General features: G+C 34.1%; 83 protein-coding genes (1 of these 83 only partly in view). 43 read left to right on the top strand and 40 right to left on the bottom strand.

All coding sequences use genetic code 11. The features are described 5' to 3' along the window. Both JST55_11030 and JST55_11025 read left to right on the top strand, forming a co-directional pair. A partial coding sequence (locus JST55_11030) for a T9SS type A sorting domain-containing protein (GenBank protein ID MBS1494039.1) occupies positions 1-1600 on the top strand: 1600 nt, incomplete at its 5' end. Positions 1601-2211: 611 nt separating this feature from the next. Further along, complete coding sequence (locus tag JST55_11025) at positions 2212-6882, top strand: T9SS type A sorting domain-containing protein (protein MBS1494038.1); 4671 nt, start codon at positions 2212-2214, stop codon at positions 6880-6882. Positions 6883-7167: 285 nt separating this feature from the next. Here the strand turns inward: JST55_11025 and JST55_11020 are convergent, their stop codons facing one another. The 5 genes from JST55_11020 to JST55_11000 form a co-directional block, all read right to left on the bottom strand. Then, positions 7168-7728, bottom strand: coding sequence for a site-specific integrase (locus JST55_11020; GenBank protein ID MBS1494037.1), 561 nt, complete (start codon positions 7726-7728; stop codon positions 7168-7170). A gap of 267 nt (positions 7729-7995) precedes the next feature. Continuing rightward, positions 7996-8202: a hypothetical protein gene (locus tag JST55_11015; protein MBS1494036.1), complete on the bottom strand. Its 207-nt coding sequence runs from the start codon at positions 8200-8202 to the stop codon at positions 7996-7998. Positions 8203-8581: 379 nt separating this feature from the next. Beyond that, positions 8582-9148 carry a T9SS type A sorting domain-containing protein gene (locus JST55_11010; GenBank protein MBS1494035.1) on the bottom strand — a complete coding sequence of 189 codons (567 nt, stop codon included), beginning with the start codon at positions 9146-9148 and terminating at the stop codon, positions 8582-8584. A 270-nt stretch (positions 9149-9418) separates the two neighbouring features. Further along, positions 9419-9835 carry a T9SS type A sorting domain-containing protein gene (locus JST55_11005; GenBank protein ID MBS1494034.1) on the bottom strand — a complete coding sequence of 139 codons (417 nt, stop codon included), beginning with the start codon at positions 9833-9835 and terminating at the stop codon, positions 9419-9421. Positions 9836-10380: 545 nt separating this feature from the next. Beyond that, the gene (locus tag JST55_11000; protein ID MBS1494033.1) at positions 10381-11865 is read right to left on the bottom strand and encodes a hypothetical protein; all 1485 of its coding nucleotides are present in this window, start codon (positions 11863-11865) and stop codon (positions 10381-10383) included. Positions 11866-12016: 151 nt separating this feature from the next. Here JST55_11000 and JST55_10995 point away from each other — a divergent pair, with 151 nt between their 5' ends. After that, entirely contained in the window at positions 12017-13780 is a 1764-nt protein-coding gene (locus JST55_10995) for a VCBS repeat-containing protein (protein ID MBS1494032.1), read from the top strand. 1 nt (position 13781) lies between these two features. Here the strand turns inward: JST55_10995 and JST55_10990 are convergent, their stop codons facing one another. The 9 genes from JST55_10990 to JST55_10950 form a co-directional block, all read right to left on the bottom strand. Beyond that, positions 13782-16220, bottom strand: a complete 2439-nt coding sequence (locus tag JST55_10990) for a tetratricopeptide repeat protein (protein MBS1494031.1) — start codon at positions 16218-16220, stop codon at positions 13782-13784. Positions 16221-16429: 209 nt separating this feature from the next. Next, positions 16430-17830, bottom strand: coding sequence for an HD domain-containing protein (locus tag JST55_10985; GenBank protein MBS1494030.1), 1401 nt, complete (start codon positions 17828-17830; stop codon positions 16430-16432). A gap of 11 nt (positions 17831-17841) precedes the next feature. Then, positions 17842-18726 carry a metallophosphoesterase gene (locus JST55_10980; protein ID MBS1494029.1) on the bottom strand — a complete coding sequence of 295 codons (885 nt, stop codon included), beginning with the start codon at positions 18724-18726 and terminating at the stop codon, positions 17842-17844. A 12-nt stretch (positions 18727-18738) separates the two neighbouring features. Further along, positions 18739-19746 carry a Gfo/Idh/MocA family oxidoreductase gene (locus tag JST55_10975; GenBank protein MBS1494028.1) on the bottom strand — a complete coding sequence of 336 codons (1008 nt, stop codon included), beginning with the start codon at positions 19744-19746 and terminating at the stop codon, positions 18739-18741. A 21-nt stretch (positions 19747-19767) separates the two neighbouring features. Then, a complete protein-coding gene (locus JST55_10970) occupies positions 19768-21165 on the bottom strand; it encodes a cation-efflux pump (GenBank protein ID MBS1494027.1) in 1398 nt (465 codons plus the stop codon). Between the two features lie 4 nt (positions 21166-21169). Beyond that, on the bottom strand, positions 21170-22111 hold the full coding sequence (locus JST55_10965) for an EamA family transporter (protein MBS1494026.1): 942 nt from the start codon (positions 22109-22111) through the stop codon (positions 21170-21172). A gap of 321 nt (positions 22112-22432) precedes the next feature. Beyond that, positions 22433-23491, bottom strand: a complete 1059-nt coding sequence (locus tag JST55_10960; protein MBS1494025.1) for a class I fructose-bisphosphate aldolase — start codon at positions 23489-23491, stop codon at positions 22433-22435. Between the two features lie 24 nt (positions 23492-23515). Next, the gene (locus JST55_10955; protein MBS1494024.1) at positions 23516-24409 is read right to left on the bottom strand and encodes a hypothetical protein; all 894 of its coding nucleotides are present in this window, start codon (positions 24407-24409) and stop codon (positions 23516-23518) included. Positions 24410-24424: 15 nt separating this feature from the next. After that, positions 24425-24628, bottom strand: a complete 204-nt coding sequence (locus JST55_10950; GenBank protein ID MBS1494023.1) for a hypothetical protein — start codon at positions 24626-24628, stop codon at positions 24425-24427. Positions 24629-25077: 449 nt separating this feature from the next. Here JST55_10950 and JST55_10945 point away from each other — a divergent pair, with 449 nt between their 5' ends. The 6 genes from JST55_10945 to JST55_10920 all read left to right on the top strand — a co-directional run bounded on the left by JST55_10945 (position 25078) and on the right by JST55_10920 (position 36203). After that, on the top strand, positions 25078-26706 hold the full coding sequence (locus JST55_10945; GenBank protein MBS1494022.1) for a T9SS type A sorting domain-containing protein: 1629 nt from the start codon (positions 25078-25080) through the stop codon (positions 26704-26706). A 14-nt stretch (positions 26707-26720) separates the two neighbouring features. Further along, the gene (locus tag JST55_10940; protein MBS1494021.1) at positions 26721-29213 is read left to right on the top strand and encodes a T9SS type A sorting domain-containing protein; all 2493 of its coding nucleotides are present in this window, start codon (positions 26721-26723) and stop codon (positions 29211-29213) included. An 85-nt stretch (positions 29214-29298) separates the two neighbouring features. Continuing rightward, positions 29299-30960, top strand: coding sequence for a T9SS type A sorting domain-containing protein (locus JST55_10935; GenBank protein ID MBS1494020.1), 1662 nt, complete (start codon positions 29299-29301; stop codon positions 30958-30960). 18 nt (positions 30961-30978) lie between these two features. Further along, positions 30979-32637: a T9SS type A sorting domain-containing protein gene (locus JST55_10930; protein MBS1494019.1), complete on the top strand. Its 1659-nt coding sequence runs from the start codon at positions 30979-30981 to the stop codon at positions 32635-32637. A 113-nt stretch (positions 32638-32750) separates the two neighbouring features. Further along, positions 32751-34418 carry a T9SS type A sorting domain-containing protein gene (locus JST55_10925; protein ID MBS1494018.1) on the top strand — a complete coding sequence of 556 codons (1668 nt, stop codon included), beginning with the start codon at positions 32751-32753 and terminating at the stop codon, positions 34416-34418. A 126-nt stretch (positions 34419-34544) separates the two neighbouring features. Next, positions 34545-36203 (top strand): T9SS type A sorting domain-containing protein, encoded by a 1659-nt coding sequence (locus JST55_10920; protein MBS1494017.1) that lies wholly within the window; start codon positions 34545-34547, stop codon positions 36201-36203. A 62-nt stretch (positions 36204-36265) separates the two neighbouring features. Here JST55_10920 and JST55_10915 read toward each other — a convergent pair whose 3' ends face one another. Continuing rightward, entirely contained in the window at positions 36266-37060 is a 795-nt protein-coding gene (locus JST55_10915; GenBank protein MBS1494016.1) for a hypothetical protein, read from the bottom strand. Positions 37061-37201: 141 nt separating this feature from the next. Here JST55_10915 and JST55_10910 point away from each other — a divergent pair, with 141 nt between their 5' ends. The 6 genes from JST55_10910 (at position 37202) to JST55_10885 (ending at position 43135) form a co-directional block, all read left to right on the top strand. After that, positions 37202-37837, top strand: a complete 636-nt coding sequence (locus JST55_10910; protein ID MBS1494015.1) for a tetratricopeptide repeat protein — start codon at positions 37202-37204, stop codon at positions 37835-37837. 10 nt (positions 37838-37847) lie between these two features. Further along, positions 37848-38294, top strand: a complete 447-nt coding sequence (locus tag JST55_10905) for a GatB/YqeY domain-containing protein (GenBank protein MBS1494014.1) — start codon at positions 37848-37850, stop codon at positions 38292-38294. A 58-nt stretch (positions 38295-38352) separates the two neighbouring features. Then, complete coding sequence (locus JST55_10900; GenBank protein MBS1494013.1) at positions 38353-38865, top strand: CvpA family protein; 513 nt, start codon at positions 38353-38355, stop codon at positions 38863-38865. Between the two features lie 2 nt (positions 38866-38867). Beyond that, positions 38868-41243: an endonuclease MutS2 gene (locus JST55_10895; protein MBS1494012.1), complete on the top strand. Its 2376-nt coding sequence runs from the start codon at positions 38868-38870 to the stop codon at positions 41241-41243. Positions 41244-41307: 64 nt separating this feature from the next. Then, on the top strand, positions 41308-41625 hold the full coding sequence (locus tag JST55_10890; GenBank protein MBS1494011.1) for a hypothetical protein: 318 nt from the start codon (positions 41308-41310) through the stop codon (positions 41623-41625). Between the two features lie 148 nt (positions 41626-41773). Beyond that, positions 41774-43135, top strand: coding sequence for a sigma-54-dependent Fis family transcriptional regulator (locus JST55_10885; protein ID MBS1494010.1), 1362 nt, complete (start codon positions 41774-41776; stop codon positions 43133-43135). Between the two features lie 4 nt (positions 43136-43139). On the opposite strand, the gene rlmB is transcribed toward JST55_10885, so the two are convergent. Next, complete coding sequence (gene rlmB / locus JST55_10880; GenBank protein ID MBS1494009.1) at positions 43140-43883, bottom strand: 23S rRNA (guanosine(2251)-2'-O)-methyltransferase RlmB; 744 nt, start codon at positions 43881-43883, stop codon at positions 43140-43142. A 128-nt stretch (positions 43884-44011) separates the two neighbouring features. On the opposite strand from rlmB, the gene aspA reads away from it, so the two are divergent. The 4 genes from aspA to JST55_10860 are packed head-to-tail and all read left to right on the top strand — an operon-like array spanning position 44012 to position 48434. Beyond that, the gene (gene aspA / locus JST55_10875) at positions 44012-45412 is read left to right on the top strand and encodes an aspartate ammonia-lyase (protein ID MBS1494008.1); all 1401 of its coding nucleotides are present in this window, start codon (positions 44012-44014) and stop codon (positions 45410-45412) included. A 7-nt stretch (positions 45413-45419) separates the two neighbouring features. Next, positions 45420-46130, top strand: coding sequence for a 16S rRNA (cytidine(1402)-2'-O)-methyltransferase (gene rsmI / locus JST55_10870; GenBank protein MBS1494007.1), 711 nt, complete (start codon positions 45420-45422; stop codon positions 46128-46130). Between the two features lie 16 nt (positions 46131-46146). Next, positions 46147-47592 carry a glutamate--tRNA ligase gene (locus JST55_10865; protein ID MBS1494006.1) on the top strand — a complete coding sequence of 482 codons (1446 nt, stop codon included), beginning with the start codon at positions 46147-46149 and terminating at the stop codon, positions 47590-47592. Beyond that, complete coding sequence (locus JST55_10860; protein ID MBS1494005.1) at positions 47589-48434, top strand: metallophosphoesterase; 846 nt, start codon at positions 47589-47591, stop codon at positions 48432-48434. Before JST55_10865 ends, JST55_10860 begins: the two co-directional genes overlap by 4 nt. A 266-nt stretch (positions 48435-48700) precedes the next feature. Here JST55_10860 and JST55_10855 read toward each other — a convergent pair whose 3' ends face one another. The 3 genes from JST55_10855 to JST55_10845 are packed head-to-tail and all read right to left on the bottom strand — an operon-like array spanning position 48701 to position 50985. Continuing rightward, the gene (locus JST55_10855) at positions 48701-48988 is read right to left on the bottom strand and encodes an integration host factor subunit beta (GenBank protein MBS1494004.1); all 288 of its coding nucleotides are present in this window, start codon (positions 48986-48988) and stop codon (positions 48701-48703) included. 17 nt (positions 48989-49005) lie between these two features. Beyond that, a complete protein-coding gene (gene sppA, locus JST55_10850; GenBank protein ID MBS1494003.1) occupies positions 49006-50001 on the bottom strand; it encodes a signal peptide peptidase SppA in 996 nt (331 codons plus the stop codon). Positions 50002-50043: 42 nt separating this feature from the next. Next, positions 50044-50985, bottom strand: coding sequence for a tetratricopeptide repeat protein (locus tag JST55_10845; protein MBS1494002.1), 942 nt, complete (start codon positions 50983-50985; stop codon positions 50044-50046). A 104-nt stretch (positions 50986-51089) separates the two neighbouring features. Here JST55_10845 and thpR point away from each other — a divergent pair, with 104 nt between their 5' ends. Genes thpR through JST55_10830 form a run of 3 tightly spaced genes read left to right on the top strand, consistent with a single transcriptional unit; the run spans position 51090 to position 53089 of the window. Further along, entirely contained in the window at positions 51090-51635 is a 546-nt protein-coding gene (gene thpR, locus JST55_10840) for an RNA 2',3'-cyclic phosphodiesterase (protein ID MBS1494001.1), read from the top strand. 24 nt (positions 51636-51659) lie between these two features. After that, positions 51660-52013 (top strand): VOC family protein, encoded by a 354-nt coding sequence (locus tag JST55_10835; protein MBS1494000.1) that lies wholly within the window; start codon positions 51660-51662, stop codon positions 52011-52013. Next, positions 52013-53089 (top strand): glutaminyl-peptide cyclotransferase, encoded by a 1077-nt coding sequence (locus JST55_10830; GenBank protein ID MBS1493999.1) that lies wholly within the window; start codon positions 52013-52015, stop codon positions 53087-53089. Before JST55_10835 ends, JST55_10830 begins: the two co-directional genes overlap by 1 nt. Positions 53090-53158: 69 nt before the next feature. Here JST55_10830 and porQ read toward each other — a convergent pair whose 3' ends face one another. From porQ to JST55_10780, 10 genes are all read right to left on the bottom strand, one after another. After that, a complete protein-coding gene (gene porQ, locus JST55_10825; GenBank protein ID MBS1493998.1) occupies positions 53159-54100 on the bottom strand; it encodes a type IX secretion system protein PorQ in 942 nt (313 codons plus the stop codon). Positions 54101-54224: 124 nt separating this feature from the next. Next, the gene (locus JST55_10820; GenBank protein MBS1493997.1) at positions 54225-54503 is read right to left on the bottom strand and encodes an acylphosphatase; all 279 of its coding nucleotides are present in this window, start codon (positions 54501-54503) and stop codon (positions 54225-54227) included. Between the two features lie 8 nt (positions 54504-54511). Beyond that, a complete protein-coding gene (locus tag JST55_10815) occupies positions 54512-55417 on the bottom strand; it encodes a DMT family transporter (protein MBS1493996.1) in 906 nt (301 codons plus the stop codon). Between the two features lie 7 nt (positions 55418-55424). Beyond that, entirely contained in the window at positions 55425-56318 is an 894-nt protein-coding gene (locus JST55_10810; protein ID MBS1493995.1) for a decaprenyl-phosphate phosphoribosyltransferase, read from the bottom strand. Then, positions 56305-57891: a hypothetical protein gene (locus tag JST55_10805; GenBank protein ID MBS1493994.1), complete on the bottom strand. Its 1587-nt coding sequence runs from the start codon at positions 57889-57891 to the stop codon at positions 56305-56307. Before JST55_10805 ends, JST55_10810 begins: the two co-directional genes overlap by 14 nt. Positions 57892-57946: 55 nt before the next feature. Continuing rightward, positions 57947-58231 carry a 2TM domain-containing protein gene (locus JST55_10800; protein MBS1493993.1) on the bottom strand — a complete coding sequence of 95 codons (285 nt, stop codon included), beginning with the start codon at positions 58229-58231 and terminating at the stop codon, positions 57947-57949. Between the two features lie 29 nt (positions 58232-58260). After that, positions 58261-58458, bottom strand: a complete 198-nt coding sequence (locus JST55_10795) for a hypothetical protein (protein ID MBS1493992.1) — start codon at positions 58456-58458, stop codon at positions 58261-58263. A 4-nt stretch (positions 58459-58462) separates the two neighbouring features. Then, on the bottom strand, positions 58463-58753 hold the full coding sequence (locus JST55_10790) for a type II toxin-antitoxin system RelE/ParE family toxin (GenBank protein MBS1493991.1): 291 nt from the start codon (positions 58751-58753) through the stop codon (positions 58463-58465). Continuing rightward, positions 58738-58974, bottom strand: coding sequence for a hypothetical protein (locus JST55_10785; GenBank protein ID MBS1493990.1), 237 nt, complete (start codon positions 58972-58974; stop codon positions 58738-58740). Before JST55_10785 ends, JST55_10790 begins: the two co-directional genes overlap by 16 nt. Positions 58975-58991: 17 nt before the next feature. Continuing rightward, positions 58992-60653 carry a methylmalonyl-CoA mutase family protein gene (locus JST55_10780; GenBank protein MBS1493989.1) on the bottom strand — a complete coding sequence of 554 codons (1662 nt, stop codon included), beginning with the start codon at positions 60651-60653 and terminating at the stop codon, positions 58992-58994. A 159-nt stretch (positions 60654-60812) separates the two neighbouring features. On the opposite strand from JST55_10780, the gene JST55_10775 reads away from it, so the two are divergent. The 5 genes from JST55_10775 to JST55_10755 all read left to right on the top strand — a co-directional run bounded on the left by JST55_10775 (position 60813) and on the right by JST55_10755 (position 67404). Continuing rightward, positions 60813-61511 carry a hypothetical protein gene (locus JST55_10775; protein ID MBS1493988.1) on the top strand — a complete coding sequence of 233 codons (699 nt, stop codon included), beginning with the start codon at positions 60813-60815 and terminating at the stop codon, positions 61509-61511. Positions 61512-61593: 82 nt separating this feature from the next. Further along, a complete protein-coding gene (locus JST55_10770) occupies positions 61594-62283 on the top strand; it encodes a hypothetical protein (GenBank protein ID MBS1493987.1) in 690 nt (229 codons plus the stop codon). 110 nt (positions 62284-62393) lie between these two features. Continuing rightward, positions 62394-64382: a choice-of-anchor B family protein gene (locus JST55_10765; protein ID MBS1493986.1), complete on the top strand. Its 1989-nt coding sequence runs from the start codon at positions 62394-62396 to the stop codon at positions 64380-64382. An 881-nt stretch (positions 64383-65263) separates the two neighbouring features. Continuing rightward, positions 65264-65683 carry a T9SS type A sorting domain-containing protein gene (locus tag JST55_10760; protein MBS1493985.1) on the top strand — a complete coding sequence of 140 codons (420 nt, stop codon included), beginning with the start codon at positions 65264-65266 and terminating at the stop codon, positions 65681-65683. A 392-nt stretch (positions 65684-66075) separates the two neighbouring features. Further along, positions 66076-67404 (top strand): T9SS type A sorting domain-containing protein, encoded by a 1329-nt coding sequence (locus tag JST55_10755; protein ID MBS1493984.1) that lies wholly within the window; start codon positions 66076-66078, stop codon positions 67402-67404. Positions 67405-67603: 199 nt separating this feature from the next. On the opposite strand, the gene JST55_10750 is transcribed toward JST55_10755, so the two are convergent. Genes JST55_10750 through JST55_10740 form a run of 3 tightly spaced genes read right to left on the bottom strand, consistent with a single transcriptional unit; the run spans position 67604 to position 71174 of the window. Further along, the gene (locus JST55_10750; protein MBS1493983.1) at positions 67604-68836 is read right to left on the bottom strand and encodes a HAMP domain-containing histidine kinase; all 1233 of its coding nucleotides are present in this window, start codon (positions 68834-68836) and stop codon (positions 67604-67606) included. Positions 68837-68895: 59 nt separating this feature from the next. Continuing rightward, positions 68896-69642: a hypothetical protein gene (locus JST55_10745; protein MBS1493982.1), complete on the bottom strand. Its 747-nt coding sequence runs from the start codon at positions 69640-69642 to the stop codon at positions 68896-68898. A gap of 5 nt (positions 69643-69647) precedes the next feature. After that, a complete protein-coding gene (locus tag JST55_10740) occupies positions 69648-71174 on the bottom strand; it encodes a DUF3808 domain-containing protein (protein ID MBS1493981.1) in 1527 nt (508 codons plus the stop codon). Positions 71175-71314: 140 nt separating this feature from the next. Here JST55_10740 and JST55_10735 point away from each other — a divergent pair, with 140 nt between their 5' ends. The 7 genes from JST55_10735 to JST55_10705 are packed head-to-tail and all read left to right on the top strand — an operon-like array spanning position 71315 to position 78734. Further along, positions 71315-73093, top strand: a complete 1779-nt coding sequence (locus tag JST55_10735) for an ATP-binding cassette domain-containing protein (GenBank protein MBS1493980.1) — start codon at positions 71315-71317, stop codon at positions 73091-73093. Then, the gene (locus JST55_10730) at positions 73090-73935 is read left to right on the top strand and encodes a glycosyltransferase family 2 protein (protein ID MBS1493979.1); all 846 of its coding nucleotides are present in this window, start codon (positions 73090-73092) and stop codon (positions 73933-73935) included. The genes JST55_10735 and JST55_10730 overlap by 4 nt, the downstream gene beginning before the upstream one ends. 10 nt (positions 73936-73945) lie before the next feature. After that, positions 73946-75190 (top strand): O-antigen ligase family protein, encoded by a 1245-nt coding sequence (locus JST55_10725; GenBank protein ID MBS1493978.1) that lies wholly within the window; start codon positions 73946-73948, stop codon positions 75188-75190. After that, positions 75187-76323, top strand: coding sequence for a glycosyltransferase family 4 protein (locus JST55_10720; protein ID MBS1493977.1), 1137 nt, complete (start codon positions 75187-75189; stop codon positions 76321-76323). Before JST55_10725 ends, JST55_10720 begins: the two co-directional genes overlap by 4 nt. A gap of 21 nt (positions 76324-76344) precedes the next feature. Next, positions 76345-77472 carry a dTDP-4-amino-4,6-dideoxygalactose transaminase gene (rffA, locus tag JST55_10715; protein MBS1493976.1) on the top strand — a complete coding sequence of 376 codons (1128 nt, stop codon included), beginning with the start codon at positions 76345-76347 and terminating at the stop codon, positions 77470-77472. A gap of 8 nt (positions 77473-77480) precedes the next feature. Then, positions 77481-78002 (top strand): hypothetical protein, encoded by a 522-nt coding sequence (locus JST55_10710; GenBank protein ID MBS1493975.1) that lies wholly within the window; start codon positions 77481-77483, stop codon positions 78000-78002. Between the two features lie 15 nt (positions 78003-78017). Next, positions 78018-78734 (top strand): pyridoxine 5'-phosphate synthase, encoded by a 717-nt coding sequence (locus JST55_10705; protein MBS1493974.1) that lies wholly within the window; start codon positions 78018-78020, stop codon positions 78732-78734. A 2-nt stretch (positions 78735-78736) separates the two neighbouring features. Here JST55_10705 and JST55_10700 read toward each other — a convergent pair whose 3' ends face one another. The 3 genes from JST55_10700 to JST55_10690 are packed head-to-tail and all read right to left on the bottom strand — an operon-like array spanning position 78737 to position 81385. Then, on the bottom strand, positions 78737-79594 hold the full coding sequence (locus JST55_10700) for an NAD(+)/NADH kinase (GenBank protein ID MBS1493973.1): 858 nt from the start codon (positions 79592-79594) through the stop codon (positions 78737-78739). Then, on the bottom strand, positions 79591-79890 hold the full coding sequence (locus JST55_10695; GenBank protein ID MBS1493972.1) for a DUF1844 domain-containing protein: 300 nt from the start codon (positions 79888-79890) through the stop codon (positions 79591-79593). Before JST55_10695 ends, JST55_10700 begins: the two co-directional genes overlap by 4 nt. Before the next feature lie 19 nt (positions 79891-79909). Continuing rightward, entirely contained in the window at positions 79910-81385 is a 1476-nt protein-coding gene (locus JST55_10690) for a hypothetical protein (GenBank protein MBS1493971.1), read from the bottom strand. Between the two features lie 193 nt (positions 81386-81578). Here JST55_10690 and JST55_10685 point away from each other — a divergent pair, with 193 nt between their 5' ends. Beyond that, complete coding sequence (locus JST55_10685; GenBank protein MBS1493970.1) at positions 81579-81818, top strand: hypothetical protein; 240 nt, start codon at positions 81579-81581, stop codon at positions 81816-81818. A gap of 505 nt (positions 81819-82323) precedes the next feature. Next, entirely contained in the window at positions 82324-82539 is a 216-nt protein-coding gene (locus JST55_10680; protein MBS1493969.1) for a hypothetical protein, read from the top strand. A gap of 22 nt (positions 82540-82561) precedes the next feature. Here the strand turns inward: JST55_10680 and JST55_10675 are convergent, their stop codons facing one another. Continuing rightward, positions 82562-84034 carry a hypothetical protein gene (locus tag JST55_10675; GenBank protein ID MBS1493968.1) on the bottom strand — a complete coding sequence of 491 codons (1473 nt, stop codon included), beginning with the start codon at positions 84032-84034 and terminating at the stop codon, positions 82562-82564. 423 nt (positions 84035-84457) lie between these two features. Between JST55_10675 and JST55_10670 the strand changes: the two genes are divergently transcribed. The 5 genes from JST55_10670 to JST55_10650 all read left to right on the top strand — a co-directional run bounded on the left by JST55_10670 (position 84458) and on the right by JST55_10650 (position 88783). Continuing rightward, complete coding sequence (locus tag JST55_10670; GenBank protein ID MBS1493967.1) at positions 84458-85093, top strand: hypothetical protein; 636 nt, start codon at positions 84458-84460, stop codon at positions 85091-85093. Between the two features lies 1 nt (position 85094). Next, entirely contained in the window at positions 85095-86012 is a 918-nt protein-coding gene (locus JST55_10665; protein MBS1493966.1) for a hypothetical protein, read from the top strand. Between the two features lie 79 nt (positions 86013-86091). Then, positions 86092-86970, top strand: a complete 879-nt coding sequence (locus JST55_10660; GenBank protein MBS1493965.1) for a hypothetical protein — start codon at positions 86092-86094, stop codon at positions 86968-86970. Positions 86971-86980: 10 nt separating this feature from the next. Continuing rightward, positions 86981-88006 carry a transporter gene (locus tag JST55_10655; protein ID MBS1493964.1) on the top strand — a complete coding sequence of 342 codons (1026 nt, stop codon included), beginning with the start codon at positions 86981-86983 and terminating at the stop codon, positions 88004-88006. A gap of 48 nt (positions 88007-88054) precedes the next feature. Further along, positions 88055-88783, top strand: coding sequence for a hypothetical protein (locus JST55_10650; GenBank protein ID MBS1493963.1), 729 nt, complete (start codon positions 88055-88057; stop codon positions 88781-88783). A gap of 441 nt (positions 88784-89224) precedes the next feature. Here the strand turns inward: JST55_10650 and JST55_10645 are convergent, their stop codons facing one another. From JST55_10645 to JST55_10635, 3 genes are all read right to left on the bottom strand, one after another. After that, the gene (locus JST55_10645; protein MBS1493962.1) at positions 89225-89422 is read right to left on the bottom strand and encodes a T9SS type A sorting domain-containing protein; all 198 of its coding nucleotides are present in this window, start codon (positions 89420-89422) and stop codon (positions 89225-89227) included. Positions 89423-89428: 6 nt separating this feature from the next. Continuing rightward, on the bottom strand, positions 89429-90136 hold the full coding sequence (locus JST55_10640) for a hypothetical protein (protein MBS1493961.1): 708 nt from the start codon (positions 90134-90136) through the stop codon (positions 89429-89431). Positions 90137-90864: 728 nt separating this feature from the next. Continuing rightward, positions 90865-93321 (bottom strand): TonB-dependent receptor, encoded by a 2457-nt coding sequence (locus JST55_10635; protein ID MBS1493960.1) that lies wholly within the window; start codon positions 93319-93321, stop codon positions 90865-90867. A 387-nt stretch (positions 93322-93708) separates the two neighbouring features. Between JST55_10635 and JST55_10630 the strand changes: the two genes are divergently transcribed. After that, entirely contained in the window at positions 93709-96804 is a 3096-nt protein-coding gene (locus JST55_10630; protein ID MBS1493959.1) for a glycosyl hydrolase, read from the top strand. A 71-nt stretch (positions 96805-96875) separates the two neighbouring features. On the opposite strand, the gene JST55_10625 is transcribed toward JST55_10630, so the two are convergent. Further along, the gene (locus JST55_10625) at positions 96876-99041 is read right to left on the bottom strand and encodes a T9SS type A sorting domain-containing protein (GenBank protein ID MBS1493958.1); all 2166 of its coding nucleotides are present in this window, start codon (positions 99039-99041) and stop codon (positions 96876-96878) included. Between the two features lie 243 nt (positions 99042-99284). Between JST55_10625 and JST55_10620 the strand changes: the two genes are divergently transcribed. Next, positions 99285-100507 carry the 5' portion of a hypothetical protein gene (locus JST55_10620; protein ID MBS1493957.1) on the top strand. The gene runs 214 nt beyond the window's last position, so 1223 of the gene's 1437 nt are visible here — the first part of the coding sequence; the start codon lies at positions 99285-99287; its stop codon lies beyond the right edge, outside the window.

Raw genomic sequence — 100507 nt, 5'->3', positions numbered from 1 at the left:
AAGCACTAATTATTTTTTTGCAGGCAATTATCCAAGCACCCGAACAGATACTTCGGAAGACGGACATGGTAATTGTTTTACAACTAATAATTTTGGATCAAGTATGGACAGCGCTCATGTAAAGTATAATGTAACACTCAGTAATTATACAACACACGTTTATTATAGACTGCTTAATTTTAACTGCCCCAGCTCAATGATGCTTACTAAAAATAATCAGCAGGATAATACAGATGCAAAAGATAAAAAACACACTGCTCACCAGAAAACAGAAAAAGCAACAGGGACAGAATCATCATATAATAATGACATAAAATCTTCAGAGCTTTATACAGAAATGAAGACAGCATTAAAGAAGAATGATTACTCATCGGCAGCAAATAAATGTAAAAGCATTCTTGAACTTGGAGTAGAGAACATGTATTCAACCGATGCAGTAAGAAAATTATTTCACTGTGTGACATTATCCGGCGGTACGCTAAATAATATAAAGCAGACAATAATGAATACGAGCAATGTTCAATCCGATTCAAAAATCAAAGTCGACAAGCGGACCAAACTGGAAAACCCAAATGTAAATCAGGAGAGCAAGACTTTGTCGGGTAATGTTGTAAGCAGCATGTCTGACTTAAAATCATATTATGAATCATACATACAAACTCATCCTGAGAATAAGGTAATAATTAGTGAGATGTTTTTTTATATACAGAAATGTAAAGTAAATCTTGGAGAATATGAGTCTGCGCTAAGCGGATATAAAGCAATAATGGAAAAAAATCCAAGTTCTATGGCAGGTCTTGGAGCAAAGTGGGAATATGCAAATCTTCAGCTGCAAATATCTGCCAAAGGAACCGGCAAAGGCGGCGGAGAAAGTGAAAATACATTCAGTAATATTGAGCAGTTAAGCGAAGAGCAGCAGCATGAAAGACTTGTAAGCCTTATTGAAAATACTATAGAGGAAAATATCCAAGGAAACATTGGAAATAATGACGGACCTAAAGACGGCAAGGACAAGAACGGTCAAAAGAAATTTACAAAAGAAGACAAGAAGATAATAACGAACAACATTGTAAACTCTCTTGAGATAAACGGACAGAAAGAAAAGACGAGATTAAAATCACTCGAGGAAAGAGTATTAAACAATCAGGCAAACCAAAGTGAGGCAGCTGAATATAAAAAGATGATGTTATTAAAAGAGCTGATAAAAGCAGAGAAGATAAATAACACAGACGAACTGGTAAACATGATGCAGAGTGATTTAAAGAAAATACTGGATTTGGATAGTCATTCCTCAGATATACCACAATCAAAGACAACACCTGAAGTAGCGTATGATTACAAGCTGAATCAGAATTATCCGAACCCGTTCAATCCTACAACAAAGATAAATTACGAACTTAAGAATGCAGGATATGTATCTCTTAAAATTTATGATTTACTCGGCAGAGAAATAGCTGAACTTGTGAATGAAACGAAAGATGCTGGAAGATATACTATTGACTTTAATGCAAGTAAGTATATGATGGCAAGCGGAATATATTTTTATCGCATTAAGGCAGGTGAGTTTGTGAATACAAAGAGAATGGTGTTAGTTAAGTAAGAAAGAATTGTCTTTACAGAGCTAAAGGGAATTCCTTTAGCTCTGTTTTTTATAAATTATTTACGAAAAGTTAACAATAATATCTTGACAATATTATAAATAACTTATAATTTGTCAACAAAATAAATAATTCTTCATCTCCTACTTGTTGAGGAATCAAAGTACAAACCACACCGAGACGGCGAACCGGTAAAAATTGAAAATTCCATGTTGAATTTATTTTTACATTCGCGACAATCATTACAAAGCAAATTTATATTAAATTTAAGAAAGTACATTAGTGCATATTTTCATTTAAAAATTTTTCGGTGTAATATTTTTTAAATTTTATAGGGGAAGGAGGGTAAAAAAAGTTATGCAGTTACTTACATCAGTAATCTATTCTTCTTATTTATAAGCCTTACGATTTAGAGATAAGTTTTTTAATGGAGTGGCAGCAACATTTTAAAACTTAAATTTAAAATTTTATGAAGAAGAAATTTTTTCTCCCGGTAATAATGTTATTATGTGTTTTCGGGTTATTTTTTACTGCGTATAAGTTTCAACCGGGCTTAACTGTTCCTACTTCTTATCATACTATACGAGAGGATAATAAATTTTTACTAGGGGCAATGGATGATGCATATGACTCGTCTTATACATATTTATATGATAGTCTTAAGTTCAATTTTTGGCATAAATATACAAACCCTCCCTCTTATTCAAATAGTGGTGAAGTTACATGGAAATATTTCGGAGTACCTTTAGATGAATATGCATCAGATCCTTCTAACTATGCAACTCAATTGGGCAATAAAATTGCAAGAAACACATGTGAAAGTCTCTACACATTTATGGATAGAGCCAAAATACAATATGCTTGTTTCGGACAGAGAAGCGATTATCAGTGCGAACGTATTTCTTCCGACGCTGACTATTGGTTCTATGCTTATGATAATTCGCTTCCGGACAGCGGGGCTTTTAAAGATACTGTAGATAATTTTTTTAATGGAAATGGAGCAATAGTTAAACGTTGTACGCATACTTTTGCCGGCAAAGATTCTACTTACATAGTATCTGGATTAAGAGCAAACCGAGAGCAAACAAATAACTTTTGGCCTTACCCGCATATAGGAGATCAATTATATGACTGGTATATAATGCCCAGAATAAGAATTGATACTGCTTTTGCTAACGATACATCTAATTTTAACATTCCTGTATGTAAAATTGCAATAATAAGGATGAACGGTACTGATACTATATATCAAGTTTTAAAAGTTAAAAATTTTAAAAATGACAAAGATTCTTTATATAATGGAAATTATTTAGAAACATATTTCGATTATCCCACTGACTCAGTAAAAAACTTGGTAATTTCCCGCAATTCGCATGATACATTGTGGTTTAACAAAAATAATTATACAGGCAACTCGCATGTCGATTTTAAAGTATTTTGGTATGACAGATGTAACATGTGGATTGATTATGTAAGAGTTGAAAATACTCCGGCTCATCGTTTGCTAACGATTAAGGATACTACTTTGATTACACAACTTGGAAAAGAAATTAACATTGCAAGAGATGCACTTTATGCAGGGAAAAAAATTTCGGATTTCTATATTGAAGAATTTGAATTTAATCACATGCCATGCATGAAATTTATAAATAAAATGATTTTGGATGCTACGGGGGGTCATCTTTCTTTAATGTGTAATTATCAGCATGATATGTTCAAGGACTTTAGGGATAGTTCAAATACTTTTGAGTTTACTGATGAGCAAATAAAGAAGTACTTAATAGATTATGTTGGGACAAAGTCTATTTTTATGTGTTGTTATAACTTACTAGGTTTCCATACAAATTCGGATTACTCTTCCAAGAATCCAAATACTTTACCTATATATACAACGCATGTACCTGTGCATAGTCCTGACTATGATTCAAGTAAATTTCTTCTAGCAACTGCAGTGCCGCCAGGAGAATATGATGATTGGCTACAGCATAATATTGATAGTATCGGTAACGGACAAACTTATATGCATGCTATGAATTTTATTTATGTTATGAAACGTTCTTCGTCAATATCCCAAAAGGCAGGTGTACCTTTTTACTTTATGCCTCAGGCAGATTATTGGTATGAACCCGATGGTGACCATGGATTCAGAGTGAAAGAACCTACAAACGAAGAAGCGGAAATGATGAACAATATTGCAATTAGCTATGGCGCTAAAGGAATTTTATATTTTATTTATAGTGCATATGGGAATGACTTAAATAGTGAAATCGTGAGAGGACTTTGTGATACAACAGCAGGTTTTCCCGTTCCAAGAGTACAAAATGCTTATGGGCAATTAAAATTTGAAAAATATAAAGCTTTAGGTAGACTAATAAGGAAATGGGAACCGTATCTAATGAGTTTTCATGACGATGATACGAAGTCTTATATTTATCGTTTAGAAAAAATCCTGATGACTTCAGAAACTTTCCTAAACGATTTCATTACGAGGGATTCTGCATCGCATCAGGACAGTTCTTCAAGTCGGTATATTCAGGCATCTGTATTTAATAATGACAGTGCAGATACAAGATATTTTATGGTAGTTAATAGAAGATGTTCCCCTTTATCGGCAGGAAATCCCAGCGGTGGAAGAACAGTTCAGATAAAATTTAATGCAAACTCAAGTTCATTCAACCATTTCAATAACTGGAAAATTATAGATGTTGAAGCTGATACAACAGTTGCTACATTTGATAAAACGGTTTCAACATTTATTAATTTAGGATGGTATAACCCGGGACAGGGAAAATTGTACAAAGTAGTTCCTGTAATGAAAGCTGGTGGAACATTTGTAACAAATGAATATTTAAGTAATAAATCTTTTAACTGTAACGGCACTGTTCTGACTAATGGATATAATCTTACATTTGAGCAAGGTGTAAATATTGACTTTGCCGATAGTACTCAGATTATAATGCACAGAGGAACATTTACCAGCGGTGTTTTGCCTTCACTGGCCAATAATCCTGATCCTACTATTGCATTTTCAAATTTAAAAGCAAAGACCGGAGCAATGTGGTTGGGAATGAAGTTTGACAGCACAACTGTTAATATGAACTACACGAGGATATCAGACGTGCGAAAAGAAAACAGTGAAAACCACGAATACACTCTGTATATAATAAACTCTCCAAGTATAAATATTACACATGCCAGAATAAGTCCGGTTAATTCTGAGAGTACGAGTGCCAGTGGTGTACTGGCAATTTATACAGGGGGAGTATCGAGTCCGGTATTAAATATGGACCATGATTCGATTAATTGCCATAACTATTATTACTCAGTAAACATAGCATCCAACTCCTCACTATCAGGAAGCTATAATCTCAGCTACAATTATTTTAATAATGAAATAGGTGCAGGAGTTGGAGTAATAACTCAGTATATCAATCATGTTTCTATTTATAACAATCAGATTAAGAATAATAGTTATGGTGTGTATGCTTATCATTCCTCAGTTGATTTGTGGGGTAACTATATAACCGCTTATAAACCGGTTCTCACTGAAAGTACTTCAATACTTGATGCAAGCTCAAATATCGGAGGGTTCAATACTTTTTATACAAGTACGGGAAGATGCGTTGATATGATTGATTCTTATATGGATGTTCATAATGGTGGAAATATATTTAATAAACAGGATACAAGTACTAATTATTTTTTTGCAGGCAATTATCCAAGCACCCGAACAGATACTTCGGAAGACGGACATGGTAATTGTTTTACAACTAATAATTTTGGATCAAGTATGGACAGCGCTCATGTAAAGTATAATGTAAAGCTCAGTGATAACACAACACCGGTATACTTCAGACTGCTGGATTTTAACTGCCCCGGCTCAATTATGCTGGCTAAAAATAACCGTCAGGATAATGCAGAAACAAAAGAGAAGAAACGAACAGCTCCGTTAAAAACAGATAATGCATCCATTATTGGAACATCATCAAATGAAGATAAAGATAAAAAATCTTCCGAGCTTTATGCAGAAATGAAGACAGCATTAAAGAAGAATGATTATTCCGTAGCGGCAGATAAATGTAAAAGTATACTAGAGCTGGGTGTAGAGAATATGTATTCGGTGGATGCTGTAAGAAAACTTCTTCACTGTGTTGCATTATCTAATGGTAGGCTTGTAAATACCAAGCAGACAATAGTGAAGACAATTAATACACAGTCCGACTCGAAAGTAAGAAACGGTAAGACGACAAAGCAGGAGAATATAAGAAGCAATGCTGACAGCAAACCACAAAGCATCATCAATACAGTAAGCAGCATGTCTGATTTAAAAACTTATTATGAATCCTACATACAGACTCATCCTGAGAATAAGCTGATAATAAACGAGATGTTCTATTACATACAGAAATGTAAAGTAAATCTTGGAGAATATGAGTCTGCTTTAAGCGGATATAAAGCAATAATGGAAAAAAATCTAAGTTCAACAGCAGGTCTTGGAGCAAAGTGGGAGTATATAAATCTTCAGCTGCAAATATCTGCCAAAGGAACCGGTAAAGGAGGCGGAGAAAGTGAAAATACATTCAGTAATAATGAGCAGTTAAGCAAAGAGCAGCAGCATGAAAGACTAATTAGTATGATTGAAGATAATATTGAAAATAATGACGGTCCGAAGGATGGTCCAAAAGACGGTAAAGATAAAAACAGCGGAAAGAAATTTACAAAGGAAGACAGGAAAGTGATTACAAATAATATTGTAAACTCACTTGAGATAAACGGACAGAAAGAAAAGACGAGATTAAAATCACTCGAAGAGAAAGTATTGAACAATCAGGCAAACCAAAGCGAGGCAGCTGAATATAAAAAGATGATGTTATTAAAAGAGCTGATAAAAGTAGAGAAGATAAATAATACAGACGAGCAGGTAAACATGATGCAGAATGATTTAAAGAAGATACTCGCTCTGGACAGTCATCCGGCAGATATACCACAATCAAAGACAACACCTGAAGTGGCGTATGATTACAAGCTGAACCAGAATTATCCAAATCCGTTCAATCCTACAACAAAGATAAATTACGAACTTAAGAATGCAGGATTTGTATCAATGAAAATTTATGATTTGCTCGGAAGAGAAATAGCGGAGCTTGTAAATGAAACTAAAGATGCCGGCACATATACAGTAGACTTTAATGCAAGCAAGTATATGATGGCAAGCGGAATATATTTTTACCGCATACAAGCGGGGGAATTTGTTGATACTAAACGTATGGTACTTGTGAAGTAATTAGAAATAAAATGTGATGATATTGAAAGAGCTGAGGGTTAAGTTCTTCAGCTCTTTTTTTATTAATTGCAAGTCTAATAATTGATAATTCTAAGTTATCATTTATCCAGAATTTCAGATTTATGAAGGGTAACAATAAACCATTAAAACTTCATTGTTGTCATTCTTTCGTATAAAATTATCCGTAGCGTTCGTTTTTCAATAATAAAATTGTTATTACCTGTCAGATTTTCTTAATATCGAAATAAGAGTAATGAAATTTCAACAGTATTTTATTCAATAATTTTAAAAATTTAACTTATCTATTTCTCCTCTAAATTCTTTAGTTATATATTTCGCATAGTGTTTTTCAGTGATAGATAGACTTGAGTGTCCCATTTGTTGTGATATCCATTTTAAAGGAGCATCCGCATTAATTAGCCAAGTAGCATAGATACTTCTTAAATCTTTAAATGTAAAATGTTTGAGTCCTGCTTTTTTACAAGCCTTTGTAACTCCATCTAATAATGCTCTCGCAGTAAATTGCATATTCGTATTAGGATTCAAAAAAATAAATTCTTGAGATTTATATTTTTCAAATATTGGAATTAATCTTTTATGCATTTCGATTTCCCTGGAGTCTTTATCTTTATTAGGGTTTGAAACAGTGGAATAAACTTTCATAATTCTTTTGTAAACATTAACATCACTTGGCTTAGCTTTTATTAGTTCAGCTTCACGTACACCGGTGAAAACTGCCCATGTAAAAGCATCTTTTAAAACTTCATTATCGCAATATGCAATCATTTTCTCAAATTCTTCTTTAGTGAAATATTTAGGGTCGGGTTCGGGAATATTTATTTTCAAACTATCTGTCCAAGGATTAGTTTTTAAGTATCCCCATCGAATAGCTTTTTTAAAAGCCGGACGTAGAGTTCTTCTTATTCTATGAGCAGTATGAACACTTGTGTGATTAACTTTGTAAGATAAAAAAATTATCTATATCCCGATTAGTAAATTCATGTAAGTATTTATCTCCGCAAACTCTAATGAATTCGTTAAAGCAAGCTTCGATACCTTTATATGTTTTAGGAGTTTTTATTGGAGGAAGACAAGATTCCAGATATTCTTTTTTTAATCTTGAGCAAGTACTTTAGATTTTAGTTTAACGAGTTTTTCTTTATTGCGAATATACTCATCTTTTTTCTCTATAACTTCTTTTGGAATTCGTTTAGAATTATTTACATAGGGAATTCCTGTGGAAATTTGGTTAATAAATTTCCCATGATTCTTTTCTAAAAGGTAATAATGACCTGACTTTTTTATGATATATATGCTCATACGATATATGCTCATACGGGAAAAATTTTTTTAGTAGCTATCAAATTGCTACCAAATTATATGAAAATAGTTAGAATTAATAAAGCAACTATTTAGTGGAGACAAATGCTCACCAAATATAGGTATTAAAAAAACAGTAATTTAAATGTTTTGAAATTTGACTAAAAAAAGGCTTTTTAATGTGAAAAAGGGGGCGGTGAGATCCTAAGTCTAGTGCGTCTGCCAGTTCCGCCAATCGCGCCTTAGGAAAAAATTTAATTAAAATAAAAAAACTGTAATGTAATTACAATCTATTTGAAATTCTTATTGTGGTTTTTTAATAAAAAAAGCGAAACTATATTAAGCTTCGCTTTTTAAAAAGGAAAATGAATGGTAGAAATTATTTAACTAAATACATTTTTTTTACTTCAGTAAACTCTGCGCTTTGCAGTCTGTAAAAATAAACTCCGCTTGAAAGTGCATTACCTGTTGAAGCTGCATTGAAATCAACTGAGTAAGTTCCCGATGAAAGATTTTCATTTACAAGATTGCTTACTTCATTTCCAAGTATATCAAATACTTTTAACGATACGTAACCTGCTTTTGGAATGCTGAAATTTATCTTTGTTGTCGGGTTAAATGGATTAGGGAAGTTCTGTGCAAGACTGAAAACATCTGCAATTGAAGTAATTTCATTAACACCTGAAACTGTTGCTGTTATATCGCCTGCCATGCTTGGCCCGTGCACTGTGCAAATATAATGATAACTTCCTGCAGTAGTTATTTTATACATGAATATTGGATCTACACTTGAGACTGGAGCATCCCAATCAGCAGCTCCGGGAGGATGTGATGTACCTCCGGTGTTATTGCACGTTGTTGTATGTACGCGTGTTCCGCCGATAACAAATTTAATTGTATCTCCTACGGATGCACTTAAATTTGCGGGAGTAAAAAAGTTATCCATAACGCTGACTGTCCTGACAGTTGCAAAAGAGCTGGAGACAGTTAACGCAATAAAAATACACAGCAAAAGTATTTTTTTCATGTCAGTTGATTATTTATGTTTCTTTGATAAAAAAAATATATCCCGAGGTTTTGTCAGAAGGATATATTCGTTTCTTAGAAAATTATTTTACAATAAACTTCTTAGTAAACTTGTTATAGAATTTTTCAAATACAAAAAAAGCGAAGTTTTATATAAAACTCCGCTTTTAAAAGGAAAAGAACAATAATATTATTTTACTAAGTACATTCTTCTTACTTCAGTGAAATCTGCGCTTTGTAATCTGTAGAAGTAAACTCCGCTTGAAAGTGCATTACCTGTTGAAGCTGCATTGAAATCAACTGAGTATGTTCCTGATGAAAGATTTTCATTTACAAGATTGCTCACTTCGTTTCCTAGTATATCATATACTTTTAAAGAAACAAATCCTGCTTTTGGAATGCTGAAATTAATCTTTGTTGTTGGATTAAAAGGGTTCGGGTAGTTCTGAGCAAGGCTGAATACATCTGCTATTGAAGTAATTTCGTTTATACCGGATACTGTTGCAATAATATCACCTGCCATATCAGGAGCATGAGGTAAACATACATAGTGATAATTTCCTGCAGTAGTTATTTTATAAAGAAATGTCGGTGTGCTGCTTGACATAGTTGAATTCCATGCAGCTGCTCCCGCAGGTCTTGTTGTACCGTTTGTTCCGTCACAAGTAGTGGTATGTGAACCGTTTGACCATTGAAATTTAATGGTATCGCCAACAAAAGCATTAACTGTTGAAGGAGTGAAACTGAAATTAGCAACTGTAATAGTTCTTGTTGTAGCAAATGAGCTTGCAGAAACTATTACGGTAAAAACAAGAAGGAATAAGATTTTTTTCATGATAAATATATTGTATTGGTTAAATAAACTCTTTTAAAAAATGGATATACCAACCACAATAACTTCTGCAATCGGTATATCCTCGTCCCCGAAAATTATTTCGCGATGAAACCTACGACTAAAACCACTAAAAGTGTGATTACTACTAAGATAGAACCGTATTCGAAACTATCTTTTTTTAAACTTTTTTGAGTTTTCATGGGTCAAAATTTTTTGAATTAATAAATGGTAAATCTAAACGCTGTGCCCCTAAGTTTGAGTTAGTTTCAATGTCGTAGCTCAAACTACAACAAACATATAAGATTTAATTTTATTTGTCAAGAGATTTTTTTTGCTATCCATTTATCTATTGGAAGTTCATTGTAAAAGACTCTCTCGTATTTATTTTTTTTAAGCAATTGAAATTTTTTATAATACTTTTTTAGAACGTATTCCTCATCAATTTTATTTTCTGATATCAGTTCAGAAAAAAAATTAAGAATTATTTTTTCGCTTAAATCTTTTTCTTTATGAATGGAAAGTTTTCTTGTTAGGGAGCGAATATAGCTGGAGACTAACTGATAATTTTTTAATTCGTAATGAATGAATAACTCAAGAAAATGCGCATAGGAAAGTATATCATACCTGACGTCTTTGTATTCATGAGTAATAATTATTCCCAATACTTCCAAAGCCTTTAAATAATTTTTACATTCAAAGTTTATTTTTGCATAGGTAAAATAATATGAGAGCAGTTCGTCTTTATTTTGTATTGCTTCGTCACTTCTGAGATAATCAAAAACTTTATCTGCAAATGATAAACACTCCTTCATTTTATTTTGCTTATAATATAATTCACTGAGAAGCTGCAAATAAAAATAATTAGATTCAGATTGAACTGCTAAATTTTTCTCATTAATAAACTTATATTCAAATTCTTTAATGGCTGAATTAAAAAAAATAATTTTACCGGCTATCAGGGAGTAATGCAGCAGATTATAACTGAGGCTTAAATCTTTATCTTCCGGGTCACTCTTAAAAACATCTTTATTCCTTCTATATGATTCATATCTTTTACCTGAGATCTCAAATAAAGCTGCATTGTTCTCTAATAGTTCATTCTTATATAATAATAAAAGGTAATACAAATCTTTTGCAGTTTCAGATAATGCATATTTTTCGGATGATAAAAGTTTATTATCGAATATTTTTAAAGCTTCCTTATATAATATCTTGCTTCTGGCATAGTCCGGAATTTTTGTAATACTGTAAAATGTATTAAGCAGCTTGCTATATGCCGAAATATTTTCAATCTTTTTAATTGCTTCCTGCTCTTCGTTATACAGGTTTCTTCTTTTGTATTTTTTTCTGCTTTTTAATCTTACAAGTTTCATCTGTTGTTTAATAACTTCAATCAGAGTTCCGAATTTTTCAGTCCGTTCCGCTAAGATTTTTGCTTTCTCTAATGCTATGAAGTAATCATCAAACAATGATTTTTTAAAAAATATTTTAGATGCTAAAATTAGATTATATAATTCGCTTTCTAAATTATTTTTTGAATAAAAACTTATAAGGGATTTTACTATAAGATTGTGAAGATAATTTTTTGTAAAAGTTAACTGTTTAATAAATAGTTCATTTTTAAACTTTCGTTTTATCTCTTCTTCATCGTATTTTACCTTCACGGATTGCAGCTCTATTTCTTTGAATAATTTCCCATAATTCTTATCATCGGATTTTTGCAAATAATTAAGATTGAAGTATCTTTTTTCTGATTTTGTAAGGGATTTTATTAAGTTATAAAGGTTAAGTGAAGCTTTCATTGAAAACTATGATAAAATTACTAAAAATTATAAATATCTAACTAAAATTGATAAAATATATATAATATTCATATTAGAAGTATATGAATAAAGGCAGAATGTTATTAATTCTCTGAATGAAAATTTTTAGATTTCGTCAAATTAAAATTAAATGAAAATATTACTATTCTTATTGCTGTTTACCCTCTCAAACGCATATTCACAATCATTTACAAAATTAACAACGGCTGCCCCAAGTCTGGATGGCACAGCCTCTCGAAGCGTTAACTGGGTTGATTACGATAACGATGGCCTTCTCGATTTATTCATCTCTCGTGGTCCCTCTGCAGGAGCAACTCCATACCTCTATCACAATGACGGTAACGGAGTCTTCACAAAGATTACAACCGGTCCTATTGTTACTGCTTCCATGAAAGCAGATGGCAGCAGCTGGGGTGACTTTAACAATGATGGCAACATCGACTTGTGTGTTGCGACATGGTGGAATCAGATAGATTTTCTATTCCAGAATAATGGCAGCGGAAATTTTACATTTCTCAGCACAAATCCGATTTCTTCTGTTGCAGCTTTTTCAGAAACATGTACATGGGGAGATTATAACAATGATGGTTTGATTGACTTGTATGTTACAAATAGCGCCGGAGCTTCCAAAAATTTTCTTTATAAAAATCTTGGCTCTTCAAATTTTCAAAAAATAGATACAGGAATAGTTGTGACAGAAGTGGATTCATCCCGCGGCGCAAACTGGGTTGATGCAGATAACGACGGTGATGCTGATTTATTTGTATGTCACGAAAATAATAATATAAATTCTTTTTACAGAAATGATGGGGCAGGCGTTTTTGTAAAAGTAACTACAACTGCCCTTACTCAAACACAAGGTAACTGGTGGAGCGCAAGCTGGGGGGACTATGATAACGATGGTGACTTTGATGCTTTCCTTGCAAACTTTGGACATAAAAATGCCCTATATAATAATAACGGAAACTGGTCTTACACTTCTGTTACAAACGATACTATTGTAAATGAAGTCGGTTACAATGCTATTACAGGATGGGGAGATTATGACAATGACGGTGACTTAGACATGTTTGTTACTCAGGCTTATGGAGGTTCACAATTGAATAATAAGCTATACAGAAATATGAAAATGGAAACGGGGACTGCTTCCTTTCAAAAAGTAAATGCTGGTCCATTAACCTCAGATGGCGGATATACTTACGGATTTGCATGGGGTGATTACGATAGAGACGGCGATCTTGATATAATGTGTGCAAAAACTTATCAGGAAAATGAACTGAATGCCTTATTCAGAAATGATAATTCAAATGGAAACAAATGGGCAGAGTTTAAGCTGCAGGGAGTTACAACCAATCGCTCTGCAATTGGAACAAAGATAAGAGTAAAAGCCACAATAAACGGAGAAAGTGTATGGCAGTCACGAGTAGTAAGCGGTCAGGAAGGTTATTGTACACAAAATCTTGAGCAGCATTTCGGTCTTGGTAATGCGACAGTAATTGATTCTGTAAAAATTGAATGGCAGTCAGGCAATACAAGTGTATTTACCAATGTAGCTGTGAATAAATTCTATAAAGCAATTGAAGGACAAAGCGCTTTAGTGGGAGTTTCAAATAATACTAACATTCAACCTGAAAAGTATAAACTTAATCAAAATTTTCCAAATCCATTTAACCCGGCAACTAAAATTTCTTTTACCCTGCCTAAAAAAGATTTTGCTTCTTTGAAGATTTACGATTCACTGGGAAAAGAAGTAAGCTCGCTTATTAACGATATAAGACCGGCAGGGTATTACGAAATTAATTTTGACGGGACAAATTTATCTTCAGGAGTTTATTTCTATAAGTTCATTACTACAAATTATTCAGAAACGCGGAATATGGTTTTAGTAAAATAAATCAATTGTGATTTGTCTCTTCTGAATATTCTGATAAAATTCTTAAAAGCTCGTCTTTATTGACGGGCTTTGTTAAATAATTATTCATTCCTGCCTCTTTGGTCTTTGCCTCAACACCTTTCATTACATCTGCTGTCAGTGCTATTATAGGAATCGTTTTATTAAATCTTCTTATCTCTTTTGTTGCTTCGTATCCGTCCATTTCAGGCATGAGCAAATCCATAAATACAAGGTCGTATTGATTTTGCAAAACTTTTTCCATGCCTATTCTTCCGTTATCGGCAATATCAACTTGCAGTCCGGAGTTCTTAAGCATCTTTTTCATTACAAGTTGGTTTACATTATTATCTTCAACAATAAGAATTTTTTGTAACCTAACTTTTTTGTCGGGCTGTTTTATTGCCTTAACGGGAGATTCAAATTTCTTTTCTGAGTTTTTTAACTCAATTTCGAAATAGAATTTTGAACCCTCGCCGCTTTTGCTTTCTACATATATTTTACCGTTCATAAGCTCTAATAATTTTTTTACGATTGAGAGACCTAAACCCGTCCCCCCGTATTTCCGTGTTGTATCAGTTTTTTCCTGTGTGAATGAATCAAAAATATTGGCAACATTCTGAGGAGATATTCCAATACCTGTATCCTTCACTGAAAATCTTATTAACGATGAGTTGGATTTAATGCCAATCTTTTTTATATCAACTGTAATACTTCCGCTATCAGTGAATTTAACAGCGTTTGCCAATAGATTACTAATAATCTCTGCTATTCTTGTATCATCACCAATGAATGCATCTCCTAATGTTTCATCGTAATTATATATTAACCCCAATCCTTTCTGTTTAATACTGTAAGAAAAAATCTTAAAGAGTTTATCCATTAACTGCTTCAATGAAAAATCTTTTTCTACAAGAATCATCTTACCTGATTCAAGCCTGTTGTAATCAAGTATATCATCAATGATTGAAAGAAGATTCTCCGCAGAAATTTTCATTGTTTCAAGATTTTCAAGCTGGTCTTCTCTTGGATTTTCTTCCATTATTACCTGAGTCATTCCCAGTACTGCATTCATCGGAGTCCTTAACTCATGACTCATAATGGATAAAAATTCAGATTTTATTCTTGCGTTCTTTTCAGCTTCTTCTTTTGCCTCTTCCAGCATTATCATACTCAGTTCAATCTTTCTGTTGTTTTCATCAATTAATTTATTCCTGTCCTGCAGGACTTTTAAATTTTTTCTCTGTAGTCTGAATGCAAAGAATATAACAACAAGCAGAATTAAAATTGTAATAATTATAATTAGCAGTAAAGTATTTCTTCTGTTCTGATTTTCAATAGTCAATTGCTTTAACTGATTTTCACTCTTCATTGAACTCATTTCGCGGTCGCGTCTTTGAAGTTCATTGGAGAATTCAAGATTTACGATCTTTCTTTGCGCTTCCTGCTGCGCTAGCGAATCTTTCAGGTCATCATAAATCTTCAGATAGCGGTAAGCTTCTTTTGTATCGCTGTTTGTAAAATAAATTTCTGAAAGGAGTTTCAGAGAGTTCTTTCGGATTGATGTATATTTATTTTCAGTTGAAATTTTATACGCTTCAAAGGAGTGGCGAAGAGCTTCCTGAATATTTTTATCCTGAAGATGGAACTCTGCTAAGTCAGTCATTGCATCAGCTGCAGCGTATAGCTTGTTGTTATCAAGAAATAAATTTATAGCATCGTTTCTGTAAGAAACTGATTTTTCCTTTTCGCTTTTCTCATAGTAAAGTTTTCCTATATTCATCATTACTTTACCCATATCAGCATAGTCTTTTATTTCTTTATACAACTGAATGGACTGATTATAATAAGACTCAGCTTTATCAAAATCTTTTAAGCTTGTATATATGCTTCCTATATAATTATAAGAATGGGCAATGAGGTTTTTATCGTTCGTCTTTTTTCTTATTTCTAGAGCTTCTTCAAATTTTTTAAGTGCATTATTGTAATCTTTTACCTCTCTGTAAATCAATCCTATATTATTCAGCGCTACAGCCTTAGCTATCACAACATCCTTCTCATCAGGCATTGCTACAACTTTTTCGTAATATTGTTTTGCCACATCATGTTTGCCTAAATCAAAATAAATATTCCCTACATCGATATTTGTATAAGCGACTGCTCCGGTTAAATTCAGTTCTTCATACAAATACATTGAGCTGAAGTAATAATCGATTGCTATTACAGGCAAACCTTCATCACGGTAATAATCTCCGAGATAATGATATGCATGTGCAATACTTCCTTTATCATTATAACTTCGTGCGGTTATTAAATATTTATTGGAGTATTCCAGAGTTTTGATGGGGTCATCCTGATGATAATACTCGGCAAGTTTTTCAAGAGTCCCTAAGGCAGAGCTGTCAATTTTATCTCCCTTAGTCTTACTTTCTAAATCGCGCATAAGGCTATCAACTGATACCTGCGAAAAGGATACATTAAAAAGTAATACTAATATTAGGGGTGAGAAGAATTTGAACATAATGAACGTTAATTCAATAAATATGCCCTTTTTTGAGTAAATTTATTTTTTTAATTTTTTGATGTAAAACACAAACAATTATAAGTATTTACAATACTTATGTGAGATAAAATATGGATGAGAATTAAGAATTATAAAGAAAGATTTTCCATAAATTTTCTTGCGTCTGCGTATTCATTTGGGATTTCGCCTTCTAATATGGCTTCTTCAATTTTCTTCTTTATAATACCTACTTCTCGGGAAGGGGGAATATTAAAATATTCCATAATTTCTTCACCTCTTACCGGTGACTGGAAATTACGGAGATTATCTTTTTCTTGTACTTCTACAATTTTTTTTTCTACAATTTCGTAGTTCTTAAAGAACTTACTAACTTTTGTAATATTTTTCGAGGTAATATCTGCTCTGCATAATGTCAGTAAATCAACTAAGTCTTCTCCCGCTTCTGCTGCAAGTCTTCTTATAGCTGAATCCGTTACTTCATCCTTAGCAAGTGGTATTGGACGCAGATGCATCCTTACTAATTTTTCAACATAAGGTAACTGAGTTAAAGGCAGTTTCATACGCAAAAAAATCTTCTTCATCATTCTGGCACCGACTTCTTCATGTGCGTGAAATGTCCAGCCGATTCCTTCTATAAATTTTTTAGTCTTTGGTTTTGCAATATCATGAACTAATGCGGCAAAACGGAGCCAGAGATTATCCGTCTTTTTAGAAATATTATCAACTACTTCCAGTGTATGATAAAAAACATCTTTGTGATGATATTCTTTTCTTTGTTCAACTCCCGCCATTACGGACATTTCGGGAAACACAATTGCCATAACTCCCGTTCTGAACATCAGATCTAATCCTATTGATGGCTTATCAGTCATCAGTATCTGTAAAAACTCATCGGTAACCCTTTCAGTCGATACAACTTCAGCTTCTTTCAATCTGTTTTTCATTGAAATAATTGCGTTGTAAGTCTTTTCTTCAATTTTAAAATTCAGCCTTGAAGCAAATCTTATTGCTCGCATTATCCTTAACGGGTCGTCATCAAAAGTTTTAAGCGGGTCTAACGGAGTTTTGATAATTCCGTTTCTGATATCTTCGACTCCATTGTATAAATCTACAAGCTCCCCGTAATTTTTTTTGTTAAGTGAAACGGCGAGAGTATTGATAGTAAAATCTCTTCTTGAAATATCTTCTTCTAAATTTGCATCAACAACTTCAGGTTTACGTGAATTCCTGTTGTAGCTTTCTTTTCTTGCCGAAGCAAACTCTATTTTGTATTCAACATTGTTATCTGTTACCATTAATAGAGCAGTTCCGAAATTTTTATAAACTGCATTAAGTTCTGTTTTAAATTTTTTCGCAGCAAGATGTGCAAAATAGGTTGCATCTCCTAATACCATTATATCAATATCAGTGCTCTGCTTTCCTAAAATAAAATCGCGAACATATCCGCCGATAACATAAATTTCATAGTCAGATTTATCTGCCTCCGCTCCTATAATTTCTAATATTTTATCTTTTATTTCTAATTTCAATTAAACTTTAATTATAAATTTATTAATTGCACATCGAAAGCGAGCTTCTTTTTATCCTTCGGAATTTTTATGATATGATATTTCCTAACCTTGTTTTGTGTGAAGGGAATCACACTTGCAGAACTGTTTACAAACAGACTTCCTTTTCGTGTGTATGAATCCGTTATGTGAGTATGTCCGTGAAGGACCATATCAATTTTAGCTTCTTTAAACAATTTGAACAATCTTTTTTTGTTGTGAAGCTTCATAGTTCTTCTTTCAACATATAGCCATAACGAATGAACTATATTGCTGGCAACTTCACTCGTTTTATTAAAGTGATGATGAATTAAAACAATTTTTAATTTATCTTTTATCTCATCTGATTTTAAAATCTTGGAAAGCTTCTTAAATTGCTCGTCATACACTGCTCCGTTTGAGCCGATTGGATTTCTTATCTTCGACCAGTGCGCATTTGAGTTTACTCCTATGACTGCAATCTTATCAAATAAAATTTTACAATAAGGAAACGGATTATGTTCATTATTTATTTCCGCTCCTTCAAATGCCGGCTTGAAAAACTCATAAAACTTTTTTACCTGCGCGTTATAATCGGTGTTCTGACATCGGGTAGGAAACATAAACACATCTTCAGCAGTCTGAGTGCCTCCGTAAATTTCGTGGTTACCGATTGTAACTGAAATTTTATTCGTATCCATCAATCCGAACTGATTAAGAATTTTTATCAGTGTTGTATAATCTTTATCTTCGCCGTTATCGATTAAATCTCCCGTAATAAATATATGGTCGCACTCTCTTCTCTTGATATCTTCAAGCAAAAGAGTTAACTGCCTCTTATATCCTTTAAGGTCAAGACTTTTAATGTGAAGGTCAGTTATGTGCGCGATTTTATACATGTGGATGGTACATCAGATTTTAAATTTTTGTGTTTCTTCAATTTGATTTACAATCATCTCTGCAACTCTTAACGCTTCCATTCCGTCTTCAAGTGTTACTTTCGGTTCTGATTTATTTTTTATCGAATCAATGAACGAGTTCAATTCAAACTTCAGCGGATTTATTTCTTCATGCTTCGGTTTCTCATAGTATATATCTAAGCTTTCACCGTTCTTTTCAATCTGTCCGACACTCATTGCAAATCCGCCCGAACCCTGCGGAGCGTCTTTAGTAAGTCTGAAAACTTCAGAAGTATTCTCTGCGAAATCAACTGAGATATATGCATTCTGCTGGAAGATTCTCATCTTGCGCATTTTCTTCTGCGAAATTCTGGAAGCAGTTACATTTGCAACACATCCGTTCTCAAATTCAATTCTGGCATTCGCAATATCAATTTTATCTGTGATGATTGCAACTCCGTTTGCAGAAATATTTTTTACTTTTGATTTTACTAAGTTCAGAATTATATCAATGTCATGTATCATTAAATCTTTTATTACCGATACATCTGTTCCTCTGGGATTGAACTGAGATAATCTGTGTGATTCAATAAACAAAGGAGTCAGATTATATTTTTCAATTGCAAGCAGAGCCGGATTGAATCTTTCAATATGTCCAATCTGAACAGTCAGTTTTTGCTTATTGAAAATTTCAAGCAGCTCATTCGCTTCTTCAATTGTATCCGTTATAGGTTTTTCTATGAAGCAGTGTATTCCTTTTGATAGCAGCTCTTTAGCAAGCTCATAATGAGCGCTTGTAGATGTAACAATTACACCGGCATTTATTTTTTCAATCAGCTCGCTTCTGTTCTCAAAAGCTGTAACTCCAAACTCTTCTGATATTTTTGATAAGTTCTCGGCATTTATATCATTTATTCCAATAATCTCTAAATCATCTCTTTCGCCTGCAAGCTCTTTCAGTAATTTTAAATGGACTTTGCCCAAGTGCCCGACGCCAAACAACCCTAATTTTATTTTCATAATAGTGTGAATGTTTTTCTTTTAATTGTTAATTGTATTTGGTTCCGCATGTATAATTACATTAGAAAGCTTCGGATATCTACTCTTTAATTCCGCTAATATTTTACTTTCTAGCAGAGTAACAATATCATGCACTTCATCCAGTGAATAATGATAATCGAATGTGCAGTTTAGTGACACTCTTATTTTTCCGTTTGTAATAATTACATTATAATCACCGCTTGATGTAACATCGTTGTTCAGACTTATGATTTTTTTAATTTCAATTATCATATCTTCTGACTTTCCTGTTATATCAGTCGTGTCATATAATATATTGCTCGGCTCATCTATATGAATTTTGACATTCGAAATAATCCCAATCTCTGATTTTATTTTTTCTTCCAGTTCAGTTATTCTGTCGTGAGCTTTTATTAAGTCATTTGTATCAGTAACTTCAACGTGAAGCTCGGAAAAAATCTCATTGCCGATTTTATGCGAAAAAATATCGTGACACTTCAAGCCGTAACCGTTCACTATCATTTTTATTTTATCGTTAATAGTTTCTTTATCTGTTTCAACTGGCTCTGAGTGGATTACAATATCGGCATTATCAATCAACTGATTCAGTCTTCTTTCAACTGCGTCCATTATATCATGCGCTTTTGAGAATGGAATAATTCTGCTGATAGTTATAACCATATCAATAAAAATCTTCGGTCCCGTGCTTCTTATCCGGAAATTTTTTATTCCTTCAACACCTTCAATTAATAAAGTCTCATATCTTATTTTCTCCGATAACCCGGGAGGCACTCTATCAAGTAATGAATCTATTGCCTTCTTAGACATCTTTAATCCGAGAATGATAATTATTATAGCAACAACAAATGCGCTGATTGCATCAGCTTTATCATATCCGAAAAAGCTGAATATCAATCCCACTATAACAATCATTGAACTTAAAATATCAGAGGAGAAATGCAGAGCATCGGCTTTTAATGCATTTGATTTTGTTTCATCGGCAATTCTGTTCAATGCTCGTGCTCGGAAAAAATCAATTCCGATTGATAAAAGTAATGCAGCAAATGTCCATGCTGTTATATTCAGCTCAGGGTGTTTGCCTAAAAATATTCTTTGAACAGCTTCATAAATAATAAACGAACTTGTACCGAATAAAAATAACACCTGAATGAGAGCAGAGATGTTCTCTGCTTTTTCGTGTCCGTAGTTATGGTCATCGTCTGCAGGTTTCGCTGCATATTTTACTGAGAAAATTGTAACAAGACATACGAATATATCGATGCCGGAATTCACTACTTCAGTAAGGATTGCCAAGCTTCCGCTGAAGTAAGCAGCAAGTATCTTTATCCCTGTAATAAATACCGCGGCAAAGAGAGAATTTAATGCAACTTTAACTTTTATTTTAGATGTTTCTTCCAATGTTTTATAAATTTGTCACCTCTACCTGATCTTTTGGTGGTTCATTGTTTTGTTTCTTCGTATTTTTTTGCTGCATAGTCATTAACTGCGTTAGGAAAACTCCTATGAAGGTTACTACTGCGCCAATCATAAAAAAATAAGATAAACTTTCCTTTAATAAAATCCAGGAAAATATGAGTGTAAAAATAGGAGCCATATTTGTAAGCGTAGTAAGCGTGCTTGTATGAATAAACTTTGTTGTATAAGAATATAAAAAGTAACTTGCAAAGGCAACGATTATTGCAAGATGAAAATATCCCAGCCAGCCGAAGAAATTAACTTCAGAAAAATTTATGTTATGCATATCCCAGAGAAAAATGGGAATGTACATAACGCTTCCCACTGAAAACGAAACCGTCTGTGCTTTTAAAGAACCGTATTTTACTATTAACGTTTTGCTGAACGCAAGATACATCGCAAATGATAGCACTGCAAAAAATAAAAGTATGTCTCCGATTAAAATATCGTGTCCGTCTTTGTGTACATTCATTATGTTCTCATAAAATATCAGAAATATACCGACTATAGTTAAAGAAATAGTAAATATCTTCTTCGCCTGAAATTTTTCATGCTTCAGAAATATTGAACAAATGTAAACTATCATTGGAGTGCAGGAGTACAAAACTCCCGAGTGCGAAGCTGCCGATAATTTTATGCCGACTAAAAAAACAATCTGATTAAAGGGGATTACTAAAAATCCAGTAAAGAGAAATTTTAAGTAGTCCTCTTTTTCTATTTTTAAATTAACTTTTCTGTGAGCGCACACAAGAAGCAGCAATGCAGTTGCTAAACCGAATCTTAAGAATGCTAATGAAAGGGGAGATATCTGCGCAACTGTGTATTTGGCGGCTATCGGAGTAAATGCCGCTGCAAATGTGAGGAATGCTACGAGAAGAATTTTTTTCATTAAGGATTATCGTGCTACGATGCAGAACAACTCCGTCCCAAACCCCTGTTTGGGACGGGAAATAACTTATTACATTAACTTATATTCTTATGCAATCCCAAACAGTCCGCCGCGGCGGATTGAGATTGAGAATAGAAATTGTTACAATTTAAAAAGGGGCTTTCGCCCCTTGATAATCTGAAAGACTTAAGCTTTCTTTTTTGCTAAAGAAGCCTTCACAGCTGCTTTAACTTTTGCTTTTGTTTTTCTGTGCTTTTTTAAAGCAACTTTTTTTGGTTTGTTCATTTTTTTGTTTTGTTATTTATAATATAAAAAATATTTTTAAGCTATTGTTACTTCTTTTTCAAGATATACATCCTGAATTGCATTTAGCAATGCAGCACCATCTTTCATTGGGCGCTGGAATGCTTTTCTTCCGGATATAAGTCCCATACCGCCTGCGCGTTTATTGATAACGGCAGTTTTTACTGCTTCTGCTAAATCAGATTCTCCTGATGAAGCGCCGCCTGAATTAATTAATCCCGCCCTGCCCATGTAGCAGTTTGCGATTTGGTATCTTGTTAAGTCAATCGGATTATCTGTTGTCAGCTTTGAATAAACATCTTTATGTGTCTTTCCGAATTTCAATGCATTGTATCCGCCGTTGTTCTCAGGTAATTTTTGTTTAATGATATCTGCCTGAATTGTAACACCTAAATGATTTGCCTGTCCTGTTAAATCAGCCGATACATGATAATCTTTATCGCCTTTAACATTGAATGCAGAATTTCTTAAGTAACACCAAAGGATGGTTACCATTCCGAGCTCGTGTGCATAAGCAAACGCTTCGCTGACTTCCTGTATCTGTCTTGTAGATTCATCTGAACCGAAATAAATTGTTGCGCCAACTGCTGCTGCGCCCATATCAAATGCCTGGTCAATATCGCCGTACATTATCTGGTCATATTTATTAGGATAACTTAAAATTTCGTTGTGATTAATTTTTACTATGAAAGGAATTTTATGTGCATATTTTCTTGCGCATGAGCCAAGCACTCCGAATGTAGATGCAACTGCGTTACATCCGCCTTCGATGGCAAGTTTAATTATATTTTCAGGATCAAAGTAAATCGGATTCGGAGCAAAAGAAGCGCCTGCTGAGTGTTCAATTCCCTGATCAACAGGAAGAATTGAAACGTAGCCTGTGCCTGCAAGTCTGCCTGTGTTATAAATCGATGCCATGTTTCTTAATACATTCGGGCTTCTGTCGCTGTCTTTCCATACTCTGTCAATAAAATCGTTTCCGGGCAAATGAATATCGTTCTTTGAAATTGTTTTGCATTCATGGGTTAAAAGAGCTTCGTTTTCTTTGCCCAAAAGTTCTTTAATTTTATTAATCATATTATTAAAAAGTTAATTAAAGGGTTAATTTAAATTTTTTACTAAATTAAATATTAATTCAAGCTCAATTTTTTCTCCGTTCACCTGAAACTCTTTAGAAGGTTCAAGCGCAGCGCTGCGAATAAATGCCAGCCCTAAGTTATCTGAAACGCTTGAGATGAATCCAACATCTTTACCATCGGAAAAAATTTTGTCGCCTTTGTTTATTGATTGTACTGTTTTAACTCTTACCATCTGCTTGGGAATTTTTCCCTGCGCATCTAAGCGGGCAATAACTTCCTGCCCAATGTAACATCCCTTTGTATAGGAAATATATTTTTCAAGTCCGCATTCCTTCGGATTGATTAAATCGTTAAATTCGTTTTCACCTTCTGCTATTCCCAGTGAAATCCTTAAATTTTCGTACTCACTGTCTGTAATTGCTACGGCATCAGAATATTTTTGACTGATGTTTGTCACTTCAATTCCGTCTGTAAGATAAATCACTTTTTCAAATCCGAAATCATCTGCGAATAAAAATTCTTTGTCAGAAAGTTTAAAAAAATTATCACTAGAAAGATTTACATTTTCAGCTGCGTTCACTTTGTTGACTACGTCATCACCCCAGAGCATTACAAGTTTCTGGTCCTCGCCGCTTTTTTCTATTTCAACATCATCCATGATAATATATTTATCAAGATGAGTTTTTATTCTGTCTTCGTAATTTTCGGTCGTGATTAAAATAGAGTAGTCGTCAAAATTAAGAATTGTTATCAGGTCAATTATTCTTCCTTTATCGGAAGTCAGTACGGTTTTTTTATAGTGGTAGGGTTCAACTACGGTCAGGTCGTTCGTGGACATTCTGTTCAGAAAATCAATTCTATCTTTACCTTTCAGGAGAAGTACGCCGCAGTTTTTTTGATATAGATTTAAACTCAAATTGTGTTTACAGTATTAAAAGATTTTAATGCCAATAAGATAAAAACTTATTCCGAGAAGAATGATGCTTAAAAATCCCAGTCCCGATAAAATTAATAATCGCACAAGATTTTTTTTATAGCTTAGAGCCGAAGTATCAGGCAGCAAATTTTCCTGCAGCTGAACTTCTATATGCTCTTTGTTTTCTTCGGGATTAGTATTTATTTTATTTTCTTCCAAAATTCAAAATAGCCATAATTAAACACAATTTAAATCCATAAATTATTTGCCTATTAGTAGGTATAGGTAAGTAATGTTTGAGTCGAAAATATTATATTAGTATATTGTATCTGTGTTCTATTATAATTCTGCTAAAGCAAAATGTTACTTTTTTGCGACGAAAGAAATTGTCAAGAAAAAATCTTTTTGGAATTTAAAATTCATCATTAAAGAAAATTTGAAAATTATCGGTATTGAAAAAACAATACAGGTACAGGAAAATCCGTCAAAAATCCGTCATTTCAAAAAAAATGAAAAAAGTAAATTTTATTTCTGATGAAAAAATTTAAAAACAATACTTTCTTAAAATTGATTTATTCGGAGTTTACCTTCAATTTTTAAATATATTCATATATTATTAATTGCTTTAACAGTATTTTTTGTATATTTTATAGTAATAGGTTAGCGTTATGAAAAAAATTCTCTTTACCCTTTTATTTTTACCCTCGATTTTACTTTCCGGTAGTTTTCCTCAGACTTCAATTATAAAAGTTCAGGCATATTTAAAATCTAACAGTTTTTCAACTTCAATCTGGAACACAGGAATCTTCAATCAGAATGTTAATTTTGAAAATTCCCCTTCACTTCAGTGGCATGATAATTCTGGAAAATTTTTAGGTCTTTCTGCAGGTTTATGCATCGGAGCTTACTTTAATGGTGAGCTAAGATTGGCAAATGCTACATACAAAGGAGAATTTTCACCTGGTTATATTATTAACAGCTCTGTTCCTTATGCAAAAACATCCGAATCATTTCATTTATATAAAGTTTCCAAAGGAGATAACGCCTCTAATAACCCTGATTATATGTACTGGTATCTAATGACTGAACTTGGAGCTCCTTATAATGATGTGAACAATAACGGAATCTATGATATAGGAATAGATTCACCCGGAGTAAAAAATGCTGCACAAACAATTTTCGTTTGTCTTACCGATGGTTTTTTAGCGAACCACTCAATTTCGGAAGGATTTTCAGGAGGAACTGCGCCTCTGTTTGCCGATATTCATTTAACAGCCTGGGTTTATGATATTCCCGGTTATGAAGATATTCAATTTATAAAATACGTTGTTTTAAATAAGAGTTTAGTTGAATGGAAGAAGACGTATTTTTCAATGTTTATGAATCCGCAGATAGGAGATTCACTTGATGATTACGTCGGATGCGATACAATAAGGAGACTGGGTTACGCATACAATAAAGATAACAATGACGGAACAGGACAGGGAAATAGTTATGGAGCTGCTCCTCCTGCAGTTGGTATAAAGTTATTGGATCAAAATGATGGACTGTCTATGACATCTTTCCATTATGTAATTCCTGAACAAATTGAACCAAGTCCGCCATGTGAAGAATTTCCGTATACACCATTAGAAGCTTATAATTTAATGCGCGGATATAAAAAAGATAATACTCCCTGGCTTGACCCCACAGCATCTCCGCCGAAAGCAACAAAGTTTACTTTTCCCGGCGACCCTGAAACCGGCAGCGGATGGACGGAATATACCGGTGTTATAGACAATTGCTTTGGCTCAACTTCAGGTCAAGTTACGCCTAATTATTCAAACAGACGAACATTTTTAATGAGCTCAGGCTCTGATAGTTATAGTGTACCATGCCCGTCATATATTCAGTTTCAATACGCACAATTAGTAGCACGCGGTACAGATAATAAAAACTCAGTTACAAAGTTAAAACTGCTCGCTGATAAAGCTCAGAATTTTTATGAGCATGGATTTATAATAGGCATTACTCCTGTCTCCACAGAAATCCCTGATAAATTTTCTTTATTCCAAAACTATCCCAATCCCTTTAATCCCTCAACTAAAATCAAATTCGAAATTGCCAAAAGCGATTTTGTGAATTTGACCGTATTCGATTTAAGCGGTAAAATTGTAGAGGAGCTTGTAAATGAAAAATTAAATGAAGGCGTTTACGAAGTGAACTTCACTGCAAAAAATATTTCTTCGGGAATATACTTTTACCGGTTGAGTACAGATAACTTTACACAAACAAACCGGATGATTTTAGTAAAATAGTAAATTTATAAATAATGAAAACAAATAAGTACTTATTAGTTGTTTTATTTTTACTGGTATTGAATGAACTTTATGCACAGCCTTATTATGACTGGTATCAGCTTAATATTCCGACCAATAATAATTTGCTTTTTGCAAAACAAATTGCCGATGGCAGCGAATTTATTTTAGGAAAAAACGGAACCATTCTATACAAATCTTTTAATACAGCGCTGTGGGTTTCTCAGAATTCAACTACAACTTCCGATCTGAACTCTTTCGCTGTGAATGCTACAACAACATTATGGATATGCGGCAATAATGGAGTAATACTTAAATCTACGAATATAGGAACTAACTGGATAGCGGTGAATTCAACTACTACTTCCAACCTTAAAACAATTCTCCGAATTAATAATGTTACTATTGCTGCGTTAGGAGTAAATGGAGCTTATGTTCAATCTAGTGATGCAGGTGTAACGTGGAGCGTGAAACCAAACTTTACTAACCAGACACTTAATTGTTCAGCTACAGGGGGTGCAGTATATTATGTCTGTGGAAATGCAGGTGTGATTTTTAAAACCACAGATTTTGGTTCTACTTGGAATAATGTTTCAATTGGTTCCACTAATTTAAATTCAATTAATTTTTATGATTCAAACACAGGGTGGATAACAGGAGATAATGGATTAATTGCTTTAACAACAAATGGCGGAAGTTCATGGGTTCAGCAAAATTCAAATGTTACTACCAAATTAAATTCGGTCAGTATAAGTTCATTTCCATCAGCATTTATATCAGGCAATGGAGGTCTTGTGTTAAAAACATCTAACATGGGAACAAACTGGATAACTCAGAATTCTTTTACATCTCAAAATCTGAATGCTGTTGCGTTCTCTGCGGAAATCGGTTATGCATGCGGTGATAACGGAACTGCATTCGTCAGACGAATAGATACTACTTATACATTTAATACGTCACTGACCTATAATAATTTTGCAGAATATTTTAATGACAGACTTGTAATAAATAAAAATTCAAGCATTAATGGCAGAGGTTTGGAATGGCCAAGAGGTGCCGGAAGGTTTCTTTCTGATGCATTCGGTTTAAACATTACGGCCAAAGTAAACGGAGTGTTGAGGACTGCTACTACTTTTCAGAAAAGCGAATTTGCTCCCGGTTACGTACAGAACGGAAATTATACATTCGATAGCAGATTCAGAATTTACAAGGTTAAAGAAAATGATTTACCTTCCAGTTACAATTGGCAGAAATGGGGGGAAGCAGTGCCTTTTGGAGCTCCCTATGTCGATATAAATCAGAATGGAATCTATGAACCTTTAATTGATAAACCCGGTGTAAAAGATGCGGGCGAAACTAATTTCATTTGCGTTACAGATGCTTCAGATACTGCTCATCATTTATCAAATGGATATGGGGCGGGTACATTACCATTAGGTGCTGAAATTCACTTTACTATTTGGGCTGCTCATTTTATCCAGGATACAGCAACTCTACATTTTGTAGATGATGCTGTTTTTATGAAGTATGAGATTTTTAATAAAAGTAATACTCCCTGGACGGGTGCATATTTTTCATTTTTAAATGACGGGTATCTTGGGAATGAAACGGATGATTACATCGGAAGTGATTCCGTCAGAAAAATAGCTTATTATTATAATTCGACTAATACAGACGGGACGGGAGCTCCGGGTGAGTATGGAGCCGCGCCTCCTGCTTATGGAATCGCAATGTATAAAGGAGCTTTTTTAAATTCCAATCCTACTGTTGATTTGGGTATGACTTCGATGGGATATTTTTACGGAACTACCGGCTGCACATCAGATAATATGACTTCAGATGAATTGTATAATATGGCTAAAGGTTTTAAAAAAGACGGAACACCATGGATAAATATTCTAAATAATCAGCCTACAAAATTTAATTATACCGGTGACCCTCAAACAGGTATAGGATGGACCGAATTTAATGGAAGAGTTCTTAATTGCGGTGGAAGTACTACCGGGCCTACCGAAGTTCCTTCAACTCCTTCTCAAAGAAATATTATCTTTTCTACCGGTTCGGATAATCTTACAATGAATCCGGGTGATAAACAGGTTATTGTGTTAATGCAGGCGGTTCAAAGAGGAAGTTATAATAAAAACTCCGTTACTAAACTGAAGGACTTCGTACAGACTGTAAAAGATATGTACTACATTCCAAGATTTTCTGTGAATCTTCAGACTATAAATACATTTACTCCGGAAAAATTTTCATTGTATCAGAATTTTCCAAATCCTTTTAACCCCGATACACAAATAAAATTTGATATCAGTAAGACGGGATTTGTTTCACTTATTGTATTTGATATTAACGGTAAAGAACTTAATAATTTGGTTAACCAAAATCTGGCTGAAGGAACTTATTCCTATAAATACGATGCTTCAGGTCTTCCGAGCGGAGTTTATTTTTATCAAATAAAAACTTCTTCATTCACACAAACAAAGAAAATGATTTTACTGAAATAATATTTTCAATTAAAATAAAAAGTTCGGCTCATAATTACTTTTAGAAGTAACCTGAGTATATTTAGAAACATAAATATTCATAAAAATGAAGACTCTATTAATTTTTTTCTTCTGCATCATTTTTACAATTTCATCATTTTCAAAACCCAATGATGAAATTCAACAACTACCATATACCGTAATTAAAGCACAGTCAAATTCAAACAGTAATAATGTTTCGACCTGGATATGGAATACGGGTGTATTTAATCAGGACCTGCGCACAAATAATACACCGGGATTTGAATGGCCCAAGAACTCCGGAAAATTTGCTATTTTTTCAACCGGATTATCTATGGGGGCATATGTTAACGGAGGCTTGAGATTGGCAAGTGTTTCTTATAATGGAGAGTATGGTCCGGGATATGTTCTCAACGGAGTCTTTACTACCAATTCAACATTCAAACTATATCGGGTAAATCGCGGTGATAATAACAATACAAATCCTGATTATGCTAACTGGGGATTAATGGTTCCATTTGGCGCGCCTTATGAAGATGTTAATAACAACGGAGTGTTTGATCCTGCAACAGATAAACCGGGAGTAAAAAATTCTGCTCAAACAATTTTTGTATGTCTTACCGACGCAGATGCAACTAATCATACTACTGCAGAAGGATTCAGTGGAGGTACGGCCCCTTTATTTTCTGAAATGCACTTTACAACATGGTCGTATGACAATGTTGCAGGACTTGAAGATGTTCAGTTTCTTAAAATGGAAGTTGTAAATAAAAACAGTTCACCATGGACAAGAACGCAGTTCGGAATAGTAGCTGATCCTGATTTAGGTTCTGCAAGTGATGATTATGTTGGATGTGATTTAGCGAGAAATTTAGGCTTTTGCTATAACGCTGATAATCTTGATGGTGATGGAACAGGACACTCTTATGGTGCAAATCCTCCCGCTGTAGGAATTGATATGCTTAAAGGTGCAGTGAACAGAAGCGTTACACCAAATACGGATTTATATATGACTTCGTTTATTAGTTTCTTTGGAACAGGGTCAGGAGGAATAATATGTGAAACAGATCCATCCACTGCACCAATTGCTTCATATAACTATTTAAAAGGAACTAAAAGAGATTCAACTCCATATATAAATCCTCTGACAATGCTTAGAACAAAATATTGTTATCCCGGTGACCTTGAATCAGGGAATGAATGGACAGAATTCGTAGGGAAAATTAATAATTGTGGCGGTGATACAACCGGACCAATCGTTACTTCTGTTCCTTTTGATAGAAGATTTGTTATGAGTTCGGGGGCAGAAAATCTCACAATTGTCCCCGGTGAAAAGCAGACATTTGTATTTGCTCAGCTGATTGCAAGAGGCGCAAATAATAGAAATTCTGTTACAAAACTCAAACAACTAAGTGATATGGTACAACTGTATTATAATGCTAACTTCAGTGTGAGTGTAAATACTGTTTCAAACCAGGTTCCGGATAAATTTTCTTTATTCCAAAACTATCCCAATCCCTTTAATCCCTCAACTAAAATCAAATTCGAAATTGCTAAAAGCGATTTTGTGAATTTGACCGTATTCGATTTAAGCGGTAAAGTTGTAGAGCAGCTTGTAAATGAAAAATTAAATGAAGGCGTTTACGAGGTGAATTACACTGCAAAAAATATTTCTTCGGGAATATACTTTTACCGGTTGAGTTCAGATAACTTTACACAAACAAACCGAATGATTTTACTAAAATAAATTCTGATTATATCTCATATGAAAAAAGTTCTTCTAATTATTTTTCTAATATTTTTATTTAAGAATTTAAAATCTGAAATTCATTCACCGTATTTACTTTTTCCTTTTTCAATTCCTATTACACAGGCATCTTTAAATGGTAGTAATATGTCAACATGGATATGGAATACAGGAGTATTTAATCAGGATGCCCGGACTTTAAATACTCCGGGATTTGAATGGCCAAAAGGAAGCGGGAAATTTGCAATCTACAGTTCCGGCTTAAGTATTGGAACATATATTAATGATTCTCTTAGGTTGGCATCTATATCCTATAATGGAGAATATGCCCCGGGGTATATAAATAATCACGCAGGCATTACAAATTCACTTTTTAAACTATATAAAATATCCAGAGGCGATAACAGTTCAAATAATCCTGATTATGCCAATTGGGGATTAATGGTTCCATATGGAGCCCCGTTCGTGGACGTTAACAACAATAATGTCTTTGATCCAGATGTGGATAAACCAGGTATGAGAAACGCTTCCCAAACTATATTTATTTGTCTGACTGATGCCTTTCCTGAAAACCATAATATAGCAGAAGGTTTTAGCGGAGGAACTCTACCGATATTTTCTGAAATGCACCTGACAGCCTGGTGTTATGATACTGATACGTCTTTACATAAAGCTCAATTTTTAAAATTTGCTGTAATCAATAAAAATGTTTCCTCATGGACTAAAACCTATTTTGGAATAGTATGCGACCCTGACTTAGGAGATAAAACTGATGATTATATTGGATGCGATTCGGTTCGAAGTTTTGGATACTGTTACAATTCAGATAATCAGGATGGAACCGGAGCAGGAATAACTTATGGTCTTTCTCCCCCTGCAGTAGGTGTAGATTTATTAAAAGGTGCAGTGGATAAATCAGGACCAACCCCTGTGGATTTAAAAATGACTTCCTTTACTTATTTTACAAAACCAAGTGAAGGTGGGATATCATGCGAACAAGATCCCCAGCTGCCAATTGAAGCATACAATTATCTTAGAGGACTGAAAAAGGATAGTACGAGATGGGTAAATGCCCGGACAGGAAATCTTACAAAGTATTGCTATAACGGTGACCCTGAAATTGGGGGCGGTTGGACTGAGTTTATGGGAGTAATAAAAAATTGCGGAGGCACTACTACAGGGAATATAAATGGTAGTAATCCTGGCGATAGAAGATTTGTAATTGGTTCAGGTTCTTCTAATTTAACTGTTTCTCCGGGTGATACTCAGACTTTTATCATATCACAGTTTGCAATAAGAAAATCAAATAATAAGAACTCTGTTACCTGGCTGAAAAATTTAGATGATGAAATACAAAATATTTACAACTCAAATTTTTCTGTAAACGTAAGAAGTATTTCATCTTCAATCCCCGAAAATTTTTCTTTATTCCAAAACTATCCCAATCCCTTTAATCCCTCAACTAAAATCAAATTCGAAATTGCTAAAAGCGATTTTGTAAATTTAACTGTATTCGATTTAAGCGGTAAAGTTGTAGAGCAGCTTGTAAATGAAAAATTAAATGAAGGCGTTTACGAAGTGAACTTTACTTCAAAAAATATTTCTTCGGGAATATACTTTTATCGTTTAAGTTCATCGAACTTTTCACAAACAAATCGCATGATTTTAGTTAAATAGAAATGCCACATAAATACATGTATTCTCAGTAAAATATTTTTCAGAATTTTGCGAAAAATAGTCTTTGCTCCGTTTCCCTTTTTGTTCTAAATTGTAGTAAATAAAATTTAGCAATGAAAAAATTAATTATAGTATTTTGTGTTTTATTTTTACTTCAGTTCAATGAAGCGCATCTAGAGCCTTTATTACTGGATTCTATAACACCTTACTTTATTATAAGGACTCAGTCAGGTCTGAATGCAAATAATATTTCAACATGGGTTTGGAATTCAGGGGTTTTCAATCAGGATTTGAGAACCACTAATACTTCGGGATTTCAATGGCCAAAAGGTTCCGGCAAATTTGCAATTTATACTGCAGGGTTAACTATCGGCGCATATATAAATAATAATTTGAGATTGGCTGCTATATCTTATAACGGTGAATATGGACCCGGCTATATAGTAAGTGGAGTTGCACTAGAAGACTCAACATTTAAAGTATATAAAGTAAACAAAGGAGATAACTCCTCAAACAATTCCGATTATGCAAATTGGGGACGTATGGTTCCTTACGGCGCCCCATATCTTGATGTCAATAATAACGGAGTTTATGATGCAGGAATTGATAAACCTGGAGTACAAAATGCCGCACAAACAATATTCGAATGTATTACAGACGGGTTCCCTGACCTGCATTCAACTTCAGAAGGATTTTACGGGGGAACTTTGCCGTTGTATTCTGAAATGCACTTAACCGCGTGGTGTTATGATAATATAAACGGATTGAGTGATGTACAATTTCTCAAAATGGAAATATTAAATAAAAGCGATTATAATTGGGAGAAAACTTATTTCGGTATAGTTTGCGACCCTGATTTAGGTGATAGTCATGATGACTTTACCGGCTGCGATTCAAATAGAAACCTTGGATACTGTTATAATGCTGATAATATGGACGGTAATGGAATTGGTGCAACATATGGAGCAAATCCTCCTGCTGTAGGATATGATTTTCTTAGAAGCGCAGTAAATAAACATGTCTTTCCAAATGTTGAATTAAGGATGTCGTCTTTTCATTTTTATCAAAAAGAAAGTCAACCAAGTCCGCCATGTGAAAATGAAATTTTAAATAGTCCTGTTGAATCTTATAATTATTTAACGGGGGCAAAAAAAGATTTAACACCTTTTATCAATCCTTTAACAATGCATTCTACAAAATTTGTATATTCAGGTGACCCGGAAACAGATGAAGGATGGACACAGCATAAAGGAAAAATAAATAATTGTGGCGGAGCCTTGTCAGGACCATTTGATACAGCATACGCTGGCGAAATAAGATTTGTTATGAGCTCCGGTGCGGATAACTTAACAATATTTCCCAATGAAAAACAAACTTTTGTAATTGCTCAAATGATTGCAAGAGGGACAAGTAATTTAAACTCAGTAACAAAACTAAAACAGCTTGATGATTACGTTCAGACGGTTTACGATAATAATTTTGCTATAGGTATAAGACCGATATCAAATGATGTCCCTGATAAATTCTCTTTATTCCAAAACTATCCCAATCCCTTTAATCCCTCAACTAAAATCAAATTCGAAATTGCTAAAAGCGATTTTGTGAATTTGACTGTATTTGATTTAAGCGGTAAAGTTGTAGAGCAGCTTGTAAATGAAAAATTAAATGAAGGCATTTACGAAGTGAACTTCACTGCAAAAAATATTTCTTCGGGAATATACTTTTACCGGTTGAGTACAGATAACTTTACACAAACAAACCGGATGATTTTAGTAAAGTAATTTTTCTTCATAAGATATTGTTTTGTATGCATTTACACGAGGGTAAAAAATGAAAAAAATGTCTTTGCCCTGAACTAATAAATAAAGTAACTTGTAATAGATTTAACAAATTAAACTTTAAATGCTATGAAGACACTGTTTATTTTCTTCTTTTGCGTTTTCCTTGCAGGTTCATCCTCAGCAAGACCTAAGGAAAATTTTACACCAAACCCTTTTACAGTAATAAAGACTCAAGTAATTACAAACAGTAATAATATCTCCACCTGGATTTGGAACACAGGAGTCTTTGACCAGGACTTACGTACCAGTAATACTCCCGGTTTTGAGTGGCCCAAAGGTTCCGGTAAATTTGCACTCTTTACAGCAGGTTTATCCTTAGGCGCTTATGTTGATGGAGGCCTTCGTTTGGCTTCTGTATCATATAATGGAGAGTACGCCCCGGGTTACGTATTGAACGGAGTATTTACAACCAATGCAACTTTCAAGCTTTATAAAGTCAGCAGAGGCGATAATGCTTTAAATAATCCTGATTACGCAAACTGGGGACTGATGGTCCCGTATGGCGCTCCTTACGATGATGTTAATAATAATGGAGTATATGATGCCGGTGTAGATAAACCCGGTGTAAAAAGCGCTGCACAAACAATTTTTGTTTGTTTAACAGATGCAGACCCTTCAAATCACTCAGCATCAGAAGGCTTCAGCGGTGGTACAACTCCAATGCTTTCAGAGATGCACCTGACTTCATGGAGCTATGACAACGTAGCTACATTGATGGACGTGCAGTTTATGAAAATGCAGGTCATTAATAAGAACAGTTCGCTTTGGGATAGCACCTATTTCGGAATTGTAGCAGACCCGGATCTTGGTTACGCTCCGGACGATTACATTGGCTGCGATATTACACGTAACTTAGGTTATTGTTATAATTCAACAAATCAGGACGGAACAGGAGCCCCGGGCCAGTATGGAGCAAATCCTCCTGCAGTAGGTATTAAATTATTGAAAGGTGCAAGAAATGGTTCTACAGCTGATATTGGTATGACATCTTTTGACTATTTCTCAAACACCAGTTCCGGCGGTCCTGTTTGCGAACAGGATCCCAGCAGCGGACCAATTCAGGCATATAATTACCTGAGAGGATTAAAAAAAGATGGAACTCCATGGTTGAATCCGACATTAGTTCCTCCATCACCAACAAAGTTTTGTTATCCCGGAGATCCGGAATCAAACGTCGGCTGGACTGAATATACAGGTATGATTAAAAATTGCGGCGGAGTTACTTCCGGACAAGTAGAGGCAAGTGCACCGGGTGACAGAAGATTAATAATTTCATCAGGCGCATCTAACTTAAAAGTAAATCCGTTAGATACACAGACATTTGTAGTAGCTCAAATGATTGCAAGAGGTACTAACAATAAAAATTCAGTAACACTTTTAAAAGCAATGGCAACAAATGTACAGGCAGCTTACAATACAAGTTTTGTAATCGGGATAAATTCAATTTCAACTGAAGTACCTGAGAAATTCAGCTTATATCAAAATTATCCTAATCCGTTTAATCCATCTACTAAGATAAACTTTGATATTACTAAATCAGGTTTTACTTCACTAAGTATTTTTGATGTTACAGGAAAAGAAGTTGCTAAGCTTGTAAATCAGAATCTTAATGCAGGAAGCTATGAATTTGAGTTTAATGCTGCAAATTTACCTAGCGGAGTTTATTTTTATAAACTTGAAAACCTGGGTTCAACTGAAGTTAAGAAAATGTCACTTATAAAGTAATTTTTTGAATCCACTTTCAAGAAAATACTCCTTTCGTATAGGGGCGTCAACGAGGCGCCCCTTTATTTTTTGTCCCTTATGTTTTGAATGCCTCTATCAATAAAATCAAAAGCATCAAGAGCTTTGTACTGTGAAAGCTTACTTCTTTTTATTCCGGATTTAAGTTTATAGAATGTGCCTTCCTTAAAATATTTATCCATAATGTCGTCGTTTTCTGTCATACTGTTCTCAAGTTCAACTAATAATACCCAGTAAGTTTCCTGTTCACCGGAAGTGTTCGATTTTGTATCGGCGCATCCGCAGCCGATTGAAACTGCTCCGCGGCTGAGCAAAGTTGTATTATGTCCGGGGCTGCCTTCCCACGCATTGAGAACATCTCTCCACGTGTAACCAAGGCTTCCGGAAAAAAGATTTTCGGCAAGCATAGTAAAGACAGGTTCTTCATTGGCATAAAATAACCTATTCATTGAAGGAATCCATCCGTCTTTAATAGCACGCATTGTTGGTCCTTCTCCGTTAATGATATGGTCCCATATTGGATATGTACCCTTAGCAAATTTTTCCGCTGTTAAATTTGCAGAAGTAATAAGGTCTTTGTTTATTGGTAACTTTAAGATTCCTCTTTGTTCTTCATTTACGCCGCCTAATGTAAACTCAAATTGGGTAACATTAGAGTTCCAGTTTTTGCTGTCTGACCTGTATTCATTTATTGCTTTGAGGAGGTCTTCAATTGCCTGCTTAGAGCATCCTGTTGTTCTGTTTGTACCGCTTGAAATGAGTTCCTGTGCATTTATGTGATTTGTGAACAGTAAAATTACTGTGAGAAGAGAAGCTGAAAAGAAGTTTTTAATATTCATAGTTTTATTAACATTTGGAAATCCATAAACGTTTATTTTAACCTTTAATTAAAGATAAAGATACCTAAAAATTCTCATTTAAAAACATAATATTATTCACTATATTTATTGTTTACCAAATTTTAAATTTAAAAGATTACAATGTCAGATAATCCATTTGCAGTCGTAAGCGATTATTATAACAGGAATAAAAACCAGGTAATGATTATTGCAGGAGCAATAGTTATTATAGTTGTTGGTATAATTTTATTCACGTCTAAACGAGCATCACAGAACGAAGACGCAGCTGTAGCTATCGGAAAAATTAAAGCTGTATATGAAGGCGGAAATTTCCAGGCAGCTATTAACGGAGATTCACTTGGCAATAAAGGTTTATTATTTATTGTTAATGAATACGGCTCATCTGAAAACGGTCAACTTGCAAAGCTTATGCTGGCTAATTCATATTATGCATTAAGAGATTTTCAGAATGCTTTAAAATATTATGATGACTTTGGAGGGAGCAATAAGCTTTCAAAAGTCGCAGCTATATCAGGTATTGCAAGTGTAAAGGAAGCACAGAATGATTACATTGGCGCAGGAAAAGAATTTGAACGCGCAGCAAATTATGATAAAGAAAATCCTTTCAGAGATGAATATTTATTCTACGCAGGAAGAGATTTTGCAATGGGTAAAGATAATGCATCAGCAAAAAGAGTTTTTGACCAGCTGAAAAATGATTTCCCAAAATCAAAATACATTGCACAGTCACAAAGATATAATTATAACGTAGATTAAATTATCGGACATGAGTTTAAAAGAAAAAATTAACGAAGATTTAAAGAATGCAATGCTTGCAGGTCCAAGTATAAGACTGGACACTATCCGTTCTATCCGCGCTGAAATTCTGAAAATGGATAAGTCAGGCATGAACAGGGAAATGACTCCGGAAGAGGAAATTGCTCTTCTCACCAAACAAGCAAAGCAAAGAAAAGAATCGATAGAGATGTTTGCCGCAGCAGGACGACAAGACTTAGTTGATAAGGAACAAGGACAACTTGATATTTTAATGGAGTATCTTCCAAAGCCGCTTTCAAAAGAAGAAGCTGAAGAAATTATAAATAAAATTATTGCAGATACAGGTGCATCGACACAAAAAGATTTTGGAAAAGTAATGGGCGCAGCCTCTAAAGAATTAAAAGGAAAGATTGACGGAAAAATAATTCAGGAAATAGTTAAATCGAAGTTAAGTTGATAGATAAGAAAATTTAATTTTTTACTTATAAATCCGCTTAATGCGGATTTTTTTTTATATGAATAAACTTGATATTTTAATAGTAGTTCTCATTGCAATCCCTGCGTTGATAGGGCTTTCAAAAGGATTTTTACGAAAGGTGTTTTCATTGGTCTCGCTTATTTTGGGTTTGTACCTTGCAACAAAGTTCAACACTGAGCTAACCACATTTATAATGAAGTTTTCGGGAATGTCGCTGAAAACATCCAACATACTATCATTCGTGGTAATTATAATGGGTATTTATACTCTGGGGATTTATATCGCGAAGAAAATTTCAAATATAAATTCTTTAACTAAGTCAGTCGATAAAACATTGGGACTTTTTATAGGAATAATACAGGGGATGATAATTGCAAGTTTATGTGTTATTGCAGTAAATAATTTTGACCTGGTGAACAAAGAAACCATAAACAATTCCAAGCTGTATGTTTTTGTGAATGACTTTGCTCCGAGAACTTTTAATACAATAGCTTCATTTTTGCCAAACTATAAATCTTTTTACGAAGAGATAAAATCACTCACTAAGTAGATATGAACGAAAATATATACTCATTACTTGAGTTTGAAAAAATATTAAACAGAATTCAATCTTACGTCTATTCCGGTCTCGGACATCAACTGACTGAAGAGATTTCATTTTTTACAGATAAAAATTTACTCCAGCTTGAACTTGACAAGACATCAGAGATGAAAGACATTCTTACACGTGAAGAGTATCTTCAGCTTGACGGTTTGCAGGATATAAGAAAAACCCTTTCAAAGCTAAATGTTGAAGGAAGCTATATTCCCTCAACTGAATTTTTAGGTATACTTACTTTTTTAAGAATTTCCAGATTAACAAAAGGATATTTTTCACGGCTGAATATCGGAAGTGAGTATGATTATAAACTTATTCCTAAAATTACTTCCAATTTATTCTCCGATAAAATCCTCGAGAGTAATATCGATTCTACAATTGATGAAACGGGAACTGTAAGAGAAACTGCTTCCGCAGAGCTTAAGAGAATAAGAATTACAATCAGGAAAAAAACAGAAAGCTTAAGAAAATCTTTAGAGAAAATTTTAAAGGATATTTCAGATAAAGATTATTCACAGGATGATATTATTACTCAGCGTGACGGACGATTTGTTGTACCGGTAAAAGTTGAGAATAAAAGGAAAGTCCCTGGACTAATTCATAGTTCATCCAATACAGGGCAAACGGTATTTATCGAACCTGCTGCTACAATCGAACTGAACAATGATATCACTGAACTTCAGTACGAAGAGAAAAGGGAGATTGAAAGAATACTTGCGGAACTTGCAAAAAAAGTCAGAGTGCATGTGACTGAATTAAAATCAAACTGCGAAATTATGGCAGAGATTGATTTTCTTCAGGCGAAAGCAAAGTATGGAATTGAGATACTTGCAGAGAAACCTTTACTGAGCGATGAAAAGTATGAAATAAAGCAGGGATATCATCCTGTGCTAATGCAAAATCATAAACGCGATGAAGTAGTTCCGCTAAATTTTAAAATCGGGAAAGAATTTAATTCTATTATTATATCCGGTCCGAATGCAGGTGGTAAAACAGTGTCGCTTAAGACTGTCGGATTGCTTGCGTTGATGGTTCAGTCAGGGATTCTTGTCCCTGTTTATTACGAAAGTAAGTTCAGAGTTTTAAACCAGATTTTTGTAAGCATCGGTGATCAGCAGTCACTTGAAAATGATTTAAGTACATTCAGTTCTCACATTGCTTATCTGAAGAAAATTCTTGATGAAGCTGATGATAAATCATTGGTGCTTATCGATGAAATTTGTTCAGGCACTGACCCTGTTCTCGGCAGTGCATTATCTTGCTCAATTATTCAAAATCTTTCGGATAGAAATTCATTATCAGTTGTTACGACACATAATTCTGAATTGAAAGCATTTGCATATAATCATGCCAAGATTGAAAATGCTTCGCTAGAATTTAATAACGAAACGCTCTCACCGAATTTCAAATTTAATATCGGGATTCCGGGGCAGAGCTTTACATTTGAGATAGCAGAGAAATATGATTTCCCGAATGAAGTTATCACTGAAGCAAAATCATATCTGACTGACAGTGAAAACAAACTTGAAGATCTGTTAAAAGAGCTAAATGAAAACAAACAGAAATATTCTGAACTAAAAGATGAATATAACAGAGAAGCTACACGATTAAAAGGCTTGAATTCTCTGTATGAAACCAAAGTCAGTCAGCTAAAAGCAAACGAGAAGGAGATATTAAAGAAAGCGAAAGAAGAAGCCAAAGATGTTCTTCAGAATGCAAATAAGCTGATTGAAAATACTATAAGAGAAATAAGAGAGAAGCAGAATTTTTCAGCGAAAGAAATAAAGGAATCGTTCCAGTCACAAGTTGAGAAAATTACTGAAATAAAAAAAGAAGATGCTGAAAAAGAATTAGTGGAAGAGATGTCTGAAGCCGAAAAGAAAAGTGTAAAGGTCGGTGACTTTGTGAAAATATCCGGTACAAACTCCATGGGTGAGCTTATGGAAATAAAAGATGACCATGTTTCAATTAATATGAATGGCTTGCTGGTAAAATCAAAACTTTCCGAGATTGAAAAAGTAAAAAGAGCAGAAGCAAAAAAAGAACATGCAAAGACTTCGACAATAGAAATTAATGAAGGACCTGTTGAAAGAAGTTTAGACCTGCGGGGCAAATACACAGAAGAAATTTATGATATGATTGATAAGTTCTTAAATAAATCAATCAACAACGGATTAAAGAGTGTGGAGATTATTCACGGAAAGGGAACAGGTAAGCTCAGAACAGAAGTTCAGAAATATCTGAAATCAAATCCGGTGGTATTATCTCACAGACTTGGCAATTGGAATGAAGGCGATACGGGAGTAACAATAGTGGAGTTATCAAAGTAAGAGAACTTTCACAAGAATATATCGTTTAATATATTAGAGGCTCCAATCCTAAACGGAGAAAAATATGAACGATAATGCTATAAGCTTGAAAGGAAGATTCCTCTATTTGAAAGGCACGAGTGACATGCCAGTAGGCGGAAACACTTTTATCTTAGATCTGAACAGAATAATCTATATAAAGAATGATACAAAAATTATTGATAACCGTGAATTTTTCCTTATAGAATTCTTTTACGATTTTCGCGGTCTGTCAGGTTCTACTTCAAACGTAGATAAATTATTTGAACTGGTATTTTTTGAAAAAAGTAAAAGAGATATCTATTTCGAAAAAATTGTTACGCTTTTGACTGCAATGGATGTTTTGCTGCACCCTGCATTCTGATTCTGTTATTAATATTGTTTTAATCCATATTCTCCGGAAGCAAACTGGAGAGTATGGAATTCTATGCTCTTTATACTCCATAATATACAAAAAAATATACAAATCCTATCTGACTTTTTATTTCAATCATTCTTGTTAAATTTGCACTATGAGCAAAATTTTAATAGTAGACGACGAGCGAAGCATTGTTGACAGTATCTCTATGATATTAAGTCAGGACAGCTATGAAATTGACAGCGCGAACGATGGGGTAACTGCAGTCAACAAAGTAAAATCCAACATATACGACCTCATCTTGCTTGATATAAAGATGCCTAAGATGGACGGACTGGAAGCACTTGAAAAAATAAAAGAGATTGATAAAGATGCAGTTGTGATTATGATTTCCGGTCACGGCACAATTGAAACAGCGGTCGAAGCAACTAAAAAAGGCGCATATAATTTCCTTCAGAAACCTCTTCCTGACTTATATGAGTTTAAGCTTATAATAAAAAATGCCGTTGATTATAAGATGTCGCTAGATGAACTAAAGTCATATAAATCAAAAGCTCTCGAAGAAAGTAAAATTATCGGTTCGAGCGAAAAGATAAAAGAAGTAAACAGTCTCATTGATAAATATTCTAAGGTGAACTCTCATGTATTGATTTGCGGAGAGAGCGGGACGGGCAAAGAGTTAGTTGCCAGACAGATTCATTACCGTTCATCAAGAGCGGATAATAAATTTATTGAACTTAACAGTGCAAATCTTACCGAAGAGAATATTGAATTAAAACTTTTCGGAGGACTAGATGACAACAACGTTATCAAAGGTTCGCTTGAACTTGCCGAGGGCGGAACGGTTTTCATAGATGAAATAAGTAACTTATCTATGGATTTACAATCCAAGCTGCTGAAGGTGATTGAAGACAATGTTATAACCCGTGAAGGAAGCAATATTTCGATAAAGCTTGATGTTAGATTTATTTTTTCTACGAATAAAGATTTAATGCCTGAGGTTGAAGCAAAACATTTCAGAGAAGATCTGTATCACAGAATAAATGTACTTCAGATAAATTTACCTTCACTTCGTGAACATTCAGAAGATGTAAAAGAACTTGTTGAGTATTTTGCGAAAACAATCTGCACTCAAAATGGATTACCTGTGAAGAAATTTTCCGATAAGGCATTGGAGCTGTTAACAACATTCCGTTATCCCGGAAACGTAAGAGAGTTAAAAAATTTAGTTGAGAGGTTGATTATTACCAGTGACAGAAAAGTTATTGATGAAGATGATATTGATTTACCTGCTAACAGGGAGCTGAAACTTTACAATGAATTGCTGAATAAAGATATGTCTCTGAACGATTTTCAGAATGAATCGGAGAGATTATTTATTGAAAAGATGCTTCATGATTACAAATACAATGTAAGCCACACCGCAGAGGCATTGCAAATACAAAGAAGCCATTTGTATAAACTTATGGCAAAGTATGATATACCTTTGCCGTCAAAGACTAAACAAGATTTATAATAAGTTATAAGTTCTGCCTCAATATCTCATAAAAAATAATCCCTGCAGATACAGAAACATTCAATGAATCTGTTTTTCCGCTCATAGGAATCGTTACTAAAAAATCACAATTATCTCTAACAGTTTTTCTCATGCCTGTGCCTTCACTTCCGAGAACAATTCCAACTTTGCCTTTGAAATCCGCTTCATGAATAAATTTATCACCTGCTAAATCTGCGCCCGCTATCCAGTATCCGTTATCTTTCAAAAATCTCATTGAATTATTCAGGTTACCTTCCATTGCAATATCAATCATCTTTGCAGTTCCGGAAGATGTTTTCATTACGGTGTGGTTTACCTCAGCTGAGTTATGTTTCGGAATTACAATTGCATCAACTCCCAAGCAGACAGCAGAACGGATTATCGCTCCGAAATTATGCGGGTCAGTTATTTCATCAAGAATTGCAATTACACTTCGGGGCTTATCCTTACATTTATTTACTATTGAACGCAGCTCTGTATATTCGTAATCTTTAATGAATGCAATTATTCCCTGGTCAATGCCTTCAGCTTTATTTTTTTTATCAAAATAAACTTTGAACTGATGGTCATTCATAAAATGAACAGGGATTTGTAAATCCTCTGCCATTTTAACAATTTCTTTTGAACGTTTATCCGGGTCTATTTTTTTTAGAACGAGAATTTTATTTATGTCCTTCGGGTTATTCTTGAGAATTTCGAAGATTGGGTTTTTTCCTATAACTAGCATGCAACAATTTACCGAATTAGTAAGATAAATTCGTTCCTCTAATTTTGCTCTCTATACATTTTTGGGGCTATGTTTTTCATTACAATTCCGAGCTAAAAAAGTTAATTTTACAGTTATACAATTATAATATGAAATACAGAATAGAAAAAGATTTCTTGGGAAGTCTTCAGATTCCAAATACAGCATATTACGGTGTGCAGACAATGCGCGCCGCAGAAAATTTTAAGATAACGGGAATATCGTTATCAATAAATCCTATCTTTATAAATTCATTGGCTTACGTTAAGAAGGCAGCAGCACTTGCAAATAGTAAGTTAGGTCTGCTGGATAAAACAAAGACGAAAGCAATTGTTCATGCATGTGATGAAATAGTTAAGGGCGGATATTACGACCAGTTCATTGTTGATATGCTTCAGGGCGGAGCTGGGACATCAACAAATATGAATGCAAATGAAGTTATTGCTAACATTGCCAATGAAAAACTTGGCGGGAAAAAAGGTGAGTATACTAAGGTTCATCCGAATAACGATGTGAATATGTCGCAGTCAACTAACGATGCTTATCCCACTGCATTCAGAATTGCTCTTTATCTTTCTACATTAAATTTGCTGAAGACAGTTTCTGAACTGAAGTCTTCATTGAGGAAAAAAGAGAAAGAGTTTAAGCATGTAATTAAAATGGGAAGAACTCAGCTGCAGGATGCAGTGCCAATGACGCTTGGACAGGAGTTTGGTGCCTATGCTGAAATGATAGATGAAGATATGAAGAGAATTAAAGAAGCGATGGGACTGATCACTGAAATTAATATGGGTGCGACTGCTATTGGAACGGGAATAAACTCTCATCCTGACTATGCAAAAATGGTATGTGAAAATTTAAAACAGATAACAGGAATTCCATTAAGCGTCTCTATCAATTTAGTTGAAGCTACCCAAGATACAGGTGCATACATTCAGGTAAGCGGAGTGTTCAAAAGATTTGCTGTGAAGCTCTCGAAGATTTGCAATGATTTGCGATTACTTTCATCCGGACCAAGAGCAGGTTTTAATGAAATAAATCTACCCCCTTTACAGCCGGGCTCTTCTATTATGCCGGGTAAAGTAAATCCTGTTATACCTGAAGTTGTCAATCAGATTGCATTCCAGGTTATCGGAAACGATTTAACTATTACTATGGCCGCGGAAGCAGGACAGCTTGAGCTTAATGTAATGGAACCGGTTATTGCGTTCAGACTATTTGATACGATTTCAATTTTGAATAACGGATGCAGAACGCTTTATGAAAAATGTATAAATGGAATAACAGCAAACGTAGATGTCTGCAGAAAATATGTTGAGAACAGTATAGGACTTGTAACAGCAATGGTGCCTGTTATCGGTTACGAAAAATCTTCAGAGATTGCAAAGGAAGCGTTGGCAACAGGGAAATCTGTTTATGAATTAATAATACAAAGAAATCTTGTTTCTAAAAAAGAGCTCGATATAATTATGTCTCCCGAAAACATGACGGGACATAAAAGAAAGCATTAAAAAATAAATGATAGAACTGCCTCAGATAGAATTTCCTGATTTAAAAATTGAAGCAGGAACGTTATATATTGTTTCAACTCCTATAGGAAATCTTGAGGATATTTCTTTCAGAGCGATTTACGTTTTAAATAACGTGGATTACATTGCAGCTGAAGATACAAGAACTTCCGGAATTTTATTAGCTGCTTACGGAATAAAACGGAAATTAATCAGTTATTATTCACAGGTAGAATCATCCAAGCTTGAATTTATATTAGGCGAATTAAAATCAGGTAAGTCAATTGCATTGATATCAGATGCAGGTACTCCCTGTATTTCAGATCCCGGGAGTATTTTAGTAAGCAATTGTGTTAAAGAAAATATTGAAGTTGTTTCAATTCCGGGCGCATCATCGTTAATACATTCATTGGTACTTTCAGGATTTTCGACCGATAAATTTTATTATCATGGCTTTCTTCCTCTGAAAAAAGGAAGGGAAACTCTTTTTAATGAGTTTAAGAGTATGAAGATGCCTATAATAATTTTTGAATCACCCTTCAGAATTTTAAGAACACTTGAAGATATTAACAGATACCTCGGAAATAAAGAAGTTTGCTTAGGGAGAGAACTGACAAAAAAATTTGAAGAGATAAAAAGAGGAAGAGTAAAAGATTTATTACAAAATAAAAACAATTTAAAAATAAAAGGTGAGTTTGTAATCATCATTAATAATAATTAATTACAATATATAATACATGTCAAATTCAGAAGTAAGAGTTCGTTTTGCGCCGTCACCTACAGGATATTTACACGTGGGGGGATTGAGAACAGCTCTGTTCAATTACCTGTTTGCAAAACACAATAACGGGAAATTTATTTTAAGAGTAGAAGACACTGACCAGACACGAAAAGTTGAAGGCGCAGTTGAAAACATTATAGATGCATTGAATAAGTTAGGACTAGATTTAGATGAAGGTCCGTTCAAAGGCGGAGACTTTGGTCCCTACTATCAGTCAGAAAGATTGGATATTTATAAAAAATACTGTGATGAGCTTATCGAAAAGGGCATGGCTTATTATGCGTTTGAAACTCCAGAAGAGCTTGATGAAATGAGAAAGCTTCAGCAGATTGAGGGAAGGCAGACAATGTATGACAGACGTGCAAGAGATTTTACGTCTGAAGAAGTAAAAGAAAAATTAGATTCAGGAATTCCACATGTTATAAGATTGAAGGTCCCGCTGAACGAAGAAATAATTTTCGAAGATTTAATAAGAGGCACAATAAAGATCGAGACGAATATAATTGATGACCAGGTTTTATTAAAAGCTGACGGATTTCCGACATACCATTTAGCAAATGTTATCGATGACCATTTAATGAATATTTCTCATATTATAAGAGGTGAAGAATGGGTAACTTCGGTTCCTAAACATATTATTTTATACAGAGCTTTCGGCTGGGAAGTGCCTAAGATGGCACACTTGCCGTTGCTATTAAATCCGGATAAGACGAAGCTTAGCAAAAGACAAGGTGACGTTGCAGTAGAAGATTATATGAAAAAAGGTTATCTGAATGAAGCATTAATTAATTTCATTGCATTACTCGGATGGCATCCCGGTGACGGAATTGAAGAAGAAATTTTTTCTATGGAAAAGCTGATTGAATTATTCTCATTAGAAAAAGTTCACAGTGCGGGAGCGGTTTTCAATATTGATAAACTGAACTGGATGAATAATGACTACATTAAAAATTACGATCTGGATAAACTTACTCATCTTTTAATCCCTTATATAAAAGAAGCGGGATATGACGCATCAGATTTTGAGAAGACTAAAAAAGTGGTTTCTGCAATCCGTGTTTATCTGAATAAACTGAATGAAGTAGGGGAGCATATTAAAATGTTCTATCAGGATAAAGTTGTTGTTGAAAGTGATGAAGATAGGGAAATTGTTACTTCAGATGATGCGAAGAAAATTTTCAATTATTTAATTCCCGCAATAAGCGAAACTGATTTCAGTGAAATTGATAATATAAAAAATCTTTTCAGCGAAGCACAGAAAGCAACAGGGATAAAAGGCAAGAAGTTCTTCCAGCCATTGCGAATTGCAATAACAGGACAAACTCACGGTCCTGAATTTCCTTTAACTATTCAGATTTTAGGAAAAGATAAGGTCTTGGCTGCACTCAGACAAATGCATTGAATAGACGAAAGTTTATAAAAAATACATTTTGGGGACTTTCAGGTATAGGACTTTTCGGCGGTTTGTATTGCTGGCAAATTGAACCATTCTGGCTGGAGTTTGTGAAAGTAAAAATGCCAATCAAGAATTTACCCGATGAACTGATTGGCAAGACTCTAATGCAAATAAGTGACATCCATATTGGAAATCGCTTTGACTATCACTTCATAATTAACTCATTCAAAAAAGCAAAAGAATTTAACCCTGACTTTATTGTTTACACAGGTGACTATGTAAGCATTAACAAAGATGCAGTTCAATATGATAAGTTAGAAGATACATTAAATAATATTGTTAAGGGGAAAATAGCAACTATTGGAATTTTAGGCAATCACGATTATGGAAAAAATTGGTCGCAAAATGATGTTGCAGATAAAATTTCAGAAATGCTTATTAGCAAAGGCATTCAACTATTAAGAAATGACAGTGCTGAAGTAAACGGAATAAACTTTATTGGCTTTGATGACTATTGGGGACTGAACTTCAATCCCGAAAAAGCTATGAAAGGTTTTGACAAATCAAAAGCAAATATAGTATTGTGTCATAATCCTGATGTTTGCGATTTAGATGTTTGGGGCGAATATAATAGTTGGATACTATCAGGACATACTCACGGTGGACAAGTTAAACCGCCATTTCTTCCGCCGCCAATGCTTCCGGTAAAAAACAAAAAATACTCTGCCGGACAATATGAATTGAGAAATGACAGAACTCTATATATAAATAGAGCATTGGGACACTTATGGCAAGTGAGATTTAATGTAAGACCGGAAATAACAATTTTTGAATTACAAAAAGGGTAGCGAAATTATTATCAATCTGGATTTTGTTACAGGCAGGAGTTACAAATAATCTTGGCTCTTTGAAGATAAAATTTATGCAGATGCTGAAGTTTTTCAACCTCAGCATCTGCAAAAAATTTTTATCTGATTTTCTTTTTATGTCTGTTCTTTCTGAGTCTTTTCTTCCTCTTATGCGTAGACATCTTCGCACGTTTTCTTTTCTTGCCACAAGGCATAGTGTTTCTCCTTTATAGATTGTTTATAAAACTTATTTTAAAAAATTTCTGTTATTTTACTAGCGCGTCCTGAACCGCTTTTTTGAACTCCTTTGATACCTTGAACATCGGGATAAATCTTTTTCCAAGTGAAATACTTTCACCTGTTCTTGGGTTTCTTGCAGTTCTTGGTTCCTTCACATTATTTTTAAATGTTCCGAAACCTCTGATTTCAATATTTCCGTTTTCCTTCAGGCATTCAATTATGCAACTGATGAAACCTTCAACAACTATCTCTGTCTCTTTCTTGCTTAGTCCTGTAGCTTCTGAAATTTTAGCGGCAATTTGCGCTCTTGTCATAATTTTTTATTTAAAAATTATTTTTCGAATTTATATTGTAAAACAGGTTTATCTATGAATTCGTTTTTCAATTCCTGCTTAAGCTCTTTAATCTCAGAAGAGGTAGAACCTTCTGTAAGTCTTTCTACAATTCCTAAGCGTGTTTTCTCTTTTACAATTGTTGGCTCGCCTTCAATGCCGCCCATCTTACCGGCTATTCTGATTGCATCTTCGAATGTTCCCAGTGAATCAACAAGTCCTAATTTCTTTGCCTGGCTTCCTGTAAAGACTCTTCCGTTAGCAATTTTTTTGAGGTCTTCCATATCGATTTTTCTCTCTCTGGAAACAACATCTAAAAACTGCTTGTAACTGTCATCAACTATATCCTGAAAATACTCTTTATCTTTTTCAGTAGGATATCTGAAAGGACTTCCTGCATCTTTCAGTTCACCGCTTTTAATTGTGGTTTCATCTATTCCAAGTTTCTTTGCAAGTTCCTGAATAGTCACGAAAGACATTATTACTCCGATACTTCCTGTTAAAGAACCCGGATTAGAAACTATAATACTTCCGCCGCATGCAGCATAATATCCGCCGCTTGCAGCAAGTGATGCAAATGAAACTATTACAGGTTTACCGCTGTCTCGGGTTTTTCTTATTTCTTCATACATCTCCTGTGAAGCAGCAACGCCGCCGCCGGGAGAGTTAATTCTTAATACAATTGCTTTGATAGATTTATCTTCGCGGTATTTCTTAAACTGTCTTACAATCGGGTCGGAAGTTATTATGGTAAAATCCAAATCTACAACTGCTATCTTTCCGTTTCCTTTACCGCTTCTGTAATTATATTCATACCTGTCTCCGCCTTCTGCTGAACTTATGACTTTGGCAAGAAATAAAAAAGATGCTGCGGTAAAAATTAGAGCTATTACAAGAATGGAAATAAAAATTCCCCAGAATACTTTTGAACCACCGGAGGATTTCTTCGGATAGTTGTAATTGTAATTATAAGGAGGAGGATTTTGCTGTTCCATAAATGTTTCCTGACTGCATTTCAGCAGTCAGGATTTTAAAATTTATTTGTTTTCTTTCTTTAATTCTTCAGCTTTTTTGTAAGCATCTGTAGCTTTATCTGTCTGACCTGTATTGCCATATAATACAACTAATAAATCCCAAACTCTTGGTTTGATATCTTTATTATTGATATTTGTTTTTGATAACGGTTCGACCACTGCTAATGCATCCATGTAGTACTGCTTTATGTTCGGATCGTTTTCATTTTTTGATTTCATTTCTTCAGCAGCTTTTACTTTTGCCAAACCAAAGTTATAAGAAGAAACTTCATAGTACTGGTCATCTTTTGGGAGAGAAGGAATGTTTAATACTTTTTGGAATGTTGCTGCTGCGTCGTCGTTCTTTTTAAGAGTAAGTAATGTACTGCCTTCATCAAATAAAATTGCTGCAACTCTTATTGCGCTTTCTTTACTGTTTGTTTTTGCAATAACACTTTGGAATAATTCAAGAGCTTTATCTTTATCACCTAAGGCAAAATATGTTCTGCCTAATGCTTCTATACCTTTAGTTGAATCGGGCTGAATATTATATGCTGCCTGAAAATATCGTAATGCCTGTCTGTAGCTTGGATTTGCTGTTAAAGTATCTTTTGCTTTTGCGCCAATTCCAAAACTGCTGGCACCTTGGTTATATTTTTCTACCCAATAAGCAGTAACTCTGTCACCGTATTCACCTGATAATCTTTTTGCATTTGCAAAAGATTCTTTTGATTCTTCAAAGTGTCCGTTCTCAACTTGTGAATATCCTAACATGTACCATGCTTCTGCATCATTTTTATCAACTGCTACACCTTTCTTTAATTCTATTTCAGCCTTTTGATAATCTTTTTGCTGGAATGCTAATTTTCCTGTGGTGGATTCTGCTGATGTGCATCCTGTGAAATAAACAAAACTTGAGGTAAGGGCTAATGTTAAAAGTACGGTGAATATCTTTATTGCTTTCATTATGGTATATCTCCCAAAATTTTTTGATTTAATCGTTAAATATACGTAATTTAATATAGTTATTCAATTTAGTTTTTTAGCGATTTTCAACAATAATTACTCATTTGAGAAGCTTTATTTCACTTAATATTGATTTAAAAAGTAAGGAAAAGATACAAAAAATTCAGAATTTAGTTAAAGAAAAGATTGAAAAGCCTTATTTAGCCCGTTTTGAGAAACCTGAGAACTTTCATCTTACTATTTTCTTTGTTGGAGAAGTGGATGAAATTAAATTAACAAAGATATATGAAACAGTTGTAACAAAAATTGAGAATAAATTCGGGCAGCTGAATTTTGAGTGCTCAGGAATAAATGCTTTTCCGAATTTAAAAAATCCAAAAGTAATTTTTCTGAATTGTAAAGATTCGGAGAATAAAATTTTTGAGTTAGCAGAAGAAGTAAAGACAATATTAGGAGAGTTTGGTTTTACACAGGATAAAAATTTCCATCCTCATATAACACTTGCAAGAATTAAAGGAAGAACTAAATTGAAAGATATCTCAGATATAAATCTCAAAGTAAATTTTTCGGTTAATAAGCTTAGTATAATGCAAAGTATAATTTCAACAACCGGAGCAGAGCATAAAGAAATTTTTGCTATCAATCTTTAAAATATATTTCACTATCTTTGAACCATGAAAATAGAAATTGGTCACACAGAAATTTTTGTTAAAAATCCCCTTGAGGCTAAAAATTTTTATGTTGATGTATTAGGATATGAGATTGAAGTTATTCAGCATGAAAAATTTGTCTGGCTTAAGCGCGGTTCGCATATTATTCTTCTCCGGCCTGGCAATCCCGTTAACCCATCAGCTTATCAGAAAGCAAACATAGCATTTGTAATTTATACCGATAACCTGGATGATGCAAAAGAATATTTTGAATCTAAAGGAGTTAAATTTAAAGGAACTGACGGCTCGGATAAATGTCTGACTTTTACAGATAATGACGGCAACTGGTTTCAGTTAGTAAATAAAGAGGATCATTAATGTATAATAAATTTTTAGTTTGTATTTGTTCAATTGCACTAAGCGTAATATTTTTTTCATGTAAAAACGAGAACACACCGGTAATAGATAAAAAGCTGGAAGTATATTTCAAGCTTACAGCTCCAGCAAATAATTCTTCGGCAAAGTTAAATGACAGTCTCAAAGTCTCATTCGTAATTTCAAAGCAAAACGTTAAGCTGGATTCATCTCAGGTATTTTTTGATAACAACTATATATCTTCTCTAAAAAATGGAGTAACGTCATATTCTTTTCTACCATCAGCAGGAAAACTCGGCGTACATAAAGTCTCTCTGAAAACATTTTATGAAGACGGAAAGAACGAAACGCTTGAATCGAACATAAAAATTTTATCAGATGTAATTCCAAAGCCTGAAAAATTTACTGTAGTCAAAACTTATCCGCACTCAAAAGCAGATTTCACTGAAGGGTTTGAATTTTACAAGGGATATATTTATGAAAGCACGGGACTTGAAGGGAAATCGTTAATAAAAAAATATGATTTAGCTTCAGGTAAAACATTGAAGGAAATTCCGCTTGATAAACAATATTTCGGTGAGGGAATAACAATCTTCGATAATAAAATTTATCAGCTAACATGGAAGAATAAAAAAGGATTTGTATATAATCTTGATGATTTCAAGTTCATTCAGAATTTTACTTATAACACTGAAGGCTGGGGTATGACTAATAACGGAAAAGAATTAATTATGAGCGACGGTACAAATAAAATTTATTATATGAATCCGTATTCGTTTGCAATTACTTCTAATATTGAAGTCTATGATAACATGGGAGCAATAACAAATATAAATGAGCTTGAATACTACAAAGGAAATATATATGCAAATGTATGGAGAACTTTTTTGATTCTTAAAATAGATGCTGCGACAGGAAAAGTATTAGGAAGAATGGATTTAGAAGAGCTGATGAAGCAGGCAGGAAATTTACAGGAAATTGATGTGCTGAACGGTATAACTATTAATCCCGCAACAGGAAATTTACTTGTTACAGGTAAGCTTTGGAATAAAATTTTTGAAATAAAAATTTCTGAATAAGTTTATACAACAAAAAAGCCCTGAAGTAATTAAACCTCAGGGCTTCTAAAATTTTCGATTTAAAATTATTTACAAATTAAATCCTACATTTATTCTGTGCGTTGAACCAAGTTTACCCATAGAATTGAACCCGTAATCAATCTGATATTTTTCCTGAAGTTTGAATCCAAGTCCCGCTGAAAATCCGCCAAGACCGATTGCGCTTCCTGTTTTTAACTGCTGCCTTACCTGGTTATCGTAACCAACTCTTAAATTTATAGTGTTTGAAACTTCAATCTCTGCGCCTGCAGTAATGTTTTTAAATCTGTCAAAAAATTTATCGTAGCTCTCATTTAAACTGTAGAAGCCCACGCTTAAAGTAAGAGGGGAGTTCTCTAATTTCTTAGTAACACCAACTCTCAAATCCACCGGGAGCTTTTCTTTATAATCTTCATAGGAAGAAAGCTGGGCTCCAACATTTAGTAAGCTTACGCCCAATGTCATCATTGCCTTCTGAACTTTATAAATAGCTCCGAAATCTATTGCTGCCGCTGTTGATTTATATGTATCATAAGATGAGTATATAAACTTTACATTCGCTCCATAATATAAATTATCGTACACATTTCCGTATCCGAGAGATAGAGCAATATCACTTGCTCCGAATGTTCCTAAGTTATTTGAGTTTACATCATACTTATCAAAACTTCCGTAATTAATATACTGAATACCAGCGCCGATATATCCTATATCTTTATACTTTTGGATGTAGGCTGCATTCCCTGAATTTATATCAAGCAGATATTTATAAAATCCTACCGATGCCTGTTTATCCTTAACGGTTGCAATTCCGCCGGGATTATAGAAAATAACGTTCACGTCATTTTCCATAGCCGTGAAGCTTCCTGAAAGGGCAGAAGCGCGCGCGCCAACATCAAGACGAAGGAAATTGTAAGTCGTGTTGGTTTGAGAATAAATAAAATTTGATGAAACTAGGAGGAATAAAATTCCGGGAAGGATTTTCTTGAGCATAATAAATTATTTTATTTACTTGAACAGTAAATATTTTCTATCGTATCCTTTTTTATTTTACTGTAATATTAAAATTTATCTTTCTGAATTTCAAGAGAGATAAGAGTTCTTATTTATATTGAAATTAATGATGAACGAGAAAAAATGGAAGCTCTCCGGGACTGTGGTATTCATCGACGCTCATATCATTCACCTGTGCTTCTGAGGGACCGCTTTTCAAATCGGTAAAAATAAAGTGGTTCACTGTATCTTTGCTTCCGTGAACAATCACTTCAACTTCTCCGGTGTTTAAATTTTTAACCCATCCTTTTAATCCAAGTTCGTGTGCTCTTTTGTATGCGAAATGTCTGAAGCCCACGCCCTGAACAAGTCCTTTAAGAATTACTTTATATGTGACATCCATAAACTATTTTATTTTAATTTTCTTTTGAAAATTAAATCCGAAAATTCGGAGACTATCAAACCGCTAATCATTATCAGTGCTCCGATTATCTGGCTAAATGTCAGTCTTTCATCCAAAAGAAAATATGCAAAAAATGTTGCGAAGACCTGCTCCATGTTATAGATAATACTAGCTTTGATAGGATTAGTCATCCCCTGAAACTTTGTCATCAAAAAAAACACCAATAAAGTTCCAAAGAGCGCTAAGAAAAGTACTAAGGATGTTGAACTTGTGGTGAAATTCATTTTTAAATTATCATAAACAAAATATTCCATCACCATCATGTATACAAAACTTAGAACTGCCATTGCAAGAAATTGACCGAAGACAAGATGTATTATATCTGTTATCTTAGAGTACTTATCAAGTAACACTATGTGAAGTGCAAATGAGAAAGTGCAGAAGATTGTAATGAAGTCACCGTAGTTTAATCCCGATACTCCGATTCCTGTTAGATAATAAAGTCCGACTGTTACTATAATAATCCCTATGATATTCTGAATTTTCGGTTTCCTACCACTGACAAAATATAAAGCGAATGGAACAAGCAGAACATTTGTGCCGGTAATAAATGCAGAGTTGGAAGCAGTAGTGTATTTCATACCCGTCGTCTGTGAGATGAAACCCAGGAATAATAAGAAACCCAGAATAAAGCCGTAGCGCCATTGCTTAAATCCTCTTATCTGTAATTTCTTATAATATATAGCAAAGAAAACAACGACAGTTATAGAGAATCGAAGGAATACTAGTGCAATAGGGGAGAAATCTTCTAAAGCAAATTTTGTGAATGGAAATGAAATTCCCCAGAATACAGTAATAGAAAGTAAAAGCAGCTCTGCTTTATAATGTGATACGCGGGAAATTTTATTTTTCAATTAAGTATTAAAGTCCTAATTTGGCTTTATAAATAATAGAGGCACAGACTATTACCCATAGAATTCCTGTCACGATAATCGGAATATCTTTAGTAACAATGGATGCAGGATTCTCGCCAAGATTTTTCTTATGAATCAAATAAAGATAACGGAATATTCCGTAAATTACGAATGGAGTTGTATAAATTAATTTATCAGTGTGAAATGTTGTGATGGTTTTATCCGATGCAGTGTAAAGAGCATAAGATAAAATTGTTCCTGTTGCAGCAATTGTATTTAACTGTTCAACAAAATCAATGGAGTAGTCATCAAGTACTTTTCTTTGTTTGGTCGCACCACCCTCATCTGCATTTGAGAGTTCTGCTCTTCTTTTTGAAATACCAAGAAAGAGTGAAATAAAAATTGTGGTGATAATCATCCAGCTTGAAAGCTGTACATCGATTGCAAAACCGCCGCCTACAACTCTTAACATGAAGCCTATAGAAATTGAGAACACATCTAAAAGCACCATGTGTTTCAATTTGTATGAGTACAAGAAATTATTTACAAGATATAAAACTATTACAATACCAAAAGATACCGGAAGATAAAATATGCACGCAGAAGCAACTAATGCAAGCAGCAGTGCAAAAAATGCCCAGGCTTCTTTTATTGAAACATCTCCTGAGGCAATGGGTCTGAATCTTTTTTTCTTGTGGTTTCTGTCACTTTCAACATCTGAAATATCATTAAGTATATAAACGCAGCTTGAAATCCCGCAGAAGGCAATGAATGCAATTAAATTAATAGAAAGCTTATCCCAATAGAATAAATTTCCTGAGAACAAGATCGGCGCAAAGCAGAAGACGTTCTTCAGCCATTGCTTCGGTCTTATAAGCTTTATTAATTTAATGATTTTCATTTTCTTTCCTGTAAAAGTTTACTTTATACACTTTCATTTCATCTCCGCCGCAGATTGTATTTTCTTCAAGCTTAGCTGAAAGCAGGTATTCAAAATATTTCCCGTGTCTTTGTAAAAAAGGTGTGAACCAGTGGTCGTATATTATCAGATATTTTACGTCGTTGTTCTTTAAAAGAGTCAGCATGGAATCCATATTATCTTCAAGTCTGTATTTCCTGTAGTCAAGTATCTGCGGAGTTACAAGTCCCGCCATATCAACTATCCTGTTCTTCGATATGAAAGTAATAGCACCGATATCATTAAGCGCAATTACATCATTCGGTGAAACATTATCTTTTACCCAGTGAGCAAGTTTCACCTGCTGGCTGTTAATGTTATCTGAATTTTTTCCAAGTGCCACTCCGTACACTATATAATAAGTGAATGAGAAAAATAAAAGCAGCGATGTTAAAAACTTTGTGCTGTGTAATAGCTTTAAAGAACTTTTGCTTTTGTATTTATTCAGAATTACTAAAATAGCATATACAGAAATCAAATTTATAAACGGAACTAACGGCATAAGATATCTGCCGTGATGTCTCCAGTTAGGTACGAATATTGATGATGCTATCGGGAGCAAAATTACCCATAAATAAATTAAATTTAAACTCCTTAATTTGCTAAAAAATCTTCTGATATTAGCAAAGTAAAAAAAGAAAGAGAACAGATACAGTACACAAGTTATCGGATTATCGCGAATAAATAATACAAGACTTATTCTTAAATATTCAAGATTCGGAAGGAATTCAAAATTTCCTCCCTGCCCTCTGAAAGTATTCGGCAGAATGTTGCCGCTTGTATAATAAGAGAACAAGAAATATCCACCTGCAATTATCACAAAAATTATTACACCTGCAATTAAGTCAAGTGTAGTCTTTAAAACTTTTTTTACTGTAAAAGAAAATGTCCATGCATCGAATAAATACAAACCGAACAGCATTAGTCCTTCAGGTCTTGATGCAGTTGATAAAGCAAAAAGAATGGACGGTATTAGAGAGATTTTCTGATTCTGTATATCTTTTATATGAAAATAAATTCCAAGGAGGGTGAAGAAGATAAACATTGTAGTTTCCATTCCAGACATAGCTGCCCATTCAAGTCTTCCCGACATTATTGTTAGCAATGCAACTAATAAGGCAAGATAAAGCGGACTGAAATCAAGTTCGAAATCCAGTACATCGGAATCAAAAAAAATCGTAACAGAAATTTTATATATAAATATGCAGCTGAGGATAAAAAATAATCCTGAGAGTATTACAGAGTTCAGCATAAAAGCAGGGGAGATAAAGCTTACCAATCCTGATACAACAACCCATAGAGGAGAAGTTGTGCCAGCAGTCGGCTCTCCCGGATTGAAAGTAAAATTGAACTCTTTTGCAAAATTTTCTGCAAAGCGGAAATGAATCCATGTATCATCCAGCGGAACTCCGAGGATTCCATGGGTAAAATAATAATTGAATATCTGATAAATCCCGAATGAGATGAGACAGAGTGAAATTATTGTGATGTAGTTCTTACTGTGAATACTATTCATATATGAAAAAGGCGAATCAGATTCGCCTTTATATGCTTGCTCCTTAGATTTAAAATTATTTTTGTTTATCTTTTTCGATCAGTTCCTGTATCTTCTTTTTCTCCCAGTCGTCTCCGAAGTAGCCGCCCTTTCCGAAAACCGAGAATGCATGGAACATAATTCCTATACCCCAGCCGATGGAAACCCAGTAGAACCACCAGTTGCCTGTATAATTAATGTAATTTATCAAGGCGAGCAGCAAATTTATGATTACATAATTAATCAGATTGATGTAAAAAGATTTTCTTGCTTTTACTTTTGCAGCAGCCCGGCTGTATAATTCTTCCTGTGAAAGTTCCATAGTTAAGGATTAAATTTTATTAAAACGATTTAGATAAATTCAATTCCTTCATCTTCAGCATTTTTCTTTGTCTGCATTATTTCGTTCTGCTCTTCTTCAGTCAGGTCATCCCACGATACCTGTTCCGTATCTATTTTCATCATATCGTAGTAGCTCTCAAGAAGATTTCTATCTTCTATGCTGTCGATTAATTTGTGAATCTCTTTTCTTAATTCTTTAATGGACATTGCATTAATTATTTGCGTTGGTATTCTGTCGTGTATCTTTTATAAATAGAATTTCTATTCTATTTTCAAAAACTTTATAAACTAGGTAAGAATGCTTTGTAATTAATTTTTTCCTAAAATGTTTTTTACCTGATGCGGTTCCAGATAAAGGAAACTTCTTTAAAGTTTGTAATTTGTCTTTTAAACTTCGTGAAAAATTATTTCGGATCCTTGTTGACCAATTAGTTTGCAGATAAATAATAATTTTTTCTAAATCATCAATCGCTTTGCTATGCCAAACTATTTTGAAATCCATTGAGCTAGTTTGTCCATTACTACTTCATTGTCAATAAATTCACCTCTTTCAATTTCTTTCTCCGCTTGAAGAATATCTTCTTTTTCTTCTTCTGTAAGTTCATCCCAAAAGTCTTTATCAGAATCAACTTTGAAAGATTGATAAAAAAATTGAAGTTTTTGTTCATCCTGCGATGCCTCAACAAACTTTACAATTTCTTTTTTTAACTCTGCTATGCTCATAACATTTTAATTAAAAATTAAAACACTGCAGTTTCTTCGTATACTCCGAATACTTCCTTCAGCTCGCCGCACATCTCACCGAGCGTTACATATTTTCTTGCACAGTCAAGCACTCTTGGCATTAAGTTAGTTCCATCTTCAGCAGATTTTTTCAACTCTGCAAGAGCGGTCTTAACATCTTCCTGATTTCTTGATGCCTTTAATTCTTTTAATAATCTGACCTGGCTTTCTTCAACTTCTTTTGAAATTTGTAAGATCGGGATATCAATCTTCTCATCTTCTTCAATAAAGTCATTCACGCCTACAACGATTTTTTCTTTCTTATCAAGCTCAACCTGATATCTGTATGCAGCATCTGCAATTTCTCTCTGGAAGAATCCGTTTTCTATACATGGAATAACTCCGCCCTGTGCTTCTATCAGATCAAAATATCTGTTTGCTTCTGCTTCTATATCATCAGTTAATTTTTCAATGTAATAGCTTCCGCCTAACGGGTCAGCTACGTTTATTACTCCATGTTCGTGAGCAATTATTTGCTGAGTTCTTAATGCGATTTTCACTGCTTTATCGGATGGTAATGCAAGCGTTTCATCCATTGAGTTTGTATGTAATGACTGCGTTCCGCCAAGCACTGCTGCTAAAGCCTCGATTGCAGTTCTTACAATATTATTTTCAGGCTGCTGAGCTGTAAGTGAGCATCCTGCTGTTTGTGTGTGGAATCTTAATACCCATGATTTCGGATTTTTTGCGCCGTACTTATTCTTCATTCTCTTTGCATAAATTCTTCTTGCTGCTCTGAACTTTGCAATCTCTTCAAAAAAATCTAAATGTGAATTAAAGAAGTGAGAAATTCTCGGAGCGAATGCATCTACATCCATTCCTCTTTCTATACAATGCTCTACATAAGCAAATCCGTCTGCAAGTGTGAATGCAAGTTCCTGCGCTGCTGTCGAGCCGGCCTCTCTTATGTGATATCCGCTGACAGAAACAGGATTGAACTGCGGAACTTCGGTTGTAGAATACTCCATCATGTCAGTAATAATTCTCATTGATTGTTTCGGAGGATAAATATATTCTTTCTGGGCTATGTATTCTTTTAAGATATCGTTTTGTAATGTTCCTCTTAACTTATTGAATGCTACTCCCTGCTTTTCAGCAACAGCTAAATAAAAAGCGTATGCCATTATACAAGGCGAATTAATTGTCATCGAAGTAGAAACTTTATCAAGCGGAATTCCATCGAACAATCTTTCCATATCGGCTAATGAAGAAACCGATACTCCGCAGATACCGACTTCACCTTCTGCAAGCGGCGCATCTGCATCCCAACCCATAAGTGTCGGCATATCAAATGCTGTAGATAGACCTGTCTGTCCGTGCTCAAGCAAATATTTGAACCTTTGGTTTGTGTCTTCGGGAGTTCCGAATCCTGCAAACTGCCTCATCGTCCATAATTTTCCTCTGTACATATTATGGTGAATGCCCCTTGTATAAGGGTATTCGCCCGGGTATCCAATCTCATTATAGTAATTCGTTTCCTTCGTATCTTCAGGAGTGTAACAGATATCAAGCTCTCTTCCCGATAGGGAAGTGAATTTCATTCCGTTTGTTTTCTGGGATTTAGCAGTTTCGTTCCACTCTGCTTTTGAAGCGCTCTTTTTAGGTTCTATATTGCTCATTTTTTATATGGATGTGTAGAATTTAAGTTCAAAAAGAAGTAGGGCAAAGATAATTCTTTAAATTTGTAAAATAAACTCAATTAGTGAGCCCAATATCTGAAACTTTTGGGGTAAAATATAAGTCTTATTTAGTAATTCAAACTTTACAACAATAACTTTATGAAAAAAATTTACACTCTTCTTTGTTTATTCCTATTTTCAAGCGCATTCTCTCAGACTTTAACCTCAGATGAAATAGTTCAGAAATATATTTCTGCTATCGGCGGAACTTCAGAGCTTAAAAAAATCAATCAGTTATCAATCACCGGAAAAGCTGTTATTATGGGACATGTAACGGCTGATGTTATTTTCTATGAAGATGCTGTTCAAAAATGTATGTTTTCCCTGGTAACCGGTGAAGGTTTTTCCGCTGCCAATTATTATGATATGACTGCTGGCTGGGTTTCGCAAAACGGAGCTAAAGAAGATATTACTCCTGAACAAATGAATACAATAAAAATAACGGTGGAAGACGGAACATATTTTTATTTGGCAGATATGGAAGGAAAAGGTATTAAAACCGAGGTTTTAGGTGAAGAAAAAATTGACGGCAAAGACTGTTATAAAGTTAAATTCACTCATAAAGGTACAGATAAAAATACTCAGTATATTGATAAGAACACTTTTTATCCTATAAGAGTAGAATCTATTTCGAGCAAAGGTAATCTTATAATTGTAAATAACACTGATTTTAAGGAAGTACCCGGTACAAAGTTAATTTTGCCGTATGGGATTGAAAGAGGTCCATTAAAATGTACAATTGATAAATACGAAATTAATATGCCCGTAGAACCAAAAATTGTTTTAGGAAATAAGTAAATTTTATTCTTAAAATCCAATGAAACTTTATTTATTTTTTTGAGTGTAATGATTAAATTTTAAATTAATACTTATCTCAAAAATGAAAAAAATTTACATTTTTATATTTTTAGTTCTCACATCAAATTTATTCTCTCAGACACTAACATCTGATGAAATTGTACAAAAATATATTTCAGCTATTGGCGGAATTGATGAAGTAAAAAAAATAAAACAATTAACTCTGTATGGGAAAGCAATCTCAGGATTAAATACTTACGACCTTTTAGCTTACGAAGATGCTGTTGAAAAGTACCAGTTTGCTCATGTAAGCGGAATAGATTATGATATAAAAACATACTTCGATACTAAATCAGGGTGGACTGTTCAGAACGGAGTAAAATCGAGTCTCTCTATGGCAACAGTCGAATCACTATTACCGGCTATTGAAGACGGAACATATTTTTACCTTAGCGATATGGAAAGCAGAGGAATAAAAACTGAACTGCTTGGAGAGGAAAAGATTAACGGAACGGATACATATAAAATTAAATTCACACGTAACGGTCAGGAAAAGAATATTCAATATTTTAGTAAGGACTCTTTCTATTTAGTTATGGTAGAAACTCCGGGTATGAACTCAGTAAAAATATTCTATGATAAATATAAAACTGTACCGGGCACAAATTTAAAATTACCTTATTACAATGAAAAAGGTGGAATTCTGGGAACTGTCGATAAATATGAAATAAATGTTCCTTTAGATCCTATGGTGCTAATATTCGATAAATAAATATTTAGTTTTTTTTATAGTTTATCCAAAACATTTGAACTTTTGATTTAGTAATTGTATTTTATTATTACCAACCAAAAGTTCTTTTTTTATATTTATATCTACCGCAAATGAATAGAATTTTTTTCACCCTCTTAGTTTTAGTATCCCTCGTATTAAATTTTCAAGAAAGTTTTTCTCAGGGCAAAAATATCAGATTAATCGGAAAATCAAACCCCCTCAATGGAAATTCAGGCATCAATTATTCTGCGCTTTGGGGATACTCTGCAAATGGAAGAGAATACGCTATCCTTGGAGGAGTAGGAAATACTTACTTTATAGATATTACAGATTCAACGAATATACGAGTTTGCGCTGCCTTAAGCGGTGTGTTTAGTCAGTGGCGCGAAATGAAAACTTATTCACATTATGCTTATGTTGTTTCTGAAGGAGGAATGGGAGTGCAGATTTTTGACTTAGCCGGGCTGCCAAACTCTGTTACATATGTGGGAGAGTTCCATGCAACAGATCACACTACAACTCACTCAATTCAACAATCAGGACCTTACCTTTATCTTAACGGAGCTAATGCAACTTTCGGGCACGGTATAGCAGTGCTTGATTTATCGGTAAATCCGGAAGTTCCTGTGCTTAGAGGTAAATGGAACGATTATTATGTGCACGATTGCAGAGTTATAAACGATACTATTTGGGCTGCGAATATTTATGACGGTAAGGTTTCAATTATTAATGCGGCAAACAAAAACAATCTTACAAATATTACAAACTGGACTAACGGTCAGAATCCTTTCCCTCATAATTGCGCAATAACTCCGGGCAGAAAGTTTGCTTTTGTTACCGATGAAACATCAACACCTCCCGGAAGATTGAAAATCTGGAATGTGCAGGACCTCTCAAATATTATTCTGGCAAATACATGGGCACCGTCAAATATTTTTTCAAATTGTATTATACACAATGTTGAGCTGTACGGAAATCAGTTAGCGGTTGCTTATTATACTGCAGGAGTAAAATTGTTAGATGTTTCTACTCCTTCAAATCCTGTTGAGATGGGATGGTACGATACATATCCTGAAAACAATTCCAATGAATTTAACGGATGCTGGGGAGTTTATATGTTTCCTTCGGGAAAAATTATTGCATCTGATAGAACCCGCGGGCTTTATGTTCTGAGATATGCTCCGCCGCAGAATGCTGCACCTAAAGCAGATTTTATGACGAACGGTACAATTTATTACAACGGAAACACTGCGCAGCTAATTGATTGCGCTTCCAATAATCCAACTACATATCAGTGGACTATTACCGGTCCGCAAAATTATTCTTTTGATGTACCAAATCCTTTTATAACTTTTAATACAGTCGGATATTACACTGTGAAGTTAAAAGTATCAAACGCATTCGGCTCTGATTCTCTTACAAAGACTGATTATATAAAAGTGAACGGAAGCGTTTTATCAGGATTTAGTTTAACGAGTGATGTAATACAAACTATAATTACGAATCCAAACGATACATCGAAGGTAAATTTTAACTGGACAAACTCGTCTATCGGAGGCGTTAATATTACTTATAAATTCAGAATAAAGAAGAACGGCGCATCAACTGAAAATTATTATCTTTCAAATCACAATGGGCAGGATACGGCTATTACTTTTACAAAAAGCAGACTGGATTCCATTGCGCATCAGCTGGGTCTCACCGGGGATTCAATAGTCACTATTTGTAAAGTTACTGCTTATAACGGATTGGATTCGGTTGCTTCAGCAAACTCATTGCGAATAACATTCAAATCAACTTCAGTTGGTATTCAGAATATTTCAACTCAGATTCCTGATAAGTTTAAACTCGAAAATAATTTTCCTAATCCATTTAATCCTTCCACAAATATAAAATTCCAGTTATCGGAAAAATCTTTTACATCATTAATTGTTTACGATATGCTTGGCAGGGAAGTAATGACTTTATTGGGGGAAGAATTAAATGCGGGATATTATAATTATCAGTTCAATGCATCAACTTTAAACAGCGGAATTTATTTCTATACTCTTAAAACTGAAAAAAATTCTGAGACAAAAAAAATGGTATTGGTAAAGTGATATTGATGGTTTTGACTTTATCAAATTAGTTAAGAAGATTAATTTTTATAAACTAATAAGCTATGAGAGCAATAATTATTTTTTTTATATCAGTATTATTTATAACCAACTCATATTCCCAGTGGGTTAAACAAAATACGGACCTGCCGAGAGGAAGTAAAGTTTATGATATTCAGTTTATAAATCAGAATACCGGGTTTGCAGTAGCAATAGCACCTTATTTTAGCGGAACAGATTTTTATTCGTATTTTTTAAAAACTACAAACGGTGGTGTCGGTTGGACTCGTGATTCATCAATGGGTGAAGTTTTTACTACGGTATGTTTTTTAGATGCAAATACCGGATTTGTTTCATCTTTTATGTTCAGGAAAACAACTGACGGCGGAATTACATGGGTGGAAGTAAATCACGCCCATTCGGGTGAATTAAAAAAGTTAATGTTTTTAAACCCTAATACTGGTTTTGCTATAGGTCCCTCTTTTGTTGAAAGGACTACAAATGGAGGAACAAACTGGGCTGATGTTTGGGTAAATTTAGATGGTTCATATGATGCTACATTTCTCACTTCTAATATTGGTTATATAGCAGGCGGAGTTTCAGGTTTTACTACAAATGGCGGGAGTAACTGGGCGTATTTGGATTCTTTGAAAGGCCTGAGAGGTATATCCAATTTTAACGCTAACAATTTAATGGCTTGCGGGACACTCCAGTCAGGAATAGTTAAAAGCACTAATGGGGGAGTAAATTGGTACAAGGTTTATAATTGTAATAATGCAGATACAATTTATAATTCATTAAAATATTTTAATTCTAATAATGCAATTGTCGCAGGTAATAAGGGCAGAATAATTGTTACTACCAATGGAGGTTCAAATTGGGGAATGCAATATAGCGGAGTAAATACAAATTTAAAGAAGATAACTTTTATTGATTCTCAAACCGGTTGGATATGCGGAGATAGCTCGGTTATTTTAAAAACTACCAATGCGGGAGGTGATTACATAACTTTTGCACAGGAAAATCATTCTGCAGTAACTAATAATTTTTCTGTTTCGCAAAATTATCCGAACCCCTTCAATCCGCTTACGCGGATAAATTACGAATTATCAATTACAAATTACGTTTCGATTAAAGTTTATGATAATCTGGGAAATGAAGTTCAAACTCTGGTAAACGAAAAACAAAATGCAGGAAGTCATTCAATTGATTTCAATGCTTCGTTACTTCCAAGCGGAGTTTATTTTTATAAATTGATTACTGAAAATTTTTCTGAAACAAAAAAAATGATTTTGGTAAAATAGATGCTTAGATTCATAATAATCCTGTTCATACTTTTTTTCTTCACATTCATCCGTTTCTTTTGCGCAAAATAAAGATGAGAAAATATTCATAAGCGATAAATTAGCTTTTAAAAAATTGCACGAAAGCTCTCCGACAGTTTAACGTTATGGTATGGTTATATTACAAATATCCTAACCCATTCGGCCCGTTAAACACGCTTAAGGCGTTTTACATTGAAGTCCCTCAGAAGTGTAATTTAAAAATTTCAATTTACCAAGTGATTTTTTTTAAGAACTATTTTAAATTATGTTGTCGAAGCAGGAGTTTAACAATAATGTAAATCTTGGCCTTGCTGTTTATTTTTGATTGTAATTTATATCAAATAATTTTAACTTAGAAAAACAATAACCTAATGAGAAAAGTAGTTCTCTCTATCTTTTTCTCCCTCACTTTATTTTCATCTGCTTGTTTCCCTCAAAATTTCGGATGGACAACGCTTCCAAATGCGCCCGTTGCCGATTCTGCAGCAGACGGCAGATTCGAAGATATGTATTTCTGTGACGCAAATACGGGTTTTGTTATCGGATATTCAGGCAAAGTTTTTCGTACAACCGATGGTGGCAGCAGCTGGACTAACACAGCTCAAAATTTCAATCATGATTTAAGAAGTGTGGGTTTTTTTACTCCGGAGACAGGAATAATAGGAACTTTGGATTCCAATAACATTCTGTTCAGAACAACAAACGGAGGAGTTAACTGGACACAAGTTGTTTCGTCAATACAAGGAACAGTTCCCAAAGGCATCTGCGGAATCTCAATTGTAAACTCTACGACTGCATTTGGTGTCGGAAGATATTATTGCCCTTCCAATTTAATCAAAACAACAAACGGCGGTTTTAACTGGATATCAATTCCTATAGATACATCTTTGATGCGTTCTGCGGTTGACTGCAAATTCTGGTCGGCAGATTCGGGATTCGTTATCGGAGGTTACGCGGGAAATAATAATTATTATACGGGCAAAACATCGGTGCTTTTTACTTCAAATGGAGGACAGACATTTGTCAGAAAATATTTATCTCCCCCTTCGCGTCCCAATGAATGGGGATGGAAAATCCAGTTTGTGAACAGACAATTAGGCTATATAGCAATTGAAAATTTTAGCGGCGGCTTTTTTCTGAAAACAACAGACGGAGGCATGAACTGGTCAAGTACAACAATACCGGGTCAGGTAAATTTTGAAGGTATAGGATTTGTTAATGAAACGACAGGATGGATAGGGGGCTGGGGCAGCAATAATCACATGCCTACTATTGAAACCACAAACGGCGGAGTAAGCTGGCATCAGGCCGGTTGGGGGTTTAATGTAAATCGTTTCAGATTTATAAACGATACGCTTGCGTATGCTGTGGGAATAAGAGTTCATAAATATATGAAAGTTTCTGTAGGCGTTCATCAGATTATAGAGGAGGTGCCGGAAAGTTTTTCTCTTTCTCAGAATTATCCTAATCCGTTTAATCCTAATACTTTTATAAAATATGCACTGAGGCTCTACGATTATGTAACACTGAGAGTTTATAATATCAAAGGCGAAAAAGTCGCTGAGCTAGTAAACGGGATACAGAATGCGGGGGTTTACTCAATTGAGTTTGATGCGTCAAATCTTCCCAGCGGAGTTTATTACTACAAGCTTATTGCAAATCAGTTTCAGGAAACAAAGAAGATGGTATTGGTAAAGTAAAACTGCAGAAAAATCTGAAGAGAAAATTTTTTTATGTTTAACTCAAAAATGTCTTACTTTCCGTTCAATTATTTATTTGTTAAAACAGTTAAATAAAATCGACTTTACATAATCTGGAAATAAATTTATGTAATCATAGTAATTTATTTTCACCCTCTGAAATTTCGCGCAACTTTTGCGATTTTGAGCTGGAATTAGACTATTTCAAGTGCTTAGAAATTGTAAAGTGAAACGAGCTTCCTTTTCCCAAATTGCTCTCTACCCAAATTTTTCCCTTATGCTTAAGAACGAACTCGTTGCATATAAGAAGTCCGAGACCTGTTCCTTTCTCTCCTGATGTGCCGTCAGAGCTTTGCCTTGTTTCCCACTTGAAAAGCCTTGCTATCTGCGAAGGCTTCATACCAACGCCTGTATCGGATACAATGACTTCAACATAGTCATCGCTGTCAATAGTGCGGACCGTTATCGTACCGTCTTTGGTAAACTTGTTGGCATTCATTATAAGGTTACGGAGAATGAACCGCATCATGTTAAGGTCAGCTTTGAAACTGAGATCTTCTTCGCACTCGTTTATTAAGCGGTTGCCTTTTGATTTTAAAAGAAGGAAGTAATCATCAATCTTTTGCTGAACAAGATTGTAAAGATTAAAACTTTTGAAGTCAGTCGCTTTGCCTTCAACCTGAGAAGTTCCCCATTGGAGAACTTCGTTAAGCATGGTTAAAGCATTGCTTGCATTCTTATTAAGCTCAATGAATATTTCGTCCATATCATCATGGCTTATCTGATTGGCAATGTACATTTCAGTTACCTGCTGTATTATTCCCAACGGATTTTTCAAATCATGTGCGAGAATAGAAAGAAGACGTGTATTGATATTATTTATTCTCTCAATCTCATTGCTTTGAGTGTACAGGGTGGTTAGTGTATCAGACAGGTTGTTGTTCTTTAATCTAAGCTCAAGTAAGGTGATTACATTTTTAGCAAGGATTTGCAGAGCAAATTTCTGTTCATCGGTTAAAGTACGAGGAACGTTATCGATTACACAAATTGTTCCCAGCTTATTTCCGTCGGGAGTAATTAAAGGCACTCCTGCATAAAATCTGATGTCTGGATCGGAAGTGACCATTGGATTATCATAGAAACGTTCATCTTCCATTGCATCGTTAACAATCATTAAGTCGTCACCGTTAATTGCATGGGCGCAGAATGCAATTTCTCTTGAAGTTTCCTGATTCTGTAAGCCGACCTTCGCTTTAAACCATTGGCGTTTTTCATCTATGAGGGATATTGTTGAAATCGGGACTTTGCAGATTATCGAGGCAAGCTTTACAATTTCATCAAAGCTTTCTTCTTCAGGTGAATCCAGTATATTATACTCCTTAAGTTTGGATAAGCGTTCTTTTTCATTTACAGGAATGGCAGCAGAAATCATATTCGGTATTAACTTTTAGAAATAAGATACTAAACGAGTTGAATATTAAAAATGAAAATCTAATTTAAGGAAGTTAAAAGAACTTCCTTAGTCTTTGTAATCATTTCTTTAGATTTTTTTGTAGTATACTTTATTGTAAAAACAGGGAACTTGTTTTCTTTGATGTACCAGTCGTATGATTCAATATAATTTGAAAAATTTGACTCTTTAAAATTTTCTGAATCGCCGTAGTAATCAATTGTGTGAAGACGGATGCAGTCGTACTCTGTGCCGTTCAATTTTATTTTTCCGAATGAATCGTAATCTATATAATTTTTTCCGAAGAAGTAATTTTTAATTCCGCCTGATTCAAGATAGAAGCTATAATTTCTATCCAGCGTATCTTTATATTCAAAGGGATACTCAAAAACTACTTTGGGATTTTGAAGCGGTATACTGAAGATATAACTCTTAGAGTAGTTTGCTGTCCCCAGGTAAATTAATTCATTATTCATTACCTGATAGTATGTGTAAACATTCATATTTTTCAGAGTAACAAAACTTGCAAGATTTGAAGTGGGGAAAGCTTCAGCTACGGGAGTAGTATTTATTCCAACATAGAGAGTTGTAACTGTATCTTTAGTTAAGTTTAAATTGAATGACCAAGTGATATTATCACCTTTATCGCCGGGATTTATAGAATTGGTATCAGATTTTATTTGAGAAAATTTATCTCCGGCTACTATTATTTTATCAGTGGATATTGTAAACTGAGAATAAGAAAGCCCAGCGTAAAAAAGCAATATAATTGAAAAAATGATTTTCAAAATTATTAATTCTTTGCTTTAAAATTAGCAAGCCGCATCTCCAGAAAATTTTTGAAATCATAATCTGAGTAATCGTAAATTTTTTCAAAATATCCTGAGGCTTTTTGCTTATCGCCTTTTCTCCAGTAAATTTTACCAAGCTCAAAATATGAGTGAGGCACATGCCATAACTCAGTTTTTGGAGATAAAGCTACTGTTTTATTGAAGTACTCAATAGCTTTGTTATAATCTTTTTTCATTAAATATGCATGACCGATATTTGAATACAAATATGCTTTATCGTCATCAGTTGAAAATTTAGAAAGCTGAGAAGTCTCGAGTAATGTGTTGTACTTTTCTATAGCAGCATCAAAGTTTCCTGATTCTCTTAAATTCATTGCTATTACGGAAATAGAATCTATATCTCTCAACGGCTTTTTGATTCTCTCCATACTTAATCTATAGAAAAGCTTTTCTGCTTCACCGTCGCGTTCATCAATGAAAATATTTCTTGCTTTGGAATAACTTTCAACAGCTTTTGTTCTGTTGCCTGACATTTCGTAGCTGATACCGAGTGTGTAGCAGCTTACATTGTAGCGGTCTTCTTTATTAACATACTTGAGATGTTCTTCTAAGCTTGCAGCAGCATTTACAAAATCATTTTTTCTGAAGTAAGCGTTACCAATAAGTGCATATGTTCCTTTTTTTATTTCAGGCTGGAGAGAGTGTGTATTGAGTGTTAAAGCTTTTTTACAATACTCAATTGATTCATCAACTTTCATTCTCTCTAAAAGCATTGTTGCATAAATAAGATTAAATATTGGGCTCTCGGGATATTCATCATAAAGTTCTTTTGAAAGTTTTATTGAAACAGTGTTCTCATCTTCTTTTTCTGTAATGCTTGAAATGGCATAATATACTTTAGCGTCAACTCTGGTAAATCTGCCTTTATCCATTGCAGTTTTTAAAAGGTCTAAACCGTTCTTTATGTTCCCGTCAAATCCTATAATAGAAAGCAGCCACTGAAATTTTTCAGGAACGAAGCCGATTGCAATTTTATAGAGACCTAGTCCCATATACGCATCATAAAAATCAGGTTTCTTCTGGATAACATCCGATAAAATTCTGTATCCATCGTTTCCGTTAGATGCTGCCTTTAGTAAACTTTTATTCAGGTTTAAAAAAATAAGTGAGCGGTAGGAATGTGTAAGCCCTTTATAATAAAGTGTTTCAATATCATTTTCATTTTTATCAAGCTTGGCATCGCATTTATCCAGAATATTATCGGTAAGGTCAATGAACTTATCAAACATTTTATCGTCTCTTGTAGGTAAGGCTCTGTAGTAATAAACTACAGCCTGATAGAAGTAACCTTTTATGTCATCGGGATTACGTTTTTGTATATCGATAAATTTTGATTCGGCATCTTCAAATTTAAGATTGTAAATGTCGTTCATCCCCGAGCGGATATCGTCGTCAATTCCGATTGAATAAGAATGGTTGTATATCAGAATTGAAAAAAGGAAAAGTAGAGTTAAAATTTTAGGGTTCATATGAAAAATTGAACAACAAAGACGATCAAAAAGTTACAAAAAATGTAGCTTACAACTGAATTTACAAATCAGTATTTTTTGCGATGCAATATTATAAAAGACTTGCGCGATATTTGAAGCCATATATCAAACCTTTGATAATGGCAAACCTGTTTATGCTGCTTGTGGTACTGTTTAGCCTGCTATCCCTTCTTGCAATTTTTCCATTTGTGGACCTGCTTTTTAAGGAAAAACCTACAGAGATAGTTAATCAAAATATCACTTCTTTCGGAGATATTAAAGATAGAATAATATACGAATTCAGTATTCTTTTAACCAAGTATGATAAGCTTGATGTACTGCTATTTCTGTGCATTGCAATTGTTCTGACATTTGTTTTAAAAAATGTTTTTTCATTTATGCAGACTTACTACATGACCATAGTTGAACAGGGAGTTTTAAAAGATTTGCGCTCGGATTTGTATTCACAATATCTTCGTCTGCCATTAAGTTTTTTTACTGAAGAAAGAAAAGGAAATCTTATATCAAGAATTATTAACGATGTACAGATAATGAGGGACTCCTCAATTGCCGTTATTAATAGTATGTTCCGTGATCCCCCTATGCTGATTTTATATACGGTGATTTTATTTGTTATTAACTGGAAGCTCACATTAATTGTATTTTTGCTTGCACCCGTCACAGCTTTAATATTAAGTAAAGTCGGTGACTCATTAAAAAGAAGCAGCCAGCGCTCGCAGGAAAAAATTTCAAACATTACTTCGATACTCGATGAATCCATAGGTGCTATAAGAATTGTAAAGGCATTCAATATGGAAAAGTATGAACAGCAAAGATTCGATTACGAGAATAATCGTTACCAGTATGATATGACCCGGCTTGAAAGAAAGAAAGCATTGGGTTCACCAATATCTGAATCCATTGGAGTTATAACAATTGCAATTATTCTTTATATAGTAGGTTATCAGATTCTGACTAAGACAAGTAACATGACTGTAGGGACTTTCATAGTTTATCTCGGTACATTTTTGCAGATGATGCCTTCACTAAAACTAATAGGTCAAGTTACAAACAGCATCAAGGAAGGTTCGGCAGCATCCGAAAGAGTGTTTGGGTTAATCGATATTAAACCCGATATAATGGATTTGCCCGATGCAAAACCTTTAACTGAATTTAAAGAAACAATCGAATTTAAGAATGTAAATTTCAAATATGAGAAATCCGAAGAGATTTTAGGGAATGTTAATCTTAAAATAAATAAAGGTGAGATAGTAGCACTTGTAGGACCGAGCGGCGCAGGAAAATCAACTTTAGTAGATTTAATACCGAGATTTTACGATGTACAGTCAGGTGAAATTTCAATTGACGGTACAAATATAAAAAATGTTAAGGCGGGGGACTTAAGAAAACTCATGGGAATTGTGACACAGGAAACTTTGTTATTTAATGATACAATAAGAAACAATATTGCCTACGGTGAAAGTGAAATTTCATTGGAGAAAATTATTGATGCTGCTAAAGCAGCGAACGCACACAATTTTATTTCAAAGCTTGATACAGGTTACGACACGGTAATTGGTGACAGGGGAGTTAAACTCTCAGGCGGTGAAAGACAGCGTTTATCTATAGCAAGAGCATTGTTAAAAAATCCTCCGATTTTAATTTTAGATGAAGCTACATCATCACTGGATACTGAATCAGAAATTTTAGTTCAGCAGGCAATTGAAAGATTAATGGAAGGAAGAACATCGGTAGTTATTGCTCACAGATTATCTACAATTAAAAACGCAGATAAAATTGTTGTGATTGCAAAAGGTGAAATTGTTGAAGTCGGTAAGCACTCAGAGCTGCTCGAGAAAAACGGAATATACAATAAGCTTCACAATATTCAGTTCAGATATCAGGAATTTAAAGGATGAAAGTATCAGGATTTACGATTATAAGGAACGGAGTTCTGTATGCATATCCTTTTAGGGAAGCAATATTATCTGTGCTGCCATTGTGTGACGAGTTTATTGTTAACGTGGGGAAGTCAGATGATAACACACTTGAAATGGTGAAGAGCATTGGTGATAAAAGAATAAAAATATTGGAATCAGAGTGGGATATGAGTATCCGCGAAGGCGGTAAAGTTCTTTCAATAGAAACGAATAAAGCGCTGGATAGATGTTCGGGCGACTGGCGATTTTATATTCAGTCAGATGAAGTACTTCACGAAAAATATATTCCTGAAGTGAAGGCAAAAATGGAACAGCATCTGAACAATGATGAAGTTGAAGGATTAAGATTTAAGTACAAGCATTTTTACGGCAGCTATGATTACATTCAGGATAATTACAGAAAGTGGTATGTAAAAGAAGTGAGAGTAATTAAAAAAAATCCTGATATTGTTTCAATGGGCGATGCAATGAATTTTGCCCATAAGAATTATCAGAATGTGAAAGCAGTTGATATAAAAGCTGAGATATTCCATTACGGCTGGGTAAGGCCGCCGCAGAATTTATTAGATAAAAGAATTAATTTTGAAAAGCTTTATCACAGTGATGAAAAAGTTGATGAAATTAAAAATAAAATAAGTAACTACGATGACCTTGGTCATTTGAAGAAGTTTAAAGGAACGCATCCGAAAGTAATGGAAGAAGTTATAAAAAATTCGAACTGGAATTTTGATCCGAAACTTGCTGAGCAAAAACCCGAATTAATAAGAAAGCTCGGAGTATTTCTTGAGCCCGTAGTTAAAAGAATAAAAAATAAAAAATAATCCAACTCAATTGATACATTTAGCAAAGCTTAGACATAGATTAAATATTACAATTCTCGTCTGCCTGACAATACAGATTTTTTCTGCAAGTTTTTCAATTGCAGTATCTTCTATTGCGTTCGGTATATGGGGCGGACTATGGATTATTGAAGTTCTTTTCTTAGACAGAAAACTTCTTTATGATATAGATACTTTTAAAGAGCTGAAATGGATTAATATTTTTATCGGATTATATATCTTTATTGATTTTCTTTCACGTGTTTTTGCATTCTATCCTGAAGATGCTTTGATAGGAGTAAAACGAAATCTTCTCTTCCTTATTTTCTTTGTATGCATAATGAAAGTTTATGATAAGAAAATTTTATTCAATCTTCTTATCGCCGTGCTTGCAATACAGTCTTTAATTTCACTGGGAGAACTGGTTCAATATTTTATCTCCTTGAAAAATTCTTTGGGAGATACTCCATTCAGTGAAATTCGCATTGATTACCTTGCATATCCTTTAACATCGGGTGAAATAAAAATGCTGATTTTCTTTTTATTCTTTCCTTTGTTATTTCTTAAAGGAAGAAGTCTCTTTATGGATAAGAGAATGCTCATTGGACTTTTGATACCTGTATTCATATCTATGATTTTAACACAGTCCCGAAATGTATTCGTCGCTCTTTTTGTCTGCATGATAATTGTAGGATTAGTTGTAAACAGAAGATTTCTTTTAATTTTTATTGCTGCAATTATACTCGGTGGATTTTTCCTTCCTGAAAAATATACTGCCCGGGTAAAAAGTATCTGGAACTTAGACCATAACAGTAACGCTCCACGGTTGACCATGTGGCAGAACGGCTGGAAGATGTTTATTAACAATCCGATATTGGGAGTTGGTGATAATAAAGTGATGGAAGTGTATCAGTATTACCGTCCTGAAATGACTCCGAACGAACACTCGCATTTACACAGCAATATAATGATGATACTTGCAACGAACGGAATACTCGGCTTCATTGTGTGGGTGGGATTTTTTCTTCTGATATTTTTAAAATATCTAAGGTATTATAAAATGAATCTTGCGCAGGAATATAAACTGATGATACTCGGATGTATTTTGGTTTTAATTTCATTCCACATATCGGGAATTTTTGAGTGGAGTTATGGCGATGCCGAGGTTTTCTCCGTACTGTTTTTCATTCTTGCTATTCCATTTAACATCTATAAGTTCAACATTTCAACAACGTTTAAGTCATACATATATAATTGAGCCAGGAGAAAAAAAGAAAGCCGAAAGTTTTATTAACGAACGGTTCAGATATTTATTCCGGCGGAGAGTATTTTGTTCTTGAGTTCGGGAAGAAATTAAAGGAACGCGGATATGATGTTACTATATGCTGCCATCCCAGAATTTTGCTTTATGAAAAAGCAAAAGCATTCGGGATAAATTTATTTCCTGTTGATTTTCCTGTGAAGGGTGAAATATTCAAGTTCACAAAAATTATTTATGATTATATTAAGAAAAATAAAATTGATATAGTTCATACAAATAATAATTATGACAGGACTGCTGCCGGCTTTGCAGCTAAGTTTGCAGGAGCAGGACATATAACGATGAACCATTCATATCATTCCATTTCGCATAATATTACTCAGTGGCTCCGAAATCAATACTGCACTAATTATTTTCTTGTTGACGGCTTTTGCACAAAAGAACTATTAGCATCAAAAGATAAAATTGATCCTGAAAAGATAAAAGTTATACATCTTGGCATTGAGCCGGACTCTATGAGGAAAGATGCTGCATTAAGAAAAAAAGTGCGAGATGAATTTAATATTTCAGATGACACGATTTTGTTCGGTAATACAGGAAGATTGGTTGAGTTCAAAGGACAGGAATACCTTGTGAAATCTTTCGCTCAGGTTGCAAAACACTTTGATAATATAAAATTAATGATTGTCGGCAACGGGCATCTTGAACAAAAATTGAAAGATTTAACAAACGAATTTGGTCTGAATGATAACATAATATTCCCGGGATTCCGTGATGACATGCAGGCAGTTTATTCTGCTTTCGATGTCTATCTGCATTCTTCTGTTGAAGGGGGAGGCGAGACGTTTCCGTTTTCTGTCTTATACTCTCTTGCGCAGGGAATTCCGGCAGTTGTGACCGATGTAGGTGATGTTGCAAAAATGATTGATCAGGGTGAGACAGGTTTTTTTGTGGCGGATAAAAATCCCGAAGCTATGGCTGAAAAAATTATTTATTTGCTCAATAATAAAAACCACCTCCCGGAATTTGGAAGTAACGCATTGAAACTATTGCATAAAAAATTTACTTTAGATATTATGTTTGATAATATTATAGATGTTTACAATAAAATTCCATTAAAGAAGAATTAATAAAGAAAAATTAATAGAGATTTGATTCCATTTAATAAACCCTTCATAACGCAATCCGAAGAAAAGTACTTACAGCAGGTTATAAAAAATAATAAGTTCTGCGGTGACGGTGACTTTACCAGAAAATGCAACCAATGGCTTGAGAATTATTTCAGCATAAATAAAGCACTTCTAACAACATCATGTACACATGCTTTGGAGTTAACTTCTTTATTGATGAATATAGAAGAAGGCGATGAAATTATTATGCCTTCTTTTACATTTGTATCTGCTGCAAATGCTTATGTTTTGCGAGGAGCGAAAATTGTGTTCGTGGATATTCGTCCCGATACAATGAACATTGATGAAAATAAAATCGAAGAGGCAATTACTGATAAAACTAAAGCAATTGTGTTAGTTCACTACGCAGGTGTAGGATGCAATATGGATAAAATCATGCAGATTGCAAAAGAGCATAACTTATTTGTAGTTGAAGATGCGGCGCATTGTATTAATGCAACGTATCATGGAAAACAATTAGGAAGTATCGGACACTTCGGAACGCTTAGCTTTCACGAAACAAAAAATTTTCAATGCGGCGAGGGCGGAGCAATATTGGTAAACGATGATAAATATTCTGAGCGTGCTGAAGTTGTAAAAGATAAAGGCACGAACATAAATAAATTCAAAGCCGGAATAGTTGATAGATACAGCTGGGTAGATATCGGTTCAAGTTATTCTCCCAGTGAATTCAATGCTGCATTCTTATACGCTCAGTTTGAAATTGCAGATGAGATTACAAAGAAAAGGAATCTGCTGGCTGATACTTACAGGGAAAATATGTCAGTTCTAGCTGATAAGGAACATATTGAATTACAAATTTATCCTGAACATTGCAAACCGAACGGTCATATCTTTTATTTCAAGCTAAATGATTACGAACAACGTAAAGCAATGATTGCACATTTGCGTGAGAACGGAGTGCAATCTGTATTTCACTACGTACCTTTGCATTCATCAGTGGGCGGAAAAAAATACGGAAGATTTCATGGGGAAGATAGGTATACAACAAAAGAAAGTGAAAGATTATTAAGACTTCCATTGTATCACGAGCTCGAAGTAAACGAAGTAAATTATATTTGCGATAAAGTAAAAGAATTTTATAAATAGATTATAATATGCAGGCAATAGAATCAGATATATTTTTAAAAAAATTTAAGGTCAGTTCAATTTCAATCACATATCTTCCTGATACATTCCTCACAAATGAAATTGCCGAAAGTGAGAACTTAGATCTGTTCGATAATGTTTATACTCTTAAGAGATACCCTATAGATTTATCTTTGGATTTTGAAGCAAACGAAGAAGGCGATATCGCCTTATTTGTTTACCTTAAAACAAATTGTGACGATGAAGGAATGCCGTTAGATAAAAGCGCAGTGCAGCTAAGTCTTATTGCAAACGGAGTAGTAAGCAGCAAAGAAACAAAAGACTCTTCTGATACACAATTTATAATAAATGCGTTTGCAATATTTCTTGGGCAGATACGCGGGTACTTAGCGAGTGTCACTTCACAGTTTGAGTGCGGAACATATTATCTCCCTGCTATAGATGTTGAGCAGACTGTAATGAAAATTATGGAAGAGAGAAACAATGAAGGCTCACAGCAATTATATGATATTAAACTACCTGAAAATTAAATTCATCTGTTTAAAATGACTAAGCTTTCAATTAATGTTAATAAATTTGCTCTCCTAAGAAACAGCCGGGGACACAATAATCCTGATGTCGTAAGAGTAGCAATAGACGCACAGATGTTTGGCGCAGATGGTATAACAGTTCATCCCCGACCCGATGAAAGACACATAAAATATGAAGATGTGGCTAAATTGAAAAGTATTATTACTACTGAATTTAATATAGAAGGTAATCCGCGGGAGCAAAAATTTGTTGATTTAGTTTTAGCAAATAAGCCGACACAGGTAACTCTTGTACCGGATGCTCAAAATCAGTTGACATCTGACCATGGTTGGGATACAATTGAAAATGAAAATTACCTTAAAGAAATTATTGCAGTTTTTAAAAATGCCGGAATAAGAACATCATTGTTCGTTGATCCCGTTGTTGAAATGGTTGAAGGCGCAAAGAAGACAGGTACTGACAGAATAGAGTTATATACTGAGGCTTATGCAAAAGATTTTCATTCAGGGAAAGAAGCTGCAATTGCAAAATACAGAGAGGCAGCATTAAAAGCTGTTGAATTAAATATTGGGATTAATGCAGGTCATGATTTGGACCTGGATAACCTTAAATATTTCTATGATAATATTCCGAACTTACTGGAAGTTTCAATAGGGCATGCTTTGGTTTGTGATTCGTTGTATATGGGATTTGAAAATGTTGTGAGAATGTATAAAGAGCAGCTGCAGTAATTTTATTTTCGTTTATCCTCACTCCATAACAATTTTTTCTTAAGAGTATCAAAGTAAGTACTATCCATCCTTTTAACAAGTTTAACAGTGTAGTCTGCTTTTCTTAACTTAACTTCCATAGGAGATTTTCCTGTAACGTAAGTCTGACCGTCTGCAGTCACTCTTGCGTTAGAGCTTCCCAAAGTTTTAATTGTTATCTCTCCGTCATCAGGTAAAATAATTGGTCTGATATTTAAAGAGTGCGGGCAAATCGGAGTTGCAGAGAAAACAGAGCTATGAGGACTTATCACAGGTCCCCCTGAGGACAGCGAATAACCCGTTGAACCTGTCGGAGTAGAGATAATAATGCCGTCAGCTACCATTTTGAATATTCTTTCATCATTAAAAAATGCGTCAATGTTAATCATTCTTATCGAGTTCGCCTTATCTATAACAATGTCATTTAAGCCATAGATTTTTTTATTGTTAACCATTGCTTCCAGAATATTCCTTTCTGTAATTCTGAATTTTCCTTTCAGCATCTCTTTTAAAAACCCTGTAATTTCATTGGCGCGGACTTCAGCAAGGAAGCCAAGGTTACCCAGGTTTACTCCAAGTATAGGAATGTTTCTGTTTCCTACGACTCTTGCTGAGTTAAGAAATGTGCCATCGCCCCCTAAAGATAAAAGAATCAAATCTTTTTTCTTTAATATGGAAGCAATAGGTGCAGAATATTTTTTATAAATACTTTTGGTTGACTTAATAAACAACTTAGAATCAATAAAGAATTCTGTTTTGTTTTTTAAAAGGAAATCGCCAATATCTTTAATTACCTCATAAAGATTTTCTTTTTCAATATTTCCGGTTATTCCGAAAATCATTTAAGCTCTTCCTTTTTTTCTTCGGAATTTTGTGCAGGTTTGCTGCTTTCTTCAACATAGTTTAATTTTAAATCTGAGAGCGCGCTTTCTATAAATCTCTTTTCTTCGTCGGCAAGATTACCTTTAGTTTTTTCCAAAAGCATTTCGATCAAATCTATTGTTGCCTGTGCTGCCGGTAAATCCGTTTCTATTTTATCTGATACCGGGTTTTTAATTTTTCCAAGGTGCATCATCGTCTGCATTTGAAAGCTGTAGATGAGCGAAAAAAACATTTGAGTTGATTTATCTTTATCCATGTTGAAATATAAATTTAAATTATTTTATTTTTTGATAGGTTTTTACAAGCCAGTCTTTATATAGACAGTTTTCTTCGACAGTCAGTTTTTTCCGGTAATATCCTATTTCTGATTTTCTGTCCGCTATCTTATACAAAAATAGCTTATCCATATAAGTTAAAAAATTGATTAATGTTTGCCTTCTTTGCTGGGTAAGAGATTTGTTTATTTTTATAAATTTCTGAAAAGATTTCAGGTCGTTCAGTCCCTCATTATAATATGCAAGATTATAAAATATCATGAGCTTCATTCCGCGGATTTCAAGAAGAAAAGCATTATCACGAATTTGATTCAGTAGATTTAAACAGTTATTGAAATTTTCAGTTGCAAAGTTAAGTGATGCATAGCCATAACGCTCTGCATCTTTTTGAAGTCTCGGGTTTACTTTTTTACAATATGTGTTGAGAAAATTTTCAAGCCAGTCAAATTTTTCAAGTGCAATTGAAGCTGAGATTATAATTTTAAACAGATTGATTGGCAAAAACTTAGATGAAAAATTGATGTAATATTCGTTTTCCAGAACTATTTCACAAATTTCAAAAATTTCTTTTTGAAAATCGGTATTGCCGGTTTTTCCTTTTTGTAATGAACAGTATGCAATTAATTTTGAGTAATGAAAATACAGTTCGTTTTTATTTAGCTTATCTTTGCTTTTAAAAAGTTCTTTTTTGTATATAAAATAGTTATCTGTATTTTTCAGATTTGAGAATGCCTGAACAAGTTTCAGGTACAGGTTAATAATATAGGTATAGTGATTATAGGGTTCTACATTTTTTATAAGTTTATCAATGTTTAAATCTGATAGAATTTTTTCAAGTTTTATTTTTATATCATGTGTATCGTTGGCAGAGAGGGAAATTATGGAATTAATATAATTAGACATTAGCTCCATTACAAAGTAATTTATAAAATTGACATTGACGTTTAATAATCCTTCAGAAAGAAACTGGGTAGATTTTTTTTGATTATCCATTCCATAGTTAACAATATAATTAACCTTGTATGCATCATGAGTAAAGCTTCGAAGAAAGAAATCGGAATCTATATCTTCTTTATTTGTAGCCGGCTCTTTCAGATTAAATATATTTTTAAAGGAAAGTGATTTTAGGTTCCTTCCGAAATATTCTTTTAATAGAAATTCGTCTTTTTTAATCGGAGTTTTATGAATATTGGTAAAAATTAAAAACTCTTCCAGGAGCTTTTGCATTTTAGAAATCAAATTTGTAATTGTTGAATGGTTATAATTTTTACCTTCGTATAAAGATTCAAATAAATAGAGGGTATTTATTCTTTCATCATTGTAATTAGGGGCAAACTTTTTAATTACATTGTATAATTGATTTATCTTTTTCAGATTATTATATATAGGTGAAATAATAAAGTTTTTAAAACTTCTTACTTCTACCGGTGAAAAAGATTTTAATATAAGTATTACGTTATGCTCTCTTAAATCCATATTAGCTGAAGTTAGCGGAAAATTGCTTAAATATTACACTAAAAATATCAATAAAATAACCAAAAATAAAGAATATTCTTCGTGTAGACTTTTAAATAATGCGGAAATACTAAAAATTATTCTTTGCATATTAATAATAGAATCATAATATTTGTAATAGATTTTAGTAGTAGTAAATTTTAGTCCTATACTTATGAGAAAAGTATTTTTAAAAGGTTTTTTAATAATTTGTTTTTTAATAGGATTTTTAGCTCCTATTTCGGTTAACGCTATTGCAGCTGAACCGGTATCTATAGAAGTAACTTCCGGTGAAGAATATACATATGAAAAGATTTGGATTGATGGAGTTTTATTTATTTTCGTTTTTGATGAAGCCGGAAAATTGATTGATACTTACCCTGAATCCTGTGGTGGACACCACGGAGGTAACTAGTTTTTTAATGTTCTTTAAAAATTGTTTTAATTAATTGAATTAATAATGGTGAATCAAAACGCTCCCTCGTTTTTTTTAGTTTTTTCGGGGGAGGTTTTGAACTATAAAGGTTCATTAGACTTTTAAGTTCAAATTTGGGAGAAGTAAATGATAGCCCCCCTAGAATTTTTTCTCCCGTTTACCAAACAAGTTTCTCATAGCTAAAATCTCACCTCGTTAAAATACTCCATCTTTTTAATACTTTTTCGGATGGAGTATTTTTTTTTCTCTTTTTTTAATCACAATATATAGTTTTCTTAAAATCAAAGTTAAAATTACTTTTGTAATTTTAATTGTTTGGAATATTATGCTTTTTTTATAAAGCTAACATTTCAATTATTTTGCTAATTTAATAGGAGAATTATAAAACTAATTTAACTTTATATTAATATCGATGGCGAGCTGGGCAGGCTGATTTTCACAGGCATTTTGCTTGTGTTAAAATCAAACCCCTAAGGAGATAAAAATGAAACTCAAATCATTTTTCTTAGCCTGTCTGCTTGCATTGAGCTTCTTCATTGCCGGCCTATTTTGCACTACAATTCATGCTTCTCAAACCACTTCTGAAGCAATTTCCAATCGATCAGATTATACTTATGTTAGAGTTGATGTAGATGGTGTTCCGTGGATTTTTGTTTATGATGATAAAGGAAATCTGATAATGACTTATCCGGAAGAATAAATCTCTACACGGGCTGTATTTATTACAGCCCGTCTATTTTGCTCTTTAACCAGCTGGTAAGATAAATTGCATTCACATCCTGTAAGTTTTCCAATAATTTCTTTTTAGATAAGAAGTTTTTCCCTTTGCCTGAGCGGCATAGATATGGAATGAAAAATAAAAATTTATTATATGTTGCTTTTGTTTCGGCAGATAAGAATTTACTCGTCTTCAGATATTTTTTGAACGACTTTACTTCGTTAGCGCATTCATCTTTATACGCCATTTCTGTAAAGCACGCAATTTTAAGAATTTTTTGATCAGTGAAGAAAAAATTTGCTTTAGTCTCATTCATAAAGTCCAAAGCCTTATCAAAATCCTTTTTATAAAAACTCAGATATGCGTTGCTGAAATTTTTGGCGTCATCCTTATGATTTTCAGAAATCTCTTCTGAGTATTTCATTATAAACTTTTCTGCTTCTTCTGTTTTTTCCAGCTCAAGAGTATTTAACAATGTTAGTTTATATAGAACCTGATTTAACGATTGTGTCCGTTGATTGAAATGCAGATTATTTTTAAAAAGATAATCCGATATCATATACAGTTCATTGCGAAAATAATTTTTATTTTTTGACCTGATTATCTTTATCCTTAAATACGAAACAAGCTGGTGATAAAATCCGGAAAGCTCTTCTGTGCCAATGCCCCTCTCATTTTTTACAATGTAATTTTTAAAATCTTCATAGAGTGAATCGTTATCAGGATACAAATGCATATTTAGCATATTCACAGTAGCTCGTATCTGCTCTGCGTCCTCATTTTTTTCTTCCATAAATTCGGCAATCTTTTCGAAATTAAAAAGCTTTACTAGTTCATTTATTTTTTTGCTGATACCGTTCTTTAAATATTTAGATGCAAGAGAAGTTGCTGTGAGATAATCAAAAGTTATTCCGATTATAAAATGATTTATATAGCTTACAAAAGATTTCAGATAGATGTCAAAAAATAAATCCATCTCCTTAGCCTTCTTGTCTTTTTTAAAAAGAGATACTTCATTCAGTTCATTAGACTGGCATAAATATTTATAAAAAAAATACATATAGTCTTTGTCAGGAGCATTCTTAAGTTCCGCTTTCATTGCATTCACAGATTTTTTTAATCTGCCTTCATCCATTCTGTTTACAAATTCTTCCGATATATAAAATTCCTTAAGCAGTTTATTGTTGTCAAATCTCTTCTGGGCAAAATAATTTTCAGTAAGATGAGTTATCTCGCTGAGTATCCATCTCATGTTTGAATCATTGAACGGCTTACCTTTAAAAACCTTTGAGTATATGTATTCCTTATTAAGATTTTTGCTTTCAAACTTCGGGTGGAATTTTATCAGTTCATCAAAAATATCTGAAATATTTTTATTTGTATTAAAGTAAGGGGAGGAAATAAATTTCTTAAGGCCGTGAATTTCTTCTTTTGTGAGGGGTTGTAAGAGTTTAGTAATATTGCTGCGAAAATCCATAATATTCGGGCAAAGTGGTTTTGCCAACAGATTATTCAATAAACTTATTTTAAAATCCGCAAAAATAAATAAAAAATCAACTTATATAAGCCAAAATTTACTTAAAGCAATAAATACTTACCAACAATAACGAATTTTTTTCTCGGCAGAGATAATATGATTGATGTATAATTGTATCAATCAAGCATATCAATAAAAAATAATCAATCATAAGTTTCACTGCCCGGAAGAATCGCCATTTCTTCCCCTATTGAAAAACCATAAAACGCTCCGGAGAGTAAGCTTGGCTTCGGAGCGGATTGGTGTTGGGGTTACGTTAAAAAATATTATTTTAAAAATCTTATATTATTTGGAAATGATGTAAATATACAATTATATTTTTTATGGAAATGATGAATTTTGAAAATTAAAAATTAATTAGTTATGCTAAAAAGTAATAGGGCTATCATATTATATTTTCTTGCATTAATTATCATTATAATTTTTTGGGGGTGTAATAGAGGATCAAAGTCATCATCAGAAACAAAAAAACAAAAATTGTTCTCCGAGTTAGATAGTAATCAGAAAAAAGATACTAGTATAACAAAGATATCTGAATTTGTTAATTCGGAAATCCTTATGCTTCTTTCAAAAACTAATATCGAAACAATGAATTTAACATTTGAAGTAAAGCAAATTACAATTCTTATAGATTTAATAAATTGGTATTTCAATGTAGAACATGACTTGGAATCTGCCGGAAATAAAGGGCCTGATAAAGAAGAATTAAATGTTATCTTAAAAATTTTTAACAAAAGTTTAAACGATTATAATAATGAAAAAACGATTTCAAATGACATTATAAACTTGGTGAAAGATTGGACAAACGATAATGATATTGATCGTAAAACTTCATTTTCATCAATAATGAATAACCCTACATATAGAAGATTTATGAATGAAGTTATAGCTCAGTATTTAGAACTTAAAGGATCAAAAAATCCCCAAGAAATTGTTGATACAAAATATAAAAATGTAGATTCTTTAATAATGGCAATACTTAAAAATTTAGGGGATTAAGATGAAATTAATATTTTTATATGCGGGCTTATTAATTTTAAATACCTCAATAGCACAGGATTTAACCTCTAAATTACCTAAAAACGGAATTTATATTGCAAAAAATTTTACAGATAATGTTTTAACCCCTGCTGATGTTATTGTTAGTGTTCCGGATACTGGTAATGTACAAGGCAATCTTCTGCTTTCAATTGGATACAATTTTTTTTCTGAATCTCCTAGAGCTAAAAATTTCTTAATTTTGAAAGATGTTAGCTTACTTGGATTTATGCAGTTTGAGCATACAACTGATAAGAAAACACCACTTGATAAAAATAAGATAGGAGTAAATTTAGGATTTAATTTTTTTGATATTTACACTTCTGACAATAAAAGTCAAAGTTTTAGAAATTCATTAATTTCAAGCTTAATTAAAGACAACATAGATAAAAACAATGATGCTTTTTCTCTTACTTACATAATAAACCCTGATATAAATTTTGGAATTTGGTATTTGGATTGGATTTTACCAAGTACCATTGTACCAGAATTTGTTTTAGGTATAGCCAATTTAAAATATTATAACAGAAGTTCTATCGGTATTAATTTTCAACCTAACAATAACAATCCACAATTTGAAAATTATACAACCATTTTTGCAAATTTAAATCCAGGTCTTGTTTATTTAATCAATAAAAATTTAGAAGTGGCTTTAGATGTAAGCTATTCATTTGGTAAAAAATTTGACTATGATTATCTATTAATAAAATATTATAATTTTTTGAAAATGAATCTAGCATTCTATTTCTTAAAAGTGGAAGAAAGTAAATTTGGTGTTGCAATAAATTTTGTTAAAGGTCAGAATTTGTTAGAAAATAAAAATTATGATAAGTATATAAAGATATCTTTAGTTACAAAATTACAATTCCCCGCTTTTTGATAAAAATACATTGTCATAAAGTTCTGATTTTCACATTTTTAGTAGATTATTTTTTCCCTAAGTTTGACTTTCCTTATCTATGAAAGTCAAACTTTTTTTATTTGTACTACTTCTTTTTGCAATCCCGCTCAAAGCTCAGATTGTGTCTGATAACGTTCAGCCCGGATTAAATATTGTAAGATCTTTCAGTGATAACTCCTTTAGTCCTGCAGAGTTCTATATTCATATTCCGGATACAGGAGCAACATATTTTAATCTTCATACTTCAGTTGGTTATAATCTGAAATTAAATCAAAAAAGAACCTATTCTGTTCTGCCCTATGTAGAAGTAGAGAAAAACACTTTCAGAAAAACAAAACGAGATAACTACAGAGTCGGCTTATTGTTAAATTCCATTATCTCCGATTCCTCTAAAAATTTTCTTCTGGATAACTTTCTCGACCTGAGATATAAGCGCGATTTCGTCAGTAAAAAATTTAATACTTATTCTGCTACTCTTTATATCAATCCATATTTTCCCTCTATTAAAAATATTTTTCTCAGAGCTATCATACCCGGCGGCTCACGTCTTTCAATAATAGAAAATGTTCTCAAATACAGAAATAATTTTGCATTGGGATTCGACTATACAAAAAAAATAAATGATGAACTATCCGATTTTGCGCAGAGTTCATCTGCCCAGATTAAATTAGACTGGAGTATATATTTCCTCCGTGAAAAAAGAGATATGTTTGATATAAATGTTGATTATCATTTTGGTACCAAGTTTGAACGTGATTTATCCCATAAAAAGTATTTTAATTTCTTCCGCACAAACCTTACATATTACTTTATCAACGACGGCAAAAACAGCGCCGGCATCAGATATGAATTTGTGAGAGGGGATAATGTCATAGATGATATCGAATTCGATAACTACCAAAAGATAATGTTAACCTTTAAGATAGTTATTTTTTAGAACGCTTTTTTTGAGTATTTTAGATAAAACTCAATTATCATTGTTAGGAATAAAACGCTCTCCGAAATCCAAACCGTTACCCAGAGAAGAAGATTTTAAAGACCTTGGCTTAGGCACAAACGCCATAAATCCAAATCAGCGTCTCTTAAATTCCGACGGCTCGTTTAATCTTAAACGCACCGGTCTCTCTTTCAAAGAACGTTTCCATTTCTATCAAAATCTCCTGACTATTTCCTGGTCAAAGTTCAATACGTACATCCTTCTATTCTATATAATTGAGAACTTCATATTTGCAACGCTTTATTATATAATCGGACATGAAAACCTCCGCGGAGCAGAAGGCATAACCCTTATTGAAAAATACCGTGACTGCTTCTTCTTCTCAGTTCAGACAATTACTACTGTCGGCTATGGGCATTTAGCTCCTTCCGGATGGTGGATGAATATTATTGCTGCTATAGAATCACTGCTGGGCTTGCTTGTTTTTGCCATTATAACCGGTTTACTTTATGCCAGATTTTCAAGACCGAATGTTAAACTTCTTACGAGTAAAAACTGTTTAATATCTCCGTACAGGGATATCACTGCTCTTATTTTCCGTATTGCAAATGCGCGGCACAGCCAGTTGATTGAAGCTGAAGTTCAGGCATTTATGAGCTACAATAAATTTGATGAGAACGGCAACATTACCCGTGGATTTGATAACCTTAAACTCGAGCGCCACATGATTAACATGCTTGCTTTAAGCTGGAACATCGTGCATCCGATTGATGAAGACAGCCCGTTCTTTTCCAAAGAGATTGAGGACTTTAAAAACTCTTCAATGGAAATCCTGGTACTGTTTAAATCCTATGATGAAACCATAAATCAGCAGGTGCACTATAAGTTTTCATATACCTATGAGCAGATTGTAATAGGGGCAAAGTTTGCAAAGATGTTCCGCAACGAACCTGAAGGATATGTAAATCTTATGCTGGATAAACTTGATGAATACGAAACGGCCGAACTGCCGAAATCAACAGAAAATAATCAGTAACATTTTGAACAATAAAGAGTATAATCTATTAACCTTAAACTAAACTTAATGTATAAATCAATTCTTGCCATTTTACTGGCATTCTTCGTTTCAAACTCGTTTGCCCAGACTGCAGATGAAGTAATCAATAATTATGTAACTGCCATCGGCGGAATGGATAAGATCAACTCCATTAAGACCGCTAAAATGACGGGCAAGTTCAGCGCAGGAAGCATGGATATCAATTTTACCCGTATCTACAAAAGACCTTCCAAAATTAAGATGGAAATGCAGATTCAGGGCATGACGATGATTCAGGCTTACGACGGCACAATGGGCTGGATGCTTAATCCGTTCCAGGGTTCAAGAGAGCCGGAAAAAATGCCTGACATTGATGCCAAATACCTTGCAAATAACGCGGATTTAGAGGGTACAATCGTAAATTACAAAGATAAAGGCGCAACGGTTGAGTTCGTTGGCAAAGAGGATATGGAAGGGACAGACGTCTATAAAATAAAGCTGACCAACAAGGACGGCGACGTGAACTACTACTTCTTCGATGCGACCAGCTACCTGCTTCTGAAGGAATCCACCAAACGCAAGATGGGCGAGAAGGAAGTCTCGATGGACTTTATTTATGGCAATTACAAGGCTACAGATGGCTTTTTATACCCATGGTCAGTTGAAATCCACGCGCCTGAATCTCCTATGGGAGCATCACAAAAGGCAGTAATTGAGAAGATGGAACTCAACGTAGCGACTGAAGACGCGGATTACTCAATGCCGGAAAAAAAGTAGGATTTTAGCTCAAAATCGCAAAAGTTACGCGAAAATTTTGATGGTGAAAATAAATTATAGTTAAAACATCGATTTATTTCAAGATTATGTAAAGTCGATTTTAATCTATTGTTTTAACATATAAATAATTTTTCAAAATCGGATGTTTTTTGAGTCAAAAATGAACTTTTGAAAATTTTTGGAATTTTTGGCGAAGGGCTCTTTTTGGTAGTGAGTATAAAGTAGTTAGTATTGAGTATTGTGTTTTAATATCGGGGCGAAAGCCTTTTGAGTATTGTGTATTATGTAGTGAGTATTGAGTATATATGTTTTTTTAATCGGGGCGAAAGCCACCCGCTAAAGCAGGACAGGCTGACTTTATTTTAATGACAATTTTTTTGTAAATGACCTGACAGGATTAAAAACCTGTCAGGTCTTTCTAAATAAAAAAATTTTCTAAAATTATTTTACCAGCACCATTCTTTTTGTTTCGCTGAAATCTTTCGTCTCAATCCTGTAAAAATAAATTCCGCTTGGTAAATTTTTTCCGCTGAAAACATACTGATACTTTCCTGCATCCTTAACTTCATTTACCAGTACATTTACCTGCTGCCCTAAGGAATTGAAAACAGAAATTTTTACATTCTGTTTTTTAGGTATCGCAAACTAAATCACCGTTGAGGGATTAAACGGGTTCGGATAATTCTGCTTCAGCTCATATCCCGAAGGAATTTCATTCGATATCTGATTGATATCCGATAGTATTTCACCGTAAGTTACTCCGTTTATTACGGCTCCCTTTAAAAATTTCTGATAACCTTGCCCTTCAAATATTCCCCCATGGTCACTAAAAAAATAAAAATAACCGAACATTTCTGTAAAGTATGTTTTGTAAATACCATCGACTGCTCCTGCCATTGTATCTAATCTGCTGAATACTTTCAGGGGAATTCCGGTATTGAAAATATCATAGTCTGTTGCAGTATCTGCAATTTTACTTCTGAAATATCCCGGGCGGCAGCTATCCCAGGTGTAACCAACCGGTAACCTAAAACCGCCAAGTAAATTGAAGCCAGTGCTATCCGGACACAACCCGCCGGGTCCGTATATATTTAAAGTTGTTGTATCTAATCTGAAGTTAACGCTGTAATTTCCCATTCCAGGCTCATCATAGAAGTTCATTGTGTAAAATTTCTTTCCGTTTATTATAGTATCCTTTGTAATTTTTGCTTTGAATCTGTATTCTAAAAATTCAGATTCTTTATACAGATATTCATAATAATTTCCGATCTTGAACGGATTTATAAACCCGTTCTGAGCCTGCAAAGTCTGAAATGAAATTACAAAAACTAAAATTAATATAAGCTTCTGCATATGATTTTATTCAATCTTATATAAGATAGTAGAAAAAAATTCTCCATTAAATGATAAAAGAAGTGGAGAACTTTGCTTGTTGTTTATGCAAGTGTGAAGATAGAGTGAGGGAAAGGGAATAGAAAATACTTAGTACTCCTTCCCAAACTCCAGTTTGGGAAGGCATTGTCCGCAAAACTCTGTTTTGCATTGAAACGGAGTTTCAATGTCACGTTCCGTCCCAAACAGGAGTTTGGGACGGAGTAGAAGGGAAAGTAATACAATTTGTTACTCTCCTTACCTAGAATGCTGGAATCCAATAATCAATTACTGACATATCTCGTTCCGATGCTCCAGCTTCGGAACGCATTTCATCTCATCCGCCTAGGTGGATTGTTCTTTTTAGCTTGAACCAAAAAGAACTCTCGCAAAAAAACTGCGGGACAGGTACCCAGTCAAGACCAAGTAAAAATTTGCTTTACGTTCCGAAGCGGGAGCATCGGAACGAGGGAGTGGATGCGGGCGAAAAAAACTCGCTTCGCTCAGACAGCTTTTCCGCTTTTTCGATTTACTCGTTAATTTTCTTCACTCAAATTTTTAATGGTCGTTTTTGGGGGATACCAAGTCGCCGCTGTTGGTAGCCTGTCCCCCGGAACTTGTCCCGCCAAAGGCGGGAGCGGGATTTTCATCAACATCATTCTAGCATTGTGGTTGTTGGTCAAGAGACCAACAATGGGGGGAAAAACGGTTTAGTATGATTCTTTTAAATCTGTATCAGGTATTTTTGTTTTTTTAGACTTTGGTTCCTTGCTTTTTTTATTATCAATCTTACCCCACATAAAATTAATTCCCAGCATAATTGATTGTGAGTTTTGTTTATTAAGAGATTCCTCATACGAATCTTCATAATCAGATATTGCTTTAAGTCTTTGAGAATTAAAAATATCGTTTGCTGATAATCTGATATTAAGCTTACTATCCATTAACCTTAATGAAATACCTGCGTTTAAAAATTGATATGGCTCGGTATAACCCTGGGGTTTCAATTTTTTACCCTGATACAGGTAATATAAATCAAGTGATAAAATAAGAGTTACAGGAATACTGATGGAGCAATTAGCTTTTAATGTGCTTATGGAATTTCCGTTGATATCACTATTTACATCTCCTGACAAATCCGACTTGTAATAACTTATTCCTCCATTAAGGTACGCCCGTTTAAAAAATAGCCCTGATATACTCAGGTCTATTCCGTATGAATTAGTTTTATTTAAATTTTTATAAGTTGAAAAAGTGATATTAGAATCTATTATGGATTTAACATAAGCTATCACATTGTTTGTAGCTTTGAAGAATACAGTTGGATTTATATTTATTCCACCCGTTGAATTTATATAACTCAATTCCACAGTATGAGAATATTCGGGTGATAAGTATGGATTACCTGTCGATACAGTGAGAGTAACATTATTTTTATTTACAAATGGGTTTAAATAAAATGCCTCAGGTCTGTTTAGACGCTTACTATATGAGACCCTGATAGAATTATTAGGGTTGATTGTTTTTAGCAATGAAAACGCAGGGAAAAAGTCAGTGTAATTGTTTTCAAAACTGTTTCCTGTTCCGACAAGATTCCCGTCCGAATTTGTTTTTTCCATCCTTAAGCCGGCACTTAAACTTAAATTAGAAAAATTGGCAATCGTTTCCAGATATGCTGAATAAATGTTTCTGTTATATTCAAAGTTATTTGATAAGTTATTATCATAATAAAATTGATTAGTAGTCGTGTCAAAATTTAACACATTATTTTCGTTTTTATTTTTAAATCCGGAAAATTCACCTCCGGTATTAAAAGTTAAAGTCTTGGAAAATTTTGTTGAAAATTCAGGTTTGAAATAAAAATTTTTCAGATCTTGTTGAAAACCGGATTTAATCATGTAATCTTTTCTGTTATAAACAGGCTCATAGATTTGCTTTCCGGAAAAATCATTCCGGATATTATCAGTTTTATAAGAAGCAGTTACATTCAGATTATTTTTTTCATTTGCAATTTTTGTAGTTAGTCCGGAAGTTAATTCCAGGCTGGTAAATTTTGTATCGCTGTTGTTTTCACTGCTATATTTGTTTGTTTGGTTTCCCAATATATCATAATAGGAGCTTTGACCTGTTCTGTCAGAGTTCGAAGTATTCGATAAAAATGTTCCCATAAAATTAATGTTGCCTTTTTTAAGGACAGACTTATCAGCATTCAAAGTTATGTAATGAGTACTACTGGGTGAAGGAGTGATGCCTGACTGAAAAATTTCAGAATACTGAGGGTTATAGATTATTTTTTTCCTGTCGAAATTTGAACTGTTATTAAAGCGGCTGTAGTTGTAAAACAAAGATGCATCATAATTTTTCTCGTTAATTCCCAGTCCTAAAAATCCGTTATAACTGTTTGTAGAGTAATAGTATGTCCCGGCATTAATATTTTTGTTTTCCGGAATTTCTTCTTCTTTTTTTAAAACAATATTTATTATTCCGCCTGTCCCTTCTGAGCTTTGCTTCACTCCGGGATTTGTATAAACTTCTATAGCTAGAACATTTTCCGCCGGCATACTAAGTAAAAACTGATACAACTGCTCTCCTGAAATATTTACCGGTGAATCATTTAATTTAAATTTTATGTTAGGATTGGCTTTAAGCAAAATTGACATATTTTCCACGGAGACAAACGGTGTTTTCTTTAAAGCGTCTATGACATTCATTCCTTTTAGTGAGTTATCATGGCTTACGTTGTATACGTTCTTATCCACAAACATTTCATATACCTGTTTTTCGGATGTTACATCAATTTGTTCGGTTGTATTAATTTTGTCCGCAGTTTTGGGAGAGACAGCAGAATCCGTATTTATATTTAATAATGAGTCCTGTATTGTAACATCAAAATTATTGCTGATTTTTTTTTCTTTGTTGGTGATTCGGATATTATATCTGCCTGTAACGAGATTTGTAAAAAAATATTTCCCGGTACTGTCTGTTACTATTGTTTCAAGTACCTTCATTTCTGAAAAACTTAACAATCTTACCTTACAGTCAGATACCGGAACACCTTTTTCATCAACTACAGTGCCTTTGATGGAGCCTGTTTTAATTTGTGAAAAACAGTTACTGAATGTCATAAACAGAATCACCAAAACAAGTAATACCTTTGTTTTATTCAATTGTGTTTGCATAATCTTTTATCAGGAATAATTTAGATTGAGAATGCATTATTTAAAAGTTCGATGAAGTTTTTTAGCGGTAATTTTTAAATAATTGTATATTATTCATTATTTTCAATTGTGCCTGATGTGTCATTTATCTGATACTGGAATCTTCAAAGTATGTAGATTGATGTTGAAAAAACTTTCTCCCAAAAGTTTTTAATAAAAGATGTGCCCAAATAACGTAAAAAATAATCTCAATATAATCAATTGTAATATCAAGTAAGTAAATAAATTAGTTGACTATTTTAAAAAAATAATTTGCATCTTTTTTTCTCTCCCTTTTCTAACTCTTTTAAGATATTTTACGTATAAATTAAAATCTAATAACAAACCTCAATTTATATGCAAAGAGTTCTCTCTGTACTTCTTCTTTTCATTTCAGTTTTACCATTTTCCTTTGGTCAGGCACAGGCACAGACACCTGTCAAAGTTACATCTTCAACGTTCGGAATGTACGAAGGGCGCAACATCGGTCCCACGGTAATGAGCGGAAGAGTGACTTCAATAGATGCCGTCAATAAAGACGCGCGGATAATTTACGTTGGCGCAGCGGCAGGCGGCGTGTGGAAATCTATCACAGGCGGAACGCTGTGGAAGCCCGTCTTTGATAAATACACTCAGTCAATCGGCGATATAAGAATTGACCAGAAGCATCCTGATACAATCTGGGTAGGAACGGGCGAATCGAATATGCGTAACAGCGTATCGGTCGGCGAAGGAATATACAAATCGATGGACGGCGGAGAAAGCTGGAAGAAGATGGGACTTGAAGGCACGGAGCATATAAGTAAAATACAGATTGACCCGAGCAACTCAGATATAGTTTACGTAGCTGCTCCCGGAGCGCTATGGGGAGACTCACCCGACAGAGGACTTTACAAAACCGTTAACGGGGGAGTGACATGGGACAAGGTTTTATACATAGATGATAAGACGGGATGCGCAGATGTAATGATAGACCCGAAAGACCCGAACATAATTTATGCATCGATGTGGGAGTTCAGAAGAAAGCCTTGGGCGTTCAACTCAGGCGGACAGGGAAGCGGACTTTATAAAAGCACAGACGGGGGCGCAACATGGAACAGAATAGATAAGGGATTTACAGACGGAATACTGGGGCGAATAATTTTATCAATGTCGCCGCAGGATTCAAAAATAATTTATGCAATAGCAGAGGCGAAGGCAACTGCGCTGTTCAAATCAACTGACGGCGGAGATACATGGACGAAGAAAAGTTCGTCATCGAATGTAACAGCGCGTCCTTTTTATTTCTCAGTATTGAAGGTTGACCCTACAAATGCAAACAGACTTTACAGACCTGCGTTCAATTTATCAATCAGTGATGATGCAGGTGAATCGTGGTTCGATGCATCTAATGAAGGCGGATGGGTACACTCAGACTTGCATGCGTTATGGATAGACCCGAACAACTCATCGCATATGTTACTTGGTACGGATGGCGGAGTATATATGTCGTTTGATAAAGGCAACAATTGGATGTTTTTAAATAATCTTCCGCTTGCGCAGTACTATCACGTTGCGCTGGACATGCAGGAGCCGTACAATATTTATGGCGGCTTGCAGGATAACGGATCATGGGTAGGACCATCAAGCGCTCCGGGCGGAGTGCAAGGCAAGATGTGGAATGCAGTGGGCTTTGGCGACGGGTTCTGGGTTCAGCCGGATTACACGGATAAGAATATTGTTTACTGGGAATCGCAGGGCGGTAACATAAACAGACTTAACAGAGGCACGAACGAAAATAAAGATATAAGACCACAGCCGCTGAAGGGTGAAAAGAAATTGAGGTTCAATTGGAACACTCCGATATACATGCCGTTCAGCAATCCCGGCGTATTGTATATGGGCGCGCAGTTTTTATTCCGCTCAACAAATAAAGGCGATAGCTGGGATAGGATTTCGGGAGACTTAACAACGAACGACCCTGAAAAGCTGAAGCAGGAGGAATCGGGCGGACTGAGTGTGGATAACTCATCTGCGGAAAACCATTGCACGATATTTACTATAGCGGAGTCGCCGATAGATAAGGATTTAATATTTGTAGGGACAGATGACGGTAACTTACAAATATCAAACAACGAAGGAAAAACATGGAACAACGTAACAACTAATATAAGCGGCTTGCCGAGATACTTGTGTATCTCAAGCATTGAGCCAAGCAGATACGATAAGAAAGTAGTTTACATTACTGTTGATGGACACGCAATGGGAGATATGAATACCTATGTGTACAAGACGAGTGATTTAGGAAAGACATGGACAAAAATTTCTACAAGTGATATAAAAGGATTTGCACACAGAGTAAAAGAAGATTTAGTGAATAAGAATTTATTGTTCGTGGGAACAGAGTTCGGTTTATTCATGAGCATTAACGGGGGTCTTGACTGGGTGCAGATGAATTCGAAAATTCCTAATACACCTGTGAAAGATATTGCAATTCATCCTGTTACCAATGATTTAGTACTTGCAACTCACGGAAGAGGAGTGATTATAATTGACGACTTAACGGGAATAAGAAATTTAACATCGAAGATACTGGAATCGGAAATGGCGTTAATTCCGACCAGACCGACTATCTGGGTAGATGATAACGTAGGCGGTTCGTTTCCTGTACAGGGAGGAAATTTCAACGGACCGAATCCAAACGGCGATGCGTTAATATTATATTATCTGAAAGAAAGACCTATGACTGAAGATGTTAAGGTTCAGATACTTGATGATAAAGGCGAAGTGCTGCAGACTATACCGGGCTCAAAAAGAAAAGGACTTAATAAAGTATACTGGGATATGAGAATGAAGCCGCCAAAAGTTGCGCAGGGAGCGAGACTTGATTTCGGCGGATTCAACGGTCCTGAAGTATTGCCGGGAGTATATAAAGTAAAATTGATAAAGGGAGATAAAACGGTTGAGGGAACGATTGAAATAAAAGCTGACCCGAAATCAGTGCACTCGCAAGAGGATAGAGATTTAAGAAGAAAATATCTGATGGATACTTATAAGATGTCAGAGGATTTGGCAAACTTAGTTGATAAGCTGAAAAGTGTGGGTGATGATGTTAAGGACAGACAAAAAGTAGTTGATGAAAACAGCGCATTGAAAAATGACCTTGCTGACTTCTTAGATAAAGTTGAAGTTGAAAGAAAGAAACTGACTGAAACTAAAGAAGGTACGGGAATTATAGGTGAAGAGCAGCTGCGTTCAAAAGTGAGCGACGTGTTTACGACGATACTTTTCTACAACGGCAAGCCGACTGAATCTATTATGCAAAGATATGACGGCTTATTGTACGAGCTGAACTTATCTAAAGAAGCAGCAGATAAATTATTCAAGGAGCCATTGAACAATCTTAATAAAAAATTAAGAGAAGCAGGCAAGCCTGAGATAATTATTAATAAGGATACAAAGGTGCCGAATTAGTAGACTGTTCTAATTAGATAGATATCAAAAATTCAGACCTGATCCTGCAAATGCGGGATCAGGTCTTTTTTTTATTTTACTAAAATCATTTTCTTTGTCTCTATAAAATCATTTGTGATTAGTTTATAAAAATAAATTCCGCTTGAGCGATTACTTCCGTTAAAATCTGTTTCATAATATCCTGCCTTTAAATTTTCATTAACCAGCGTTTCAATTTCTTTTCCTGAAATATCATAAACAATAATCTTTACGAAAGAATTTTTTGGCAATTCGAATTTTATTTTTGTAACAGGATTAAACGGGTTCGGATAATTCTGTGAAAGATAATGTGTCTTTGGAAGTTCAGCTGATAAGTTATGAATGCCGACAACTGAAGCGCCGCCGTTTGTTGTTTTAAGAATTGTCCCTGCTTCTCCCACAACAAATCCTGTGTTAGCGTCTGAGAAGTAAACTGAATTTAAAATATTACTTGTTCCGGTATTCTGTCTTGCCCAGTTAAGACCGCCGTTTGTTGTTTTCAAAACTGAGCAGTCATTGCCCAAGTTCGTTCCGCAGACGTATCCGGTTAAACTGTTTACAAAATAAATTCCATTGAGCGTGTTTTGTGTTACAGAAGGAAGAAGAGTCCAGTTTACTCCGGAATTTGTTGTGCGGTACATAGTTCCTGCAGAGCCGACTGAGATTCCTGTATTTGCATCCGTGAAGTCTACACTGTACTGCATGGAAGTAATTCCACCAGAGTTTACCTGAGTCCAGTTAAGTCCTGCATTTGTTGATTTAAAAATTCTTCCTGCTTCTCCGACTGCAATAACATTATTTGCATCAAGAAATTTTACATCCTGTAAGGTCCATGTTACTCCGGTAATACTTATCCAGTTTGTGCCTGCATTTGTAGTGCGAAGAATTACTCCAAAATTTCCTACAGCTAAGCCCGTAGTTGCATTTATAAATTTAATATCATACAAGTTATTTGAATTAGCTGTTAACTGAGTTGACCAGTTCAGTCCGCCGTTTGTTGTTTTAAGAATTATTCTTTGCAGAGGACTTTCTTTTCCGCCGACTGCCCAGCCTGTTTGAGAGTCAACAAAGTATGCAGTTTCCAGGTTAAGAGTTGTTCCTGTATTGTATGAAATCCACGTGGTGCCTGCATTTGTTGATTTACAAAAAGCACCTGAGTTGCCGACTGCAATTAAAGTATCACCTTCAGAAGAGTTATCTCTGTTCTGGTAATTCAACGGAGCTATTAAATTAAATTCTTTTCTTTCCTGGAAAGGTTCATTCCATGTTGCGCCGCCGTCCGTTGTTGTTGCACTAATTCCTTTCTGACCCCACACCGCACCTATATTCGGATTTGAATTAAAAAAATCAAAACTGACTAATCTGTTTCCTGTTGGTGATGAAAATATCTCGCTCCAGTTTTCGCCTCCGTCAGTCGTACGAAATATTTTTCCTCCGTCGCCGCATGCAATAGCATTAGTAGGACTCTGCATTCTTACATCGTAAAGGTCAACACCGATTGAAACAACAAGCTGCGTCCAGTTTTGCCTGCCGTCTGTAGTACGTAATATTTTGGCATTTTCTCCTACAATCATCCCTGTACTTGCATTGGCAAAAGCAATTCCGTTGAAGTTCGTACCACCTCCAGGGTTTGTTACGTTTATCCATGACATTCCCCAGAAGTTACTATAAAAAATTTTTCCGTTAGTCCCAATTGCAATAGCTTCAGGTCCGTTCTGTGTTAAAAAAATCACTCGTTTAAAATCAGTTACGGGATTGTTATAAGTAAGATTGAAGGTTGCGCCGTTATCTGTAGAAGCAATAATTTTTCCGTTATCGCCTGCCAATATAATTTTATCATTCTTAACAGCCACAGTATTGAGGAGAGTGTAATTAGGAGCGTAGCTTACCCAGTGAGCGCCGCCGTCATTTGATAATCTTGCGCCGTCCTGCCCAACAACAATAATTTTTAATGAGCCTTCAAGTACTTTGATTTCCTTCAGTTCACTCTCTCCCACTGAACCCATAGGAGTAAAATGAAGGCCTCCGTCTGTTGATTTCATGAGAGTGCCGTGAGTTCCGCATAAGTATTGAGTACCGTCGGGAGCAATTGAAAAACTTGAAACATCATTGCCCATGGGACCCGGATTATACCAGCTCCAGCCTGAGCCTGCAGTGTTTACCTGGGAAAAGGAAACAGAGCAGCTGATTATAAATATTAATAAAAATAAACTTTTCATAAAAACGCCTTATTAAATTTTACGGGCAGACAAGTGTTTCGAGGCAATCGAAATTTATCAGAGATAAGAACCTGTCCGCCCAGAATATTTAATTTAGTTTTCTTTGCCTCGAAACTGCACAAAGATATCAAGCTGAATAATAGAATTACAAAGAAAAAAATACATATTTGCACCTTCGTTAAATATAAAATATTGATATAATCGATTAGAATTAGCATATTTAGTGTAAAATTGCACCATAGTATGATCAGCAAAAACTTAATATTTATATTAAAAAAGTTTACAAAAGATGAATTATCAAGGTTCACTCACTTTGTAGATTCGCCTTATTTTAATAAACAAAATCATGTAAAGGTTTTACTGGATTATCTCAGTTCACTGTATCCGGAATTTCCCGATAATGATTTAGCGAAAGAAAAAATATTTGCAAAAATTTATCCGGGAGAAAAATTCGTAGAAAGCAGGATAAGAAATTTTTGTTCGGATTTGAAACTGCTTGCTGAAAAATTTATGATGATAGAATTATTACAAAAAGATGATAACGGAACTGACCTTTACAAGCTTGCATCATTTAATGCAAAGAGGCACTATGGTTTATTCCAGAAAAAATACGAAGAAGTAATTAACAAAAAAGGAAAAGAGCCGGCAGATGAGTGGGCAATAAACAACAACATAAAATTATACGATTTAAGATTTGCATATCTCAATGCAAACAGCGGAGATGCGAAAGAAACCGAGGAAATTCTGAAAAAAATTAATGATGAATCATTAAAATTTTATCTTTCATTCTTCTTTAAAAATTCAAGCAGAATTCTTAATAAACAGCGTACATTTTTTAACTACGGGTACTCTCCTAAAAATTTTGAAACAGCATGCGGTATAATAGAAAACAATTTCGATGATTTTAAAAATGAAAGTTATCTGATGCTTAATTATTATTCAGCTATGCTGTATAAGAACTATGACGAAAAAAGTTTTATTACATTATATAAATTTATTTTAAAAAATTTTAAAAAAATTAACAGCGGAGATGCGACAGATATCTTAATTGCATTAATAAATTATTGCAGGACTCAGGCGTTGAAAGGAAACAGTGAATATGAATTCAAGGCTCTGGAAATTTATAAACTGATGGAGAGTAATAATATTTGGAATAAAGATAATCTGTTAAGACCGTCAGTCTATCGCGGAGCAACGAGTGTCGGCTGCAACTGCGGTGAATTTGAATGGACTAAAGATTTTCTTAATAAATTCAAAGATATGCAGCCGGAAGAACACAGAGAAAGTAATTATAATCTGTGTTTCGGCAGATTATATTTTGACTCTAAAAATTATAATAAGGCAATTGAAAGTCTTGCCAAAGTAAAGAATGAAGATTCATCCTATAAATATGAAACCGATGCACTGCTTATGAAAATTTATTACGAGATAGACGAGACTGAAGCGCTGTTTTCAAAAATAGATTC

The organism is Bacteroidota bacterium (assembly GCA_018266835.1).
Lineage (GTDB): Bacteria > Bacteroidota > Ignavibacteria > Tepidaquicellales > Tepidaquicellaceae > JAFDZO01.
This window is presented reverse-complemented; position numbering and strand designations above follow the sequence as displayed.

Coding starts and splice junctions, on each gene's coding strand:
- JST55_11025 (MBS1494038.1), top strand. CDS start 2,212: ATGGATGATGCATATGACTCGTCTTATACATATTTATATGATAGTCTT.
- JST55_11015 (MBS1494036.1), bottom strand. CDS start 8,202: ATGAGCATATATATCATAAAAAAGTCAGGTCATTATTACCTTTTAGAA.
- JST55_11010 (MBS1494035.1), bottom strand. CDS start 9,148: ATGGATAACTTTTTTACTCCCGCAAATTTAAGTGCATCCGTAGGAGAT.
- JST55_11005 (MBS1494034.1), bottom strand. CDS start 9,835: ATGTCAAGCAGCACACCGACATTTCTTTATAAAATAACTACTGCAGGA.
- JST55_11000 (MBS1494033.1), bottom strand. CDS start 11,865: ATGAAAGCTTCACTTAACCTTTATAACTTAATAAAATCCCTTACAAAA.
- JST55_10995 (MBS1494032.1), top strand. CDS start 12,017: ATGAAAATATTACTATTCTTATTGCTGTTTACCCTCTCAAACGCATAT.
- JST55_10990 (MBS1494031.1), bottom strand. CDS start 16,220: ATGCGCGATTTAGAAAGTAAGACTAAGGGAGATAAAATTGACAGCTCT.
- JST55_10980 (MBS1494029.1), bottom strand. CDS start 18,726: ATGTATAAAATCGCGCACATAACTGACCTTCACATTAAAAGTCTTGAC.
- JST55_10975 (MBS1494028.1), bottom strand. CDS start 19,746: ATGAAAATAAAATTAGGGTTGTTTGGCGTCGGGCACTTGGGCAAAGTC.
- JST55_10965 (MBS1494026.1), bottom strand. CDS start 22,111: ATGAAAAAAATTCTTCTCGTAGCATTCCTCACATTTGCAGCGGCATTT.
- JST55_10960 (MBS1494025.1), bottom strand. CDS start 23,491: ATGATTAATAAAATTAAAGAACTTTTGGGCAAAGAAAACGAAGCTCTT.
- JST55_10945 (MBS1494022.1), top strand. CDS start 25,078: ATGAAAAAAATTCTCTTTACCCTTTTATTTTTACCCTCGATTTTACTT.
- JST55_10940 (MBS1494021.1), top strand. CDS start 26,721: ATGAAAACAAATAAGTACTTATTAGTTGTTTTATTTTTACTGGTATTG.
- JST55_10935 (MBS1494020.1), top strand. CDS start 29,299: ATGAAGACTCTATTAATTTTTTTCTTCTGCATCATTTTTACAATTTCA.
- JST55_10930 (MBS1494019.1), top strand. CDS start 30,979: ATGAAAAAAGTTCTTCTAATTATTTTTCTAATATTTTTATTTAAGAAT.
- JST55_10925 (MBS1494018.1), top strand. CDS start 32,751: ATGAAAAAATTAATTATAGTATTTTGTGTTTTATTTTTACTTCAGTTC.
- JST55_10920 (MBS1494017.1), top strand. CDS start 34,545: ATGAAGACACTGTTTATTTTCTTCTTTTGCGTTTTCCTTGCAGGTTCA.
- JST55_10915 (MBS1494016.1), bottom strand. CDS start 37,060: ATGAATATTAAAAACTTCTTTTCAGCTTCTCTTCTCACAGTAATTTTA.
- JST55_10910 (MBS1494015.1), top strand. CDS start 37,202: ATGTCAGATAATCCATTTGCAGTCGTAAGCGATTATTATAACAGGAAT.
- JST55_10905 (MBS1494014.1), top strand. CDS start 37,848: ATGAGTTTAAAAGAAAAAATTAACGAAGATTTAAAGAATGCAATGCTT.
- JST55_10900 (MBS1494013.1), top strand. CDS start 38,353: ATGAATAAACTTGATATTTTAATAGTAGTTCTCATTGCAATCCCTGCG.
- JST55_10895 (MBS1494012.1), top strand. CDS start 38,868: ATGAACGAAAATATATACTCATTACTTGAGTTTGAAAAAATATTAAAC.
- JST55_10890 (MBS1494011.1), top strand. CDS start 41,308: ATGAACGATAATGCTATAAGCTTGAAAGGAAGATTCCTCTATTTGAAA.
- JST55_10885 (MBS1494010.1), top strand. CDS start 41,774: ATGAGCAAAATTTTAATAGTAGACGACGAGCGAAGCATTGTTGACAGT.
- rlmB (MBS1494009.1), bottom strand. CDS start 43,883: ATGCTAGTTATAGGAAAAAACCCAATCTTCGAAATTCTCAAGAATAAC.
- aspA (MBS1494008.1), top strand. CDS start 44,012: ATGAAATACAGAATAGAAAAAGATTTCTTGGGAAGTCTTCAGATTCCA.
- rsmI (MBS1494007.1), top strand. CDS start 45,420: ATGATAGAACTGCCTCAGATAGAATTTCCTGATTTAAAAATTGAAGCA.
- JST55_10865 (MBS1494006.1), top strand. CDS start 46,147: ATGTCAAATTCAGAAGTAAGAGTTCGTTTTGCGCCGTCACCTACAGGA.
- JST55_10855 (MBS1494004.1), bottom strand. CDS start 48,988: ATGACAAGAGCGCAAATTGCCGCTAAAATTTCAGAAGCTACAGGACTA.
- sppA (MBS1494003.1), bottom strand. CDS start 50,001: ATGGAACAGCAAAATCCTCCTCCTTATAATTACAATTACAACTATCCG.
- JST55_10845 (MBS1494002.1), bottom strand. CDS start 50,985: ATGAAAGCAATAAAGATATTCACCGTACTTTTAACATTAGCCCTTACC.
- JST55_10835 (MBS1494000.1), top strand. CDS start 51,660: ATGAAAATAGAAATTGGTCACACAGAAATTTTTGTTAAAAATCCCCTT.
- JST55_10830 (MBS1493999.1), top strand. CDS start 52,013: ATGTATAATAAATTTTTAGTTTGTATTTGTTCAATTGCACTAAGCGTA.
- porQ (MBS1493998.1), bottom strand. CDS start 54,100: ATGCTCAAGAAAATCCTTCCCGGAATTTTATTCCTCCTAGTTTCATCA.
- JST55_10820 (MBS1493997.1), bottom strand. CDS start 54,503: ATGGATGTCACATATAAAGTAATTCTTAAAGGACTTGTTCAGGGCGTG.
- JST55_10810 (MBS1493995.1), bottom strand. CDS start 56,318: ATGAAAATCATTAAATTAATAAAGCTTATAAGACCGAAGCAATGGCTG.
- JST55_10805 (MBS1493994.1), bottom strand. CDS start 57,891: ATGAATAGTATTCACAGTAAGAACTACATCACAATAATTTCACTCTGT.
- JST55_10800 (MBS1493993.1), bottom strand. CDS start 58,231: ATGGAACTTTCACAGGAAGAATTATACAGCCGGGCTGCTGCAAAAGTA.
- JST55_10795 (MBS1493992.1), bottom strand. CDS start 58,458: ATGTCCATTAAAGAATTAAGAAAAGAGATTCACAAATTAATCGACAGC.
- JST55_10790 (MBS1493991.1), bottom strand. CDS start 58,753: ATGGATTTCAAAATAGTTTGGCATAGCAAAGCGATTGATGATTTAGAA.
- JST55_10785 (MBS1493990.1), bottom strand. CDS start 58,974: ATGAGCATAGCAGAGTTAAAAAAAGAAATTGTAAAGTTTGTTGAGGCA.
- JST55_10780 (MBS1493989.1), bottom strand. CDS start 60,653: ATGAGCAATATAGAACCTAAAAAGAGCGCTTCAAAAGCAGAGTGGAAC.
- JST55_10775 (MBS1493988.1), top strand. CDS start 60,813: ATGAAAAAAATTTACACTCTTCTTTGTTTATTCCTATTTTCAAGCGCA.
- JST55_10770 (MBS1493987.1), top strand. CDS start 61,594: ATGAAAAAAATTTACATTTTTATATTTTTAGTTCTCACATCAAATTTA.
- JST55_10765 (MBS1493986.1), top strand. CDS start 62,394: ATGAATAGAATTTTTTTCACCCTCTTAGTTTTAGTATCCCTCGTATTA.
- JST55_10760 (MBS1493985.1), top strand. CDS start 65,264: ATGCAATATAGCGGAGTAAATACAAATTTAAAGAAGATAACTTTTATT.
- JST55_10755 (MBS1493984.1), top strand. CDS start 66,076: ATGAGAAAAGTAGTTCTCTCTATCTTTTTCTCCCTCACTTTATTTTCA.
- JST55_10750 (MBS1493983.1), bottom strand. CDS start 68,836: ATGATTTCTGCTGCCATTCCTGTAAATGAAAAAGAACGCTTATCCAAA.
- JST55_10740 (MBS1493981.1), bottom strand. CDS start 71,174: ATGAACCCTAAAATTTTAACTCTACTTTTCCTTTTTTCAATTCTGATA.
- JST55_10735 (MBS1493980.1), top strand. CDS start 71,315: ATGGCAAACCTGTTTATGCTGCTTGTGGTACTGTTTAGCCTGCTATCC.
- JST55_10730 (MBS1493979.1), top strand. CDS start 73,090: ATGAAAGTATCAGGATTTACGATTATAAGGAACGGAGTTCTGTATGCA.
- JST55_10710 (MBS1493975.1), top strand. CDS start 77,481: ATGCAGGCAATAGAATCAGATATATTTTTAAAAAAATTTAAGGTCAGT.
- JST55_10705 (MBS1493974.1), top strand. CDS start 78,018: ATGACTAAGCTTTCAATTAATGTTAATAAATTTGCTCTCCTAAGAAAC.
- JST55_10700 (MBS1493973.1), bottom strand. CDS start 79,594: ATGATTTTCGGAATAACCGGAAATATTGAAAAAGAAAATCTTTATGAG.
- JST55_10695 (MBS1493972.1), bottom strand. CDS start 79,890: ATGGATAAAGATAAATCAACTCAAATGTTTTTTTCGCTCATCTACAGC.
- JST55_10690 (MBS1493971.1), bottom strand. CDS start 81,385: ATGGATTTAAGAGAGCATAACGTAATACTTATATTAAAATCTTTTTCA.
- JST55_10685 (MBS1493970.1), top strand. CDS start 81,579: ATGAGAAAAGTATTTTTAAAAGGTTTTTTAATAATTTGTTTTTTAATA.
- JST55_10680 (MBS1493969.1), top strand. CDS start 82,324: ATGAAACTCAAATCATTTTTCTTAGCCTGTCTGCTTGCATTGAGCTTC.
- JST55_10675 (MBS1493968.1), bottom strand. CDS start 84,034: ATGGATTTTCGCAGCAATATTACTAAACTCTTACAACCCCTCACAAAA.
- JST55_10670 (MBS1493967.1), top strand. CDS start 84,458: ATGCTAAAAAGTAATAGGGCTATCATATTATATTTTCTTGCATTAATT.
- JST55_10665 (MBS1493966.1), top strand. CDS start 85,095: ATGAAATTAATATTTTTATATGCGGGCTTATTAATTTTAAATACCTCA.
- JST55_10660 (MBS1493965.1), top strand. CDS start 86,092: ATGAAAGTCAAACTTTTTTTATTTGTACTACTTCTTTTTGCAATCCCG.
- JST55_10650 (MBS1493963.1), top strand. CDS start 88,055: ATGTATAAATCAATTCTTGCCATTTTACTGGCATTCTTCGTTTCAAAC.
- JST55_10640 (MBS1493961.1), bottom strand. CDS start 90,136: ATGCAGAAGCTTATATTAATTTTAGTTTTTGTAATTTCATTTCAGACT.
- JST55_10630 (MBS1493959.1), top strand. CDS start 93,709: ATGCAAAGAGTTCTCTCTGTACTTCTTCTTTTCATTTCAGTTTTACCA.
- JST55_10625 (MBS1493958.1), bottom strand. CDS start 99,041: ATGAAAAGTTTATTTTTATTAATATTTATAATCAGCTGCTCTGTTTCC.